The organism is Parahaliea maris (genome assembly GCF_008064665.1).
Taxonomy (GTDB): Bacteria; Pseudomonadota; Gammaproteobacteria; order Pseudomonadales; family Halieaceae; genus Parahaliea; species Parahaliea maris.
On sequence record NZ_VRZA01000005.1, the window covers coordinates 114851 to 230193 of the forward strand.

At 61.2% G+C, this 115343-nt stretch carries 99 protein-coding genes (2 of these 99 running past the window's edge); 27 read left to right on the top strand and 72 right to left on the bottom strand.

Annotated features, from left to right (window positions below; genetic code table 11):
- The 5 genes from FV139_RS14470 to FV139_RS14490 form a co-directional block, all read right to left on the bottom strand.
- Nucleotides 1-432, bottom strand: the start of a protein-coding gene (locus FV139_RS14470) for an aspartate kinase (protein ID WP_148069169.1). Its footprint begins 810 nt before the window's first position; 432 of the gene's 1242 nt are visible here — the first part of the coding sequence; the start codon lies at nt 430-432; its stop codon lies beyond the left edge, outside the window.
- Nucleotides 433-542: 110 nt separating this feature from the next.
- Nucleotides 543-3146 (bottom strand): alanine--tRNA ligase, encoded by a 2604-nt coding sequence (gene alaS, locus FV139_RS14475; RefSeq protein ID WP_148069170.1) that lies wholly within the window; start codon nt 3144-3146, stop codon nt 543-545.
- A gap of 95 nt (nt 3147-3241) precedes the next feature.
- The gene (locus FV139_RS14480; protein ID WP_148069171.1) at nt 3242-3589 is read right to left on the bottom strand and encodes a histidine triad nucleotide-binding protein; all 348 of its coding nucleotides are present in this window, start codon (nt 3587-3589) and stop codon (nt 3242-3244) included.
- Between the two features lie 41 nt (nt 3590-3630).
- Nucleotides 3631-3816, bottom strand: coding sequence for a Trm112 family protein (locus tag FV139_RS14485; protein WP_148065446.1), 186 nt, complete (start codon nt 3814-3816; stop codon nt 3631-3633).
- Between the two features lie 103 nt (nt 3817-3919).
- Nucleotides 3920-4780: a M23 family metallopeptidase gene (locus FV139_RS14490; RefSeq protein WP_148069172.1), complete on the bottom strand. Its 861-nt coding sequence runs from the start codon at nt 4778-4780 to the stop codon at nt 3920-3922.
- A gap of 125 nt (nt 4781-4905) precedes the next feature.
- Between FV139_RS14490 and greB the strand changes: the two genes are divergently transcribed.
- Entirely contained in the window at nt 4906-5412 is a 507-nt protein-coding gene (gene greB, locus FV139_RS14495; RefSeq protein ID WP_148069173.1) for a transcription elongation factor GreB, read from the top strand.
- Nucleotides 5413-5477: 65 nt separating this feature from the next.
- A complete protein-coding gene (locus FV139_RS14500; protein WP_148069174.1) occupies nt 5478-6815 on the top strand; it encodes an MFS transporter in 1338 nt (445 codons plus the stop codon).
- A gap of 20 nt (nt 6816-6835) precedes the next feature.
- Here FV139_RS14500 and FV139_RS14505 read toward each other — a convergent pair whose 3' ends face one another.
- The 3 genes from FV139_RS14505 to FV139_RS14515 form a co-directional block, all read right to left on the bottom strand.
- A complete protein-coding gene (locus tag FV139_RS14505; RefSeq protein ID WP_148069175.1) occupies nt 6836-8950 on the bottom strand; it encodes a TonB-dependent receptor family protein in 2115 nt (704 codons plus the stop codon).
- Nucleotides 8951-9136: 186 nt separating this feature from the next.
- Nucleotides 9137-10354 carry a serine hydrolase domain-containing protein gene (locus FV139_RS14510; RefSeq protein ID WP_148069176.1) on the bottom strand — a complete coding sequence of 406 codons (1218 nt, stop codon included), beginning with the start codon at nt 10352-10354 and terminating at the stop codon, nt 9137-9139.
- 108 nt (nt 10355-10462) lie between these two features.
- Nucleotides 10463-11056 (bottom strand): uracil-DNA glycosylase family protein, encoded by a 594-nt coding sequence (locus FV139_RS14515; RefSeq protein WP_235898661.1) that lies wholly within the window; start codon nt 11054-11056, stop codon nt 10463-10465.
- Between the two features lie 135 nt (nt 11057-11191).
- On the opposite strand from FV139_RS14515, the gene gcvP reads away from it, so the two are divergent.
- Nucleotides 11192-14083: an aminomethyl-transferring glycine dehydrogenase gene (gene gcvP, locus FV139_RS14520; protein ID WP_148069178.1), complete on the top strand. Its 2892-nt coding sequence runs from the start codon at nt 11192-11194 to the stop codon at nt 14081-14083.
- 110 nt (nt 14084-14193) lie between these two features.
- Here the strand turns inward: gcvP and FV139_RS14525 are convergent, their stop codons facing one another.
- From FV139_RS14525 to FV139_RS14535, 3 genes are read right to left on the bottom strand one after another with little or no spacing between them, the layout of a single operon-like run.
- Complete coding sequence (locus tag FV139_RS14525; protein ID WP_148069179.1) at nt 14194-14628, bottom strand: hypothetical protein; 435 nt, start codon at nt 14626-14628, stop codon at nt 14194-14196.
- 6 nt (nt 14629-14634) lie between these two features.
- Nucleotides 14635-15021, bottom strand: a complete 387-nt coding sequence (locus tag FV139_RS14530; RefSeq protein ID WP_148069180.1) for a hypothetical protein — start codon at nt 15019-15021, stop codon at nt 14635-14637.
- A 39-nt stretch (nt 15022-15060) separates the two neighbouring features.
- Nucleotides 15061-15489 (bottom strand): DUF6491 family protein, encoded by a 429-nt coding sequence (locus FV139_RS14535; RefSeq protein ID WP_148069181.1) that lies wholly within the window; start codon nt 15487-15489, stop codon nt 15061-15063.
- Between the two features lie 74 nt (nt 15490-15563).
- Here FV139_RS14535 and FV139_RS14540 point away from each other — a divergent pair, with 74 nt between their 5' ends.
- Both FV139_RS14540 and FV139_RS14545 read left to right on the top strand, forming a co-directional pair.
- Nucleotides 15564-16499 (top strand): MBL fold metallo-hydrolase, encoded by a 936-nt coding sequence (locus FV139_RS14540; RefSeq protein WP_187276557.1) that lies wholly within the window; start codon nt 15564-15566, stop codon nt 16497-16499.
- A gap of 176 nt (nt 16500-16675) precedes the next feature.
- Nucleotides 16676-17005 carry a helix-turn-helix domain-containing protein gene (locus FV139_RS14545; RefSeq protein ID WP_148069183.1) on the top strand — a complete coding sequence of 110 codons (330 nt, stop codon included), beginning with the start codon at nt 16676-16678 and terminating at the stop codon, nt 17003-17005.
- Nucleotides 17006-17152: 147 nt separating this feature from the next.
- Here the strand turns inward: FV139_RS14545 and FV139_RS14550 are convergent, their stop codons facing one another.
- Both FV139_RS14550 and FV139_RS14555 read right to left on the bottom strand, forming a co-directional pair.
- Nucleotides 17153-17476: a DUF6482 family protein gene (locus tag FV139_RS14550; protein WP_148069184.1), complete on the bottom strand. Its 324-nt coding sequence runs from the start codon at nt 17474-17476 to the stop codon at nt 17153-17155.
- Nucleotides 17477-17603: 127 nt separating this feature from the next.
- Nucleotides 17604-18656 carry a BamA/TamA family outer membrane protein gene (locus FV139_RS14555; RefSeq protein ID WP_148069185.1) on the bottom strand — a complete coding sequence of 351 codons (1053 nt, stop codon included), beginning with the start codon at nt 18654-18656 and terminating at the stop codon, nt 17604-17606.
- A gap of 173 nt (nt 18657-18829) precedes the next feature.
- Between FV139_RS14555 and FV139_RS14560 the strand changes: the two genes are divergently transcribed.
- Nucleotides 18830-21889 (top strand): YfiR/HmsC family protein, encoded by a 3060-nt coding sequence (locus tag FV139_RS14560; RefSeq protein ID WP_187276558.1) that lies wholly within the window; start codon nt 18830-18832, stop codon nt 21887-21889.
- A 5-nt stretch (nt 21890-21894) separates the two neighbouring features.
- Here the strand turns inward: FV139_RS14560 and FV139_RS14565 are convergent, their stop codons facing one another.
- Nucleotides 21895-23703 (bottom strand): SpoIIE family protein phosphatase, encoded by a 1809-nt coding sequence (locus FV139_RS14565; protein WP_148069187.1) that lies wholly within the window; start codon nt 23701-23703, stop codon nt 21895-21897.
- A gap of 228 nt (nt 23704-23931) precedes the next feature.
- On the opposite strand from FV139_RS14565, the gene FV139_RS14570 reads away from it, so the two are divergent.
- The 4 genes from FV139_RS14570 (at nt 23932) to tatA (ending at nt 26542) form a co-directional block, all read left to right on the top strand.
- Nucleotides 23932-25176: an NHL repeat-containing protein gene (locus FV139_RS14570; RefSeq protein ID WP_213004135.1), complete on the top strand. Its 1245-nt coding sequence runs from the start codon at nt 23932-23934 to the stop codon at nt 25174-25176.
- A gap of 136 nt (nt 25177-25312) precedes the next feature.
- A complete protein-coding gene (locus FV139_RS14575; protein WP_148069188.1) occupies nt 25313-25504 on the top strand; it encodes a Sec-independent protein translocase subunit TatA in 192 nt (63 codons plus the stop codon).
- A 65-nt stretch (nt 25505-25569) separates the two neighbouring features.
- Nucleotides 25570-26133 (top strand): UbiX family flavin prenyltransferase, encoded by a 564-nt coding sequence (locus FV139_RS14580; protein WP_148069189.1) that lies wholly within the window; start codon nt 25570-25572, stop codon nt 26131-26133.
- Nucleotides 26134-26350: 217 nt separating this feature from the next.
- Nucleotides 26351-26542 (top strand): twin-arginine translocase TatA/TatE family subunit, encoded by a 192-nt coding sequence (tatA, locus tag FV139_RS14585; protein WP_148069190.1) that lies wholly within the window; start codon nt 26351-26353, stop codon nt 26540-26542.
- A gap of 23 nt (nt 26543-26565) precedes the next feature.
- Here the strand turns inward: tatA and FV139_RS14590 are convergent, their stop codons facing one another.
- From FV139_RS14590 to FV139_RS14610, 5 genes are read right to left on the bottom strand one after another with little or no spacing between them, the layout of a single operon-like run.
- Nucleotides 26566-28191, bottom strand: a complete 1626-nt coding sequence (locus tag FV139_RS14590) for a carboxylesterase/lipase family protein (RefSeq protein WP_187276559.1) — start codon at nt 28189-28191, stop codon at nt 26566-26568.
- A 4-nt stretch (nt 28192-28195) separates the two neighbouring features.
- The gene (locus FV139_RS14595; RefSeq protein ID WP_148069192.1) at nt 28196-29326 is read right to left on the bottom strand and encodes a ThuA domain-containing protein; all 1131 of its coding nucleotides are present in this window, start codon (nt 29324-29326) and stop codon (nt 28196-28198) included.
- Entirely contained in the window at nt 29323-31020 is a 1698-nt protein-coding gene (locus FV139_RS14600; RefSeq protein WP_148069193.1) for a GMC family oxidoreductase, read from the bottom strand. The genes FV139_RS14595 and FV139_RS14600 overlap by 4 nt, the downstream gene beginning before the upstream one ends.
- A 29-nt stretch (nt 31021-31049) precedes the next feature.
- On the bottom strand, nt 31050-31634 hold the full coding sequence (locus FV139_RS14605; protein ID WP_148069194.1) for a gluconate 2-dehydrogenase subunit 3 family protein: 585 nt from the start codon (nt 31632-31634) through the stop codon (nt 31050-31052).
- Between the two features lie 21 nt (nt 31635-31655).
- On the bottom strand, nt 31656-34001 hold the full coding sequence (locus FV139_RS14610; protein ID WP_148069195.1) for a TonB-dependent receptor: 2346 nt from the start codon (nt 33999-34001) through the stop codon (nt 31656-31658).
- 330 nt (nt 34002-34331) lie between these two features.
- On the opposite strand from FV139_RS14610, the gene FV139_RS14615 reads away from it, so the two are divergent.
- On the top strand, nt 34332-35288 hold the full coding sequence (locus tag FV139_RS14615; RefSeq protein WP_187276560.1) for a LysR family transcriptional regulator: 957 nt from the start codon (nt 34332-34334) through the stop codon (nt 35286-35288).
- An 89-nt stretch (nt 35289-35377) separates the two neighbouring features.
- Here the strand turns inward: FV139_RS14615 and FV139_RS14620 are convergent, their stop codons facing one another.
- Complete coding sequence (locus tag FV139_RS14620) at nt 35378-36268, bottom strand: DUF4437 domain-containing protein (protein WP_148069197.1); 891 nt, start codon at nt 36266-36268, stop codon at nt 35378-35380.
- Between the two features lie 291 nt (nt 36269-36559).
- On the opposite strand from FV139_RS14620, the gene FV139_RS14625 reads away from it, so the two are divergent.
- The 3 genes from FV139_RS14625 to FV139_RS14635 are packed head-to-tail and all read left to right on the top strand — an operon-like array spanning nt 36560 to nt 39726.
- Nucleotides 36560-37789, top strand: coding sequence for a class I SAM-dependent methyltransferase (locus tag FV139_RS14625; protein ID WP_148069198.1), 1230 nt, complete (start codon nt 36560-36562; stop codon nt 37787-37789).
- Nucleotides 37786-38160, top strand: a complete 375-nt coding sequence (locus FV139_RS14630; protein ID WP_148069199.1) for a hypothetical protein — start codon at nt 37786-37788, stop codon at nt 38158-38160. The genes FV139_RS14625 and FV139_RS14630 overlap by 4 nt, the downstream gene beginning before the upstream one ends.
- A 39-nt stretch (nt 38161-38199) precedes the next feature.
- Entirely contained in the window at nt 38200-39726 is a 1527-nt protein-coding gene (locus FV139_RS14635) for an aldehyde dehydrogenase family protein (protein ID WP_148069200.1), read from the top strand.
- Nucleotides 39727-39790: 64 nt separating this feature from the next.
- Here the strand turns inward: FV139_RS14635 and FV139_RS14640 are convergent, their stop codons facing one another.
- The 6 genes from FV139_RS14640 to FV139_RS14665 all read right to left on the bottom strand — a co-directional run bounded on the left by FV139_RS14640 (nt 39791) and on the right by FV139_RS14665 (nt 45557).
- The gene (locus FV139_RS14640; protein WP_148069201.1) at nt 39791-40507 is read right to left on the bottom strand and encodes an SDR family oxidoreductase; all 717 of its coding nucleotides are present in this window, start codon (nt 40505-40507) and stop codon (nt 39791-39793) included.
- A gap of 69 nt (nt 40508-40576) precedes the next feature.
- Nucleotides 40577-41491 (bottom strand): polysaccharide deacetylase family protein, encoded by a 915-nt coding sequence (locus tag FV139_RS14645; protein WP_148069202.1) that lies wholly within the window; start codon nt 41489-41491, stop codon nt 40577-40579.
- A 3-nt stretch (nt 41492-41494) separates the two neighbouring features.
- Complete coding sequence (locus FV139_RS14650) at nt 41495-42241, bottom strand: maleate cis-trans isomerase family protein (protein WP_148069203.1); 747 nt, start codon at nt 42239-42241, stop codon at nt 41495-41497.
- Nucleotides 42242-42252: 11 nt separating this feature from the next.
- A complete protein-coding gene (locus FV139_RS14655; protein WP_148069204.1) occupies nt 42253-43446 on the bottom strand; it encodes an FAD-dependent oxidoreductase in 1194 nt (397 codons plus the stop codon).
- A gap of 173 nt (nt 43447-43619) precedes the next feature.
- Nucleotides 43620-44021 carry a c-type cytochrome gene (locus FV139_RS14660; RefSeq protein ID WP_148069205.1) on the bottom strand — a complete coding sequence of 134 codons (402 nt, stop codon included), beginning with the start codon at nt 44019-44021 and terminating at the stop codon, nt 43620-43622.
- Nucleotides 44022-44102: 81 nt separating this feature from the next.
- Nucleotides 44103-45557: a flavin monoamine oxidase family protein gene (locus FV139_RS14665; protein WP_187276561.1), complete on the bottom strand. Its 1455-nt coding sequence runs from the start codon at nt 45555-45557 to the stop codon at nt 44103-44105.
- Between the two features lie 476 nt (nt 45558-46033).
- Between FV139_RS14665 and FV139_RS14670 the strand changes: the two genes are divergently transcribed.
- The 3 genes from FV139_RS14670 to FV139_RS14680 are packed head-to-tail and all read left to right on the top strand — an operon-like array spanning nt 46034 to nt 48577.
- Nucleotides 46034-46867 carry a DUF1838 family protein gene (locus FV139_RS14670; protein ID WP_148069207.1) on the top strand — a complete coding sequence of 278 codons (834 nt, stop codon included), beginning with the start codon at nt 46034-46036 and terminating at the stop codon, nt 46865-46867.
- Nucleotides 46868-46871: 4 nt separating this feature from the next.
- Nucleotides 46872-47663: a DUF1838 family protein gene (locus FV139_RS14675; RefSeq protein WP_148069208.1), complete on the top strand. Its 792-nt coding sequence runs from the start codon at nt 46872-46874 to the stop codon at nt 47661-47663.
- A 2-nt stretch (nt 47664-47665) separates the two neighbouring features.
- Nucleotides 47666-48577: an alpha/beta fold hydrolase gene (locus FV139_RS14680; protein ID WP_148069209.1), complete on the top strand. Its 912-nt coding sequence runs from the start codon at nt 47666-47668 to the stop codon at nt 48575-48577.
- Between the two features lie 132 nt (nt 48578-48709).
- Here FV139_RS14680 and FV139_RS14685 read toward each other — a convergent pair whose 3' ends face one another.
- From FV139_RS14685 to FV139_RS14705, 5 genes are all read right to left on the bottom strand, one after another.
- Nucleotides 48710-49234 carry an FMN-binding protein gene (locus FV139_RS14685; protein ID WP_148069210.1) on the bottom strand — a complete coding sequence of 175 codons (525 nt, stop codon included), beginning with the start codon at nt 49232-49234 and terminating at the stop codon, nt 48710-48712.
- 33 nt (nt 49235-49267) lie between these two features.
- Complete coding sequence (locus FV139_RS14690) at nt 49268-50470, bottom strand: class I SAM-dependent methyltransferase (protein ID WP_148069211.1); 1203 nt, start codon at nt 50468-50470, stop codon at nt 49268-49270.
- Nucleotides 50471-50521: 51 nt separating this feature from the next.
- On the bottom strand, nt 50522-50860 hold the full coding sequence (locus FV139_RS14695; RefSeq protein WP_148069212.1) for a hypothetical protein: 339 nt from the start codon (nt 50858-50860) through the stop codon (nt 50522-50524).
- Nucleotides 50861-51156: 296 nt separating this feature from the next.
- Nucleotides 51157-52062 (bottom strand): LysR family transcriptional regulator, encoded by a 906-nt coding sequence (locus FV139_RS14700; protein ID WP_148069213.1) that lies wholly within the window; start codon nt 52060-52062, stop codon nt 51157-51159.
- A 14-nt stretch (nt 52063-52076) separates the two neighbouring features.
- Nucleotides 52077-53603, bottom strand: coding sequence for an FAD-dependent oxidoreductase (locus tag FV139_RS14705; protein WP_148069214.1), 1527 nt, complete (start codon nt 53601-53603; stop codon nt 52077-52079).
- A 412-nt stretch (nt 53604-54015) separates the two neighbouring features.
- On the opposite strand from FV139_RS14705, the gene FV139_RS14710 reads away from it, so the two are divergent.
- Complete coding sequence (locus tag FV139_RS14710) at nt 54016-54861, top strand: FAD:protein FMN transferase (protein WP_187276562.1); 846 nt, start codon at nt 54016-54018, stop codon at nt 54859-54861.
- A gap of 579 nt (nt 54862-55440) precedes the next feature.
- Here the strand turns inward: FV139_RS14710 and FV139_RS14715 are convergent.
- From FV139_RS14715 to FV139_RS14775, 13 genes are all read right to left on the bottom strand, one after another.
- The gene (locus tag FV139_RS14715; protein ID WP_148069216.1) at nt 55441-56433 is read right to left on the bottom strand and encodes an alpha/beta fold hydrolase; all 993 of its coding nucleotides are present in this window, start codon (nt 56431-56433) and stop codon (nt 55441-55443) included.
- A gap of 35 nt (nt 56434-56468) precedes the next feature.
- Complete coding sequence (locus FV139_RS14720) at nt 56469-58922, bottom strand: TonB-dependent receptor (protein WP_148069217.1); 2454 nt, start codon at nt 58920-58922, stop codon at nt 56469-56471.
- A 90-nt stretch (nt 58923-59012) separates the two neighbouring features.
- Nucleotides 59013-59225 (bottom strand): hypothetical protein, encoded by a 213-nt coding sequence (locus tag FV139_RS14725; protein ID WP_148069218.1) that lies wholly within the window; start codon nt 59223-59225, stop codon nt 59013-59015.
- Nucleotides 59226-59643: 418 nt separating this feature from the next.
- Nucleotides 59644-60588, bottom strand: coding sequence for an alpha/beta fold hydrolase (locus tag FV139_RS14730; protein ID WP_148069219.1), 945 nt, complete (start codon nt 60586-60588; stop codon nt 59644-59646).
- Nucleotides 60589-60638: 50 nt separating this feature from the next.
- The gene (locus tag FV139_RS14735) at nt 60639-62102 is read right to left on the bottom strand and encodes a flavin monoamine oxidase family protein (RefSeq protein WP_148069220.1); all 1464 of its coding nucleotides are present in this window, start codon (nt 62100-62102) and stop codon (nt 60639-60641) included.
- Nucleotides 62103-62104: 2 nt separating this feature from the next.
- A complete protein-coding gene (locus tag FV139_RS14740; RefSeq protein ID WP_148069221.1) occupies nt 62105-62974 on the bottom strand; it encodes a DUF1838 family protein in 870 nt (289 codons plus the stop codon).
- 27 nt (nt 62975-63001) lie between these two features.
- Nucleotides 63002-64162, bottom strand: a complete 1161-nt coding sequence (locus tag FV139_RS14745) for a nitrilase-related carbon-nitrogen hydrolase (RefSeq protein WP_148069222.1) — start codon at nt 64160-64162, stop codon at nt 63002-63004.
- 63 nt (nt 64163-64225) lie between these two features.
- Nucleotides 64226-64624 carry a c-type cytochrome gene (locus FV139_RS14750; protein WP_187276563.1) on the bottom strand — a complete coding sequence of 133 codons (399 nt, stop codon included), beginning with the start codon at nt 64622-64624 and terminating at the stop codon, nt 64226-64228.
- A gap of 261 nt (nt 64625-64885) precedes the next feature.
- Entirely contained in the window at nt 64886-66520 is a 1635-nt protein-coding gene (locus tag FV139_RS14755; protein WP_148069224.1) for a carboxylesterase/lipase family protein, read from the bottom strand.
- A complete protein-coding gene (locus FV139_RS14760; protein WP_148069225.1) occupies nt 66521-67165 on the bottom strand; it encodes a DUF1330 domain-containing protein in 645 nt (214 codons plus the stop codon).
- A gap of 138 nt (nt 67166-67303) precedes the next feature.
- Nucleotides 67304-68224 carry a DUF1838 family protein gene (locus FV139_RS14765; protein WP_148069226.1) on the bottom strand — a complete coding sequence of 307 codons (921 nt, stop codon included), beginning with the start codon at nt 68222-68224 and terminating at the stop codon, nt 67304-67306.
- Nucleotides 68225-68302: 78 nt separating this feature from the next.
- Nucleotides 68303-70675, bottom strand: a complete 2373-nt coding sequence (locus FV139_RS14770) for a TonB-dependent receptor (RefSeq protein WP_187276564.1) — start codon at nt 70673-70675, stop codon at nt 68303-68305.
- A gap of 227 nt (nt 70676-70902) precedes the next feature.
- Nucleotides 70903-71832 (bottom strand): hydroxymethylglutaryl-CoA lyase, encoded by a 930-nt coding sequence (locus FV139_RS14775; protein WP_148069434.1) that lies wholly within the window; start codon nt 71830-71832, stop codon nt 70903-70905.
- Between the two features lie 158 nt (nt 71833-71990).
- Between FV139_RS14775 and FV139_RS14780 the strand changes: the two genes are divergently transcribed.
- From FV139_RS14780 to FV139_RS14790, 3 genes are all read left to right on the top strand, one after another.
- Complete coding sequence (locus FV139_RS14780) at nt 71991-73178, top strand: CaiB/BaiF CoA transferase family protein (protein ID WP_148069228.1); 1188 nt, start codon at nt 71991-71993, stop codon at nt 73176-73178.
- A 64-nt stretch (nt 73179-73242) separates the two neighbouring features.
- On the top strand, nt 73243-74688 hold the full coding sequence (locus tag FV139_RS14785; RefSeq protein WP_148069229.1) for a sodium/proline symporter: 1446 nt from the start codon (nt 73243-73245) through the stop codon (nt 74686-74688).
- Nucleotides 74685-75569, top strand: coding sequence for an alpha/beta fold hydrolase (locus FV139_RS14790; protein ID WP_148069230.1), 885 nt, complete (start codon nt 74685-74687; stop codon nt 75567-75569). Before FV139_RS14785 ends, FV139_RS14790 begins: the two co-directional genes overlap by 4 nt.
- A 41-nt stretch (nt 75570-75610) precedes the next feature.
- On the opposite strand, the gene FV139_RS14795 is transcribed toward FV139_RS14790, so the two are convergent.
- Nucleotides 75611-76411 carry an alpha/beta fold hydrolase gene (locus FV139_RS14795; RefSeq protein WP_148069231.1) on the bottom strand — a complete coding sequence of 267 codons (801 nt, stop codon included), beginning with the start codon at nt 76409-76411 and terminating at the stop codon, nt 75611-75613.
- Nucleotides 76412-76606: 195 nt separating this feature from the next.
- Between FV139_RS14795 and FV139_RS14800 the strand changes: the two genes are divergently transcribed.
- The gene (locus FV139_RS14800) at nt 76607-78139 is read left to right on the top strand and encodes an aldehyde dehydrogenase family protein (RefSeq protein ID WP_148069232.1); all 1533 of its coding nucleotides are present in this window, start codon (nt 76607-76609) and stop codon (nt 78137-78139) included.
- Between the two features lie 94 nt (nt 78140-78233).
- Here the strand turns inward: FV139_RS14800 and FV139_RS14805 are convergent, their stop codons facing one another.
- Nucleotides 78234-79244: an NADP-dependent oxidoreductase gene (locus FV139_RS14805; RefSeq protein ID WP_148069233.1), complete on the bottom strand. Its 1011-nt coding sequence runs from the start codon at nt 79242-79244 to the stop codon at nt 78234-78236.
- A 122-nt stretch (nt 79245-79366) separates the two neighbouring features.
- Nucleotides 79367-80599 (bottom strand): MFS transporter, encoded by a 1233-nt coding sequence (locus FV139_RS14810; protein WP_148069234.1) that lies wholly within the window; start codon nt 80597-80599, stop codon nt 79367-79369.
- Between the two features lie 211 nt (nt 80600-80810).
- Between FV139_RS14810 and FV139_RS14815 the strand changes: the two genes are divergently transcribed.
- Nucleotides 80811-81584 carry a GntR family transcriptional regulator gene (locus tag FV139_RS14815; RefSeq protein WP_148069235.1) on the top strand — a complete coding sequence of 258 codons (774 nt, stop codon included), beginning with the start codon at nt 80811-80813 and terminating at the stop codon, nt 81582-81584.
- Nucleotides 81585-81644: 60 nt separating this feature from the next.
- Here FV139_RS14815 and FV139_RS14820 read toward each other — a convergent pair whose 3' ends face one another.
- The 6 genes from FV139_RS14820 to FV139_RS14845 form a co-directional block, all read right to left on the bottom strand.
- Entirely contained in the window at nt 81645-82673 is a 1029-nt protein-coding gene (locus FV139_RS14820) for an NADP-dependent oxidoreductase (protein WP_148069236.1), read from the bottom strand.
- 69 nt (nt 82674-82742) lie between these two features.
- Nucleotides 82743-83366, bottom strand: coding sequence for an isochorismatase family protein (locus FV139_RS14825; RefSeq protein ID WP_148069237.1), 624 nt, complete (start codon nt 83364-83366; stop codon nt 82743-82745).
- A gap of 88 nt (nt 83367-83454) precedes the next feature.
- On the bottom strand, nt 83455-84321 hold the full coding sequence (locus FV139_RS14830; RefSeq protein ID WP_148069238.1) for an isocitrate lyase/PEP mutase family protein: 867 nt from the start codon (nt 84319-84321) through the stop codon (nt 83455-83457).
- Between the two features lie 49 nt (nt 84322-84370).
- A complete protein-coding gene (locus FV139_RS14835) occupies nt 84371-85522 on the bottom strand; it encodes an iron-containing alcohol dehydrogenase (protein WP_148069239.1) in 1152 nt (383 codons plus the stop codon).
- 11 nt (nt 85523-85533) lie between these two features.
- Nucleotides 85534-86163, bottom strand: coding sequence for a 3-isopropylmalate dehydratase small subunit (leuD, locus tag FV139_RS14840; protein WP_148069240.1), 630 nt, complete (start codon nt 86161-86163; stop codon nt 85534-85536).
- Nucleotides 86163-87566, bottom strand: coding sequence for a 3-isopropylmalate dehydratase large subunit (locus FV139_RS14845; protein ID WP_148069241.1), 1404 nt, complete (start codon nt 87564-87566; stop codon nt 86163-86165). The genes leuD (FV139_RS14840) and FV139_RS14845 overlap by 1 nt, the downstream gene beginning before the upstream one ends.
- 268 nt (nt 87567-87834) lie before the next feature.
- Here FV139_RS14845 and FV139_RS14850 point away from each other — a divergent pair, with 268 nt between their 5' ends.
- A complete protein-coding gene (locus FV139_RS14850) occupies nt 87835-88506 on the top strand; it encodes a hypothetical protein (RefSeq protein WP_148069242.1) in 672 nt (223 codons plus the stop codon).
- Nucleotides 88507-88643: 137 nt separating this feature from the next.
- Here the strand turns inward: FV139_RS14850 and FV139_RS14855 are convergent, their stop codons facing one another.
- The 8 genes from FV139_RS14855 to FV139_RS14890 all read right to left on the bottom strand — a co-directional run bounded on the left by FV139_RS14855 (nt 88644) and on the right by FV139_RS14890 (nt 97490).
- Nucleotides 88644-90065 (bottom strand): aldehyde dehydrogenase family protein, encoded by a 1422-nt coding sequence (locus tag FV139_RS14855; protein WP_148069243.1) that lies wholly within the window; start codon nt 90063-90065, stop codon nt 88644-88646.
- Nucleotides 90062-91111: a nitrilase-related carbon-nitrogen hydrolase gene (locus tag FV139_RS14860; protein WP_148069244.1), complete on the bottom strand. Its 1050-nt coding sequence runs from the start codon at nt 91109-91111 to the stop codon at nt 90062-90064. The genes FV139_RS14855 and FV139_RS14860 overlap by 4 nt, the downstream gene beginning before the upstream one ends.
- A 57-nt stretch (nt 91112-91168) precedes the next feature.
- Nucleotides 91169-91894, bottom strand: coding sequence for an alpha/beta fold hydrolase (locus FV139_RS14865; RefSeq protein ID WP_187276565.1), 726 nt, complete (start codon nt 91892-91894; stop codon nt 91169-91171).
- 398 nt (nt 91895-92292) lie between these two features.
- Complete coding sequence (locus tag FV139_RS14870; RefSeq protein WP_148069246.1) at nt 92293-93873, bottom strand: FAD-binding oxidoreductase; 1581 nt, start codon at nt 93871-93873, stop codon at nt 92293-92295.
- A gap of 12 nt (nt 93874-93885) precedes the next feature.
- Complete coding sequence (locus FV139_RS14875; RefSeq protein ID WP_148069247.1) at nt 93886-94215, bottom strand: c-type cytochrome; 330 nt, start codon at nt 94213-94215, stop codon at nt 93886-93888.
- An 11-nt stretch (nt 94216-94226) separates the two neighbouring features.
- The gene (locus FV139_RS14880) at nt 94227-95660 is read right to left on the bottom strand and encodes a flavin monoamine oxidase family protein (protein WP_148069248.1); all 1434 of its coding nucleotides are present in this window, start codon (nt 95658-95660) and stop codon (nt 94227-94229) included.
- Nucleotides 95661-95720: 60 nt separating this feature from the next.
- Nucleotides 95721-96725 (bottom strand): DUF1838 family protein, encoded by a 1005-nt coding sequence (locus FV139_RS14885; protein WP_148069249.1) that lies wholly within the window; start codon nt 96723-96725, stop codon nt 95721-95723.
- A gap of 54 nt (nt 96726-96779) precedes the next feature.
- Nucleotides 96780-97490: a hypothetical protein gene (locus FV139_RS14890; protein WP_148069250.1), complete on the bottom strand. Its 711-nt coding sequence runs from the start codon at nt 97488-97490 to the stop codon at nt 96780-96782.
- A 266-nt stretch (nt 97491-97756) separates the two neighbouring features.
- Here FV139_RS14890 and FV139_RS14895 point away from each other — a divergent pair, with 266 nt between their 5' ends.
- Nucleotides 97757-98452 carry a Crp/Fnr family transcriptional regulator gene (locus FV139_RS14895; RefSeq protein ID WP_187276567.1) on the top strand — a complete coding sequence of 232 codons (696 nt, stop codon included), beginning with the start codon at nt 97757-97759 and terminating at the stop codon, nt 98450-98452.
- Nucleotides 98453-98499: 47 nt separating this feature from the next.
- On the opposite strand, the gene FV139_RS14900 is transcribed toward FV139_RS14895, so the two are convergent.
- From FV139_RS14900 to FV139_RS14940, 9 genes are all read right to left on the bottom strand, one after another.
- Nucleotides 98500-99486: an alpha/beta fold hydrolase gene (locus tag FV139_RS14900; protein ID WP_148069252.1), complete on the bottom strand. Its 987-nt coding sequence runs from the start codon at nt 99484-99486 to the stop codon at nt 98500-98502.
- A 49-nt stretch (nt 99487-99535) separates the two neighbouring features.
- On the bottom strand, nt 99536-100189 hold the full coding sequence (leuD, locus tag FV139_RS14905) for a 3-isopropylmalate dehydratase small subunit (RefSeq protein ID WP_148069253.1): 654 nt from the start codon (nt 100187-100189) through the stop codon (nt 99536-99538).
- Nucleotides 100189-101616, bottom strand: coding sequence for a 3-isopropylmalate dehydratase large subunit (leuC, locus tag FV139_RS14910; protein ID WP_148069254.1), 1428 nt, complete (start codon nt 101614-101616; stop codon nt 100189-100191). Before leuC ends, leuD (FV139_RS14905) begins: the two co-directional genes overlap by 1 nt.
- A gap of 87 nt (nt 101617-101703) precedes the next feature.
- Nucleotides 101704-103575 carry a hydantoinase B/oxoprolinase family protein gene (locus tag FV139_RS14915; protein WP_148069255.1) on the bottom strand — a complete coding sequence of 624 codons (1872 nt, stop codon included), beginning with the start codon at nt 103573-103575 and terminating at the stop codon, nt 101704-101706.
- Between the two features lie 17 nt (nt 103576-103592).
- On the bottom strand, nt 103593-105665 hold the full coding sequence (locus FV139_RS14920; protein ID WP_148069256.1) for a hydantoinase/oxoprolinase family protein: 2073 nt from the start codon (nt 105663-105665) through the stop codon (nt 103593-103595).
- A 443-nt stretch (nt 105666-106108) separates the two neighbouring features.
- Nucleotides 106109-107131: a DUF1838 family protein gene (locus FV139_RS14925; RefSeq protein WP_148069257.1), complete on the bottom strand. Its 1023-nt coding sequence runs from the start codon at nt 107129-107131 to the stop codon at nt 106109-106111.
- Between the two features lie 46 nt (nt 107132-107177).
- Entirely contained in the window at nt 107178-108371 is a 1194-nt protein-coding gene (locus FV139_RS14930) for a serine hydrolase domain-containing protein (RefSeq protein WP_148069258.1), read from the bottom strand.
- The gene (locus tag FV139_RS14935; RefSeq protein ID WP_187276568.1) at nt 108372-109325 is read right to left on the bottom strand and encodes a DUF1838 family protein; all 954 of its coding nucleotides are present in this window, start codon (nt 109323-109325) and stop codon (nt 108372-108374) included.
- A gap of 206 nt (nt 109326-109531) precedes the next feature.
- On the bottom strand, nt 109532-110644 hold the full coding sequence (locus FV139_RS14940) for a DUF3089 domain-containing protein (protein WP_148069260.1): 1113 nt from the start codon (nt 110642-110644) through the stop codon (nt 109532-109534).
- Nucleotides 110645-110840: 196 nt separating this feature from the next.
- On the opposite strand from FV139_RS14940, the gene FV139_RS14945 reads away from it, so the two are divergent.
- Nucleotides 110841-112415 carry an FAD-binding oxidoreductase gene (locus tag FV139_RS14945; protein ID WP_148069261.1) on the top strand — a complete coding sequence of 525 codons (1575 nt, stop codon included), beginning with the start codon at nt 110841-110843 and terminating at the stop codon, nt 112413-112415.
- 18 nt (nt 112416-112433) lie between these two features.
- A complete protein-coding gene (locus FV139_RS14950) occupies nt 112434-114071 on the top strand; it encodes an alpha/beta hydrolase (RefSeq protein WP_148069262.1) in 1638 nt (545 codons plus the stop codon).
- Nucleotides 114072-114091: 20 nt separating this feature from the next.
- On the opposite strand, the gene FV139_RS14955 is transcribed toward FV139_RS14950, so the two are convergent.
- Nucleotides 114092-114829 carry a Crp/Fnr family transcriptional regulator gene (locus tag FV139_RS14955; protein WP_187276569.1) on the bottom strand — a complete coding sequence of 246 codons (738 nt, stop codon included), beginning with the start codon at nt 114827-114829 and terminating at the stop codon, nt 114092-114094.
- Between the two features lie 130 nt (nt 114830-114959).
- Nucleotides 114960-115343 carry the 3' portion of a TonB-dependent receptor gene (locus tag FV139_RS14960; RefSeq protein WP_187276570.1) on the bottom strand. The gene runs 1767 nt beyond the window's last position, so 384 of the gene's 2151 nt are visible here — the last part of the coding sequence; its start codon lies off the right edge, out of view; the stop codon is at nt 114960-114962.

Here is a 115343-nt window from a genome sequence, read left to right on the forward strand (position 1 = left end):
ATTGCCGTGCTCATCCACCCCCTGGAAACCGGCCACGACCACGACGTACCCCTTGTCCAGGTCGGCATGCAGGCGCTCGTCGTCGATGTCGCGGATGCGGGCCTTGGTGTGGGCGTCGTCAGTGAGAATACGCACCTGGCTACCGTTGTAGCTCTTGGCTTTCACGCCGCGCTTGTTCAGTGCCATGGACAGCAACGCCGTGGTCACCTGCTCACCGGTGGACACCAGCACGTCCATTTCCCGGGGTACCGGGCGGTCCTGGATCTGGTGCGCCAGGGCGATCAGGCGATTGGTCTCGCCGCTCATGGCGGACACCACCACAACAACGTCGTGCCCTTCCGCCCGGAAGCGGGACACTTTGTCGGCAACTTGCTCGATACGCTCGATGCTACCCACCGAGGTACCGCCGAATTTTTGTACGATCAGGCTCATGTGCTCACTCAGGGCCCGGAATCAAAGGGGCTGCATTAAACAACAATAGTGCGCCCTTGAAAACCGGCAATAGTGCAGTTTGCGACGGGGTGCCCCTTTAGGCCGGCGGGTCAGCCGGCCAGGCTCGCCGCCACCCAGTCGGGTACCGCCTTCAGCGTATCCGCCAGGGCGCCCACATCGGTGCCACCGCCCTGGGCCATGTCCGGGCGACCGCCGCCCTTGCCACCGAGGCGTCCGGCAAACTCTTTCATCAGGTCGCCGGCCTTCACCCGACCGGTCAGGTCCTTGGTCACGCCTGCGGCCAGGGCGATCTTGTCGCCGTCCACCGCCGCCAGCAGGATCACCCCACTGCCGAGCTTGTTCTTGCACTGGTCCAGGGTGTCGCGCAGGGACTTGGCGTCACCGCCCTCCACGTTGGCGGCCAGGACTTTCACCCCGTCCACCTCAACCGCGGCACTGGTGAGGTCGCCACCGGCGGAGGTCGCCAGCTTCTGCTTGAGGCGGGCCACTTCCTTTTCCAGCTCGCGGGTTTCCGCGCGCAGGGCGCTGACCTTGGCGGCCACGTTGTCTCGGGTGCCTTTGACGGCGTCACAGACCTGGGTCAGCTGGGCATCCAGGCTGTCGATAACCGTCAGGGCGCCGGCGCCGGTCACGGCTTCGATACGGCGCACGCCAGAGGCCACGCCAGATTCGGAGGTGATGCGCATCAGGCCGATGTCGCCGGTGCGGTCCACGTGGGTACCGCCACACAGTTCCACCGAGAAGTTGTCCTCACCCATGGCCAGTACGCGCACTTCGTCACCGTACTTCTCGCCAAACAGGGCCATGGCGCCGGCCTCCATGGCTTCTTCCATGCTCATCAGGCGGGTGGAGACCGGGGTGTTGGCGCGAATCTGGGCGTTCACCATCTGCTCGATGGTTTTCAGCTCTTCCGGCTTCACGCCCTCGAAGTGGGAGAAGTCGAAGCGCAGGCGCTCGGAATCCACCAGTGAGCCCTTCTGGGTCACGTGGTCACCGAGCACAGTGCGCAGGGCCGCGTGCAGCAGGTGAGTGGCGGAGTGATTGAGGCGGGTGCGCTGGCGCACGCTGGAATCGACCTGGGCCTGCAGGCTGGCACCTGTCGTCAGGGTGCCTTCCAGTACCTTCACGTGGTGCAGGTGGTGGCCCTGGGCCTTGGTGGTGTCGGTCACTTCCAGGCGCAGGCCGTCGGCACTCAGGTAGCCGGTGTCGCCGGCCTGGCCACCGGACTCACCGTAGAACGGGGTGCTGTCCAGCACCACCACGCCGGTATCGTCGGTGCCCAGCTGCTCGACGGGCTCGCCGTCTTTCAGCAAAGCGGTCACGGTGCCCTCACCCACCAGCGACTCATAGCCGGTAAAGGTCGTGCTGCCGTCCAGCTTCAGGATGTCGTTGTAATCCACCTTGAAGCTGCCGCCCTCCTGGGAGCGGGTGCGCTGCTCGTCCATCGCGGCGTCGTAGCCGGCAATGTCCAGGGTCAGGCCGCGCTCGCGGGCGATGTCGTTGGTCAGGTCCACCGGGAAGCCGTAGGTGTCGTAGAGTTTGAACACCACGTCGCCGGGGATTTCAGTGCGGGCCAGGCCTTCCAGGGCCTCGTTGAGAATCTGCAGGCCGTTGTCGAGGGTCTTGGCGAACTGCTCTTCCTCGGTGAGCAGGGCTTTTTCCACCTGCGCCTGCAGTTTCACCAGCTCGGGGTAGGCCTCGCCCATCTCGGCAGCCAGGGTGGCCACCAGCTTGTAGAAGAAGGGCCCGGTGGCCCCCAGCTTGTTGCCGTGGCGCACGGCGCGACGAATGATGCGGCGCAGCACGTAGCCACGGCCTTCGTTGCCCGGCATCACACCGTCGCAGATCAGGAAGGCGCAGGAGCGGATGTGGTCGGCAATCACCTTGAGGGAGGCATGCTCGCGATCGGCCACGCCGAGCACATCGGCGGCGGCGTTGATCAGCGCCTGGAACAGGTCAATCTGGTAGTTGCTGTGTACGCCCTGCATCACCGCGGCGATGCGCTCCAGGCCCATGCCGGTATCCACCGAGGGCGCCGGCAGCGGGTTCATTTCACCGCTGGCGTCGCGATTGAACTGCATGAACACCAGGTTCCAGATCTCGATGTAGCGATCCAGGTCGTCATCCGGGCTGCCGGGGGGGCCGCCGGGCACGTCCGGGCCGTGGTCGTAGAAAATCTCGGAACAGGGGCCGCAGGGGCCGGTGTCGCCCATCTGCCAGAAGTTGTCCTCGTCCAGCCGGGAGATGCGCTCTTTCGGGAAGCCGATCTCCTCGATCCAGATCTGCTCCGCCTCGTCGTCGGAGACGTGGCAGGTGACCCACAGGCGCTCTTTCGGCAGTTTCAGCTCCTCGGTGAGAAACTCCCAGGCAAAACGGATAGCATCGCGCTTGAAGTAGTCGCCAAAGCTGAAGTTGCCCAGCATCTCGAAGAAGGTGTGGTGGCGGGCGGTGTAGCCCACGTTCTCGAGGTCGTTGTGCTTGCCGCCGGCGCGCACGCAGCGCTGGCTACTGGTGGCCCGGTTATACGCGCGCGGGTCCGTCCCCAGGAAGGTGTCCTTGAACTGGTTCATCCCCGCGTTGGTGAACAGCAGGGTCGGGTCGTTGCCGGGTACCAGCGAGCTGGAGGGCACCCGGATGTGGCCCTGGCGTTCAAAGTAGCTGAGGAAAGCTTCGCGTATCTCTACGGTCTTCATAAAAGGTCTCTGACGGGCTCGTTAATGGTCTCTGACGGGCTTAAAAAAGTCTCTGACGGGCGTAATAAAAAGTCGCTTTGGAAAAATTCCCGGGCTCAGCCCAGCATGCGCGATTCGGACAGGGTAGACCCCGCCAGGATGTGCAGGTGCAGGTGAAACACGGTCTGGCCCGCGCCGCTGCCGTTGTTCACTATCAGGCGGAAGGCGTCATCCACCCCCAGTTGCTTTGCCACCTTGCCCGCGGCCAGCATCAGGTGCCCCAACAGGGCCTGGTCGTCCGGCTCGGCATCGGACAGCTTCTCAATGGCCTTCTTCGGAATCACCAGTACGTGCACCGGGGCCAGGGGATTGATGTCCTTGATCGCCACGCAATGTTCGTCTTCATAGAGGAAGTCGGTGGGGATTTCGCCGCTGATGATCTTGCCGAAAATGGTCTCTGACATGGGTGCCTCTGCCTGGGATGGGGGTGGGTGGTGAGCCTGGATCAGCCGAGTTTTTCGTCGGCAGTGAGCTGGCGCGCCTCACTTTCCAGCATGACCGGGATGCCGTCGCGCACCGGGTAAGCCAGGCCGGAGGCCTTGCACACCAGTTCTTCTTTCTCGCGGTCGTACTCCACGGGTGCCTTGCTCACCGGGCACACCAGGATGCTCAACAGCTTGTCGTCAATCATGACGGCCTCTGCGGGTCAAAAAATGGGCGGCCATTATACGGGTTTTATCACCCGGTGGCAGTGCCTCGCGCGGCTCTCTCCTCAACCAGCCCTCAAGCTGCCCTCAGCCTCCCGGCAAGGCCGCCGGTTCAGCCATGGGCGGCACCAGCAGTTGCGGGTCAATCCGGTGTCCACGCCAGCTCATGCGCCAGTCCAGGTGGGGGCCGGTGGCGCGGCCGGTGGCGCCCACCTCACCGATAATGTCCCCAGGGGCCACCTCCTGCCCCACCGCCACCCGCACCTTGCTCAGGTGTAAAAAGGAGGACGACAGCCGGTAGCCGTGGTCCAGGATGATGGTGCCGCCGGAGTAGAACAGGTCGGGTTCCGCCAGGGTCACCACCCCCGCGGCCGGCGCCCGCACGATGGTGCCAGTGGCCACCGCTACGTCCACCCCGTAGTGGGGGCTGCGGGGTTCACCGTTGTAGATGCGCTGGCTCCCATACACACCGGAGATAGGGCCGGTCACGGGCCACTGGAAACCGGTTAACGCGGCCTCCAGCAGGTCATCGCGTTGCAGGTTGCGGGCTTTGGCGGCTCCCACCAGCTCCTGCTCCCGGGCAATGCGGGCCCGGTGCTCCGGCGATGGCGTGACCGTACGCTGGGGGACACCTTCCACTCGCTGGATGTCATAGTCGCGCTGGACCACAGTCAGGATTTCACTGCAAGCCGTGTTACCGGTCAGTTTGAGCGCGGCCGTGGCGGGGGCATCGCGGCCAAAACCGGCAAACACGGTACCGTCTGCGAGCACGTCCAGTGCTTCGCCCGCCAGTTGCACCCCGGTACCCGGGGTCACCCGTGCCCACACCAGCCCGCCCTGGCGCAGGCTGCCCTGCCAGTCGAGGCAGCTGGCCAGTGCACTACCATGCCACAGGCTGGCAATGGCAAGGACCGCGGCCACAGCGCGGGTCCGGATTCGTGAAGGCATGAGCACTCCTGAGCTCGCAGCATTGTGGTCCCCCTTCTACCAGCCCCAGCCCCGCCGCGTCCACCTTTACGCCATTCTATGAGGCTGCTGGCGCGCCCGGCACCGCCGGCGCTATCATGCCCGCCATGAGCAGATACCGACCGCCGCGCCGCCGCGGCTCAGCCTACATCACCCCCGAGGGCGAAGCCGCCCTGCGGGCGGAATTGCATCAACTGTGGAAAGTGGAGCGCCCCACCGTCACCCAGGCCGTGCACGAGGCGGCCAAGAACGGCGACCGTTCGGAGAACGGTGACTACATCTACGGCAAGCGCCGCCTGCGGGAAATCGATTCCCGGGTGCGCTTCCTCAACAAGCGCCTGGACGAGGTCAAGGTGGTGGACCGCAGCCCGGATGACACCGAAAAGGTGTTCTTCGGCGCGTGGGTGACCCTGGAAGACGACCACGGCGAGGAGCAGGAATGGCGCATTGTCGGCCCGGATGAGTTCGACCTGGCTGCCGGCAAGCTCAGCATGGATTCGCCCATGGCCCGGGCCCTGCTGGGGCGCAGGCTGGATGACGAGGTGACGGTGCGCAGCCCCACCGGGGAGCGCAGTTTTATCATCACGGAGATCCGCTACCGTCCCTCCGGCTGAATTCGGGGTATCCGCGCGTACCGCGCCAACCCTACTCACCCATAATAAGAAGCAGGAGCGCCACTTTGCCATCCACCCCCAAACCCCGGCAGGCCAATTACGCCCTGCTCCTGTTGCTGCTGGCGTACATCCTGTCCTTTGTCGATCGCAATGTGATGGCGGTACTGATTGGCCCGATCCGTGAGGAATTCGCCATCAGCGACTTCCAGTACAGCCTGCTGCACGGCTTTGCCTTCTCCATGTTCTACATTGTGCTGGGACTGCCCATCGCCCGCCTGGCAGACCGCCACAACCGGGTGTGGATCATCAGCACCGGTATTTTCCTGTGGAGTTTGATGACCTGCCTGTGCGGGGCCGCGCGCAGCTTTGGCAGCCTGTTCCTGGCCCGGGTGGGTGTGGGCGTGGGTGAAGCCGCCCTGTCCCCCGCCGCGTTCTCACTGCTGAGCGACCTGTTCCCGAAAGACAAGCTGGCCCGGGCCCTGGCCATTTACAGCCTGGGGATCACCCTGGGCGGGGGGCTGGCCTACGTGCTGGGTGGCGCGGCTTACGCCTGGTTTGCCGGGATGGGGCCAATCCACCTGCCCCTGTTCGGCGCCGTATCTGCCTGGCAGATGACGTTCATTGCGGTGGGCGCACCCGGGCTGCTACTGACGGCGCTGCTGATGCTGTTGAAAGAGCCGCCACGCGGGCTTGCGGCAGAAGGGGCCGGTGCTGCAGCGGGCTCGGCGCAGAACCCTGCGGGTAGCAGTATCGGCCTGGGTGAGGTGGTCGGGCAGTTCCGCCGCCACTGGCTGGCCTACCTGGGGATTATCGGGCCGCTGTCGCTGCTGGCGGTGCTCGGCTACGGCACCATGGCCTGGTACCCGGAGTTTCTGATCCGCAGCTTCGAGCTGCCCCGAAGCGCAGCCGGCGGCCAGTTCGGCACCCTGTTCCTGGTGGCCGGCAGCCTGGGCACCGTGGCGGCTGGCTGGTGTGTGCAACCGCTGATACGGCGCGGCTACCTTGATGCCCCGGTGCGCCTGATCGGGCTGATCGCCTTGCTGTGGATTGTGCCCGCGAGCCTTGGCCCCCTGGCGCCCTCCGCCACCCTGGCCCTGCTGGCAGCCGGGCCGATCGTGTTCTGCCTCAATGCCTATTACGGGGTAGGTGTGGCGGCGCTGCAGTTCATCACCCCCAACGCCATGCGCGCCCAGGCCTCTGCCCTGCTGTTGTTCTGCACCAATTTTTTTGGCCTGGCGCTGGGGCCGTCGGCGGTGGCGGCCCTCACCGACTTCCTGTTTCGCGATGAGGGCGCGCTGAACCAGTCGCTGGCCCTGCTGCCGTTGCTGGTGTGCCCGGCGGCCGCGCTGCTGGCCTTTGCCAGCCTCAGGGCCTACCGGGCCGCGGAGTCAGCAGCAGGCTAAACTCTGCCTCGCCGCGGCGATCAGAAGGTCCACTCCACCCCCACCGACGCCGTACGCGGCTTGTTGGGCCGGGCACCATCGGGCTGACGGGACACAATCGCCCGCTCGTCGAAGGCATTTTCCAGCTTGAAGTACACCGACATCGCCGGGGTGTATTCCAGGCGGCTGATGTAGTCCACCACGAACAGGTCCTCGGAGCGGTCGAAACGGTCACCGCCGTTGTTGCAGCCGATATCCATGCACAGCTCGTCGATGTACTTGGCCACCAGGTAGTTGTTCCAGCCCATGGCGGTCTCGATACCCGCGCGCAGGCTGAAGGTGTTCTCGGGTACCGAAGCCAGTTGGTCGCCGTCCTCGAAGCCCTGGGTGGGGTTGTCGTCACTGACGGTGGCGTCGGTGTAGGTGTACATCAGGTGCAGGGGAATGTTCAGGCTCCCCGCTTCGAGTGCCGTGCCGAGCTGCAGCTCGAGGCCCTGGATCACGGCTTCACCGGTATTGAAGGTGCCAGACGTTGCACCGTTACTGCAGGGGCTGGCGTTGGAGCAGTTCTCGGTCTTGTTGTCGAAGTCGCTGTAGAAACCGATGGCCTCCACGAACCAGGCACCGTCGTAACGGAAGCCCGCTTCCCAGTTGACGCTGGTTTCCGGATCTTCGTTGGCGGTAGCGCCGCCACCGAGAGGGGAAAAGCCGCGGTGCACACCGGCCAGAATGTGCCATGCATCCGTCAGGTCGTAGGTGAAGGACACGCCGGGCAGCCACTCGTCGCTGTCGTTACCGCGACGGCTGGGGGCGTCGGAGCGGTCGGGGGTGGCGTACTGGCGGCGGCGGGACTCAACGTCCTCGTAGCGCAGGGCCAGGTTCATCTGCAGCGCAGAAGATACCTGCCAAGTATCCACCAGCCACAGGCTGAGGGCTTCCGCCTCTTCCTGACGGTTGTCGCTGCCGGTGGGCTCATCGATCTCCACAAAGACCAGCTCGCCGTCGACCTGGTTGAAGATCTCTTCCGGCTGGTAACGGTCCATTTCATCTTCGTGCACCCGGCCGCCCACGGCCAGCTGGTGGGCGCCGAGGTCCACGTCGAAATTCACGTCGATGCCGCGGGACTCGTACTCGCGGTTGTTGTGCTTGTAGGCCAGGCCGGTGGCGTCCACGGTGCCTTCCAGCACGCCCTGGGCTACCTGGTCTCCGGCATTGGCGGCGTTGATAAAGGCGCTACCGCCACCCAGCTTGAACCAGTCCCGGGCGAACTCGTTGTAGTAAGCGGTGGCCGACAGGTTCACCCGCTCATTCAGGTCGAGCCGGTAGGTCAGGTTGTAGCCCTTGTGGTCGTTGTCCATTTCGTCGATGCGGGACAGGCCGTAGCGGCGGTCCGGGTCGCGGTCGAAGTCGGCATCGGTCAGGCCGAGGTAGGTCTCGTCGGACACTTCCGTGGAGTACTGGGCCTTCAGCAGCAGGCTCTGGCGCTCGCCCTCCCAGCCCAGTTTCACCAGGTAGTCCTCGATCTTGTAGCCGGAATCCTGGTTGCTGCGGTCGATGTCCTTGAAGCCGTCGCTGCGGCGCTGGGCCGTCTCCAGCAGGAAACCGAAGGCGCCGGAGCGGCCACCGAAGGACGCCAGCAGGTCTGCTTCGGCATTCTGGCCGTAGCGGAAGTTGACCGAACCGGTGTTTTGCTCGGGGATCGGGGTGGAAACCATATTGACCACCCCGCCAGTGGTCTGCGGGCCGTAACGCAGCAAGGGGGCGCCTTTCAGCACTTCCACGCTGTGCATGCGCAGGGCGGTGGGGAAGTAGTAAGCCTCAGGATTGGAGTACGGAGCGGGGGCGATCAGCACGCCGTCTTCCATCAGGGTAATTTTGCCGGCGCGCTCGGACGTGGCGCCGCGGATGCCGATATTCGGCCGCAGGCCATAACCGTCCTCTTCCTGGATGTAGATACCGGGTACGGTCTTGAGCAGCTGGTTAATGTCGTTGGCGGCCTCGATACGGATCTGCTCCGCGTCGACCAGGGCGCCGGAACCGGGCAGGGTCCGGGCCACCTCACGGGTGCCAACAATACTCACTTCTTCCAGGGCCACCTGGGCCCAGGCAGACGGCATGAGGCTCGCCACGGCGAGCGCGAGAAGGCGCTTGTGCATAGTATTCCCCCCACTGGGTACTGCATTCTTGCGGTCGGGAGCGCCCCGCTGCCGGTGGCACAGCCCTTATAGTGTGATTTAGCGATACACGCGAAGGGTAATGCGTAGGATTCTCATTAACAATACGAATTGTAAATATTTGTAAAGCGCCGCCGGGCAGCGACGCAGAAGCCACTCGGGCGCTGGCTACTCCAGCGCCGCGTAGATCAGTGCCTCCAGCTGACCGCGGAAGTTAAAGGTACTGGAGGGCATCAGCTGGGTCAGGAACAGCACGGTCAGGTCCTCCTCCGGGTCCACCCAGAACAGGGTGCTGGCGAGCCCGCCCCAGAAGAAGCTGCCCGCGGAACCGGGGTAGCCATTAGCCACCGGATCCAGCTTGGTGGCAAAACCGAGGCCGAAGCCCACCCCCTCGTAGGCGGTTTCACTGAAACTGCCGGTGGCGAACTCCGCCAGGTCCACATCACCCGGCAGGTGGTTGCGGGTCATGAAATTCAGGGTACGTGAGCCGATGATGCGCTGGCCGTCGAGGGTACCGCCGTTGAGCAGCATCTGGCAGAAGCGGTAGTAGTCGCTGGCCGTGGACAACAGGCCGCCACCACCGGAGAAGAAGCTACGCTCACTGAACTGGGTGGCCTGGCCATCATCGTTCATCACCAGCTCTTTTTTGGCATTGCGCTCGTAGCAGCTGGCCAGCCGCGGCACCTGCTCCGGTCGCACATTGAAGGTGGTATCGCGCATGCCGAGCGGCTGGAACAACACTTCGTCCAGGTATTCCGGCAGCGGCTTGCCGCTGAGCACCTCTACCAGGTAACCGCAAACATCGGTGGCCAGTGAATAATTCCAGCACTCCCCGGGGGAGAACTCCAGCGGCAGTTGGGCCAGCTGGCCGATCATGTCCTTCAGGGTATACCCCGGCGCCGGATTGCCCACCTGCAGTTTGCGGTAGGCGTAATCGATGTTGGACTCGCGCAGGAAGTCGTAAGTCAGGCCCGAGGTGTGGGTAAGCAGGTCGCGAATGGTCATCGGCCGCTGGCAGGGTACCGTTTCGAACAGGGGGTAGGAGCCGGCCTTGCGTACCGCCAGCTGGCGGAATTCGGGAATGAAGCGGTACACCGGGTCATCGATCGCGAACAGCCCGCGCTCGTACAGGGTCATCAGGGCCAGGGAGGTGATGGGCTTGGTCATGGAGTAGATGCGAAAGACCGTGTCCTCGGTCATCGGCTCGCCGCGGGCGATGTCCCGCTGCCCGGCGATATCCAGGTAGCCGACCTTGCCGGCCCGGGCCACCAGGCTGATGCAGCCGGGGATCTTGCCGGGCTCGATGTAGGCGCGGCGCAGGTGCTCCCCTACCCGGCCCAGTTGGCGGCTGTCCAGGCCGATGCTTTCTGGTGTGACCAGCTCCATGGTGTGTCCTCGTTATTGATTGTTAGTTCGGTGAGCCAAAGCAGACCAGTGTCGGAGATGTGGCACTCGTTGGCAATGTAGAGGGGCAACGAGGTGCCCTGCCAACCGTTACAGCCCCATCTGCCGCACGCGATCCCGCAGGGCCGGAATCACCTCCCCCTCGAACCACGGATTGCGCCGCAGCCACAAATTGTTGCGCGGAGACGGGTGCGGCAAGGGGAACTGCATGGGTCCATAGTCCCGCCAGTCCTGTACCCGCCGGGTCAGGGTGGTGCCCGGGGCGTCGAGGTAATACTGCTGGGCATAGCTACCCACCAGCAGGGTCAGCTCCAGTTGGGGCATTCGCTGCAGGAGCAGTCCGTGCCAGCGGGGAGCACATTCCGGGTCCGGCGGCAGGTCGCCGGACTTGCCGCGGCCGGGGTAGCAGAAGCCCATGGGCACAATGGCAATGCGGGTCCCGTCATAGAAAGCCGGCCTGTCCAGTTGCAGCCAGTCCCGCAGGCGATCACCACTGGGATCATCCCAGGGCACCCCGCTGGCGTGAACCCGGGTACCCGGCGCCTGCCCCACAATCAGCAGCCGCGCACTGGTGCTGGCCCGCAGTACCGGTCGCGGCCCGAGCGGCAGGCGATCGGCGCAGTGCTCGCAGTCGCGAATGGTGGCCAGCAGGTCCTGCAGCGGGAGACGGTCAAATAGTTTCACAGGCGCCCGTGACATGCCCCGCAAATGGTGCTCAAAAAGCGTCCGATTGTTTGCCCGGAGGGGGCGCTGCTGCTAATATCGCGCCCTCTAAACACCGCCCCCAAATCTACCGTTTTGCGCACTTCCGGAGCCCCCATGAGCCGTCCGTCCCTCGTTGAACTGGAAAACCATCAGGACTTCATCCAACGCCACATCGGCCCGACTGTCAAACAGCAGCAGGCCATGGCCGAAGCCCTGGGTTACCAGAGCCTGGACGCCCTCATCGACGACACCGTGCCGGCCGCCATTCGCCGCCAGCAACCCATGGACCTGCCCGGCGCCCAGACCGAACAGGACGTGATTCGCAAACTGCGTGAACTGGCCGACCAGAACCAGGTGTTCAAGTCGTTCATCGGCACCGGTTACCACAACACCTACACTCCGGCAGTCATTCAGCGCAACGTGCTGGAAAACCCGGGCTGGTACACCGCCTACACCCCCTACCAGCCGGAGATCTCCCAGGGCCGCCTGGAAGCACTGCTGACCTTCCAGCAGATGGTGATGGACCTGACCGGCATGGAACTGGCCAACGCCTCCATGCTGGACGAAGGTACTGCCGCCGCGGAAGCTATGACCCTGCTGCAACGGGTGAACAAGAAGAACCGCAGCCAGACCTTCATCATCGCCGAGGACTGCCACCCCCAGACCATCGCGGTGGTGAAAACCCGCGCCGAGGCCCTGGACATCGACGTGCTGATCGGCGACCCCAACGAGCTGCTGGGCAGCACCGACGCCTTCGGCGCCCTGCTGCAATACCCGGGCACCTACGGTCATCTGGAAGACATCTCGCCGCTGATCGAAAAGGCCCACGAGGCCGAAACCCTGGTGACGGTAGCCGCCGACATCATGGCCCTGCTGCTGGTGAAATCTCCCGGTGAGCTCGGCGCCGACGCCGTGGTGGGCAACACCCAGCGCTTTGGCGTACCCATGGGCTTTGGCGGCCCCCACGCGGCCTTCTTCGCCACCCGCGACGCCTACAAGCGCTCCACCCCCGGCCGTATCATCGGCGTGTCCGTCGACCGCCGCGGCAACCAGGCCCTGCGCATGGCCATGCAGACCCGCGAGCAGCACATCCGCCGCGAGAAGGCCACCAGTAACATCTGTACCGCCCAGGCCCTGCTGGCCATCATGGCGGCCTTCTATGCCATGTATCACGGCCCGGCTGGCCTGCAACGCATTGCCCAGCGCATCCAGCGCCTGACCAGCCTGCTGCAGCGCACCCTGGCCAGCACCAACCTAACCCCGGACAACGGCCACTGGTTCGACACCCTTACCTATACCGTGGGCGAAGCACGCGACGAGATCGTGGCCCGCGCCCTGGCCAAGGGCTTTAACCTGCGCCTGATCGGCGACGACCGCCTGGGCGTGTCACTGGACGAGACCACCACAGCCGACGACGTGGACGCGCTGTTTGAAATCTTCACCGGCAAGGCGCCCACCAGCCCCTGCACCAGCCTGGACGAGGAAGTCTCCGAGCTGGATGGCATTCCGAACGGCCTGCTGCGCGCCGTGGACTACCTGCAGCACCCGCTGTTCAACGACTACCACTCGGAAACCGAGATGCTGCGCTACATGCGCAAGCTGGAAGAAAAGGACATCGCCCTCAACCGGGCCATGATCCCGCTGGGCTCCTGCACCATGAAGCTCAACGCCACCACCGAAATGCTGGCCATCACCTGGCCCGAGTTCGGCGCCCTGCACCCCTTTGCGCCTGCCGAGCAGACCAAAGGCTACCAGGCCCTGCTGGCGGAACTGGAGCACATGCTGAAGGAGTGCACCGGCTACGACGCCATCTCCATGCAGCCCAACGCCGGTTCACAGGGTGAATACGCCGGCCTGCTGGCCATTCGCCGCTACCACGAGAGCCGCGGCGACCATCAGCGCAACGTGTGCCTGATCCCCTCCTCCGCCCACGGCACCAATCCGGCCAGCGCCGCGCTGGCGGGCATGAAGATCGTGATTGTGGAGTGCGACACCAGGGGCAACATCGACATGGCCGACCTCAAGGCCAAGGCCGAGCGCCACAGCGACGACCTGTCGTGCATCATGGTGACCTACCCCTCCACCCACGGCGTGTTCGAGGAATCCATCATCGAGCTGTGCGAGGTCATTCACCAGCACGGCGGCCAGGTCTACGTGGACGGCGCCAACCTGAACGCCCTGGTGGGTCTGGCGGCCCCCGGCAAGTTCGGCGCGGACGTGTCCCACCTCAACCTGCACAAGACCTTCTGCATTCCCCACGGTGGCGGCGGCCCCGGCATGGGCCCCATCGGCGTGGGTGCCCACCTGGCCCCCTTCCTGCCCACCAACCCGGTGAGCCCGGTGCCGGGCCTGGACGAGAACAACGACGTGGTTTCCGCCACGCCCTACGGCAGCACCTCCATCCTGCCCATCTCCTGGGCCTACATCGCCCTGATGGGTGGCGAAGGCCTGCAGCACGCGACCAAGGTGGCCATCCTCAACGCCAACTACATCGCCCACCGCCTGAAGGATCACTACAAGATCCTGTATACCGGCACCACCGGAAACGTGGCCCACGAGTGCATCGTGGACATCCGCCCGTTGAAGGAAGCGAGCGGTATCAGCGAGGAAGACATCGCCAAGCGCCTGGTGGATTTCGGCTTCCACGCCCCAACCATGAGCTTCCCCGTGCCCGGCACCCTGATGGTCGAGCCCACCGAATCCGAGTCCCAGTGGGAACTGGACCGCTTCTGCGACGCCCTGATCGCCATCCGCGAGGAAATCCAGGCGGTGCAGGACGGCAAGCTCGACGAGAAGGACAACCCCCTCGTCAACGCGCCCCACACCCTCGAAGACGTGGTGAACAGCGAGTGGGAACACCCCTACTCCCGCGAGCAGGCGGCCTACCCGGTAGCCTCACTGCGCGCCAGCAAGTACTGGCCGGCGGTGAATCGTGTGGACAATGTGTATGGGGATCGGAATTTGCACTGTAGTTGTCCGGCGATTGATTCGTATCGGGAGGAGTAACTCCAGCCAGTGACACGTCAGCCTGGCCGGCCTCCGCGCCGGCCAGGTTGCCGACGATGATTTTGCAGTGCCTGACCAACTGGCTGCTTGCTGTGGGGAATGCTGGATTCCTACATTGCGGTCCCCGGCGGTCTTCTCCCCTGCTCCCTCAGCAGAACAAGCGTATAGATCGTGCGCTCATAAGGCGTAAGCGGATACTCCCAGGAGGCAATACGCATACCGTGCTCGGTCAGTTCCCTGCGATAAGAAAACGAAAACGCATCGCGTCCGTCGAGGAATATGTCTCTTCCTCTTTTCAATACAACATCGTGCTTACGCGATCTGTAAGGGCTGAATCGATCGACTTCCTGATGACCGTCAATCAGCGTGAGTTTTCTCCAGAACAGCATCCCACTGGAGACAAGTCGGAATGTGCCACCCTCGGAGTCATTCGCCTCGAAGCCAAACCCGGAGGGTGTAAAATGGAACTTGCCGGCCCAGTCCATATCGCCATCTTTAACAATCGTAAAGTGCATTAGCTCACGATAGAGTTGATAACGACTCATCCTCGGCTACACCATGTCGAGCGCCTGCTCTCTGCTGAGGAGGGCTCCCACATGAATGACGACTTCGTGGGCCCCCGCCGAACTGGCCAGTTCGGACAATACCCGTTCTTCCACTTCGCATAATCCAGTCTCTGCCATTTCCATCGGTTGGATAACGACACGAAATGATTTTTTCATCCACTTCCCGCGAGTTAACTCCGAGATTGCGTCAGCCAGGCATTTTTCCGCGCTTTTGAAGTTCCCAACTAACAGTCGAGGTGTTGTGAATGGTTCCTGGGGGATACGTTCCATATGGCGTTGGGGTAGATCCAGGGTCGACACCCGGATTTTGTTGGCATAGATCTGGATGTGCAGTGGGGTACTGAAACGATTCCGAAGGCCTGACATGTCCATATGCTTGGCACCTGCTTCAATTCGACTGGCGTTCCCGCTTCAATTCTCGCGTAACAACTCGACCGTCGCCTCACTGATCGGCACAAAGTCACCCAGCCCGCAGGACGCCCCGCGCTGGAGTCCGCCTCCCATCTGGTCGAGTACTGTGATCACATCCAGGTTGCACAGTTGACTCAGGGAGGTCTTGTACATGATGGTCTTGTTACGGCGCAATCCCGGACAGCGATTAGGCAGCCTGTTGGCATAGACCTCGCTGCCGCGCATAAAAAACAGCACCGTTTGCTCATCGATCACCTCGGTGCGATCAATGCGTTGCAGGGGAACGCAGTCCTCGGCGTCATCTAGGAGAGCCGCGAGGGGGTCCTGTTCCGCAGCATCATCTCCGGCTTCCTGCCCGGTTGAGGCACAGCCAGACAATGCGAGTGCAACAACCAGCGGGATGGCACGGCGACAAACGACGGGTAACATGGTTACGCTTCCTCTCTCTAGGATTTGGATTGAGCCTGGAACGGGATTCACGATCTCTCGAGGATACGATCACTATGCCCAGTATGCGCTATTTTTTTAACCGGTTTAAAGCCGGACTGTGTACCGCAATCCTGGCACTGAACTGCTCCCTGTCGGTAGCCGCGAGTGATTGCCAGGGTGAGGGTACTCGCCTGCAGGTGCTCGGTAGTGGCGGCCCGGAACTCGATGACGGCAGGGCGTCCAGTAGCTACCTGGTGTGGCGGCGCGGTCGCGCTGTATTGCTGGTCGATGCCGGCTCAGGCAGCAGCGTCGCCTTCGATCGATCCGGCGCGCTGCTCGAGGACCTCAGCGCCATCCTGCTTACTCATCTGCATACGGACCATGCGGTCGACCTCCCCGCCTACGTCAAGGGCGGCTATTTCAGTGAACGCGACAAGGCCCTGTTGGTCCTCGGCCCCTCCGGCAATCAGCTCATGCCCTCCACCCGCCAGTACGTAGAGGCCCTGCTGGGGGAGCAGGGCGCCTTTCGCTACCTGAGTGACCATACCCGGCCCATGGAGCAAGGTTTCTGGATCGACGTTCGTGACGTCGACATCGACGAGCGTGAGCTATGGCGCATGGATACCGGTAACGATATTCAGCTGTCGGCACTGGGAGTAGACCACGGGCCCGTGGCAGCGGTGGCCTGGCGCGTCGAGGTGGGGAGTTGCACGCTGGTGTTCGGCGGGGATACCACCAACGCGCGCGGTAACCTGGAGCGCTTGGCCCGCGGCGCCGACATCCTGATAGCCCACGTGGGTATCGCCGACGATACCACCGGGCCGGCGACCAGGCTGTTCGCCACACCGCGTGTCATTGGCGAGATTGCCCAGCGAGCCGGCGTCGGCACGCTGGTATTGTCGCACTTCATGAACCGCAGCCAGCGGGATACCGAAGCGCTTGTCGCCTCTGTGCGGAACGAGTTCAAAGGCAGGGTTATCGCGGCCAGGGATATGTCCTTCGTCGAGTAGCCGGCGCTACAATGGCTCCACCTACAGTAAAGCAAGCCAACTCGGTCTATTGATTCTATGCGGTCTACCGGAAGTCTCCGAGTCTCGGATTCGCCAACATCAGTATATCTATGAAACTTCCTTTTGACCGATAAAATCGGTAATATAGCCGCATTTTTCGGTCAGGTAGCAAACCCATGATTGAGGCCATTGTCGGAAGCGAGGGCGCAGAGCGAGTATTGCTTTTTCTCGCGGCGCGAAATAGTGGGTATGCGCGAGAGATAGCGAACAACTGGTCGATGGATGTGAGTACGGTCCAGAATCAATTGTTGCGAATGGAGCGAGACGGTCTGCTCGTCAGCCGAACGGTAGGCAGAACTCGTGTTTTCGAGTTCAACCCCCGTTATGCCTTCAAGGGAGAAGTGATCGCCCTTCTCCACAAAGCCCTGACTCAACTACCTCAAGGCGTAAGAGAACAACTGACTCTTGATCGCAGACGCCCACGGCGCACCGGTAAGCCTCTGTGAGTACTGAGCTGGGTAGGCTAGGACGAGCCGAGACCGCAGCGCTGGTAGTGGAAACTCTGGCCGCCCATGGGATTGATGTCGTACTTGTTGGGGGTTCCTGCGTTTGCTTGTGGACCAACGAACGCTTCGGATCCTTCGACCTGGACTTTATCGACCCGAAACCGCCCCCAGCTCCCGCCAGCCAACCGCCACCTCCAGGCGATTGCTCCCTGCGGCCGGCGGCTGACCGATCATTTCGTCGTAGGGACTGGTCTGGCGTAGGTACACGCCGCGGAAGGCATACCCTCCCAGCTGCTCGTACATCTGACCCAGACTGTGGGAGGTGATCGGCTTGCCGTCGTTGCGGCAGAGGGTGTGTAACTCGTCATCGACCCGCAGTTGTGCCTGGTACAGGCAGTTCTGCAGGGAGTTGATGACCAAGTCGGACTCGCCGGCCATTGCGGGTAGCTGGGACAGTAAAATGGTGGCCATGATCGCTCCACAGGACCTCTCTACACCAGGTCAATACGTTACTACCCGAGGGTTCGGACCACCCATCCGGAAGTAATACACCGACCGGTGCCATAAATCCGGTATCGACTAACCAGGAGCCTGCCCCTCAGAACGCCTGTCCAAAGGCCATATAGAGCCCCTGACTCCCCCCTTCTCCCCTGGCAAAGTCCAGGCGGATCGTCATCTGTTCCCGCGGTCGCAATACAAAGTGCACCCCGAGCCCTGCCGCAGCATAGAGATTCGATGTATCGCCACAATCACCGAAGCTGTCGAGCAGGCAAGTAACGCCGGCGAAGGCGGCCAGGCGCCAGCGCTCGGCCAGGAAGTAACGCTCTTCCATCTCGACCAGGGCGGAGTGGGTGTCCCGGAACTCGCCCTGGACATAACCGCGCATGCGGATCGAGGAGTAGCCACTGGGCGGGGCGTCGTCGGTCAAGCGCAATTCCGCATGGGTGGCCAGCACCGAGCCCGCACCATGGGCAAAGTACTGGGCATAACTGGCGTTGTAGACATCGAAGGACTCCTCACCACCCAGCGCCTCCCGGTAAGCCAGATTGCCGGCTGTGAAAAAGATGCCACGGTTGGGGGCCTCGGTGTTGTCGCGGCTATCGTATTCCGCCTTCAAGCCCAGGGCGTTGGAACTGAATCCATCGAGCCCCAGTAACCCGAGGCCAATGTTGATAAACTCATTGGAACCCAGCATCGCGTAGTCGTTGACCAGCCCCTGGCCGCCCAGGTACCAGTGATCGGAGACCCGATAGAGCCAGGCCGCATAGCCCAGGGTGATATCGTCCGTGACACTCACCTCCCGGCCGCTGCCGAGAAAGTCCTGGTAGTCGTTGTTGGCCTTGCCCCCACCGACAAAGCCGAGCACCCGGTGCCGGTCCTCCCCCAGGTAGGCACGGGCGAACAGGCCGTAGGTGTAGGAATCCGTCGTACTGTACTGGGCCATAGCCCCGAACATCGACGGCGGCGCCTCTGGCGCAAACTGGTGTACGTAGGCACCGAGGGCGCCGGCAGAGGTACCCAGTTTGGGGTTGCTGCTCAGCACCGGAGCCAGCAGCCAGGGGCTCTGCCTGGAGGCACTCCCGTCAGAGCCCTGAACGCCATTCGCAGCGGTCAAGGCCAGAAACATCAGTATGGAGAGGTATGGCTTCACGGGCACCGGCCTGAAAACAATGAGGAGGAAGCATAGCAATTACCGCGCGCAGGACACCATATCGGCCCGCTCTGGAACAACTGGCACAGGCCATTCCGGGCCAGCGGGAATTTAGACGCTTCTGAACCGTCTTGCTATATTCATTGTGTGCCTCCACCTGCAGGAGTCCGCTGTTGCGCATAACGACCCGCCTGCTTCTGATCCTTCCCGCCCTGCTGCTGGCGCTGACCCTGCCTGCCCAGGCCCAGCGCGAAGTGGTCACTATCGACGACGCCAAGGCCAGGCTTCTGGTCTCCATCATCGACAACACCACCTGGCCCAATGAAGCGGCCATGAACCACTTTGTGCTCGGTGTTCTGGGTAATGACCGGACCCTGGTGGCCGCGCTGGTAAGCCAGATGGGAGGTATCACCATCAGGGGCAAATCGGTAAAAGTGAAGGTCTACGATTCGCTGAAGGCCGCTCGCGAGGCCAATGTGCTGGTGTTGCCCCAGTCACGCAACAGTGAGCTGGCCGACATCGGCCGGACCCTGCAGGGCAGCCGCACACTACTGGTGACCGAGAGCGCCGGCAACAAGGCCCACATCATGGTGAACTTCATGTTCTCCTCCAAGGTGAGGCTCGGCTTCGAGATCAACGCCAGCAACATCACCAATGCCGGCATGACCCCCTCCCGGGAGCTGCTGCTGTTCGGCGGCAGCAAAGTCGACCTGGCGGACATCTACGAACAGAGCGAGGCCAAGCTGGCGGAAGCCCGGGCCATGGCGGCGGAGCAACAACAGCAGCTGAACGAACAGCGGGAACTGCTGGCGGCACAGGGCGATACCATCGACCGCCAGCGGGCCGAAGTCGCCTCCAACCAACGCAAGCTGGCGCAGCTCGAGACTCACCTGGAGGGTGTGCGGGAGAGTCTGGCGGATAGCCAGAGCCGCCTCGATGACAATGCCGCGGAACTCGAGGAGAAAGAACAGATTCTGCTGGAAAAAGAAGCCTACATCGCCAGCTATACCGAGCGGATCGAACGCAACCTGAAGCGCCTTGAGGACCAGCAACTGGAGATCGCCGAGCAGGAGCGCCAGATCCAGGAGCAGAGCTCGGTGCTGGTGAGCCAGCTCAGCACTATCGAGAGCCAGCGCTTCATCCTGATAGCCATTGGCGCCGTCCTCCTGCTGGTACTCGTGCTCATTGGCATCATCCTGCGCGCATGGCGCAGCAAGCACCGGCTCGCGTTACAACTGGAAGGCAAAACACGGGAGCTCGGTGTCGCCAACGAGAAGCTGGTGCAGTTGACGGAAGCCAAGAGCCGCTTCCTGTCGACCATGAGCCACGAGATCCGCACCCCCATGAACGGGGTGGTGGGCATGGCGGAGCTGCTGGAGGGCACCGAGCTGACGGGGCAGCAGCGGGAGTATGTCTCACTCATCATCAAGTCCGCCGACACCCTGCTCGGGCTGATCAACGATATCCTGGACCTGTCGAAAATCGAGGTCGGCCGGCTCGACCTGGAGTCCATTTCCTTCTCCCTGCGGGAGGTGCTTGCCGACACCCTGCAGACCCTTGCCCTGCGCGCCAATGCCAAGGACCTGGAGCTGACCTTCCACATCCCCCCGGGGGTCCCGGACTGGGTATTGGGCGACCCCCTGCGCTTGCGGCAGGTCGTGGTCAACCTGGTGGGCAATGCCATCAAATTCACCGAAGAGGGGGAAATCGACCTGGACCTGCAACTGGTGTCCTCCGACGAGAAGCAGGTACGGATCCGGTTCGAAGTAAAGGATACCGGGATCGGCATTACCCCGGCCCAGCAGGAGAAAATCTTCCAGGCCTTCGACCAGGCCGATGCCAGTACCACCCGGCGCTTTGGCGGCACCGGCCTGGGCCTGGCCATTTCCCATCAGCTGGTGCAACTGATGGGCGGCGAGCTGTCGGTGCAGAGCGAACCAGACCAGGGCAGCACCTTCTACTTTGAAGCCGATTTTGCCGTTTCCGACGAGGCTGCACCGCTGGCCCTGCAACCGGAGGAATTGCGCGGCCTACCGGCGCTGGTGGTAGACGACAATGCCACCAACCGCATGATCCTGGAGGAGATGCTGACCAACTGGGGGATGGCTCCCTGCGTGGTCGACGGGGCCGGCCCGGCGCTTGCCGCGCTCGAAAACGCAGAGCAGGCCGACAAGCCTTTCGCGATTGCCCTGCTGGACGTGATGATGCCGGATGTCGACGGCTTTGAACTCACCACCATGATCCGCCGGCTACCCGCACACCAGGAGCTGCGCATCCTCATGCTCACTTCCGCCGGCTCTGCGATCAGTGAAACACAGCGCAAGGAACTGGCGATCTCCCGCGTACTGATGAAGCCGGTGAAGCACTCCGACTTGCTGGCCGCCATGACCGACGCGCTGGGGGTCACCCAGAAATCGGGCGAGGTTACCCCGGCAGGCAGCGTCGGAGTCGCCGCGCGCAAAGTCCTGCTGGTGGAGGACAATCCGATCAATCGCAAGGTGGCCATGGAACTGCTCGGCCGGCGCGGGCATCAGGTTGAGGTGGCCAGCAATGGCGCCGAGGCAGTGGAAGCGGTCGCCAACCAAACGTTCGATGTGGTGCTGATGGACCAGCATATGCCGGTCATGGACGGGCTGACCGCCACCCGTACCATTCGCGAAAGGGAACAGGGGAGCGACCGCCACGTCCATATCGTTGCGCTGACCGCGGCGGCTACCGTCGAGGACCGGGAAAACAGCCTCGCCGCCGGGGCCGACGGTTTTGTCAGCAAGCCCTTCCGCGCCGAGGCGCTGTACCAGGCGGTGGAAGGTGTGGCTGCAGAAGCCGGGGCGGAACCCGGGCAGCCCGGGACTGCTGCTGCCGCCACCCCGGCGGGCGATGAGCAGCAGCCCTGCCTGGACTGGCAGGGTGCACTGCACAATCTCGAAGGCGATGAAGACTTCCTGTTCGAGCTGACGGAGATGTTCCTCGAGCAGTATCCCGGCATGCTGGACGCCGTGGAGGATGCCGCCGCAGCCGGGGATGCGCCCGGCCTGCAACGGGCGGCCCACGCCCTGAAAGGGTCGTCCCAGTTGATCGGTGGCAGGGCCACCGCGGCGTCTGCCCTCGCGCTGGAGAATATCGGCCGTTCCGGCGACCTGTCGCAGGCACCTCCGGCGTTACAACGGCTGCAACAGAACCTGCAACGGCTTAAGGAAGCGCTGATTGCCGCGCTCCCGGAGCGGGAAACCTGAGGTTGTCAGTCGGCGTCGGCCAGGTCGGAGCGCAGTGAATCAACTACCCCCTGAAACTGGCTGCGATTCGATTCGCTGAGGCGGGCGAGGGATTCGTGGGCGCTGAGGATGCGCGCACCCTGTTCCTGCGGGCTCAGGCTTGTGGTATCGACCACGGTCATGTCTCCGGGCAGTGCCCTGGCCTTGGGGCAAATATGCTCCAGCACCACACGCATACTCAGTTCGTCGAACAACTTGTGCACCTCGTCAGAGACGCCTTGCAGCTCGAGGGCCTCCGGGCTGGAGGTGACGATCTCGTGCAGGGTGCCCAGGCAGGTGCTATCGAGGTGCTCGCAACGGCTCAGGTCCAGGGTAAGTCGATCGTGGCCCGCCAGCAGCGCGCTGGCCGCATCCAGCAGGGCCTGGCTGTACAGCCAGGTAACGGAGCCGACAATCGCGATGAACCCGTGTCCGTCCTCGGCGCCCTGTTCCAGATGGGGTAGCTCCGGGGCCTCAGCGGGTTCCGGTTCTGGCGCCGGGGCCTCGGCGGCCTGTTGCTGGCGCGCGGGCGCGGCGCCGTCGAAGTGACTCGTGCCCTCGCAGCGCTGTATCAGCAACAGGGTGATATCGTCACGGTCGCCCGTCAGGCCGCGGGTCGCATCCTCGAACAGGCCACCAAGCAAGGCCGCCCGGTCACCTACCTCGGCCAGGCCCGCGGCGAGACTGTCGGTGTCCGGCGACTCGGGCCCGCCGTCGAGGATGCCGTCGGTATAGAGCATCAGGCGGTCACCCGCCTCCAGGCTGAAGGTGTGCTGGGCGTAGTGTGGCTCCTCTTCGAGCCCGAGGGCCGGGCCGGTGCGTTCGAGCCGCTGTGGCGTGCGGTGGTCCGAGCCCACCAGGCAGGGTGGGTGGCCCGCCAGGGCTATGTGGCCCTCCCCGCTGCGCAGGTCCAGCAGGATATAGGCCGCTGTGATAAAGGCGCCGGACGCAGACAACATGTCGTAAAGGCTGTAGTTGAGCCGCCGCAGCACCTCGCCAGGCTGCAGCACCTGCCCGGTTCGATCGCGCTGTTTGAGCCGCAGTTTGAACAGTACAGAAAGCATGGCGGCGGCCACACCGTGCCCCGCGGCATCGGCGATGACCAGGCCGAGGAGATGGTCATCGAGCACCACCGCGTCGTAGAAATCCCCGCCCACCCGGTGGCCCGGGCGGTAGAGGGTCTCGATGCACCAGCCGGGGATGGCGGGTGGATCCTGGGGCAGCAGCGCGCGCTGGATTGTTTCCGCCCGGTGAAGATCCGCCTGGATGACCGCGGCCTGGCTTTCGAGCACGCGACAGACCTGCTGCAGCTGATCCACCTTGTCCGCCAGCTGGACGTTGCTGTCCTCCAGCTCGGCATACAGTCGCTCGCGTTCGCGCTTCAGTTTGATCTGGTCGAGGGCATTGCGCACCGCCACCCGCACCCGCGGTACTTCCGGCGGCTTGGCCAGGTAATCGAAGGCACCGAGTTGCAACGCCTCGACCGCCGCATCGAATGTATCGAGGCCGGATAGCACGATCCACAATGGCCCGGGGCGATGTTCCTGGGCCCATTTCATCAGCGCCAGGCCATCCAGCTGGGGCATCACCACGTCGGTGACCACCACATCCACCGCCCGCGTCCGCAGTACCTCGCGAGCCGCCAGGCCGTCCTCTTCCTCCAGCACCTCGGCCGGGTCCAGTTGCATCAGCCCACGGGTGACAATCTTGCGCACCATGGGGTCGTCGTCCACTACCAGGAACACCGGGCGCCCGGCGGGGTTACCGGGTAGTCTGTCGATCGGTTCGCTTGTCACGCTCGCTTTTCCTGCAGGGGGTCGCCATGCCAGTATTGTAGGCCATTGTGGGCATTGTCCTGATAACTTCGCCCGGAGGCCAGTTTCGGATCAACTGGCGCAATTCGCGGGTAACATTTTGATGCCACCGGTGAGGCGGCACACCGCCGGCCCTTGCGCACGGAATCGGTACAGGGTCTACTGCCACTCTGACATCGACAACGCCAACATCGGGAGTAGAGCGGGGCCATGGAACCGACCGCAGTAAACGACGGCAAACGGCGCAATGGATTTTTCGCAGCACTGCTAATGCTCTCGGGACTGCCCTCCGCCAACGCCAGTGCCACCGCAACGGACGCCGCAGACGTGCCGCAGGCGCTGGTACCGGCGAAGGTTCAACAGCTCAACGACCGCCCCATCCCCCGCTTTGCCGTGGATGCAGCCTGGCCGCAGGTGCCGGATGACCTCACCCTCGGCCAGATACCAGGTGTGGCGGTCGACCGCCACGACAATGTGTGGATCATCCAGCGCCCCAACTCACTCGACTTCTCCGACAACGGGCTGGCCCAGAGTCCACCCACGGCGGTGTGCTGCCGCCCGGCCCCGCATGTCATGCAGTTTTCCAGCGCCGGCGACTACCTCGGCGGCTGGGGAGGGTCGGACCAGGCGCCCAGAATCGACGGCGTGGACCAGTGGCCGCAGGTCGTGCACGGCATTTTTGTGGACGACCGGGACAGCGTGTGGATCGGTGGCAACGGCAAGGACGACCACGTGGTCCTCAATTTCAGCGCCGACGGCGAGTTCATCCGCCAGTACGGTATCCGCGGCGTGACAGGCGGCAACAGTGACCGCGAGGCGCTGGGCAATCCGGCGGACATTCATCACGACACCCGCCTCAATGAGGTACTGGTCGCCGACGGCTATACCAACAAACGTGTCATTGGCTTCGATTCCGCCCGCAATACATTCAGCCGGCTGTTCGGCGCCTACGGCAAGGACCCGGATGGCGGCACCCGCGAGGGCGACTTCGACCAGTCCCAGGCCTCCAGCAACGCCGACGGTGGCGCCAACCCCGAGGCAGGCATTTTCGGCGACATCGTGCACTGTGTCAGCCGGGGACCGGACGGGATGATCTACGTCTGTGATCGCCGCAACAACCGTATTCAGGTGTTCAACTCTGCCGAGGACGGCGCAATCCGCTTCGTCAGGAATCTTGTCATCGCCGGCGACACCGGAGGCCTGCGCACAGCCTCGGATATCGCCTGGTCTCCCGACGGCAAGTTTATGTACGTCGCCGACATGATGAACGGCCAGGTGTGGATTCTGGATGCCGCGGACTACGCGATCCTGGGCGCGCTGGGGCGCAACGGGCGCTATGCGGGTGAATTCATATGGCTGCACAGTGTCGACGTGGACAGCAAGGGCAACCTCTACACCAGCGAAGTGAGCACCGGGCGCCGCGTGCAGAAGTTTGTGCTGACCGGTGTCGAGTAGAAGTCAGCGGGCTGACGAACCCGGGTGAATTTCAGGGACATCCCCCCGGAAATCTTGCTATCCTGAGGCCCGGAGATTTTCAAAGACCACTCACCCCGCGTGGTACTTCGACTCACCAATTCACAGGAGAACCGTTATGGGACTGGGTGGAATCAGTATCTGGCAACTCGTCATCATCCTCGCCATCGTCGTCATGCTCTTTGGCACCAAGCGCCTGCGCAATATCGGCGGCGATCTTGGCAGCGCCGTCAGGGGCTTCCGGGACAGCATGAAAGAGGATGGACAGGACGTGCCAGCCGAGAACGCCGAAGAACCCGGTAAAGCCTGATACCGGGACGGCAATAACGCTGACCGGACGGATGCCGCCGGACAGCGGCCAGGCTCGAAGCAATCATGGAAACACAACGCCTTGTTATCGGCATCTCCGGCGCCTCGGGTATTGTCTACGGTATCCGCCTGCTGGAGATATTGCAGAAGACCCCCGTTGAGACCCACCTGGTGATGAGCAAGTCTGCGGAGCTGACGCTCAGCTACGAGTCCGACTTCTCTCCCACCGACGTGAAAGCCCTCGCCGATGAAGTGCATCCCATCAAGGATGTCGGCGCCTGTATATCCAGCGGCTCCTTTCCCACCTCAGGTATGGTGATTGCACCCTGCTCCGTGCGGACCATGGGGGAAATCGCAACCGGCGTGACCTCTTCGCTGCTGACCCGGGCGGCGGATGTCGTGCTGAAGGAACGTCGCAAACTGGTTCTGATGGTCAGGGAAACACCTTTTCACACCGGGCACCTGCGCACCATGACCGCCCTCTCGGAAATGGGTGCCATCATTGCCCCACCGCTGCCGGCCTTTTACAGCCGGCCGCAGACCGTCGACGACCTCGTCAATCACAGTGTCGGCCGCGTGCTCGATCTTTTTGGTATCGACGCCGGGGTAGTGAAGCGCTGGGGGCTCTGACTTCCCTACCCGGCTAACCGCCGCAGGGCCACACAGAGCGCCCGGGTCAGTAACAAACCGGGCACATTTGGGCGTGCCGGCCGTTCCGACCGCGCAGACCCATTGATTTTTGTCAGGTACTTCCTCCGGGCGTTCTTGCTATCCTGAGCCTTCGCTATTCTCAAGGACCACTCCGAAGGGGTGGTTTTTCACTTCATTTTTTCATGGGAGAACTGGAATGGGACTCGCTGGAATCAGCATGTGGCAACTGCTCATTGTGCTCGCCATTGTCATTATGCTCTTTGGCACCAAACGTCTGCGCAACCTTGGCGGTGACCTCGGCAGCGCCATCAAGGGCTTCCGGGAGAGCGTGAAAGACGAAGACATCACGCTGCCGGCCGCGGATAACAAGGAGTCAGGCGGGGTTTAGTCTCGGCTGGCCAGGCGCTGCGGCTAGTCCGCGAGCGCCTTGTTCAGTGCATCGAGACGCTCATTCCAGAGATCCTCCTGTGCGGAGGTTGCTTCCGGTGTGAAGAACATCGTGACGCCGCCCTTCGCCTGGGGCCAATCGGGCAACAACTCCCCGTTGGGGTTGCCTGACCGCGCGAAGTTCACCCAGTACTGCTGTAGCTCGTCTGACACCTGGCGCTGTCGCGCGCCGGGCTCCTTCGGCTCCATATGGTCACCGGTGAAGTTGCCGAAGGTGTAAGGCATGTCACCCGCATGAAACGCGCCATACACCTTGTACCCGTTGATATCGTGGGGTTTCGACATGCTGCCCGGCATGGCAAAGCGGTAGGTGTAGACAGCATTGCCGTGATCTTCATGAGCTACCGAGAGGGCACGGTTGACGGCATGAAACACGTAATCGCTATACATGAAGGTATCGCGGGTCGCCTCATCACCGTAAAAGCTGGTCAGGGATTCAATGATTTCCGGAGTAGTACTGGAGCTCCCTTCAAGCGCCCCACGAATGGCCTCCGGCGGTCCCATGGTGAATTCGGCGTCAGTCGCACCGACGATCATGGGCACACTTGCCGCCGAGCCGCTGGAGAATGACTGCCAGAGGTCTTCCGTCACCACAGCCCCATCTACCGCAAAGGAGATAAAGCCGGAGAAATCGGTTCCCCTGACCACTTCCCCGGCGGGTAATGCGCGCAAGGCCTCCAGTGAAGCATCTTCCATACCCAGCCGTTCGGCTATTGCGGGACCCACCTCCTCAACAATGACATCTCCATCCTGCGCCAGCGACGCGACCCGGGGCTGGCGCCCGCGGCCGTAGCCGGACTGGGCAATCGCGCCGCTGAATAACCCTCGAGCGGCGGGCGAACTGACCAGGCTGTAAACGGATGCACCACCCGCAGATTCCCCGAAGATAGTCACCCGATCGGGGTCTCCTCCAAAGGCCGCGATGTTGGTCTTCACCCACTCGAGAGCGGCAAGCTGGTCCATCAGGCCATAGTTGAACAGGCGCCCGCCGTCGGGATTAGCCTCCGAAAGCTCCGGGTGAGCAAAAAAGCCCAGGCGTCCGAGGCGATAATTCATCGCGACAATCACCGCCCCCTTCGCGGCAAGGTTGCCACCATAATTGACCGGTCGCGACCCGCTACCGGATACCAGCCCGCCGCCGTGAATCCAGACCATTACAGGCAAGTCAGCCTCTGCACCCGCTGGCCTGTACACATTGAGATAGAGGCAGTCTTCGCTCTCAGCCTGGGTGAAGGCTTCCTCCGGCTGGAAGCCACCTGGCTGTACCGGACGCTGCATACAGCGATTTCCATACTCATCGGCGACCAGAACCGCATCGCGGGGCGACAGCGGTTGGGGAGCTCGCCACCGCAACTCCCCCACGGGAGGACGGGCGTAGGGGATGCCTTTGTAGGCGATCACTCCGGAGGCTTCTACACCGCGTACCGGCCCCTCTGCGGTCGCTACCTTGATGAAGGATGGGGCCTGGCTGTCGACGGCTACAGGCTGGTCGCTGCGCACCGGACTGGCTTCCCGATTCGCATCGCAAGCCTGCAGCCCCAGCATGACGGAGAGCGGCATCACTGCCAGACCTTTCCAAAGAGGTTTCACTCGTTTATCTCCCGTTTCCATGTTTTGTGTCGTTTGGCGCCATCGCCCAGGACAGAGCCTGGCTCAGAAATTCCTCATACGCCGCGTGTTCATAACTTTCCCGGCGATGGCCCACAGCCGAGTAAATGGCCTTTCCCCTTCCGACACGGCGCATCCAGGCCAGTGGATGGTCACTGCCCATGCTGATATCGGTGCCGTCCCAACTCACGGGAGAGTAGGTAGATTCGTCGACGCGAAGCAGTACGCTTACGCTGTCTTTTCGCGGTGTTTCAGCAAAGGAATACCACTCCTCTTCCATCGCCCAGCCCGGTGCCAATCCCTGCCCTATCCCGGCAGCGTTAGCTTCTGTCAGCAGCGTCGCCTTCTGGAACTGGGGATTACCGGGATGCCCTATGAAGCGGGCCCCCAGCAACGTCGAGGCAAACCACTGCCAAGGGTAGATGGAATCACCGCCCGTCGCGTGCAACCCGACAAAGCTGCCGCCAGACTCGATATAGTCCCGAAAAGCCGCTCGCTGCCGGACAGTCAGGGCATCCCCACTGACATTGTTCCAGACCACCGCGTCGAAGTTTGCCAGCGCTTGCGCTGTGAACACCCCGCCGCGATCCGTCGTATAGACGGACCAGCCCTGCTGGGCGGCAATGCGCTCAATCGCGGTTCGAGCTGCCACTACCGAGTCGCCGTGATCAAAGCCGGTAATTTTTTCAAACACCAGCACCGCGGGCGACGCCGTCAGCACGCCCAACTCGGGTACGTCATTGTCATAGCGCGCGCAGCGCGCCCGCTGGTCGTCACGCGTTACCGGTACGGTTCGCAGGAGCTTGTCCATGCGAGCCAGGCTGGATGCATCAAACCCCAGTGCCCGGGCATTACTGCGCAAACTGATAATGGCGGCGAAACTCGGGATCGCCGTGCCGACCAGGAAGGGCGGCAGATCATCCGGAAACCCGGGAAGCTCGGACTTCACCGCCTCGACCGCGGCTTCACTGAGCAGGACATCCAGCAGCGGACTATCCACCGAATAGGGCGCTTCACGCAGCGGGCAGTCAATGATTTCAGACTGGACCGCGGCGGATACCAGGGCACACCAGCAGACCAGTAACTTCCCGAGCATCTGCAGGTGAATACTCTTCAAAGCTGACCCGTCTGCAATTGTGCGGCGGCGTAATCGACGGCACGCGCGGTCAGAGCCATGTAGGTCAGGGAAGGGTTCACACAGGACGACGAGGTCATACAGGCCCCATCGGTCACGAACAGGTTGGGGACGTCATGGGCCTGGTTCCAGCGATTGAGTACAGATTCAGTGGGGTCGTCGCCCATCCGGGCGGTGCCCATCTCGTGGATGCCCATCCCCGGGACAGCTGAATTGGGTGTCATCCGCACGCCCTGTACACCGGCGCTTTCCAGCATGGTCCCCGCCTGCTGGAGAAAATCCGCGCCAATGCTGCGCTCATTCTCACCCCAGGCAAAGTGCACCTTGACCTGGGGGATGCCGAAACGATCAGGACGCTTGAAGTCCAACTCGATACGATTATCCCGATAGGGCAGGCACTCACCAAACCCTATCAGCATGATGCCCCAGGGACCCGGCTGGCGGAGGGCGCGCTTGAAGTCCGCACCAAAGCCTGGCGTCTGCGCCGCCATACTCTGCCAGCCCAGACGAAAGGCAAAACCCTGGACCCCGTAGCCCCGCACAAAGTCGGGGGACTGACTCCTGTCATCGAGATTGCGAAAGCGGGGAATATACAGCCCGGCCTGGCGCCAGCCATAGATCGTCTTGTCTTCATACCCCGGTACCATGCCAAATCCGTTGATACCGGTGTAGTGGTCCATAAGGTGGTGGCCAAGCACGCCGCTGTTGTTGGCGAGGCCGTTTGGAAACTGTTCGGAACGGGAGTTGAGCAGAATCTGGGTACTGCCGATGGTGGACGCGCAGAGGAACACCAGGCGGGCAGTGAAAGCACTGCGGCGCCGGTTGTTGGCGTCGATCACGCGAACCCCCGTGGCCCGACGCGTCACGGGGTCGTAGTCGATACCTTCGACCACACAGTCTGATTTCAGTGTCAGGTTGCCGGTTGCACGGGCAGCCGGCAGGGTCGAGCTCTGGGTAGAAAAATAGGCGCCCGCCGAGCAGCCGCGTTCGCAGGGGCCACAGTAGTGGCACTGCCCCCGGCCGTTATGGGGCCGGGTCAGCATGGCCACGCGGGCATGGGTGACACAACGGTCGGGGTAGCCCTGCTCGATGCGGTGCTTGAAGCCCCGCTCTACCACGTTGAGGTCCATGGGCGGGAGAAATTCGCTGTCAGGCAGGTGCGACAACGACTCTGCCTGGCCACTCACGCCGATAAATTTTTCGACATGTGAGTACCAGGGAGCCAGGTCGCGATAACGCAGCGGCCAGTCGATGCCGTGCCCGTCCCTGCTGTTCGCCTCGAAATCGAGATCACTCCAGCGATACACCTGCCTGCCCCAGAGCAGGGAGCGTCCGCCCACTACGTTGGCGCGAATCCAGCTGAAGCCCTGCGGATCACTGGCATAGGGGTTGTCCCGATCATTGTTGAAAAAATGTCGGGTGCCCTCGTTGAAGGCGTGGCAGCGGCGCTGCACCGGATACTGTTCGTCATACAGGGCCCGCGGGGGTTTACCGTGAAACGGCTGTTCCCAGGGCGGCATATGCTCGGTCTTGTAATCGATGCCGTGCTCGACCATCGCCCCGCGCTCGAGCATCAGTACCTTCAAGCCGCGCTCAGTCAGCTCCTTGGCCGCCCAGCCGCCGGTAATCCCCGAACCAATGACAATCGCATCGAATTGTGGCGCGTTATCGGACATCTGAAAATGCAACCTCGAGTACAGGGGGATCAGTGGACAAATTGCCTGCCGACCTTCGACAGGTCGTAGTCGCCGTCGTAGTATCCTGGCATCGGCAGGTAGGCGAGTTCCTGTTTCATGCCGACTTCGGAGGTGTAGTAACCGAATACCACCAGTTCTTTAAGCTGGGTAAAAAAGCGGGGGACACTTTGGGCAACACCGCTCGCGTCAGTGGGCGAGATGGCCAGCTGTTCCTCTTCGCGAAGCAGTTCCTCGCGAAGTGCTTCGCCCGCCGCGGCAAAATCCTGCAGCCCGCGCTCCCGACTGCGAGCATCCAGCCGCTCCAGCCCCTCAAGGAAGACCTTGCGTTCCGCTGCCTCGTACCAGTGACCCACCACTGACGCAATGAAGTCCGGCACGCCCGCTGCAAGCGCACCGGGGGTGTCGGTGGGGGGAATGACCATGTCCGACAAGCGTGATACGGCGGCCTGCTGGCGTTCGGTGAACGTCGCTGTGGTGACAAGCGCCCGGGGATCCTCCCCGGCCAGAAGCCGTGTCGTGAGCGAGGCACTCGCGACGCTGCCACACAGCAGCGCCGCTCGCCTGAGGAGGTCCCTTCTCGTCTGGTCGGACACGGTTCCGGTTACCTGGCGCTATCAGAAGTGCAGCTTGGCTTGCACGCCATAGGTTCGGGGCTGCGCGAGGCCGTAGACGATACCGGAGTGGTTACCAAAGTAGGCAAACGAAGCATCAAAGGCAAAGTAGTCATAGGACGAGGTGTATTCGTCATTGTCGAACAGATTGTCTACATAGAGTTGAACGTCCACATTGCCAACCGTCACACCAGTGCGCAGGTTGACGCGATGGATGTCTTCGGTCTTGAGGAAGTTCGCAGGGTTACTCCACTGGCCGGATTTATAGACATAGTCGGCACGGGCAAACCAAGGATAGGCACCGTCGAAGGGCAGTGCACCGCTGTACTGCAGTCCAAGGTTAGCAGAATACTCGGAGACGTGAGGCTGCTCCTTGCCGGAAAAGTCGCTGATGCCAGTCAGGGAGGTCAGCTGCGCATTGGTAAACGAGCCAATGTCGGACCCGGTATAGGCCGCGGCGAGGTTGACTCTCAGATTCTCGGTTGCCGCCCAGTAGGCTTCAAACTCCAGGCCGTACAGGTCGACCTCACCAGTGTTGGCCACCCCGGAGAAACTCGTCGCAATGTCCTCACCAGGCTCTACCACTACGATATTGATACGGTTGATCTGCCTGGACCATTGGGCGTAATAGGCAGCCGCGGCGTAATTAAGGGAGCCATCCAGGGCTGAGCCCTTGATACCGATCTCGTAGTTGTCCACTTCTTCCGGGTCGACCGTCAGGGTAATGCCGGCGTCGGTGGCAACTTGCTGCACGTACTCACTCTGGGCCAGCAAACCAAGGTTGAAGGCGGAAGGGTTGACCCCCTGTGCGTAGGAGCCGTAGATCATCAGGTCATCGGAAATGCTGTAGTCGACAATCAGGCGTGGCAGGAAGTTATCGAAGGTCTCGGACAGTATTTCATTTCCGGCGACATCGAGGGCGGTCAGCTCATCTTCCTGGTAGCGTCCTTCAAGGCTCACTGTCAATGCGTCGGTGATGTCGTAACTGAGGCCAAAAAACAGGCCTACGGTCTCGGACTGGTTTTCACCACTGGGGGTCACCGACGAGGGCACCGGAGCAAAGGACAGAATACTGGTGAGCGTTCGCTCGACAGACGTATCCAGATAGCTCGCACCGACAGTTGCTCGCAACTTGCCGGAATCATCATAGGTCAGGCGAAACTCCTGCGAAAGGTCTTCCTGATCGGCTTCCACGAGGAACCCGTAATTGAACATGTCGGATCCGTAGTGATCGATGTCGTTCAGCAGTATCCACTGTTCCTTGTTATAGCCGGTCAGCGACGAGACAGTAAAACCCGTGTCGGCAATGTCCCAGTCGACCGTGAGATGACCGTGCTGGAATTGCCGCCGCATGCCGTAGTCGTCGAGAAAATCGGTATCGGTCAACCGGTTCTCTGAGCTTTTCAGCAGGGCCTTGAGGTCTGCTCCGGCACTGGTGTTGTAGGAGTAGGGATCCACCTTGCTGTCGGGAGAGCCACAGAAATAGGGGTTGCCCTGCAAGGTACAGTTCGGCTGTCCCTGGACCAGAACATTGCCAAAGAAGTCAGTGATGTCGTACGCCGATTCAAAGCCCGAGGCGGCCGGGCCATCTTCATCATCGGACATGAATCCGAAGGCCTTGATCGTCAACTCGTCAGTGGGCGTGGCTACCAGGAACAGGTTGGCCATAGTCGTTTCCTGGTCGCCCAGGGTGCCGCCACCGAAGTCATTGTCCCAGGCGCCCTCTTTGGAATAGGTCTCGGCGGAGGCGCGGAACGCCAGTTTGTCTGCGATCAGCGGACCCTCGACCTCTCCGCGCAGGCGGTAGTAGTCATAGTTCCCGAACGTCGCGTCGACGGCACCGCCCCACTCCTCTCCGGGTGTCTTGTTAACGATATTCACTGCACCGGCAAACGTATTACGACCGAAATACGCGCTCTGCGGGCCGCGCAGGATTTCCACACGTTCGGGACTGCCGATGGATGATATGGCCGTTGTCGATGAAACCGGGACGCCATCGATGAACATGGAAACCGTTGATTCGACACCGCTGCTGGGCGAAAATCCGCGCAGGGTAAAGGTCTGGACGGTGCGATCGGTCTTGCCACTGAAGTTGTCCGAGACCACAAAGCCCGGTGTCGCGTCGGCCAGATCCTTGATTTCAACGAGCCCGCGGTTCTCGATGTCCTCGGCGGTCACTGCCGTCACCGCCACGGGCACATCACTGAGACTTTCGTCCCGTTTCCGCGCAGTGACCACCACCTCTTCCAGCGCGACCTGGCCCAGCGCCGGCAGGCTGCCAACGCTCAGTGCCGAAGCAATTGCGCCGAGTGCGCCAGGCGCGATACCGCGTAGTTTGTGTCGATTCATTTCTGAAACCTCTGTCTTTCGTACTCTGTAAAGTGATCGTCATCGGCATCGCTGGCCGGGGATTCAGGCGAGTGGGAGCCCGGACCTTCTGGCCACAGCTCTAAAGCGCCAAAGATATTGTTATATTATTATTACAATAGGTCTTTAGAGATGGCAACACATTTTACCAGCCACCGAAGTTCTGCCGCTTGCCCGGCCTCCTGACGGTGTGGGACTCCCACTCATAAGCCGCTGGCTCTATAATCAGTTCGCTATCAGGATCGACTCTTCACCCCGAAACTTACTGACCATCAGGCCACGACCGGATTTCGCGCCATGAGCAGCCATCGCATGCCCGCACGCATAGGCACCTTTCGCCAGCTGGAAATTCTGGTGGCTGTCGCCGAGACCGGTGGCATCGCCGCTGCGGCCGAACGCTTGCACCTGAGCCAGCCCACCGTGTCGATGCAGATGCGCAAGCTGGCAGACACTATCGGCGCTCCGCTCTACGACCTCTCGGGGCGGCGCCTGGCACTCACGCATGCCGGCGAACTGGTGCTCGAACACGCCCGGGAGATCTTTGACTGTACGGATCGTCTGGAGATGGCGCTAAACCAGCTGCAGGGCATGCACAAAGGGCGCCTCAGCCTGGGCATCGTCAGCTCGGCGGAGTACTTTGCGCCTCACCTGCTCGGCCCCTTCTACCGCCGCTACCCGTCGATCGAGGTCACCCTCAACGTCGGCAACCGCGCAGAGCTCACCGAACGGCTGCGCAACAACCTGGACGACCTCTATATTTTCGGTTTTCCACCGCAGGACCTGGATGTCGACATCACCCAGCTTGGCGAGAACCACCTCGTAGTGATCGCTCCGAAGACCCACAGCCTGGCGACCGCGCGCTCACTGAAATGGCAGGATATCGCCAATGAACTGTTCATCGTCCGGGAAGAAGGCGCGGGGATTCGGGCGGCCGTCGAATATCACCTGGAAAAGCTGGGCTATTCCCTGCGCCATCAACTGACCATTGCCAGCAACGAGGGGATCAAACACGCCGTACTGGCCCGCATGGGCCTGGCCATTGTACCAAGCCTCTGCCTGGATGAGGGAGACCACCGGGAATTGGTGCAACTGCCCGTGGCCGGATTCCCCCTGCTGGACCACTGGAACCTGGTGTTCCGCAGAGGCAAAACCTTCTCCGTGGTCGCCGAGAGCTGCCGCACCTACCTGCTGGAAGAAGGACGGGCCATGTACCAGGAGGCGACGCCCTATTGGGAAGAGCACCACCGACCAAAGCTCCCGACCCGATAGGGGGCGGGCTCTCCCGCACACATAAAAAAAGGGGGCATAAAGCCCCCTGAATAATACTGAGCCCGACGCAGCGCAGGGCCCAGTTATGCTCAACTGTAGTAGGGATCCTTCATCGGACCGATAGAGCGCGAGCGCACTGGCTGCAGGGGCACAGGCGCAATGGTTTGCGGGTAATCCGGGCCCCAGTTGACCGGGTCGCCCTTCATTTCCATCGACGCGTTCTCGGTATACCAGTCCACCAGGTCACCGTCGCAGCGCAGCAGCCAGACGGTGCCTTCCGGCCCCGCGGTGAAGTCGCCGTGGCGCACCAGTGCAGGGCGGAAGAAGTAAACACCGGGCCATTGCTCGCCGAAGTTGAAGTCGAAGGAGCCCTCCAGGGTGTAGGCCTCCTCGAACACGGGGTGGTGCGCCAGCGGGTGTTCGCGCCAGTTTGGCTTGGCCTTGATCAGGCGGGTGTAGAAGCCGGTTTTTTCATCGCGGTACAACAGCTTGATGAACAGCCCCGGCACTGGCGTGCCACCCAGGTCGAAACGCATGGGGCTGCCGCTCTCCACGTCGATCCAGTCCATTTCCTTGCTGTGCTTGACAACGAGATGCTGGTCCTCGCGCACATCGTCGGCGTCCTTGTCGGCTTCCTCGAACGTCCAGTCACCGTACTCGCGGAAGTTCAGGATTTCCGTACCGGCCTTGACTTCCAGCGGCGGGCAGAGCACGCCAGCCGGTGTACACCAGTAACCGCCTTCGCCCAGCACTTCGTCACCAATCTTCACTTCACCCTGCAGTACGTACCATTCGGTCTGCGCGGTGTGACGGCCGGCAGGGCGGCTCCAGTCGGTGTCGAAGTGTACTTTCAGTGAAGCGGACCCGTCTTCCTCGTCGTAGCTGAGGTTACGCTGGCGTGCAGTACCAGTGCCGCCCATGAGCTCTGCGGGGTGGAAGATAAGGTCTTTCTCATCAATCATTTCTACGTGGGGTCGCATGCTGCCTCCTGGAAAACGGCTTTGCTCGTGTGAATTGCGAACAGAGTACCCCCAAGCATTAAATAGACGCCAATAGATTCTTTTTATTTTTTTAATAGATATTTATCTATACACCGACATCGCGTTCAAAACCCCCGCGGCGACCGCCAGGAGCGGCCGGCAAGGCATGACAATTGTCAATGTTGATAAGCGGGGACGCTCTATAGAATCGGTTGTCAGGTACCACGATCCGCCCATTTCTGTCCGGCCTGTAGCGCTGGCCGGACCCACTCCATAGCGAGGTACGCCGACATGCTCAATTGTTTCCAGCAGGCACCACACGGCATGCTGCCCGACGCCACTCACGATGAAGCCTCCCGCCAGGAGTTTGCCAAGAGCTTGCGCGGCTTCATCCAGCAGCAGCTGCTTCCCGGACTGCAGCCCATCTACGAGAAACGGGTCGCGGCCAGCTACGAACGCGAGACCGGCAAGCGTCCCGAAAACCGCCATGAAATCCGCAAGGCCATGGTCAAGGACCCCTACTTCCAGCTCTACGCATCCACCAACCGGATTGCGCAGGAGCTGCTGTGGGAGTCGACCAATATCAGTATCGACCGCCAGCTGCCGGAGCTGATCGAAAAGGCCAAAGCCTACTCGGCGCAGGCATCAAGCCAGCTCGACATTCCGGAAGACTTTGTGCCGCCGCGCTATGTCAGCGCGCTGGACATCCACTGCATGCCTGGGGGCTACTGCTCGGAGGTGACCGAAGATGACATCACCGCAGGTGTACTCTACGACCGCGGTGTCTACCTCTACACCATGGGCTACACCGGACCCGACAACGACGACATGGGCCGCTCCGTCTGCAATTACCTGAAGCGGAACAAGCCGGACTTCAAGCCGCGCCGTATTCTCGACATGGGCTGTACCGTGGGTCACTCCACCCTGCCCTACAAGGAATACTTCCCCGATGCGGAGATCTGGGGAATCGACGTCGGGGCACCGGTCGTGCGCTACGCCCACGCCCGCGCCCAGGCCATGGGCAAGGACATCAATTTCGCCCAGATGAACGCCGAGGAAACCCGCTTCGAGGACGGCTACTTCGACCTGGTGGTCAGCCATATCCTGCTGCACGAAACCAGTGGCAAGGCCATGCCGCGCATCTTCAATGAATGCGAGCGCCTGCTGGCACCGGGTGGCCTGATGATCCATGCCGACCTGCCGCCCTTCGACCTGATGGACCCCTTCACCCAGTTCATCCTGGACAACGAGACCTGGTACAACAACGAGCCGTTCTGGGGCGCCATGCGCGACATGGACCAGATCGACCTGGCCGAAAAAGCCGGCTTCCCGCGGGACGAAGTTCGCTTCGACACGGCACCGATGGCCGTGATGGAGTTCAACAACCAGTCCGCCGGCTACGACGCGGAGTCCACCGGCGAGGTGGCTGACCGCGACTTTACCGCCGGAGAATTCGCCCCGGGCGGCGGCTGGGAAGTCCTGATCGCCCACAAACCACAACGCAAGCACGAGGCCGCATGATGATGTCTGACGCAACCGAACAACAACGCCCACATGTCATCAAGGACGCCCGCGGCAAACGCCCCTCTTTCTACGAAGCCGAGGGCCTCGACAACCTCACCTCCATGGTGATGGTGCTCGCCAGTGAACTGACCGTGCTGCGCGACCGCCTCGACGCCTCCGAGCGGGTGGCGAAGGCCAACGGACTCGACCTGGCGGCGGGTATTGAAACCCTGGAACTGGACGAAGAAGCACTGCGCAGCCGCGAGGCCTGGCGCCAGGGCTTCTTCGACCGCCTGTTCTACCTCGCCCGCAAAGAGGCCAACGAGGCCGCTGAAGCGGAGACGCGGGAGTCCTTCAAGCAGATCATCGACGATATCGCGGTGAACTGACGTCCGGACACGGCCACCCATCCCAGAACAGGCATCCCTATGAGTCACCAACATCTCGAACAACTCGCCGCCCCCACACCCGGCAGTGACCTGGCAAAGGCGCTGCTGGCGTCAGTGCAGGAGCGCGGCATATTCATCAACGGCGAGTACTCCCCGGCCAGTAACGGGCAGACCCTCGACACCTGCGACCCCGCCACAGGCCAGGTGCTGGCGCGTATCGCCAACGCTTCGGAAGCGGACATCGATCGCGCAGTGGCTGCCGCACGGGCCGCGCTCAACGGGCCGTGGGCGACGATGACCCCGCTCGAACGCAGCGCGCTGCTGATTCGCATCGCGGAAAAGATTGAAGCGCACATCGACGAACTCAGCGAACTGGAAATCCTGGATCAGGGCAAGGCCTGGGCCGTAGCACGCTGGGCGGAGATTCCCGCCGCGGCCAACCAGTTCCGCTACTTCGCCGGGCAGGCCATGACCATTGAGGGCCGCACCATCACCACCTCGGTCAATTACCAACCCGAGGGCAAACAGGTACAGGCCTGGACCGTCCGCGAGCCGGTGGGAGTGGTAGCCGCGATTACCCCCTGGAACTCTCCCCTGGTACTGACCGCCATGAAACTGGCCCCGGCACTCGCCGCGGGCTGTACGGTGGTGCTGAAACCTGCCGAGCTCACCTCGCTGAGTGCCTTGCGCCTGTGTGAACTGATGCACGAGGCGGGGCTCCCCACCGGTGTGCTGAACGTGATTACCGGCGACGGTCGCACTGCAGGCGCCCAACTCGCCGCACACACCGGTGTCGACAAGGTGGCGTTTACCGGATCGACGGCAACAGGTCGCGCAGTGGTCGCCGCCAGCCAGTCCAACCTCAAGTGCATTACCCTGGAACTGGGCGGCAAGTCACCGGCCATCGTGCTGCCAGATGCCGATCTCGAACTCGCCATCCCGGGGGTCGCCAACGGTATCTTCTTCAACGGCGGCCAGGTGTGTGTTGCCAACTCGCGAGCCTATATTCACCGCTCGGTATTCGATCAGGTTATCGAGGGAATCGTTGCCTACGGTAGCGGCCTCAAGCTGGGACATGGCCTGGACCAGTCCACCGAGATGGGCCCACTGGTATCGAAAGGCCAGGCGGACAGGGTCATGTCCTTCATCGAGGGTGCCCGTCGCGATGGCGCCAGCGTTCTCTGTGGCGGTGAACAAACAGGCCCCAACGGGACCTTCATCCAGCCCACCGTGATCACCGGCACTCGCGGAGACATGCCTGTGCACTGTGAGGAAGTCTTCGGACCGGTGCTGGTGGCGGAGCCTTACGATGACATCGAAGAAGCCATCAACTGGGCCAACGACAGCGAATACGGCCTCGCCGGCAGCCTCTGGACACAGGACCTCTCCAGCGCCCAGCGGCTGTCGCGCCAGATCAAGGCCGGCACCATCTGGATCAACACCCACTCCATGTTCGACGCGTCCCTGCCGATTGGCGGCATGAAGCAGTCTGGCTATGGACGGGAAAGCGGCCAGGTCGCCATGGACAACTACCTGGAATGGAAAACAATCTGCGCCGTAGTGTAAGTTCTACCTGCCTCCTGGATTTCGTATCCAGGAGGTAACCACATCCCATTGTGTACCCAGCGCCCTACCAGGGCACGGCTTCTCCCAGCAGATTCACAAAGCAGCCACTGTCCTTTGGACCCAGCCCGGCGATAACCTGCAACTGGTGGCTGACACTGTCGGCCACCGACCAGTGTGCGTTGGCGCCCCCGAGATCGGTGCGGGTCCAGCCCGGCGCCATCGCGACCACCGCAATCCCCTTCCCTGCCAGCTCCACCGACAGTCCTTTGGTCACCATGTTCAGCGCCGCCTTGCTGCTGCGGTAGGCATAGCTCTGGCCCATCGTGTTATTGGTGATCGAGCCGAGGTCAGAGGACATCATGAGGACAAGAGGGGCATCGCTACGCTGCAAGTGGGGCAGCAGCGCCACCGTCAGGCGGAACGGGCCGATGGTATTGACCCTGAATATTTCCTCCCACAGGGCGTAGTCCATCCCCTCCACTGACTGTGCCGCAGCGCTGGTTTCCCAGCTGCCGCCATAGAGACCGGCATTGTTGACCAGTACGTCGACAGTCGCACCCCCTAGCGCTGCCGCAAAATGACCAATGGATTCGCCGCTACCGGTGTCGAGCGGCAGGATCTGCAAGCGCCCGGGGTGGGCTTGCGCCAGCGCATTCAGCGCTGCGGCCTGCTCCGGTACTCTCGCCGTGGCGATAATTCGATCATCGCTTTGCAACAGTTGGCGGACAAACTCCAGCCCGATCCCCCTGTTGGCCCCCGTGATCAACCAGGTTTTTAACATTGACGAGGTCTCCTGAAGTGAATGCTCAGCATACTAAAAGCCCGGCGCGTGGCCGGGCTTTGCGAAAGATCAATCCAGCTGTCCCGGAATGTGCGTTTCGTGATGCTGCAGGTACCAGTCGGCGATCTCTTCCCGCGTCGCCCACCAGACTCCTGGCAGGGACTTGGCATGCTCGATGAACTCGCGCAGCGCGCGCACCCGGTACGCGCGCCCGGACACGTGGGGGTGGATACCCACGTTCATGATGCGGGCCTGGGTTTCCCCTTCCCGGTACAGGGTATCCAGCTCCTCGATGAGGATGTCGCGATACTCGTCCGTGGTGTGATTGCGGCGGGTAATGATGGTGAAGTCATTCAGTTCATTGGAATACGGCACCGATACAATCGGTCCTTTTTCCGTGCGGATCATGAACGGCTGATCGTCGTTCATGATGTCGCAGTAGAACTTGAAACCTTCCTCCGCCAGGATGGCCGGCGTATTGAGCGTACCACGCAGGGAAGATGACAACCAACCCTTTGGCTTGCGCCCGACATTCTCTTCGTAGGCGGCAATGGAGCGGGAGATGACCTCGCGCTCGCGGACCTCGTCGTGAGCAAAGTCGGTCAGCAATTCACCTTGCTCGTAGTTGTGGGCCAGCAGTTCCCAGCCGCGGTCCAGGCAGGCCTGCACCATGGCCTTGCGGCGCTCGAAGGTGACCGCGTTAGTGGTACAGCTGGCTTTCACGCCGAGCTCGTCGAACAGCTCGTACAGGCGCCAGATACCGACCCGCTGCCCGTACTCCCGCCAGGTAAAGTTAGGGTAGTCGGGGATGTTACCTGGAAGGGTATTCGGCAGAATCGCCGGCCCGCCTGCGTAGTAAGGCTGATCGTAATCCTTCACCAGGTCCCAGGTTTCCAGGTTGAAGGTGAGGATCAGTGCCACCCGTTTGTCATCCGGCCAGCGCAGCTGGCCGCGTTCGGGGAGCGGTACGTAATCGTACTGCATGACTCAGTGCTCCTCGAGGAGGCGACCGAAGCCGGAGATTTTGTCCGGGATGCCGTAGGCGCGCAGGGCGTGCCAGTAAGTCGCGGTGTTGATGGCGATCACGGGCTTGCCAAGTTCCAGCTCCAGCTGAGCGGCCTGTTTGACCATGGACAGGTTGGTGCCCACCTGAATGATGGCTTCGACCTCGTCACCGTCGATTTCCGCTACCGCCTCGCGCACCATGGTCGGGGTGGTTTCGGCAATCGCGGTCCAGCTCGGGCGACGCAGCGGTTTGTCGCGGACGGTTTCGTAGCCGTGGTCGCTGAGGAAATTCGCTACTTCGGTGTTGGCCACCGGAAAGTAAGGCGACAGGAAAGACACCTTCTTGATATTACCCAGGGCCTGCAGTGCAGCGACCACGGACTCGGAACCGGTCGAGATGCGGAGGCCGGAGACTTCCTCGATATTCTGCTTCCACTTGGCCGCACCTTCGGCGCCGCCATAGAAGGTCACAGCCGACATACCCATTACCAGGTAATCGGGTGCGCAGGTCAGCACGCCTTTCACCGCATCAACGGTGCAGCGATCAATCTCCAGTGTGCCCTGCATGAAGGACTCGTCGGAAATCGCCTGGGCGTTCTGGATAATGATCCGGCTGTAGTGGTTGGTCACACCTGCCGGACGCATATCGTCGAAGTCAGGCTGTACGATCGTGTTGGTTGAGGGGCCAAGTACGCCAAATTTGGCGCGGTAACCAAGTGCATCAGTCATTTCACTCTCTCCTAATTGGCGGCCTGGGCTTCTTCCAGGCTAACGAACATGGCCTGTCGACGCAGGAATTCACGTCGGCGGACGGGGTCTTTCTGGATATCTTTCATTTCCTGCAGACGGAGGGCGTGGTTCTCCTCCGGGCTGTGCTCCAGCAGTTTCTTGTTCTGCATGGTCTGGGCCTGGATAAAGCGGTGGGTCACCGGGCGCCGCTCCGCGTCGTAGGCGGCAAACCGGGAATCGTCGTGACCATTATCAAGATTTTCCTTGATCTTGCTGCACAGGCTCCACGCGTCGTGGATACCGCTATTCATCCCGAAGCCACCCAGCGGGTTGTTCAGGTGGCAGGCATCGCCGACCAGGCCCACGCGGCCATGGTCGAATTTGCTCGCCACGCGCTGATGCACGCGGTAGATGGTTCTGTGGCCTGTTTCCACGTCCTCGCGTCCGATGAGGTTGCGAAACACCTCATTCTTTTTCTCTTCGGAGACCAGCCATTCGTCGGGCTGGTCTTCTTTCGCCGGGACCAGGATGCGCCAGGCGCTGGGCACACGCAGCAGCACCAGCCATTCGCGCGGATCGGAGACATAGTTCACGTAGGCAAGGTTGGGGATGTAGTCCTTCAGTTCTACCTTGGTGGACAGTGTCAGGAAACGTTCGGGATAAGTGAAGCCTTCAAAATCGACATTCAGCCACTTGCGGATAATGGAGTTACCCCCATCGGCAGCAACCAGGTACTTGGCGCGGACCTTCTCGATTGAGAAGGGGCCTTCCAGAGCCACCTCGACGCCCTCGTCATCCTGGGTGAAGTGGACGACCCGGTGACTGAAACGCACTTCCGCACGCGGGTGATTTTCCAGCTTCTTGGCCACCATGCTGGCGAGAACATACTGCTCGCACTGCAGGCGGAACGGAAAACGGGTTTCATCGGCAAGCTCGGAGAGATCGAAGGAGACCACTTCGCCGCTTTCACGCTCCCGGTAGTGGTACTCCGGCGCTTTCAGGCCCTTTTCGATCAGCGTGTCCGCCATACCCAGTTCATCGAGCATCTCCAGGGTCGGCGGATGGAAGGTCGATGCACGCAAATCGATAGCGCAGTCATTGCCCGCCTCTACCAGCAGTACATCGATGCCCATACTGGCAAGGCGATAGGCGGCAACGGTGCCAACAGGACCAGCGCCCGCGACAATTACCTGGGGATTTTTCATAGCGATTCAGCCCTTGCAACGGTGTGATGAAGAATGAGTTTAGAGAGAAGAGAGCAGCGTCGACCATGACATTCGTCAACTACGGGGAAAGGCGCCAGGCGGCAGCCCCTTTCCCGGTGGCGACAGGGGGAAGACAAGCCCCCGCCAGCCACGTCGCCGCCCGGGAATAACCTTCAGAGAGTCTTCAGGTAGGCGATCAGGGCCTTACGCATGTCCTCGCTGGCAACACCCGCGAAGCTCATGCTGCTGCCCGGCACGAGGTCGTAGGGGCGTTTCAGCCAGGCATCCAGCTTTTCCCCGTCCCAGGCAAAGTCCTGCTCCCGGAGCGCCGCCGAGTAGGAAAAGTCGTCAAGGGCGGCAACGGGACGCCCGTAAACACCCTTCAGGTGGGGGCCGATACGCATGCCGCTGCTGTCGTCAATCGCGTGACAGGACTGGCAGAGCATAAAGAACTGTTTGCCTTTGGCAGCGAGTGCCGGATCATCCTCGGCCTGCGCCCAGGAAGCCGCACCGGCCAGGGACAGCGCCAGCAGGCCTACGCCGCCGAGCTTCCCGCGCATTGTTCTGATTCGCATATGTTCACTTCCTCTGATATTCGATAATCATGACCAAACCGATCCGGGCGGCGGAAATACCAGGCCTCCCCACCGCCCGCATTACGCCCTGCCGATGATTTCAAACGCCGCGCGCTCACCACTCTCCAGCGCCGACTCCATACCAAAGTCGCTGCGACGGGTATGCTCTCCGGCAAAATGCAGGCGCTCGTGAGGCACGATCATTTCCCGAGCGAAAGCGTTGATCTGCCCCGGCTTGAACATGTGGCGACAACCCCGGATAAACGTGTTGTTGCTCCACCCGTACATGTCCAGGAAGCGCAGCTTGCCCTTGGTAGACGGGCGGATACGTGCAATTTCCGACTCCATCAGGGCCAGAGCCTGGTCCTTGGGGAACTGGTCGATGCGGGATGCCGCGGGCTCGGTAAACACCACCATGAAGCGATGCTTGTCCTCGTCGGGGCGTTTCTCCAGGGCCCACAGCATATGGATGGTGCCGTCAGTGAAGAAGGACGGTTCGAAACCGTCCTGCTCCCAGTAGGGCTCTTCGATAAAGCCGAAGGCCCGGGTGGTACCGGCGTAGCCGATCTTGTGCACGGCATCCGCCTGCGGCCCCTGCAGCAGGGGGTAAATGGAGACATTGCGCAGGACGGAGAACGGCAACGCGGAAATAACGAAATCCGCGGTGTAGCGACTGCCATCGACACAACGCACTTCAGCACGATCGCCCGACATGTCGATCGCTCGCACCATCTTGCCGGTTTGCACACTGTCGCCCAATGCCGCGGCCATTGCTTCCGGCATGCGGGAACAGCCACCCTCAATATTGTTGATCCGGGCCAGGGATTCACCCTCAAGCTTGCGATTGGCAAAGCCGTAGGGACGGTCAATTTCCTCGACCTCCTGGTTACCGAATCGAGCGTCGAACAGGCCCCGTGTTTTTTCCTGCATCAGCCCCAGGGCCGATGAGCCATAGAGATCATTGCCAATGCCGGCCAGTCGAATGGCCGCCGGGGACACGTTGTTGCGCTGCATCAGTTCCAGTATCGAGACGTCGTAATCAGCAAATTTCGGGTTCAGCCAGTCATCGAGATTCTGCAGCGGGTTGAACTTTGACAGCAGTTGGCTGCCCACCAGTGCCGGCTGCATTTTTCGCTCATCACCCACCATCCGGTTGAGTGGAGAATCCGCCCACTGATCGGAACGAACCCAGTTCTGCTCCAGGTAACTGGACATAGGCATCAGGTTGCGGTGTTCCGGAATCAGTTTCAGGTCGAGTCGGGAACACAGGTTAATGACGCGGGCATAGGTACGCCCGATCTGGCTGGCGCCGAATTCCGGCCGGGTTTCCACGCCGTCTCTGGTGTATACCCGCCCGCCGATTCGCTGGGAAGCCTCCAACACCGTCACGTCGAGCCCGGCATCGGCCAGCAGCAGGGCGCTGTACAGGCCCGAGAGCCCGCCGCCCACCACTATGACCGAAGACCGTTCCGCTGCCTTCAGCAGCGGCGCCCCCAGGGTGGATAACAGCGGCACCGCAGCAGCACCTTTGATCAAGTTTCTTCTGGTTACCATGATGTTGCCCTCAGTGTTTACGCCAGCAAGCCGCTACCCCGGCAGAGTGCCCGGGAGTGCGGCGACAGTTTCGCGTTAGCCCCGCCAGAGACATTGCAATCTGCGGCGGCCCTGCAAAAACGCCACAGAGAGTGTAGGAGGACAAAATCCGCATCAACCATGACATATGTCAAGTGCCGCCAGGGGCGGGCCACCTTCACCCTACCATAGCTTATTGACATATTGTTATATGTATGACTTTACTTGGCATTGTTCTCTCTCTATATTGATTCTCAGAGCGATCACGACTTGCCTTCCCGCATATCGACCGGGCACTGGTCTTTGGGGGGGTATGCGAGCGGCGAACAGAAAGCGGCTCACAAGGAGGCCCGAGAGGCCAGAACCTGAAGGGGCCCGTGGCAATCGCAACAGTACTGTTACCACCATTACCCAACCACACTAACGAGGGGATCAGGAGTATGACAGTCGAAATCAAGCGCCGCACACTACTAGCCGGCCTGGGGGCACTGGGGATCGGCGGAATCACCAATGCCAGGGCATCGATCGACATGCTCGGATCTACCTGGCTGCCCTGGGGGGAGACCGCCCCCTGGCGCAACCTTCTGCGCATGCAAATGAGCACTGCAGCCGAAGATATCCTCTGGTGGTATACCGGTCGTATTTACGCCCAGATTGGCGACTCCGCCCCGCTACACCTGTTCAATCTCGAAGGGACAGAAAGTTACTACGTGCGGGAACGGGACGACGGCTCGTTCTCTGTCAGCTCGCGCACGCTGACCTTCTTCCGCGACAAGGACACCGGAGAAATGATCCGGGAGTACCAGAATCCGTTCACGGGGAAAGTGAACAAGGTACACGCCAACCAGCTCGGCGGACAGGACAGCAACATCTTCTCCGAAGACGGCTGGCGCTTCGTGTCACCCAAGCGGCCGGATACCAAGCCCGAGCCCTGGCTGATTGAATGGCACCGCAGCGGCAACCTCGCCTGGATGTCATCCAACCGCTTCTCCAAGCACCCGCCCCAGCCACTGATGGAGTCGATGACGGTCTTTTGCCCACTGGACCAGCTGCTCGACCCTGACATCAGCAGCCTCCCATCCCACTTCACATCGACCTACCTGTCTCCGTGGCAGGGGTGGATGGACATGGGGGAACGAGAAGGGCACCTCGTCTGGCACTCCTCTGGCAGAAAGCTGGCCTCGCTCGACGAAATCCCCCAGGAGTATCAACAGCGACTCAAGGATGATTACAAAGGCGCGATCCTGACCGCTGGCCCTGACACCTGGAGCTGACCGCGTGGCGAGTCGACGCGATCTATTGAAGGGGATGGCGGGTGCAGCGGCAATGGCCACCGGCGGCGTTGCGCTGGCTGCCCCGCCCGCCCTGCGGGAGTCGCAGCTCGACGTGCCGGAAGACAACCTGCGAGCCTACATAAAGCTGCGTGGAGACCTGGAACCGGTTCCGGTTTACGAGCTGATCCGCGGACAGGTCATGGGACTCGTGCGCGGTGAAAAGCCACGCGAACTGTTCAAGACCATGGGAGCGCAGAGAACGGTTTATCGACGCGTTTCAGCGCTCGAGTATCAGGCCGATTCACGTTACATCGGCCTGTTGCTCGACTGGTCTACCGAGCAGTTGCTGACAAGCTGGAAAAACCCCTACAACAACCGGGACTGCAAGGTACCCGCCACCCACTACGACACCACGTTCAGGCTGTTTTCCGACGCAAGCGCGATGGCGAACAGCAGCGCAGAGCCGTCTCGTGGTTGTCGCCCGTGGCACCTTGTAGACGGGGTGCTGCATATGCACGAGCAGGCCATGTCGCCCGGCCCGGCAGCCAAACTACCGGACGCCGACCTTATGACCTTTACCGGTGACTGGCGGGAAATGATCGACCCGAACATAACCCGGGCCCGCTCACGCCTCAATTTTACGGCGATCGAGAACTGGCGCGACTGGATGCATATGGAGCAGGAGGGATCACTCTGGTGGCATGTTTCAGGCGTCAAGCTGAGCAGTCCCGGCGCTTTCCCCGCCGCACTTGTCCCGCTCATACTCGATCAGGAACCTGACTTTTTTAAGGGGTAATCATGCAGAAGTACCTGGCTCTACTGTTCCTCTCCCTGGCGACCTCGGTCGCGCTGGCTGCTGACTGGCAGTACACGACGGTTCCGGGGGGTGGCGGCGTTCCCCTGAATGTTGTCACCGTTGGCGATCCAAAGAATCCACCCATACTGCTCGTGCACGGCATTGGCCAGAGTCACTACAGCTTCAAGAAGCAATTTGACTCAGCCCTTGCCGATGACTTTTACCTGGTAGCCTTTGACCTGCGGGGCCACGGTGGCTCGGGCAAACCCTGGACACCTGAAGCCTACCAGGAATCGGAGACCTGGGCCCAGGATGTCGACGCCGTCATGAAGGCAACAGGGATTGATCATCCGCTGATGCTCGCCTGGTCCTACGGCACCGCCGTCGCAATGGACTATATTCGCCAGCGGGGTGACGGAGCATTGGCGGGGCTGATTCTGACCGGAGGTACCGGGGGGCTGCTGCCATTTCAGCAACCCCAGGCAGACGCCGAAAAAATCGCAGAATATGCACGGCTGCGAACCCTGCAAGTGAGCCATAATCCGGCCGACAATTACGAGGCAAGCGATGCCCTGGTGGACTGGCTGACCGAGTCGAAAATTCCCCAGAGCGACCGCAAGGTTTTCCAGGGGGTCGGCCTGATGCTGCCCGTCTACGCCAGAAAGGCCATGACCAGTCGCTCTCTCAGTAACGTGGATCTGGTCGACCAGATCAGCGTTCCAGCCAGGCTTATGCTGGGCGCGAAGGATACGTCGGCACAGGTCGACCAGGCCAAAACACTGGCGGCGAACAAATCCAATTTTGCACTGTCGATCTTCGAGGATGCCGGACACACCGCATTCTACGAAGACCCTGACCGCTTCAATGCGGAACTCAGGGCGTTTGCACAGCAGTGTTTCAGCGAGGGTAATTGATCGGCCCCCGCACAGACCTCCCCGGTCGGGCACGCAAATGCCTCCTCAACCCGCATCAACGTCGGGTTGAGGCGAGGTGTCGCGTGACGGTCAATCAGAGGATCGTTTGTTAGCGCAGCTAAGGCGGACTACTCAGTTCTGGCCAGGCAGGTAAGCAGCGTGTATTGCCAGCATTTTCTTGACGCCGTCGGCGACATGCGTGGTCGACATCGTAGACCCGGAAATGATGGGAACTCTATCCCGGGGGCGCCATTTACCCACCCGCGCCTCGGATAGCTGCGCCCGCCATTCAACGGTAAACAGGTTATCGCAGAAGCCCTCGGCGCAGGTCAGGATTTCAAGGCCGACGATTTCGCCTGCCTGGTTGATACCTACCATGTAGGAGACGATGTCAGCCAATCCGTACACCTGGTCGAGAAAAAGCCAGTCTCCCTCCTGGGTTCTCCAGGCTTTTACGTTGGGTCGAAAAGCCGGGACGTCGAACTCTCGCTTCAGTTGCGCAAAATCTGTCGAGGGGATAGTGAAGTCCGCCGGCGAAAGGCTGGCGTCCGGATAGATCTTGTTTCCGGCCTCTTCCACCGTTTGCAGATCCACGGCCGCAGCAGAAACCGCCACGACCGCGGACATCACGGGGGCCAGATGGAATTTGAATTTCAAAATCCAGGACCCAACATCGACGTTGAAAGCCGGCTAGACACGCTCAAAGTGTCGTATGCCGAAGCCGCGCATTGCAGCCTGCGCATCCTTGACCTGCCTGAAATCCCGTTTGGCAATTTCGGCTGTAAAGTCTATCGAGTGGTACTCCATCGACCAGACTTCATTGTTCCACCGGTGGTCGTACCAGCGGCCGAACATACCGCGAGGCGTAGAGGTAGTACCGCCCGAGATGAAGTCCAGCGGGTAATAAACACCGCCCGGACGGGTGATACGCTCAACTTCTGCAACGACCTGCCGCGTTACTTGTGCGGGCATTTCATGGTGAGCGATAAAACTCGTCACCATATCGAAGTAACCATCCGGGAACTGGGTCTGCTCGGCTACACTCTGTATAAAGTTCACGGGTATTCCGAGATTATTGGCACGCATATGTGAATAACGCACCATCGGGCCGCCGGCGTCCAGCCCCCACACTTCAGCGTCGGGGAAGCGCGCTTTCAGGGCCATCGCGAACTGACCCACCCCGGTGCCATAGTCCAGGATTCGACGCACCTTGCCGTCTTTCGGCAGTGGCATACGATGGGCGACTTCACGGTGAATTTCGTCCTGTTCGTTGTGCCCTCGGGTACCAAACCAGAAACTGTTGGTGCCGTAGTGGTAAAGGTGACCGGCAAAGGGATCGCCGACATAGCCGCCAGGCTGAATATGAATTTCGTGTTTGACGTGATCAGGCAACGCTGACTGGGAGGCCAGCAGTTCCAGGCTGCCGGGGCCCGACTTATCGGCCGCTTCCATTTGTGAAAGATAGAAATCGGCGTTCTGATGGTAGTGGTCCTGCAGGTTCTTCCAGGTCACTCGCTGGTTCGCGAGCCAGGATTTATGCATCAGCCCGATATTGGGGTCGAGATCAACCAGTGCCCGCAGCTCGTCGATACTGATCTTGGATGTCGGATCCACGCCCTCGCGCTGTATCAGGCGCTCAAACATGTCCTCGGAGACCTGGCGGTAGGAGCGCCGGTTAAGCACACGGTATCCCTTGGTGTAGTCCTGGCGACTTTCGACATCGAGTTCACCCAGCCGGACATGACGGCCATCCGCACCTCGCAAGCCGCCATCGGCCGCAAGTTGGGCGGCTTCGGCAGCAAGCACCGACTTCGATTTCAGCATTGAACCCATACCTACAGCAGCAGCAACGCCAACCGTAGACAACCCGAGCAACTCACGCCTATCCAACATGATCTATCTCTCCACTATCAATTCAGTCAACAGAATCCCGGGATCCCGAGGCTATTTTCTGGAAAACCTGGCCGAAGCAGGTACGTGACTCTGGAAGCCCAGCGGCCCCATCGCCAGCGCCAGGAAACGGTCCCGGTCCTCCTCCCAGGCCTCCACTTCAGCGGCACTCGGCTGGTATCGCTCAATTTCTTCCTGAGAAATGCCCTTCTTGGCCAGTACGGCCTCCAGTACCTTGGTGCGACGCTTGCATGCCCACACCTCCGATCCCAGAGCGACAAGGCAATTCACGACGTTGTCCAGTACCGGATTGCCGAGAAACATGGCTTCGTCGATATCGGATTTTATGGGTTCAGCGGTATAGGTTTCGCGACCTTCCGGAATTTCCTTCATTTGCCGTAATCTCCATTCAATAACTCAGGTATTTGTGGCACACATGCAATGCTTGAATCTGTTTCTTGCTCTACCCCTACCTTGTTGAGTCTATAATACGGAAGAGCCGATAGTGGCCGGATTCCGTCAATCATCCTCATACGTATGACTGATTTGCACACCAACTCAACTATTACTCAATCGTGACTTCTGCGCCCACTACCCGGACTCCCGCGCAGTAAAAATCGCCGCTGTGGCAGTTGCCATGAACAGGGGGATCCAGGCATCACCAAAAGCACTGGGAACGGTGCAGCCGCTTACAGATTGGCGCAAATACTTCTGACCTTGTTACAGATCATCTCTGCTTCCGCGGTTCTGATCGAGCGATTCATATAAACGATGCCCGCAGGCCAGGAGAGCTTCCTGGTCGACCCGAAGATCTTCACCAGTTTCTCCTTCTCCATGAGTTGATCGCCCACCGACTTGGGCAGGAAGGCCGCGAACTGATGATCGATCATCGCACTGATGATCAATTCCACACTATCAGATCGCAGACTGACATCAGGTACGGGCAGTTCCTTCTCTTCAAAGTACCGCCTGAAGAACGTCTCGTACTGCTCACCCAGCGGCAAGACCCAATTCAAGCGGGAGATCCAGCTTCCCAGGGGCCTGTTCCCTTTCAGCAGGGCATGGTCCTCGCGAATATAGATCGAGAGCGCGGTGGAATCGTCGAGCAGCGTTTCTACGTATAGATCCGGGCTGTCGATATCATTGGGGATAATGGAAAAAGCCAGGTCGATCTCGCCATTGCGCAAGCGCGGCACCAGGTCATACATAAAGCCCTGGTGCACGGTGACAGACAACTCAGGAACCTGCTTCAAGGTTGAGAATATGGCTGAAGGCAGGATCTGGTTAACAAAGAGCCGGCTCGCACCGATGTGCAACTCACGGGCGCTCTTTCTCAGCTGTGATTCCAGGTCCGATTCTGCAACCGAAACATAGCTGAGAATCCTCTCGGCATGCTCCTTTAGCGTCTCCCCGGCAGGGGTCAACTTGATACCATTGGACGTCCGCAGCAGTAGTTGCGCACCAACGGACGCCTCAAGCGTCTGCAAGCTGCGAGTCAGCGCCGACTGCGTAATATTCTGGCTTTCTGCGGCCCGTTTGACCTGGCCGTATGTGGCGACCGCAAGAAAATATTTTAGTCGCTTGACGTCCAGCATGATGGGGCACCGAATCAGGTTTTAAGGGGAATAATATCCTGTCCGAGCATGCGGCCAAAGGTAATTGCCGGTGTTACCTGCATACCGCCACAATACGAACGCCCCATTGTAGCCCCTGCACCGATCACTTCTCCAGCCGCATAAAGTCCGGGTACCGGTTGCCCGTCGCGGCGAATAACCTCCAGCTTGTCATTCACTGCGATTCCCGCAAACGTAACCAGTTGCCAGCTCTGCAAGCGAACGGCATAGAAGGGTGCCTTAGCCAGTGGCAGTGGCATGTGCTTCCGGCCGAAGCGATCGCTGCCGGACGACTGTCCGCGGTTATACTCAGCCAGGGTTGCAACCGCTTTATCCCCGTCAAACCCAGCGAGTTGACCCAACTCGGGGAGTGAGTCTGCTTTATCGAAAAAAGCCGTTCCGTTGTCAAACGCCTCTTTCAGTTTTTCCCTATCAAATCTGCGCGAAAAATACAGGGCGTACTCGGGATTCTGCAGCATCTCGTCATCCCAGACCAGCCAGCAGCGCTCGTCGGTCTGCCCCAGGAGAGCCTGCTCATGCGCGTCATGGCTGGGTACATCTTCAGCCATGAACCGCTCACCTTCGGTATTAATGAAAATACCCAGTGGGGGATTGTGGGGAGGCCAGGGCCGGTGCGTGGTGAGTTTCCCGCTGGGGTAGTCGTCGCTGGTGAGCACAGCTCCGAACAGTGGCAGGTGATGTTCCATGCCCCTGATATAGCCACCCGCGGAGACACCGAGGGAAAGGCCGTGCCCCTGACTCATGGGGTACGTACAGTTACAGTAGCGCTTGTTGCCTTCCAGCTCTTCAAACAGCTTGTCGTTGGCGGAATAGCCCCCGGAGGTCAACACGACACTCTGGGCAATATGCTGCCGGGCGACACCATCCGCATCGACGGATTCAACACCGGTAACGCTCCCGCTCTCGTCCTGAATCAGTGCCGTCGCGCGGGTCTGTAACATTACCTCGACCTGCTGGCTGTCGATATGAGGCTGCAGCTGCCCCATCATTACATTCAGCACATCGATACCCATCTTGGGGGCCCAGGCATAACGTGGCTTGCTGTAGGGGTCGTGGCCATAGGCGATGGTCGGCATGTCCGGAAGCAGTTCCAGACCACTGTCCATCAACCAGTCGAAGGTGGCAGCTGCGTTGAACACAGCAAGCCGGATAATATCCTGATTACCCGTATTCTTGCTGATTTTCATAATGTCCGCGAAATGCTCTTCCGGGGTATCCTCTATGCCTTTTTCTTCCTGCAGCTTGGTGCCCGCCGCACTCAATTGCGCAGAGGAAAGATACAGCGTACCACCGAGAGCACCCGCAGCCTCCAGGATCAGAACCTTCGCCCCCCGTTGTGCGGCAAAAATAGCGGCGGGAATTCCGGCCGTTCCACCACCGACCACAATAAGGTCCCACGACCCGGCCGGTTCAGCATGAGCGACCCCATCACGCAAGGCCAGGCTTGCGGCTGCGGTTGTTCCAGCAACGGAAAGAAACTGCCTTTTAGTCAGCTTGGCCAATGTGCCCTACCCTCTTCAGATTGGATGTACGGATGCGCGTAGCTAATTCGATAAGTACGGAAACAGCAAAAATACTGTAGAGATTAGATGTAAACAGTTTTAAATATTTAGTCAATCAGGTATGCATGCCATTCATTTCATTCGATTACATTACGTGAATACTCATGCAGAAGTATCGACTGGAATGCGCGATATTTTCAGATGTTGGAACGAATTTATTCTTCTCTGGCCAGTATCTCCCGGCATAATAAAAATGCATTGCAGGCAATTCCATTGCATACAATAATGCAGACAGAGAAGGAACTTTTTCTCGTCAACCCGCTCCATCTCCCACCCCGACCAAGCGATGCACACAGCGAAAAATCAGACGACTCCTTGTGAGACAACCGTTGAATTAAGCATGATGCGCCCGATGCTTGGCACGTTCGTGGAGATATCCGTTACCCACTTCGATCCACCCTCCGCCCAACGGGCAATCGATGAGGCCTTCACCGAGATCGACACGATCCACCGCCTGATGAGCTTCCACCGTCCAGGCAGCGACATCGCCAGACTCAATCAGTGTGCGCACAGGGGCCCTGTCCGGGTCGACCCGCGCACGTACGACGTCCTCGAGTGTGCGCTAGAGATCTCGACCGCATCCTCGGGAATATTCGATGTAAGTATCGGTAACACGCTTGCAGCGGAGGGCCACTTACCGCGCCACGATGACTGGCCGGCGGCGCATCCAATGGCAAATTTCAGAGACATCCTGCTACTGGCTAACGGAGAGGTTGAGTTCTCTCGCGCCCTGTGGGTAGATCTCGGCGGTATTGCCAAAGGTTACGCCGTCGACAGGGCCGCACACATACTTACACAGGCAAACTGCCTGGATGGTCGTGTCAATGCCGGAGGTGAAATACGCGTTTTTGGTGAACGGCAGGAATCGGTCTGTCTCAGGGTACCCAATTATCCTGCCACGTCTGTACCCACTATCGAACTGGAGCGTGGGGGGCTGGCGAGTAGCGCCTGCAACTCTGGCCAGGATAGCAGTGCCACTGCCGGCAGCAGCGCCCACAGACATGGCATTTCACGCAGGCCCCTGCGCGAACAACGCTTTGCATCGGTCGTTAACGAGCGCTGCATGATCGCAGATGCTTTAACAAAGGTTGTGCTGGCACTTGGCGCCGAGGCGGAGCCGATTCTCGAACAATTCCGGGCGGCATCCGTCATGTACGATTCAAGATCTGGCTGGATTGAAACAGGACAGACAACGTGACACAGAATCCGGTAAAACGTCGAACAGGAAGCCTGTCACCGGCTCGGAAGTGGAGTGCATATACGACCTGTATTGCCGTCTATCTATCCGGGGCCATTTGGCTGGTGTTTGACTACTTTGTCCGCGTAGAGGACCAGTTCGGCTTCTTCAATCCACATCCTGCCCAGGGCGTATGGCTGATGTTACACGCTGCGGCGGCACTCCCCCTCATCTGGCTCTTCGGCATGTTCTGGATCGCCCACATCAAGGTTTCGTGGCGTGCGCGGTTGAGCAGAGTATCTGGTGGTGCACTGTGGAGCGTGATTGTGTGGCTCGGAATCTCTGGCTATGCACTGTATTACGTAGGCTCTGATCTATGGCGAAGCGTGCTCTCCTATGCACACTGGGTGGTAGGACTTGCAACGCTGGTAGTCTTCGTACTTCACGTTAGCGCCAGGAAAAGGACTAGCTGAGCGCGATGCCGTCGCGCGTAGAAGCATTAACCGATGGTGTGCGTCCCGCATAGCGGGAAATCCCAAAAAAATGGGGTAGGCACAAAGATCTGCGCCTACCCCAACCCACTACGAGACCGCAGTTTGACTACTTGGTAATGGTACTGTCGAGGAATGCCTTGACGTCCTTGACCGTGGCTTCAGGCCGTCCCAGGTGCATCAGGTGCCCACCGCCTTCATACATGACGAGCTTTACACTTTCCGCATTGGTAAGTGCATCCGCGAAAAGCTTTCCTGTCTCAGGTGACAAACCCTTGCCATGTTCACCCCAAAGCACCAGTGACGGCGCCTTCACGTGACTGAGAACACGCTGGGGATTACCGCGCTCATACATATTGGTTGCGACGAAGGCTTCACAGTCCCTGCCGATGACATTCCAGTAGTCCGTTTTACGCTGGACCATCTCCGGTGTCACCCGGCTGTGATCGTTGATGCCGTCCTTCATCGTGGCTTCCATTTTCTCCGTCGTCCAGGCAACGGGGACAAACGGTTTATTGGGATCCCGCTTGCGTTCCTTCGTTCCCTTGTGACCGCCGTACTCAATACCCGCCGAATTCTGCAATATCAGCGCATCAACCCGGTCGGTACGCGTTCCCGCGTAGCGGAAGGCCACCAGCCCGCCGTAGGACGTACCGGCAATCGTAAAGTGCTCGATTCCGAGATTGTCCATCAGGCTGTCAACCAGCGTCAGATAGCGATCGATCGAGTAATTCCGACTGGGTACGGGACCGGTCAGGCCAAAGGCAGGCAGGTCGAAGCGGATGACGCGGTAAGAGGTGGCAAGCTCCTTCACCCATCCATCCCAGTCCTTCAGGTCACCGCCCGAGCTGTGAATCAGCAGTACAGCCGGTCCGCTACCCTGGTCCTTGTAGTGGAGGTTGATGCCGTCGTTACCCTCGAGCCGTATGAACTTCGAATTTTCATCCGCATACTTGGCGACGATTTCCTCCCGGGTAATGGTGCCCGCGGACGGGGCACCACAACTGGGAGTGAAGTCGGTTGCCGCGGCTGGCAGGCTCAATGCAGACAGTGTCAGCAAACCAGCCAGTGAAAATGCAGAACCTAATTGCAGTTGCTTCACTCAATTCTCCTTGAACAGGGTTTATGTCGGCTACCTTAGAACCCGTAGCTGAAACGAACGCCATATTCACGGGGCGTGATCGGGTCGACCACCATCCCCTGGTTGACGAAGAAGTTCGGGTTCTCACCAAGGTCGGTGTAGCGGCGACCGGTAGCCCAACCTTCTTCATCGGCACAGTTGTTGCAGTACAGCTCGAACATCAGGCCGTCATCGCGCTCGATACCCAGCCGCAAATTCGCCAGCGTGTAGGCTTCGAGAGTGGTGAGGTTCAACTCGTCAGTGTAGGTTTCACCGCGGTACATCAGGTCGCCGCGCACATAGTAATCCCAGTCCTCGACCAGCTGATCTGTCCAGGTGGCGCTCATGGCGGCACTGTGCTCGGGCGAACGTGGCAGCGTCTTACCGTTGGCCAGATAGTTCGTGCCTGTCGGGAGACCGATAACAGAGTTGATCGAACTACCGAAGAACTCATCGAACTCGGATTTCACATAGCCGTAGGCACCGTGCACTACCAGATTGGCGTTAACGCGCCAGTTGGCTTCCAGTTCAATACCTTCCTGTGTACTGGAACCGGCAACAGTGGCACCCAGGAAAGAAGGACCGTTATTGGGTGTGACCGTCGGCACGTAGGCGTACACGACTGAGGACTTCATACCCTCCCATTCCTGATAGAAGCCGATTGCGGAGATCCACATGTTCCCGTCGAGCAACGACTGCTTCCAGCCCAGTTCGTAGGCCTTGAGTTCATCCTTGGGAATGAAGGTCTCGATACCATAGAGCTGCGCAATTTCAGCTTTTTCTTCCGGCGTCTTTCTGTCCAGAGAGTTGTTCTTGCTGCCGGGCAGCGTCGACTCGGCGTAGCTGACATACAGGTTTGCGCCTTCAAAGGGTGTCGCCGACAGAATGAATCGGGGCAACCAGTCCTCGAACGTCTGCTCGACTTCCTCGCCGTCTATCGTGCCGTTAAACCAGCCGGAGGAGTCTTTCTTGGTGTCCTCCTGGTAGCGCAGTTCCGCGGTCGCGGTCAGCCAGGAGAACAGGTCGTATTCCACCGAACCAAAAACACCGAGGGTTTCGACGGTCGCGATTTCCAGGTTACTGGCCAGCCGGCCAACCGCCAGCGTGCCGAAGTAGCCATCAAACACGTTGTAGCCGCCGTCCATATCACCATACTGGTCCAGCGAAGCATAGTTAACGCCGCCCATCACACGCAGGGCCCCACCGTTGTCGTAATTAATCCGGCCTTCGGCAGTCCAGGATTCAAGGTCCAATCCAGTCGCGGTCAGCCAGGTCGGGGCTGCGTACGAGTCAGAGTCCTTGATAACAGTGGTCTCACGTTCGTTGTAACCGAACAGGCCGGACAACGTGATGGCATCGTTCAGGTCGTAATCGATAGCCAGCGACGTCACCAGCAGGTCCGTCCTGAGACCAACGCCGTCCACACCGGGACCGGGCAGTGAGCCTCCATCGGCCGCGATGGTATCCGCCAACAGTTCGCCGGAGTTGTAGAAGACACCGTCGCTACCCACAAAATTGTAGAAATTGGAGTTGGCGTCCACCTCGGTTTCCGGAAGATCACCCACGTACCAGGGTTTGGCAAAGGCGGTGTCCACCACGCCTTCGGTGGTCAATACCGAGATGGGCGTGCCGGCGGGAGTGTTGGAAGTCAGGCGAAACGGTACGTAGGTCGTTGAAGGTGCACCGTCGTCGTCTTCGCTGTAGGCGACGCGCGCCTTCACCTTGAGGTTGTCGCCGGGGGTGAAATTGAAGATCAACGAGGCGCCCTGGGTATTTTCCTCGCCCAGCTTGCCGCCATCAGAGGCCGTGAACGGGGCACCCGCGGTATTCGAATACACGGTGAAGCGCGCGGTCAGGTCTTCGACAAGGGTGCCTTCGACATAGGCGCTGAAGTCATTGCTGCCGAACGTGGGGCTGTAGCCCGCCGAAATCTTGCCGGAGAACTCCTCACCCGGATCGACCGTCGTGTAGTTGATGGCGCCACCGAATGTGCCGCGCCCAAAGTACACTGGCTGCGGGCCCCGAATGACTTCTACGCGGGCGATATCGGTGAAGGAAACCGAGCTGCCACCGGCCGCTACCGGAACGCCGTCGACGAAAAATCCACCCGTCTGGTTGGTCGGACCGGAGGCCTGCACTTCCATGCCGCGGAAGCGAATCCCGGGATTGAAGCGTCCGGGCTGGCCGTTACCCATGTTCTGGAAATCCAGGTTAGGGGTCATGGTTGCCAGCGACTCCAGTTCGGTCAACCCCGCCGCCTCGATCTGGTCGGCGCTAAAAGCCTGAACCGAAAGAGGAACCTCGAGCACCGTCTCGGTCCGCTTCCGCGCCGTAATGATGACTTCCTCGAGCCCTACCTGAGCGTTATCGCTGTCCTCCTGCGCAGCAGCACCGCCGCTCTGGGCTGCCACAAAGACCAACCCACCCCCGGCTACGAGCAACTGGCGTAAGCTTCCTGAAAATAAGTTCATACTGCCTTCTCCACGTTTAAATAATGTCTCTCAAATTGATGAGATATAACACGGGCCGCAATCGTCATTGTCTTTGTTATCATCCTAGATTTACTGCCCTTCCCGAGCTTCCAACTCGGAAATCTCCAGTCCATCGATATTCAGATTGGGAATGGATGAAGCCTTCCAGTCGGGATCGAAATCACCGAGACGCCGTGTCACCAGATCCATACCCAGGTCAACAGACGTCGCGCGGTAATCACCACCCGCCAGAAAAAAGAAGTTTTCAGAGTTGATCGGCGAGCCATGTGGTGCTCTAGTCATCCTCCGCCCCGGCCCTAAGAGGTAAAGTCGACTGCGGCGATGTTGCACCCATCAGTTTCCCCGACAGAAGCGGGGACGGCTGTGGGACTGGTCGAACCAGACATTAGCGTTTGTAGATACTTCATTGCGTTCCCTCCCTCGAGAGATTGCGCACATTTCCCTACCAGTAGCCATATTCTCTACAGCCCTGGTCCGATCGAACCTTATGAATAATCTAAACACATATTATTATGTCATTAATATTTAACATCTGACCGACGAGCTGTCAACAATTCTGTTTCCAACACATTTCGCAGTAGCGACGGGATTCGGAATCAGCTGCTGGTCGCCCCTTCATGGATACTGCGGGCCGGCGACCGGGTTAGCGCCGGGGGCTCCCCCAGCGCCGAAAGTGCTCGAAATATAGCGCGACTCCCCGTCACTGCCCTGAGACGAGATAAGCCACCACAGCATCAGACCAGGCCTCTGGCTGCTGGTCGACGATATCCTGGGTACCGCCCTCCAATTCGACGAACGCAAAGTCGGGACGCATTTCCTGCGTGCGATGCGCAAGGTCGTAAAGCATGTCGCCGGTATTGGTCAGTATGAGAGTTGGCTGACGCACTTTCTTCAGTGAACTGGCGTGGTCATAGCGGTAGGCAGCGTGGTGCCCCCAGGTGTAGGGCCCCAGCCCCTGGAATTTCTCCACGACGATACGCGTGATGATCGCGGGGTCAGGGTTCTCACCGCCCATCCTTACACGCACGGCAAAGCTCGACGTGAGATGCGACCCATCGAGCTTGGGCTTACCCTTTTCAAGCCCTTGCTCTTCGCGATCGATCATTTTCTGCCGCTCTGCTTCGCTGGCCGGGAAAGGTCCGTTAAGAATCAGTCGGCGCACCCGGGAGGGCGACTGCAGCGCTACTTCTGTCGCGATCAGAGAACCTGTGTGATGCCCAAGCACATCGGCTTGCTCAATTCCGAGATGATCGAGCACGGCAATAATGGAACTGGTCCAGTCCTGAATTTTTGGCACAAAGGGAGTGGGGTCGGAGAATCCAAACCCGGGTGTATCAATCGCAACAAATCGAACACCCCGTTCGACGAGCGGCCCAAAGGCCGATTCGAACTGCCTGGCGGACGCTGGAGACTGATGCAGCAGCACCAGGGGTACCTTGTTCTCTGCATCATCCACCAATCCGGCGGAATCGTGAAAATGCACAAGGCCGTGAGGCCCCCGGGCATAACCTCTCCCCATGACGCCGTCGTAGACGCTATTGGCATCGCTGGCAGACGCGTTACCCGAAGCGATGGTGCCCCCGGCTGCCGCCAGCATTGCAGCACCACTGACACCCTGCTTCAGGAATTGACGTCGATCATTCATCACTCTCTCCAGACGGCTAACATTGCTGCACAAAAATGGAACGACTACTTTTAACCTGCAGTCATGACCTCGATAGCAACCCGCTCGGCGGACTCCATCGCACCTTCCATGCCGCGGTTTGCCACAGCGGTGTGCTCGCCACAAAAATGCACGCGGCCATGTACCGAAGCAATTTCCCTGGCAAACCGCTTGATCTGCCCTGGCGCAAACACCGCCCAATCGCCGGCCGAGTAAGGGTCCTGGTTCCAGGATTGATAGCCAACACATTCGAGCGCACCACGCGCCTTGGGCCTGATGGACTCGATTTCGGCGATAACGCGCCTGATCGCCTCTTCCCTGGGAAGCCGGTCGAGGTAGGCCGCCCGATGCCCGCGCGGATTCACGACCAGCGCGGTCACATCCTCATTGGGGCCGGACCGGTGGGCAGCGACGGTGCCCAGCATTCCGTCGGTCCACATGGCGGGCGAGAGACCGTCTTCCTCCCAGAAGGGTCGATTGACCTTCAGGAAAATGACCGTGTTGATCATGTAGGGCAGTGTCGCAACGGCTATGGCATGGTTACCAGTGAGCACCGGGTCGAAGCGGATCGTGCGGACAACGGAATAAGGCAGCGAGCAGATTACCCTGTCGGCCCGATAAACACTCCCGTCCTGACAACGAACTTCTACACCGTCTTTGTTGGTGGCTACGGATACAACCTCTCTGCCGGTATCCACCGGCCGCTTGAGCTTCTCTGCCAATCTCATCGGCAGTTGCTGGTTGCCCCCCTCGATGGCGTAGACATGCGGTGCGATCTCCGCCTGGCCGGCAACCCACGCCTGGTTGAAACAATACTGAACCGCAGAAATATCGTGGGCAGATGTACCGAAATAGGGATTCAGTGAAAAGCCCAGGCGTATCACTTCTTCCGGTACATTGCGCTCACTGAGGAAATCGTGAATCGATACGTCGTAAACACTGTTGGCGTCCGAACGCCAATCGTCCGAGCCCACCAGGGGATTGCGTCCCTGCATGGCCACACCGGACATTTCCCAGGGCATCCGCTTGCGCAGGTCATCAGGCAGGGTATTGAGCGGCGAAGCAGCCCACTCTTCCGCGCTCATGAGACCGCCATTCACGACAAGCTCGAACTTCGTCCGCAGGCGCTTCTCGCTGTACTGATAGATCTTCAGGCCCATGCGGGTTGCCGCATCCATCACCCTGCCGTAGCCGGCACCGAAACTCTGCCCCCCCACTTCCGGCAGGCCCGGGATATCAAAGCGGGTAAAGATCCGTCCGCCAATCCGCTCACGCGCCTCGATAACCTGCACATCGAGCCCCTGCTCCTGCAGCGTCACCGCACTCGAAAGGCCGGACAGGCCGGCACCGAGCACCAGCACATCCGCCTTGGCCGTTCGCGGTGGCTTGGCGGTACTCCCAGCCTGGGCAGCCCTGGCACCTTTTGCCCCGGCACCCATGGCCAGTGCCGTGACACCGGCGCCTACCAGTACTGATCGACGGGTAATTCGCGTCATGCTCAGGCTCCTTGCAACAGGCTGACAGGATCTTTTGCCGCCTCGGGGAGGGCCTGTGCGAACAGCTTGCGCCAGGTTGCAGGCATCTCCTCAACACTGGCTACTTTCCTCCCGAAGCACCGGGACACATAACTCCCGGGCTGGTCACCCATGTTCAGCCACTTGGGCCAGGTCAGAATGTCGGTGAAGTACTGCACACAGGGCGCACTCTTGACAGCAGGGTCGGCCACATCGGACAACTTTGCGACGTAAGTCGACCAGTCGTTGACGCGAAAGGCCTTTTTATCGCTGTCCGGGTCAAGCGGCTCGGCATACACCAGCATGTCACCGCGGATGACCACATCATCACCTTCGATCCAGCCCGGTCCCGCCGCGGTACTGCGCGTCATCTTCATACCCGGCATGTCGGGCGCGAAGGCCGCGCCACCCTCCGGGCCCATCACCGTTTTCCAGGGTTTGGGCGCCCGATAACTCACGGGGACAGTTTCACCGGTGTAAGGATTCTGGAACGATTCCAGTAATTCGGTAGAGCCGGGCGGTGTGTAGAAATTCGCTCCAGCCATCGTGACTTCATAGTCACCCTCGCCCAGGTCCTTCGTCGTAAACCAGGTCCCGACATACATGTCCCAGAATGGCGTCGCCTCTGCGTCCACGACACCGAAACGGGTCCCGCGCAGCCACCAGAAATAGACCTTCTCGTCCATTGAATAGGCGGTTTTGCGGAACGCACTGGACAACGTGGCCGCGTCAGCCAGGTCGGGCACCTTGGTCACGCCACCTGCGCCCAATGCCATTTGCCCCGGCAGCACAGCACCTGCCGCCGTGGCACCCATCAATCCCAGAGCGGATCGCCTGCTAAGTTTTTGCGTCATGCCTGAACCTCCTGAATTGAATGTGAGTTACCAGTTCCGCAGCTTCTGGAAATGACGCGAAGCATCTGCCGCATCGCCGGGGATATAATCACTCTGGCCATTGGGCCCGAAGCGCGGCACATAGCCGCTGTACACCGGCATGATCATCTCCATGGGTACACTGGGTGGGATGGTGCGGGAAGCACGGAAGCTGGCCATGGGTATGGTCGCCGTAACAAATTCTTCATGCACCGACTTGGCCTGCGATGCGACACCTCGCGGGGAAAATATTGCGGTATCACCCGAGCCCGAAAACTCTGCAAAGCCCTTGTGCTCAGGGGACACAGACTGGTTACACACCACACTCCAAAGATTGTTATGCCGGGATTTCAGCTCGGCCTCGTTCACGCTGTACCCGCCGGAAGAAGAACTCAGGCGAAGTTCCAGCCCTTTCATGGCCATGGCGCGGACAATGTCCGGCTGGGCCGGCGTTACCGAGCAGCAGATATTGCCGATATCAGTGCGGGCGATCGGCAGTACGGCATCCTCTCCGTACATTTCGCGGTACTGGTCCAGCACATCGTAAATCGAGGTAGTGAAAAGATCCCATCCGGGGCGAAAACCCCGATGATTGTTGGTCTTCCAGTGATTGGCCACCACGCTGCCGTCCGGACCGATCAATACGCCGGTCAGGAGCAGATGGCCCGGCCAGTCAGGGTCGCGTGCGTAGGTCCCGAAGGTGATATAACAACCGTACTCCTTGGCCTTTTTGCCAAGGGCTTCGGTTTCCGGGCCGGGAACTTCAATGGCGACACGCAACGCCTCTTCTCGCGGCCACGTGCCATAACCCATGATGGGCTGTTCGTGGAAACACACCAGGTCCTGGGGCCCTGCGAAGCCGTTAGCTGCATCGATCAATTCAATCATGTGATCGACGTTGGCTTTCATTTCACGCTCGGGTCGCCGCGTGTTCTGGACTCCCCGCATGATGGACTGCACCGCAGTGACACGAATATTGTCCTTGCGCAGCGGCACTTTCTCGTAGTCACCGTCTGCCGCCACCAGCGTCGCGCCCTGCGCGGGCGCTGCCTGGGTCGCTGCAGCGCCCCCGCCCAACGCGACTGCAGCCGCACCCACCGCACCCGCGGCCAGAATACGCCGCCGCTCGATGTTGTCCGGCGTACCGGCCCCGCTGTCTTGCTCGCTCATGCCTCCCCCTGTAGGTACCAGCGCATCACTGGCAGTATTGGCGTGGATAAAATTGGCTATCGATCAATTACATGCAGTGCTCTGCTCCAGAAAGGCGATAAGCGCTGCCCGGTTCTCCGCAGACGGAACGCCAGCAAAGGCCATGGTGGTACCGGGAACCATAGCCGCCGGGTTAACCAGCCACTGGTCCAGCGATTCGCGGTTCCAGGTGACCTTGCTGCTGCGCAGAGCTTCGGAATATGTGGCGTAGTCCGCGGCGCCAGCAGCGGAACGGCCAAAGAGACAATGCAGGTTGGGACCGACCTTTGTGGTCGTAGAAGGTTGGGTGTCGTGACAGGCTCGACACTGGAGAAAGAGCATCTGGCCACGCTTGACCATTGCGCTATCAGCTGCCTGCAGGTATGGGGCAACAAGGCTCACGCAACACAGCGTCGACGCCAGGAGAGTACTACGTAACTGCATTCCGCCCATCCCTTCAAATTAGCGAACCTAAAATGAATTCCGGATTCTGCTGCAGACACCGCGCAAGGCATTGACGCGAGGTAATAACCTTACCGTTACGGTATTAGTCTGTGCTCCAGAGTATCCGCCGACTTCAATTGAATATATTAGGATCGATATGACATGTAAAGCTATTAATATAGCTATATATCATTTGAAGCAAGGAAAGGAGGGAGAGAAGGGGCGAGCGAATACGCTCGCCGGCATGATCGGAACGGGGGGCTACTCGCCGCTTATCTGGCCCGCCGGAACCCGGTCAGAGCTGACAACACTGTTCAACTCATCCAGCCGTGCAGCCCAGTTGTCTGCTCGCGACTCGGTGCCATCAGGGGTAAACATCATCGTGTACCGGCCCTGGGATTGCTGCCAGCGAGGTAACCCCTCCCCATTGGGATCACCCGTTTTGGCAAAGTTGGTCCAGTAAGCCATCATCTGGCGAGACACCTGGCGCTCGACCGGCCCCGGCTCCGTGGGCTCCAAATGATCCCCGGTAAAGTTGCCGAAGACATAGGGCATATCCGCCGCGTGCGGGGCACCGTAGACCGGTCCATCATTGAGCTCTCGACGGGTACTACCTTCCGGCGCCATACCGAAACGAAACACGTAGACCGGATTGCCCGCTTTCTCGTGGGCGAGTCCCGCTGTCCGGACCTGTGAGTGAAAACCGAAGTCACTCTGCAGGAAGGTGTCCCGCAGTGCTTCACCGCCGTACCAGGGCGCCAGGGCGGTCATCGCGGCGTCTGACAGGTAGCGGGCCATGCCGGCGCGCTGGGCTTCGGGTGGAACCATCGCGGTTTCCGCATCAGTGCTACCCACGATCACGGGCACTGGCGCCTGAAGGCCGCTGGCGAAGGTGTCGTGAATGCTCTGCTCGAGCACCACACCGTCCACCGCAAACTGGATAAAGTTACTGAAGTCGGTCGCCGCTACCACCACCTCGGCCGGCTGGGCGCGCAACGTGGCCAGGCTGGCTTCAGGCATCTGCATGCGCTCTACCAATGCCACCCCGCCCTGCTCCACACTCGCCTCGCCGGGTGCGACACGGGCGGCAATATTCTGGTACAGCCTGAAGCCGTACCCGGACTGGGCGATGGCACCGCTAAACAGGCCCCGGGCCAGCGGCGACGCCAACAACGCGTAAACCGAGGCGCCGCCGGCCGATTCCCCGAAAACAGTCACCCTGCCCGGGTCGCCACCAAAGGCCGAGATATTGTCGCGCACCCACTGCAGGGCTGCGATCTGGTCCATCAGGCCATAATTATACAGGCGCCCCCCGTCCGGGTTGCGGGCGGACAATTCCGGATGGGCAAAGAAGCCAAAGCTGCCCAGGCGATAGTTGATCGACACTACGATCACGCCCTCGCGCGCCAGGTTGCCGCCGTGGTTTACGGGCCGCGCCCCCGAACCCGACACAAGGCCACCGCCGGGAATCCAGACCATCACCGGCAGGTCGCTTGCCGCTGTTTCAGGCCGGTAAATATTGAGGTACAGGCAGTCTTCACTCTGGGGCTGGGTAAACGCCTCTTTCGGCGCGGGAAAGCCCTCCCGCTCCGGAGGCTGCATGCAGCGGTTGCCGTATTCGTCGGCAACCAGCAATGCTTCACGGGGCGCCGCCGGCTGTGGCGCCCGCCAACGCAGCTCCCCTACTGGCGCTGCGGCGTAGGGAACTCCCTTGTAGGCCACAATGCTCTCGGCCACCACGCCTCGAACAGGACCCTGCCCGGTCGTTACCAGGGAAAAATCGGGCTCAGGCGCAGCTTCTGGCAGGGCTGTATCACGTGACTGGCAACCAGACAGAGCAGATGCACCGGCCAGGACCACCCCGAGGACCACTACCAGGCTTCGCTGAATCGACATCTAGTTCATCTCCATGGGCAGGATTTCGACCACTGACCACTTGCCAGTCGACGCGCGAATCCGGGACAGGCGCTGATAGTCCTCACTGCCCCAGAAGGCCTTCAGGTTAGCGACTGAAGGGAACTCCACCACGACCAGACTGGCATTGATCCAGTCGCCCTCGAGAGACTCAATTTGGGTCCGGTCGGCGCGGATCACAAACTCCCCACCATGCCGAGCGACTACCGCTGGCGCGAAGGGCGCATACTGCTCCAGAAAGGTTTTGCGATCCTTCAGGTCGGCAAAGAACACGAGGTAGGCCGCCTCGCCATCGACCCGGGCCTCAGTGCCCGGCAGGCCATCAACGGTCGCGACGTCCAGGTAGCCCTGGCCCAGACGGAGCTTCTTCGCCTGCTGATAGTCCTCGCTCCACCAGAATTTTCTCACCGCGTCCCCCGAGGGGAACTTTGCCAGGATCATGAACCGCGGGGTCCACTCGCCCTCGAGCACGGCGAGATTGACCCCAGGCATGCCGATCGCTGCCCCCTGGTAACCGTAACGCCGGATCACTTCCGTCATCTCAGCGGTGTAAGCCCGCTGAACACCGAGGTCCTTGTACCAGCCTGTGACCAGGAGGTAGCCGGGCACGGCGGCAGACGCTTGCATGGGGGGCTGGGCACCGGCGGCGCCCGACAGAATCAGGAATGTCCCTAACAAGAGGGAAAGGAGCGGTAAACGCACTGGCAGTCTCACTATGGGCTCAAGGGACCGACCCGTCAGGCCGATCCCATACCGGAGAGCAGGTTACTCCGGTTTGTTGGCTTTCATGTAGTCGAGCATCTCGACACGCGGCTCCTCCCACGACTCAAAGTCGAAGATATCCGGAACCCGCTTCTCGATACCGGCAACGACGCCCGGCGGCATGTCGTCCAGGCTCGTGTACTTGGTACCGTAGGCCCTGCCGTAGGTTCTGCCCACTTCCCCGCCGAGCCCAAGCCAGGGGTGCCAGCTGCCCAGGTTCTGGAACTGGAGAAACGAGTTGGCCATCGCGATATCGGGATTGAGCACTTCATCCATGTCGGCGGCGGCCACCAGCATGGAATCCCAGTAGCGGTTCTCCTCGGTGGAGCCTTTGGGCCATTTCGCCGGGGGGAAGGGGTTGGGTACGGACATATGGGCGGCGGTCGGCACAAACAGCTTGTCGCCCATAACTTCCATCCGCATGACTTCCGGACTCAATTCCACCGCGCCGCTGGTAATGATGCCGTCGGGCCCGAGCTCAACCGTCATTGGGCCACCGAGGAAATCCCACACCTTGCGCTTCTCGCCGGTAATGGGGTTCTCCCAGACATCCAGCACTTCATCGGTATCGAACTTGCAGTAGATCCCGCACTCGGCGCCAACGCTGCGGTAGTTGCCGTTTTCCAGCGGGGTCCAGCGGGTAATGTTCAGGTTATTCATGGTGAAGAACGGCACCAGGTTACCGCCATGCATGTAACCGTACAGGTGCAGGCGATAGAACGTGTAGACCAGTTGCGGTTCTACCGCCCCAATCACCTTGGCGCGCGCCCAGCTCCGCTGTTTCGGATCTTCCAGATTCAGGGATGCGTACTTGCTGCTCGCCGCTGTCGCCGGGGGTATCGCCAGCCCCGCAGCCGCCAGCGCGCCCGCGCCCAGGGCACCGCCCAGCACGCCCCGACGAGACACCTTGTATGTGTCAGCCATTATCGGTTTCCTTTTCGTGTCTGTTGAGTGGGGCGTGGCTGGCCCACTGGCCAGCCACACCGTCCGGAGGATGTGATGCTAGAACCGGTAGTTGAGGGTCACGCCGGTCTGCCGCGGATTGGGCAAGGCCACCTCGACCGCAGACAACTGGAAGAAAAACGGATCCGCGGCACTGTCGCCCTGCGAGCGGGCCCATTCCAGGGTGTCGTCGTCAAACAGGTTGTTGACGAACAGGGTCAGGTCCCATGACTCATGGGTCAGACCCACACGCAGGTTGGCACGTGTCTGGGGGCCAATCCAGGAAATGTTTGCCAGCGAGGTGTAACGCTTGCCGATGTAGGTGGCATCCAGCCTCGCAAACCAGTCGATGTCGTCAGTGAACTGGGCATCGTACTGCACAAAGGCCGCCGCACTGGTCTCGGGCACCTGCGGGAATTTCTGCCCCTTGGCATCCTCTTTACCGAACACGCGCTGCATCTGGGTATCGTTGAGCGACTTGGTAATCTCGGTATCGGCGTAGGAGAAGCTGCCACCCAGTGTGATATTGGAGGTCAGGCTGAAGGCGCCGTCGATCTCGATGCCCATGGTTTCGCTGTCACCGCCGGACATCGGCACGACGTTGAAGATTTCGCCGTCGGGTGCCGCGTTGAGTTCGATCACACCGTCGCCATTGAGGTCGATTTGCAGACCACCCAGCACCTGGCGATCCTGCCACTCGAGATAGTACAGGGCAGTGTTCAGGTACCAGCGACCATCTTCGCTGCGGTGCTTGAGGCCCACCTCGTAGTTGTTCACCGTCGCCTCGGGTGCCGAGGCCGACACGCCGTTGGCCCGGGCCACCGCCTGCTCCTCAGGCGTCAGCTCAAAGTAAACCGAGTAACCCTGCGTCGGCTGGTTACCCTCTGCATAGTTGAAATAGAGGTTGGTTTCGTCGCTCAGGGCCCATCGCGCCAGTACGCGCGGCAGTGTAGCTTCGGTCTCGATGGAAAATTCACCGGGAGCACCGACACCGCTGGTAATCTCATCCTTCTGCCGGCGAGCTTCCACGCTGATGTTGATCGCATCGGTAATATCGAATCCGATACTGCCGAAGATCGAGTCGGTAGTGGAGTTGTTGCGCTGCAGGCTCAGCGGGTTGAAGGGCCCACCCGCCGCCGGCCCGAACAGGGTGCCGTAGATGAATCCGCCGCCGGTATTGAAATCCGCGTCCAGGCGGGCAACCCCCAGCATCCAGCTCAGGCGGCTGTCAGCGGGAGAGGTCAGGCGCAGTTCATAGGTCTCCTGTGCCTGCTCGTTGATGGAGTAACTCTGGTAGCGGTCTTCCGGAGCACGCTCAAAGTCCGACAGATTGCGGATTGACTGCTCCTGGTCACTGACAATCGCCGACAGCGTGTAGCCGTCCAGGAAGGTCCAGTCCATCGCGGCCGAGAGCAACTCGTGCTCGAGCAACAGCTTGTGGTCACTGAAGGGCAGCACAGCTTCACTCGCGGCCGGCACCTCCGAATTGATGCCGAGCGAGTTTACGTCCGGCGTTTTGAGCTCGCCACAGTAGAACATGCTGGCCTGCTCCAGGGTCATTCCGTCTGGCAGACCAAAGAGCAGCCGGGGCGGCGGCGGGTTGACGAAGGGACCGCAGTTGAAATCGGTGTAGCGGGCACTCAACTGGGTGGCGGCCTCGGTGTCTTCATCGTCACGGTTGCTGTAACGCACCTTGAACGCCAGGTCTTCGGTGGGGGTGAAGCTCAGAGTACCCGAATAGTATTCCTGATCCGTACCACCCAACTGGCTCCCATCCAGGGAATTTTCGTAAAAACCGTCAAATTCGCGCCCTTCATAGGTTACGCGGGCTGCCAGAATATCCTCAATAATCGGGCCTTCGATGGAACCATTGATCTTGTAGTCGCCGTCGGTTGCCCCGGTAAATCCGACCCGCCCCTTGAACTCGTTGCCCGGCGTGGTGGTGATCATGCTGATCGCCCCACCGAAGGTAGCACGACCAAACAGGGCCGATTGCGGCCCCTTGATCACCTCGATCCGCTCGAGATCTTCTGTCCCGATACCCGCAGGGCTACCGACATAGGGTACGTTGTCGATAAACACGGTCACAAGGTCGCGACGGTTGTCGCCGGTGGCGGAGACCTGGGTCATGCCGCGAATAGAGAAGTCACTATTGGCCCGGGAGGTACCGCCGTTGAAATTAACGCCCGGCGTGAACTTGGTGAGGTCCGACATATTGTCGATACCGCGCTCCTCCAGCGCCGTATCGCTGAATGCCTGTATCGACAAGGGGGTATCCTGGATCGATTCGTCGCGCTTCCGCGCGGTAACGACAATTTCCTCGATCCCGGTTGCCGCCTCGCTGTTGGCAGCGGGCTCCTGCGCGTATGCGGTGTTGATTGCCGCAACCGCAGCCACCAGCAACAGTGGACGCGACTTGATTACATTTGACATTTTGCTGTTCTCCTTCCCCCGGCTTATTAGCCTGGATTTACAATGACTCCGTACCAGCGGGCGCCGGAGCAAAATTATTTTTAATGACATATTAATAGGTCTTTATGGTCACATAGTTGTCCGTAATTGCTTACAAGTCAACCCAATTCTTCGCGTGCCCGGCATCCAGGGAGGAAAATCTTTCCCGTGCATACGGGGACAGGCGGTGAAGTTCCGCCTGAGCCCGCTCACTGCTCGCCAAAACCCCTGGGCAGCCCCGCCTCGGGCGTAAACCCGTAGATCTCCACGTCGGGAAGCGCTGCGCAAAGGTACTCACGAGCCCGCAGCAACCCGTCAAAATCGATACCGGTGCGCAAGCCCATGGCCTCGACCAGAAAGACCAGGTCCTCGGTGACGATATTCCCGGAAGCACCCGGGGCAAAAGGACAGCCACCAACCCCCCCCATTGAGGCATCGACGGTGGTAATACCGATATCCATTGCCGCCAGTGCGTTTGCCAGGCCCTGGCCACGGGTATTGTGCAGGTGCACCCCGTTCAGTTTCTCACGCCCTACCGCGTCCCAGACCTTCTTCACCAGGCGACGCACCTGGGCCGGGTTGGCATAGCCCGTCGTGTCCGACAGGCCCACTTCAGCGGCGCCGGCCTCGATAGCGGCTGCGGCCAGCCGGACCACAAGATCCTCTGAAACAGGCCCTTCCAGGGTACAGCCGAAGGCCGTAGACAGGCCCACCTCGAAGTGGGGTCGCTGCGCTTCCGGCAGCGCAGACACCCGCCCGGCGATCGCCCGGATTTCATCCAGCATCTGTTCGTGGGTGCGGCGCACATTCTTGAGACTGTGGGTTTCACTGACCGAGAGGGGAATGCTGATCTTGTGTGCACCGGCGGCCAGCGCATTCTCGGCACCGCGCAAATTGGGCACCAGCACAGCCACCTCGAGACCGGGGATTGTACGGGCATGAACCACCAGTTCCGCCGTATCGGCCATCTGCGGCAGCACGCTCGGCGGCACAAAGGAGCCGACCTCGATCTCGCGCACACCGGCCGCCGCCAGCAGACTGATCCATTCGCACTTGGCCGCGGTCGGCATGATCTGACTGATACTCTGCAACCCGTCCCGCGGGCCCACCTCACTGACCAGAATGTCGATTCCGTTCATTGTCACCTGCTTTTTCCTCCAGGAGTGCCGACTTTAGGGGTCGACAATTGATTTTTCACAATATCGACCCGATTCATTTTACACATAATGATATATTATTATATTTTAGCACTGCACCGCACGCCGGTACACAACACAGGACCGAATACAGGGACCATATGACCAATACCAGCCTCCCCCTCAAGAACATCAAGGTGGTCGAACTGAGCCACATGGTTATGGGGCCCGCCACGGGCGTCATTCTCGCCGACCTGGGCGCGGAAGTGATCAAGATCGAACCCCTGAAGGGCGATAATACCCGCCGCCTGAAAGGCTCCGGCGCCGGCTACTTCCCCATGTACAACCGCAACAAGCGCAGCCTGTGCCTCGACCTCAAGTCAGAGGAAGGACTGGAAGTGGTCAGGACCCTGATCGCCCAGGCCGATGTGGTGATCGAGAACTTCCGGCCCGGCGCCCTCGCCGCCATGGGCCTGGACTACGAAACCCTGTCCCGGGCACACCCGGGCCTGATCTACTGCTCCCTGAAAGGCTTTCTCAGCGGTCCCTATCAACACCGTACCGCACTGGACGAAGTGGCCCAGATGATGGGCGGCCTCGCCTACATGACCGGGCTGCCCGACAAGCCCATGCGCGCAGGCTCCTCTGTGATCGACATTACCGGTGCCATGTTCGGGGTAATCGGCATTCTCGCGGCGCTCGAGGAGCGCCACGCCAGTGGCCGCGGCAAGTTCGTGACCAGCGCCCTGTTCGAGACTACCGCCTACATGGTAGGCCAGCACATGGCCCAGTGCGCCGTGTCCGGCGAAGCGCCGCCCCCCATGTCCATTCGCCGCTCCGCGTGGGGCGTGTACGACACCTTTGAAGCCGCCGACGGTGAAAAAGTGTTTGTGGCCGTGGTCAGTGACACCCAGTGGCGCCAGTTCTGCCTGGACTTCGGGCTGGAGGAATTCGCCAACGACCCGAGCCTGGCCGCCAACAGCGGGCGCTTTGAACAACGCGACCGCATTATTCCCGCCATCAGCGAAGTCTTCGCCAGCCTGTCCAAGGCCTCACTGATGGAAAAACTGGACCACACAGGGCTGCCCTACGCACCCATCAACCGGCCCGAAGACCTGTTTGACGACCCCCACCTGAATGCGCACGGCCTGCTCGATATCCACCTGCCGGACGGCAGCCAGACCAAGCTGCCCGCCCTGCCCATCGAAATGAACGGCGAGCGCTTCGGCCTGCGCTATGATCCGCCGGCCGAAGCGGGCGATACACGTGCTACGCTGAAGGCGGCAGGCTTCGACCAGGACAGCATCGACAAACTGGTCACCCTGGGCGTGCTGCGCGACGAAACCTGACTGCGGTCGGGTAGTACAAACCGCGGCGCCAACGGGCTGACCAAGCGATACCGGGAGCAGGGATTTGGATACCACAACCGTCCTCGTCACTCTGGTGCTCTACAAGGCACTGCTGATCGCCATCGGTTTCTGGGCCCAGCGCCGCACCCACACCAGCGAGGACTACTTTCTCGGTGGCCGCCAGCTGGGGCCGGTGGTCGCAGCCATCAGCTATTCAGCCAGTGCCACATCGGCCTGGACCCTGCTCGGGGTTAGCGGCATTGCCTACGTCGCCGGCATCTCGACCCTGTGGATTGTGATCGGCGTGGTACTCGGGTGTATCGTAGCCTGGTGGTGGGTGGCACCGCGCATGATGGCTTACAGCCGCCGCCACCAGATCGTCACCCTGACCGAGTTCCTTGCCCACACCAGCGAAGGCCCGGCGCGCCGGCGCATCGTGTTGTTCGCCACCGTCATCGTGCTGGTCTCATTCGTGTTCTATATCTCCTCCCAGTTCCAGGGCGCTGGCAACACCTTCAGCAGCACCTTCGGCCTGGACCGCAGCCACAGCATCCTCATCGGGGGCGGCATCATCATGGTGTACACCCTGCTGGGCGGCTTCTGGGCCGTCAGCCTGACCGATACCCTGCAGGGCCTGATGATGGCGCTGGCGGCGGTTCTGTTACCGTTGGCGGCATGGTTTGCCATCGGCGGCTGGAGCGGTTTCAGCAGCGGCCTGGCGCAGGTATACCAGCCAGAGCAGCTCAGCCTCAGCGGGGGCAACCTCGGACTGGCCACCCTGGGTTTTATCGTCGGCAATCTCGCCATCGGCATCGGCACCTTTGGCCAGCCCCACCTGCTCACCCGCTTTATGGCATTGCGGGACGAGCGCGCCCTGCACCAGGCCCGCTGGATTGCCACGGCCTGGTATGCGCTGGTCTTTGCCGGTATGTGTTTTCTCGGCCTCGCCGGACACATCCTGCTGCCGGCAACCCAGACGCCGGAAAACATTTTCTTCGACCTCACCGCCCTGCTGTTCTCGCCGGTGTTCGCCGGCATACTGTTGGCGGCGGTGCTCTCCGCCATTATGTCTACCGCGGACAGCATGCTGCTGGTCACCGCCTCCAGCCTGTCGCTGGACCTCGGCCTCAACCGCCGTTTTCCCAACCGGCCGCTGCTGGTCTCCCGCGGCGCGATTGTCCTTGTCTGCCTGGTTTCGGTGTGGGTCGCCCTCGCCCTGCCCGCCACGATTTTCGAGCGAGTGCTGTTTGCCTGGATCGCCATCGGCTCCGCCTTCGGACCGCTGGTTTTTGTGCGCCTCGCAGGTGCGGTAGTGACACCCACCGGCGCCCTGGCCTCCATGGTCACCGGGTTCGTTCTCGCCGTGGCGCTGTACCTGCTCCCGGACGCCCCCGGACAGATCTTCGAGCGCCTGCTGCCCTTCTCGGCCGCACTGCTGATACTGTTGCTGTGCCGGGTTCCCGCCACCGCAACGCAACACTTCCCCCCCACCTCGACGGAGACTTCATGAAACGATCCCCAGCCACACTACTGCTCGTCCTGCTCCTGGGCCTACTCCACAACGCCCTCGCTTTCGCTGCCGGGGGACAACAGGACGCCTCCGTCAGGGAGCTGCTCATTGGAGAACGCGCGGTCCAGGTATGGCAGTGGCAGCCCGGGGAACAGCCCGCTCGCGGCGTCATCCTGTTTTCCCACGGCGCATCCTCTGCGCCGTGGAAGTACGAGCCCCTGTTCGACCAGTGGCTGGAGGCCGGCTACGAAATACGCGCACCCCTGCACGTGGATTCAACCGACCATCCACGGCAGGCGGACTTTCCGGGTATGGCGAGCTGGAAGGCCCGACTGGAAGACATGCAGGCGCTTTCGGCGGAGCTGGGAGAAAAGACTTATATCGCTGCCGGCCACAGTTATGGCGCGCTGCTAGCACTGACGCTGGGGGGCGCCGAAGCCAATCTGCCCGAAGGCCTTAGCGCCCCGTTGGCGGACCCCAAGGCCACCGTAGTACTGGCCTTTTCACCACCACCCACCCTGCCCGGCCTGATTTCAAAGGAGGGTTACAGCACACTGGCGCGGCCCGCCCTGATACAGACCGGCACCCTGGATATCCCCATGAGCACTGATGGAGGCTGGGAACCCCACCTGGACGCCTACGAGGCTGCGGCCAGCGGGGGCGAGCGGTACGGGTTGGTTCTGGAGGGTGTGGACCACTATTTTGGCGGCGCGATCTGTCGCCCGGAATTGCCCGGCCCCAAACAGCTGGCCCAGCTGGAAACTGCGGGTGCCCTGTCACTGCTGATGATCCACGGCCTGGGTGAGGGAGATGGCGAAGCGCGCAAGGCGCTGGACAGTGCGGTTACCGACCAGGGCCCGACCGTTCTGATGCACAAATAAAAAAGGCGGGGCTCCGTTGCCCCGCCCGCTGCAGGCGCGACTTAATCGAGCGCGAACCTGAGGATAGCGTCAGACCACGCCGCCGGCTGTTCGAAGGTACTCAGGGCGCCGGCGTCGCGAATGACTTCGAACGTTCCCTGCGGCACCCGGGACGGAGTGGTCTCCATCAACGCCTGATTGAAGAACAGGTCATGTTCCGCGCCCACCACCAGGGTCGGGCATTCAACCTGCGCAATCCATTCGGCCTCGGACATCCAGCGCAGCACGGCGAAATGCGCATCGTAGGGACGCAGGCGAGACTTCTGACCAATCACGAAGGGCAGGAAGCGGGTATCCGCGTCCGCCGTGGGCGCCAGCGCCTTGTAGCGTTCCCATGCGTCGACCAGGAACTGGCCCGGCTCATCCATGGGCAGCTCTCTCGACAGCGGCTTGCTCTTGAGGCCATCGAGGAAGGTGCTGATCTGCTCCGCGGAGATCAGCATCTCACAGGAAACAATCAGTTTGCGGACACGCTCCGGTGCCGCCAGAGTAATGGCTGTGGCCAGCGCGCCGCCCGAATGGTTGCCGCAGACCACGGCATCTTCGACGCCCAGCGCGTCCATCAGACGCAGCACGGTAGCAGCGTAGTCCGCCATTTCGTATTCGTGATCCGGCGTATCCGAGTTGCCATGCCCCATCATGTCAGGTGCAATGACCGTAAAGTGTGCGCTCAGCACGGGAATGATATCGGTCCATTCCTCAGCGCTCATGGGTGCCTGATGGAACAGGAGCAGCGCGGGCCCCTGTCCGGCGCTGATATAGTGAACCTGACCCTCGGGCAGGTCGACGTAGCCCTTTTTCATGAAGCAATTCCTGGTAAAGCGCAGGGTGCGCCTATCATCATAGTGGGTTGTGGGTGAAGCAGGGAGACTGTTCCCGCCAGACACAAGGTTGCCTCGGGAAACCCCTTCGCTTGTTAGAGCGATTGATATAATATTAAGACTTTTGCGCAGCCGAGTAAATGGCGCGCGTCACAGCAGATCAAACCGGAGATCGCCATGACTGACGAATCCAGGCCGACCGCCCGGGCCGGCACCGCCAAGCCACCCTCGCCCTCAACAGCCACCCTCGACTATCTGCAGCAACCGCACCACCTGCTGATCAACGGCCGTCGGGTTGAAGGCAAGGCCGGCAAAACCCTGGCAACCACCGACCCCGCAATCGGTGAGGTACTGGCGCATGTGGCCATTGGCGACGGGGCCGACATCGATGCAGCCGTGGCCGCCGCACGCAACGCTTTCAATGGCCCCTGGCGGCGACTCACCCATTTCGAGCGCGGGCGCCTGCTGTCACGCCTGGCCCGGCTGATTGAGGCCAACACCGACCTGTTTACCGAGCTGGAAGTGCTGGACAACGGCATGCCCGTGGGCATTGCGCGCCTCACCATCGCCAATATCGCAGAGATGTTCGACTACTACGCCGGTGCCGCCCAGCGCATTGAAGGCAGCACGACCAGCCCACCCCGGCACATCACCGAGCACGCCGAGGCCTTGACCTACACCCTGCGTGAGCCGGTAGGTGTTGCCGGCCTGATTGTACCGTGGAACGTTCCCATCTCCACTGCCGTGCTCAAGCTTGCGCCGGCACTGGCCGCGGGCTGCACCGCAGTTATCAAACCGTCGGAAGAAACACCGCTGTCGATCCTGTTACTGGGCCAACTGATGGATGATGCCGGCTTCCCCCCCGGCGTGCTCAACATTGTCAACGGCCTCGGCGTCGATGCCGGCGCTGCCCTGGCCAATCATCCCGACGTCGATAAAATTTCCTTCACCGGCTCAACGGCCACGGGTCGCAAGGTCATTCAGGCGGCGACCGGCAACCTGAAGAAGGTGTCACTGGAACTGGGTGGCAAATCGCCGGTGGTGGTGATGCCCGACGCCGACCCGGCACTGGCGGTACCGGGCGTGGCGATGGCCACCTTTTTCCTGCAGGGCCAGAACTGCATGGCCGGCACCCGCATCTTCATTCACGACAGTATTTACGATGCGCTGGTGGAAGGCCTCAAGGCCTTCGCGGACAGCATGGTGATCGGGCACGGGCTCGACCCGACAACCCTGGTGGGCCCCTTGATCTCTGCCGCGCACCGGGACAAGGTCATGGGCTACATCGAACGCGGCATTGCGGAAGGCGCAACACTGATCACCGGCGGCAAGGCCCTGGAGGGCCCCGGCAACTTCGTCCAGCCGACGATTTTTGGTGACTGCACACCGGACATGGCGATCGTACGGGAGGAGATCTTCGGCCCGGTCATGAGCATCCAGCGCTTTGCCACCACCGACCTCGACGCCATTGCTGCCATGGCCAACGATACCGAGTACGGCCTGTCTGGGAGCGTCTGGACCCGCAACCTGTCGACCGCACACGCCCTCGTCTCCCGGATTCGCGCCGGGCATGTCTCGGTGAATTGCCACGGTGCCGTAGGCACCAACATTCCCTTTGGTGGCTACGGACAATCAGGCTGGGGCCGGGAGTTCGGCCAGGAGGGGCTGGATGCCTATCTGGAAACCAAGGCGGTAACGGTCCAGCTGTAATCGCTCGAATGCAGGCGGATCACCTTGTGATCCGCACCACCGCCATCGAAACCTGCCGGAATACCCGGCAATCACAGCACGGGAAGGGCCCGGGTCAGGCGACCTTGATAACGACCTTGCCCATGTTCTCGCCACGCATCAGGCGACAGAAGGCTTCCGGCGCCCGGGCCAGGCCCTCATAGCAGTCTTCCAGGCACTGAATATCACCGGACTCCACCGCGGGCAGGCAGGCAGCGATAAATTCGTCACGGCGTGATTCAAAGTCGTAGACCACCAGCCCGTATACCGAGGCGCGCGCCTTGATCCACAGCCCGGGGTGCGGGCCCGCGCCGCGATCGCTGGAGTTGAGTTCGGACATGATGCCGCAGAGCACCACCCGCGCACCGACAGCGAGTCGTTGCGATACGGCATTCAACAGGGCGCCGCCCACCAGGTCGAAGTAGATGTCGACACCCTCGGGACAGAGCCTGTCGAGCTCTGACTCGATCCAGCCGATGTCCCCGGCGCGACGGTCGATGCAGGCGTCATAACCGAGCTGCTCAACGGCGTAACGACACTTGGTCTCGCCGCCAGCAATGCCCACAACCCGGCAACCTCGGAGTTTGGCGAGCTGCCCTACCATGGCGCCGACGCCGCCGGTGGCCGCGGCCACCACCACCACGTCTCCCGCCTTCGGCTGGGCCTGCCAGATCAGCCCGGAGTAGGCCGTCAGCCCCGGCATACCCAGCACGGAGAGGTAGTAGGACGGACTGACCACATTGGCGGGAAGCCGGTGCAGCGCCTCCGGCGAATGCACCGAATACTGCTGCCAACCTCCCTGGCAACGCACCAGATCACCCACCTGGAAAGCCCCGGAGTCACACTGCACGACCCGGGCCACGGTTTCGCCCAGCATGACATCCCCCGGCGCGATGGTACCCGAGATATGGCGGCCGGCAATCTGGCTACGCATGTAGGGGTCCAGGGAGAGGAACAGGGTCTCGCACAGCACCTGCCCGGCGCCGCATTCCGGCACGGGGCCCGCGGCGACTTCAAAGTCGTCGGGCGTCGGCTCTCCGTCGGGGAAGCGTGCGAGTTTAACCTGGAGGTTTTCGGTTGCAGTCATGCTCATAAATCCGATTGGGTTACTGGGGAGGCGCGACCGCCCCCGGGACATGCATACGCTAACGGGGCGACACGCAGGCCGCCATGACAATAATCAGCCTGGGGGTAACGCCCCCACCCGGATCAGGCCGCGGCCGCCTGCAGTGGCCGCGGTTCCGGCCGGCGGACCTGGGTGATCGCCACCGTGGCGATAAAGATCAGCGCCACAAAAATCTGGAAGGCCAGGTCATAGTTACCGAAACGGGTGTAAAACTCTCCCGTCAGCCAGATACCCAGGCCACCGCCGAAGCAGTCCAGCACCGTGATCGTGCCGAGGATCTTGCCCGCCGACTTGAGCCCGAAACAGTTCACCGCGGACAACTGCAGCGTGGTGTACACGCCGCCCCAGCCCAGGCCGAATGCCGCCACGGCAAGCCAGATCAGGCTGCCGTGCATGAACGCCAGCCAACTGGCCCCCGCCAGCATGACCAGTACATTGCCGAGGAACACCCGCTTGAAGTCCAGGTAATCCGATAGCAGGCCGAACACGAATTTGCCGATGACTGCGCAGGCGAAAAACGCGCTGATGGCGTTGGTGGCCGTCTGGGCGTCGTAGGACAGGTCCCGCATGTACAGGAACAGGTGCGCCTGCACCGCCAGCACCGTGTAGAACGTGGTCATGGCCGTGATGGCCAGCGCCCAGAATGTGGGCGTTTTGAGCGCTTCGAGATAACCCATGTCGGCGCCGGCCGTCATGCGCTTCGCCGAGCCGCCACCCGCAATTTCGCGAACAGGCTCCATTCCCAGCTGACCCGGCAGGTCACGCACGATGAAGAACACCAGGGCAAACATACAGGCCGGGAAAACGATGGCCCACTGCATGGCCTCACGCCAGCCCACCCACTGCGCCATCAATGTCCCGTACTGGGGAAAGACCATGCCCCCCAGGCTGGTACCCACCAGGGCAATACCAATGGCCACGCCCCGCTTGCCTTCAAACCAGCTTGAAACGAGGATAACCGCAGGGTTTAGTCCACAGAGCACCAGCACCAGGCCCAGCGCAGCATGTACCAGGTACAGGACCGTCAGGGAGTCCATCTGGCTGTAGGCGAGGTAGGCACCGCCGAGGATCAACCAGCCAGCCAGCATGCAGCGCCGTACCCCCAGCCGGTCGAGAAAGATGCCGCCGAAAGGCGCCAGGATGGCGCTGGTGGAGAACGTCACCATGTCGCGAAACTTGAGTTCGCCCCGGCTCCAGCCAAACTCGTCGAGCAGTGCCTCGTCATACACGGACAGGCCGGTAATGCTCATGCCATTGCTCACCAGCAGCACGATACAGGCGATGCCGGATATGACCCATGGGTAGTATCTGTTCATGGTTTGATCTCTCTGTTGCTGGGCAACGGTGTCGGGCAAGGACGCCCTGACGAGGGCATCATTATGAAATAATGTAATATCATTACGTCTATATAACAACTAGTTGACGAAAAACGGCAGGTACAAAAGTGTTGGAAAACAGTACTCCTTGCCAAATGATCTATTTGCTATAACATTATGGCCTTACAACTATTAACGAGAAAAGACCGCAATGAGTTCCATCGACAAGCTGATCAGCCCTCGCCAGCGGAAGGCACTGGACCCGGACAGCCATGCCCCGCTCTACTACCAACTGTACACCCTGCTGAGAAACCTGATTCTCAACGGCACCCTACCCACCGGCACCCTGATGCCGACAGAGCAGCAACTCTCGGAAGCCTTTGGTGTGTCCCGTATCACCGCCAAGCGCGCGATGGACGAACTGGCTGGCGAAAAGCTCGTCGAACGCCGGCGCGGCAAAGGTTCCCACGTCATTTTCAAGTATACCCCCGGACCGGTGAAAGCTCCCCTGGTCGGCATGCTGCAGGAAATCGAGAGCATGGCGCGACAGACCGAGGTCCGGATTCTGGAAGTCAGTGAACTGCAGCCACCGGCAGAAATCCGCAAGGAGCTGGAACTGGCCGACGATGCTACGGCGGTGAGAATGGTCCGCGTTCGCTCCCGCGACGGGATACCTTTCGGCTATTACGAAAGCTGGACTGCGGGCCTCAAGAAAAAACCCACGGTCAAAAAACTGGAATCCACTCCGCGTCTGGAAATCTTCCGTGAGCAGGGCCTGATCATTACCCACGTCAAGCAGACCCTGAGTGCGATCTCCGCACCGGATGACATTGCGGAGGCTTTCGGTATCAAACCCGGCACGCCGCTGTTGAGCATGGTGCGCCGCTCCTACGACTCCGACGAAAAGCTGCGCGACTACCTGCACGTGCGCTACGACCCGGAACACTTTCAGTACCAGATGGACCTGACCATCGACGACGCCTGATCACTGCACCACACGAAACCAGGCGCCGCGTGGCGCCTGGTTTTCAGAGGACCCGGGACGCTAGCAGTCCACCACCCGGATACCGCAGTCAGCGCCTGAAAACAGGCTCTGCAGGGCATCCGGCGCACTTAGCAAGCCCTGGTAGACCACCTCCGTAGGCTTCAGGTCGCCCGCCTTGTACCAGTCGATCAGTTCCTTCTCCGCGGCGGGGAACTGTTCGTGGTAGTCCCAGACGAAGAAGCCTTCCATCCGCGCCCGCTTGTAAATCAGGTTGTAGTAGTAGCGGGGCCCGGGTAAAGGCGGCTCGTGGTACTCCGTGGAAATCATCCCGCAAATAACCGCCCTGCCCCGCAGGGCAATGTTTTTCATGGCGGCGTCGAGGGTATCCCCCCCCACATTATCGAAATACACATCGATGCCAGAGGGGCAGTACTCCTGGAACTTCTGGTCGAGGTCATCAGCCTTGTAATCGATAGCCTCATCGACACCGACCACCTGCTTCAGCCAGGCGCATTTCTCGGCGCCACCGGCTATGCCGACAACGCGGCAACCCTTCAGCCTGGCGATCTGGCACACAATCGAACCCACACCGCCGGCGGCCGCCGAAACCACGACCGTGTCGCCGGCTTGCGGCCGGCCGATGTCGAGAAAGCCGAAGTAGGCGGAAAAGCCGGACGACCCCAGTATGCCGAGATGGAGATGCAGGGGCTGCTGGGGGTCTGACACGCGCTGCAGTGTCTTCACCAGCATACCGCTGACATCACCGCTCTGGATCGAGTAGTCCTGCCACCCGGTAGAACAGGCGACCACGTCTCCCTCCCGGAAATCGGGGTGCCGACTGGCCATCACCCGCCCGACACCGCGACCTCGCATGACCTCACCGAGGTCCACGGGGGCATGAAAGCGGCTCGCGGTGCCCATCAGGTAAGCCCGCTGGGCCGGGGAAAAACCGAGGGCAGCAGTCTTTACCAGGAACTCACCCGCTGCAGGCTCCGGCAACGGCGCCTCCCGAACCTCAAAGAGATCCAGGCTGACCGGCTCTCCCTGCTGAATATTGCGTTTCAGGCACAGCTGCCGGTTAACGCTCATACATAACTCCTCTGTCTCCCCTTGAGCGGGGCGTGCCGGGCCGCTGACGAAGACCGCCCTGCCGGTGTCCTAAAGCGACTTCAGGTAATCGATGATCTCGGCCTCAGATACGACATCGGCGTACTTGGCATTCATATCGAACAGGTTGGCCTCGTGGGGTCCGTCGTGGCGGTCACCACAGGCATCGGCGACCACGATGGGGATAAAGCCGTGGGAACAGGCGTCCACACAACTGGCGCGAACGCAGCCACTGGTGGTCAGCCCGGTCAGGATGACGCTATCGATACCCGCCGCGGTCAGGGTAGAGGCCAGCGATGTACCGAAGAACGCACTGGGGTACTGTTTGCTGACCACCAGCTCGCCAGCTGCGGGCTCCAGCCCGCTCGCCCAGGCACCCATCGGCGAACCCTCGACCAGGTGACGCAGCGGCAATGCCTTCTCGAAAAAGCGGCCGCCGTTGATGCCACTGGGGTGGTACTCCACCTTGGTGTAGACCACCAGGATGCCTTGCTCACGGGCCTCCTCGACGATGCGCAGCGCCGATGCCAGTGCCTCCTCGACATCGGCGTAGAGGTCGCAATCGCGGTCGAAATAGGCCTCGACAAAGTCGATCAGGACCAGGGCCGGGCGTTTACCAAAGCCGATCCGGTTGCCGTAGACCCCGGCGTAGTTGTCTGCTGCACTGTCACTCATGTGCGTTATCCTCGGTTGATTCGCTTGTCGCAGCCAGTCTCGCCTGACGGGAGACATGCCTGCAGGTCATTTTCAGGGAGAGCGCGCGTCAGTCCCGCGCCCACTTCTTCTCGAAGTCCCAGACTTCCTCAAAGCCGATCAGGGAACAGAACTCCTTGAAATCAAAGAGGGGCACACCCTCTGGCTCCGGTGTGCCACCCTGCCCCAGTGCTTCGCGCAGTGCTTTTTCCACGGCCCAGGCCGAAGCGAGGCTGGTGAGCGCCGGAAAGATCGCCATGTTGTAGCCCAGGGTTTGCATTTCCTCGACGCTGCGCATGGGTGTCAGTCCGCCGTTGGACATATTCGCCATCATCGGCCCGTCCACCTCGGCACAGGCAGTGCGCATTTCCTCATCCGAGTGCAGGGCTTCGACAAACAGTACATCCGCACCCGCGGCACGGTAGGCATTGGCACGGTCGATGGCGGCGCTGAGCCCCTCCGACTGCAAGGCATCGGTACGGGCGATAATCTGCAGGTTCGGGTCCACCCGCGCCTCCACCGCGACCCGGATCTTCTCCACCATCTCCTCGCAGGAGACCACCCGTTTGTAGGGCGTATGGCCGCACTTCTTGGGGAACTCCTGGTCTTCCAGCTGAATGCCCGACACGCCGGCTTCCTCGTAGCCCTTCACCGTGTGGTGGACGTTGAGCAGTCCACCGTAACCGGTATCGGCATCGGCGATAACCGCCGCCTTGCTGGTCCGCACCAGCGTCGCGACGCGATCCACCATCTGCGTATAGCTGACAATGCCAGCGTCCGGGAGGCCGTAGGCCGACGCAGTCAGCCAGTACCCCGAGGCGTACACCACCTCGAAACCCACACGGTCCGCCACCACGGCGGTAATCATGTCCTGGATACCGGGGGCAAAAATAAAGTCGCCCGCGGCCAGTTTGTCTTTCACTATCGGGTTAGCCATCTTCGATCTTCAACTCCAGAAATCGGCGTGAGAATGCCTCTGTTGGAGGCTAGTAAGCGCTCCGGTAGATGGCCAGGGCATCGGCCTCCGCAACCGGGCGCGGGTTGTTGACCAGCAAGCGCTGCTGGAGCATGGCGTCGGCGGCGAGCATCGGCAGATCTGCCTCCCCGACACCGACGTCCCGCAGGCGCCGCGGCAGCGCCGTGGCACTGATAAAACCTTCCATGCGTACGATGAAGGCGGCGCAGTCAGCCTCGACATCACCGCTACCCACCCCACCGATACCGGGTAACAGTTCGGCATACAGGCTCGCCGCCTGCGGTGCATTGAAGCGCAGCACATGGGGCAGGACCAGGGAATTACTGAGGCCGTGGGAAACGTGGAAATGCCCACCCAGTGGATAGGCCAGGGCATGGACGGCAGCCACTGGCGCATTGGCAAAGGCCTGGCCCGCCATCATGGCCCCCAGTAACATGCCTGAACGCGCCTCGCGATTGCCGCCGTTACGCACCGCCTCCACCAGGTTAGCCGAGAGGAGCTGCAGCGCCTTGACTGCCAACATATCGGAGTACACGTTTTTACGTTGCACGCTGGTAAACGCCTCGATGGCGTGCACCATGGCATCGATACCAGTCGCCGCGGTCACTGCCGGCGGCAGGCCAAGGGTCAACTCCACATCGAGCAGCGCCAGGTCGGGCAACAGCTTCGAGGAAACCACACCCGCCTTGGTATGTTCGCCGGTCGTAATGATGGAGATCGGCGTCACCTCGGAACCGGTCCCCGCCGTGGTGGGCACCAGGATCAACGGCAGGCGCTCTCCCGCGATTTGCTCGATGCCAAAATAATCGGCGACGCTGCCATCGGCGGCCGCCAGTACGGCGATCAGTTTGGCCACGTCGAGGCTACTGCCACCGCCAAAGCCGATAACACCGTCAATCGCGTGCTCCCGCGCCTTGTCGGCACAGGACGAGACAACGGCTTCCGGGGGATCTGGCTGCACGTCGGAGTAGACGAGGACAGGCAGGCCCGCCCGGTCCAGCCCGGCGATCACAGCGTCGACCAGGCCGGTGGCGAGCAGCGCGGCATCGGTGACCAGCATCGGGCGCTGCATGCCCAGTTCCCTGCAGAAACGGGCCAGGTCCGCAGCCGCACCGGGCCGGCAGACGACCTTCGCCGTAGAAGCAAAGTCAAAGTCGTGCATTGAACAAGCTCCTACGGATTCGTCGCAAAGAGCCAGGGTCTGCGCTCGCGAAAATCGCGTTCGAACGCCTCGATCCTGTCCAGCCGGTTTAGCGTGAGACCGATCTGATCGAGCCCCTCCAGTAACATCTGCCGGCTGGAGGGCGCGATATCAAAGGCGTGTGCGGTACCCTGGGGGTCAATGACAGACTGCTGCTGCAGATCGATGGTCAGCCGTTGGCTCTGTGGGTCCGCAGCGACCTGTGTCGCGAGGGACTGCACGACCGTTTCCGGCAGAACGATGGGCAGAATGCCGTTGCGTTCACAGTTACCCTGGAAAATCACCCCGAAGCTGGGGGCGATAATGGCGCGAATACCGTATTCGGCCAGCGCCCACACAGCGTGTTCCCGCGATGAACCACAACCGAAGTTGCGGCCGGACAGGAGAATAGTGGCACCCTTGTAGCCCGGCTGGTTAAGCACAAAACCGGGGTTGGGCGTGCGCCCGCCGGCCTCGGTGTAGCGCCAACCGGCAAACAGCCCCTCGCCCAGCCCCTTCTTCGACACCAGTTTCATTTCCCGCGAGGGAATGATGGCATCGGTATCGATGTTCACCCGCAGCAGCGGCGCAGCCACGCCCGAGTGGATAAGGAATTTTTCCATCACAGATAGTCCCGGGGGTCGGCCAGGTGACCGGCCACGGCGGAGGCCGCTACTGTCGCCGGACTGGCCAGGTGTGAACGGGCCTCGGGGCCCTGGCGGCCTTCGAAGTTACGATTGGTGCTGGTGGCGATTCGCTGGCGAAAGCCAAAGCTCTCACCACCGGCAAAGAAGCACATCGAACATCCCGGCTCACGCCACTCGAATCCAGCCTCGGTGAACACCTTGTCCAGGCCTTCGGCTTCCGCCTCGCGTTTTACCCGTTGGGAGCCCGGCACACAGATCGCGCGCACACCCGGCGCGACCTTCCGCCCGCGGAGCACGTCGGCTGCGCGGCGCAGGTCGCTGATTCGGCTGTTGGTACACGAACCAATAAAGGCGGCATCTATCGCCAGCGTGCGCAAGTCCTGCCCGGGCGCAATACCCATGTAGTCATAGGCACGCTGCTGGGATGCACGATCGGTTTCGCTCAGGCCCGGATCGATCTCGGGAACTGCCCCGGTGATTGCGCAGGCTTGCTGGGGGCTGGTGCCCCAACTGACGCAGGGAGCCAGCTCACCACAGTCGACCTCTATCTCGCGGTCGAAGTGTGCGCCGGGGTCGGAATGCAGGGTACGCCAGAAAGCCTCGGCCCGCCCCCAGTCTGCACCGGCCGGGGCGTACTCACGCCCCCTCAGGTAATCGATCACTTTCTGGTCCGGCGCGATGACCGCGGTAAACGCTGAAAACTCCACCGCCATGTTACAGAGGGTAAGCCGCGCCTCGACATCCAGGCCTTCCACCACCTCGCCGGCGAATTCGATGGCGTAGCCAGAACCGCCGGCCGTGGTGTAGCGCGCGATGAGGTGAAGGATGAGATCCTTGGCGGTGACCGTCGGCGACAGTTCTCCGCGAAAAGTCACGCGCATGGTCCGCGGCTTTTTGACGACTAGCGTGCTGGTGGCCATGGCATGTTCGGCCTGGCTGGAGCCGATACCCCAGGCCAGCGCGCCCAATGCGCCCTGGGAACAGGTGTGGCTGTCAGGACAGACCAGCGTACAGCCGGGCTGGACAATACCCAGTTCCGGCGAAATAACGTGCACGATACCCTGGTCGGCGTCGTTGACATCGAACAGGCGAATTCCGGCCTGCCGCGAGGCCTGACGGGTGGACTGAATGAATGCGGTGCCTGCGGGCACCATGGTTTCGTCGCCGCGACCCGGCAAGGTGTCAACGATGTGATCCATGCTGCAAAATACCCGCTCCGGGGCCCGCACCTTACGCCCCTCACTGGACAGGCTCTCCAGCGCCACCGACCCCGTCCGTTCGTGCAGGAAAACGCGGTCGATGTAGATGAGCGAGTCGCCGTCGTCCAACTGCTCGACTTCGTGTTCCAACCAAAGCTTCTCAAACAGTGTTGTAGCCATCTCGCCTATGGTTGCCCCCCAATCGCAACGTGGTGCGTGTACACCGCGCTCTCCAGCCTATTTGATATAATTATATATCTTTAATATTTTGGTGTTCAATGACTGAATATGCAAACACCGATATTGCGTGACACTGTGCAGAGCACGGAGCCGACATCCTAGCGAAACGGGGCCAGCCCAACTTGACATTTGTTAATGTAGGCAAACATTTTCAGTCCTACGCTACGTCCAGTATCTAAATACCGCTACGTCCTGGAGGGGCGACAACATGGAACTTGCTGTACTGCGTTGGTTGCACATACTCGCTATGGTGTATTGGCTCGGAGGGGAATGGGGCGTTTTCCAGACCTCCTACAACATCGTTAACCGCAAACTGTCGATGGAAGAGCGGCGTCGCCATCTAGAGACCGCCTACCGCATCGACATCCTTGCTCGCACCGGCATCATCATGCTGCTACCGTTGGGGCTCCACATGGGCCACTTCTGGGGAGTACAGCCTTTCGGCGGCGCTTTCCTGGTGGCGGTGTGGGTTGCCCTCGGCAGCTGGCTGGCCCTGTGCTGGTCGGCGTTCTATTTCCGCGAAACCGATCTCGGCATCCGCCTGACCAAGTACGACGAATACATCCGCTACCTGCTGATTCCGGTACTGATGGTGGTGAGCGTCAGTTCACTGCTTGGCTATGGCCCCTTCGCCGGAGGCTCCGGCCAGCTCTGGTTCTCCGCCAAGATCTTCGTGTTCTCACTGTTGCTGGTGATCGGCCTCTGGCTGCGCTTCGTCATGCGTGAGTGGACCATGATTTTCCGCGCCCTGGCCGAGCGGGAGGACGCCGCCCTGGAAGCGCGGCTGGAACAACAGATCAAACTGTCCCGCTACCTGGCCTATCTGTACTGGATCGGTATTGCGACAGTCGCGTTCTTCGGCGCCACCAAACCTTTCTAGTTCCGCACCGGGTCCACCCGTGCCTGACAGGCCCGCTCATGTAGCGGGCCTTTTTGTCTGCAGCTGACAACAGCCTCCCGCGCCATACCGCCACACATCGCACCACGCTCCAGCAGACCGAGTCCAACTTTGTTTTGTCAGGGTGAAGCCTGAAACCACCAGGGGTCCCAGGTAGACCCGGTATTTTCCAGCAGGGCCTGGCGCCGAAAGAAGCGGCGAATCGACGAAGCCCCCATGCGTGAACCGCCCAGACCCGAAAGCTTGAAGGACTGCTTCTCGCCTTCGTGGACGATCGCGGTGAGGGCGCAGTCATTGATACTGATGGCACCGGCCTCGATACCACGGGCGACTCGTCGCGCACGACCGGGGTCACCACTGAACACCGCACCGGACAAGCCGAACACGCTGTCATTGGCCAGCGCAAGGGCCGCTTCATCGGAAGCGAAGGGCATTACCGGCAGGATCGGACCAAAGGTTTCATCGGTCATTACCTGCATGTCGTGGTCAACGCCAGTGAGTACAGTGGGCTGACACCAGATGCCACCTTGCTCGATCAGCTCCCCGCCGACCGCCACGCAGCCCCCCCGCTCCCGGGCATCCTGCAACTGCTGCTCCAGTATGTCGACCTGCCTCAAGGCAATCACCGGACCGATCTCGCCACGCCCAATCTGCCCGATATTGAGTCGCAAAGCCGATACGTTGCGAACCAGAGCCTCGACAAACGCTTCGTATCGGGTTTCGGCCACGTAGACTCGCTCGATCGAGAGACAACTCTGTCCGGCATTGGCCATCCCGCCCCAGGTGATCGCCGCGGCACTGCGTTCGACGTCCGCATCGTCAAGGACCAGTGCGGCGTCTTTCCCACCCAGTTCGAGGAAGGCGGGAATGAAACGTCGCGCAGCGGCCTCGGCCACCCGGCGCCCGGTGGCGACCGAGCCGGTGAAAATCACCATATCGACGCGATCCAGCACCTCTGCACCGACACTGCCATCGCCCTGAGCGATACCCACCAGGGGCGTCAACTCGGGGACCACCCGCAGACTGGCACGCAGGACTTCGGCGAATCGGGGAGTGACTTCGGAGGGCTTGACGATAACGGCACTGCCGGCAAGCAATCCGGGAATGGCGTCGATCAATGCCAGGAGCAGCGGAAAGTTCCAGGGACTGATGATACCCACCAGCGGGTAGGGAACGGCCTGGCCGTCAATCAGCAAGCCGGGAATGGCAGCTTTCACTGGGCCGGGTTCGCTCAGTAACTGTGGCGCCTGCCGACACCAGCGATCGAGCATATTCTGGACGGTGTCGAATTCGAGCTCGGACTCCCGCAGTCGGCCAGTGTCGGTGGCCAGCGCCTGAATGAGTTCTGTGCGGCGATCCTGCAAAGCCCGAAGCCACTGCTTAAGTACCGAGGCGCGCTCCACAGGTGTTCGCGCCGCCCAGGCAATTTGCGCAGCGCGGGCCTGCCCAGCCAAATCCATCAACTCCGTCGCCGTTGTACTCGCCAATACAGTATCGATCTCACCGGTGCGCGGATTGCGAACCTGCAACGGCTCGGTCACAGCATCCCCTCGGCAATCTTGCGTTGAATCACCTGGGCCTGGGTGTCGAGGAAGTGGCTGCGATCAGGCACCCTGACCTGATCACCGTCAAGCAGCGTGTTGGCTGGGTAAACACACTGCTTGCCGTAGACATCGGCGAACAGTTCCAGTCGCTGCCTGGTCAATGTGTTGAACATGGATGGTCGACGCCGATAGTGGCGCAGATGGGCAATATCCAGATCGGCGTTGGCAACCATGCTTTCGCCGGTATCGGCCACCGCCAGCACCTGGCCATGGAAATCGACTATTCTCGAACCGCCATCCGTTGAGGCAAAGGGTATATCGATGTCGTTGATACCGGCGGAATTGGCAGATACCACGTAACAGTGGTTTTCATAGGCACGTGCAGCCTTGGCCGTATTCTTGGGCGTCGGGGCCGGACTACCCACCTCGCTGGAGGAATGACAGATGATTTCCGCACCCTTTAACACCATAGCCCGTGAGATTTCCGGGTAAAGGATCTCCTCCGACGCAACACAGGCCAGGCACCCCAGTTCCGTGTCGACCACCGGAAACAGGCTGTCACTACCATAAACATCCAGGTAGCGATCCAGCACATCGTGTGGTGTAGGCGCAAACATGGATATCAGGCGGCGGTAGCGCAGGACCACATCGCCACTGTCATTCAGAATGAAGCTGGTTTGAAAATACAGCTCGGGAAAGTAAGGGTCCAACTCGTACACATTGCCGGACAGGAAGACATTGTGGTCGCTGGCGGTTTTGCCCAGGAGTTCATAGATGCGGCCATCCATTTCGATCGCCGATTTAGCGCCCCATTCGGGAACGCTCTCGCCCATGGGGAAACCCGTCAGGAAATACTCGGGCAATACCACCAGCCGCACCTGTGGGCCGATAAAGGCCTTGCTGGCTCGAATCTGCCGGCCCAGCCTGTTGATGGTGGCGAGCATGGACTGCTCCACAGCCTCTCTGTCCCGCAATGCATTGACCGAAGCACAGGTGACCTGGAGGGCCAGTGCAGCGTAAGGGAGTGGCAGCTGGTTTTTCATCGTCAGCCCCGGATAGCGTACGGCAAACGCGTGCTACTGGTGGAAGGCAGCGCTGGTCTATTCCCGGGCGAGAATGAAATTGACAACGGCGTCTGCCCACTGCTCAGGCTGTTGATCCACAATATCATGCGTCCCCCCCTGGAGCTCCACATAATCGAAATCGGGGCGCATCGCCGCGGCCCGGGGGGCCAGATCGTAGATGTCATCACCGGTATTGGTCAGAATGAGGGTCGGTTGGCTCAGTTTTTTGATCGCGCTGGCGTGGTCGTAGCGGTAGGCGGCGTGGTGACCCCAGGTATAGGGCCCCAGGCCCTGATACTTTTCCACGACAATCCGGGTAATGGTTGCCGGGTCTGGCATGGGGTCGGCGCCGTACATTTTTACCCGTAGCGCGAAGCTGGTGGCAAGGTGCGAGCCATCGAGCTTCGGCTTACCTCGCTCGTGACTACGCTCACTACCGGCGATGTATTTCTTGCGCTCAGCTTCCGTAATGGGAAAGGGGCCGTTGAGAATCAGCCGGCTTACCCTCGAAGGCGATTGCAGCGCGACCTCCGTCGCCAGCAGTCCACCCGTATGATGTCCGAGGATGTCGGCTTGATCTATGCCCAGGTGGTCGAGCACAGCAACAATGGAACTGGCCCAGTCCTCGATGCGGGGTACAAAATCAGTGGGGTCCGAGAATCCGAAACCGGGCGTGTCGATGGCCACGAAGCGGATGCCCCGGCGGGAGAGCGGCTCAAACGCCGCCTCGAACTGCCGTGCCGAAGCGGGCGACTGGTGCAACAGTATCAGGGGCCTGTCATTGCGCGGTGAAGGAACGAGCCCGGCTGAATCGTGAAAATGAACAAGACCATAGGGCCCGCGTGCATAACCGCGCCCCATAATGCCTGCGTAAACAGGCTTTTCCGTCCCTTCGCTTTCAACCGCCCCGGCGCCAGATGGTATGGCACCCGTTGCGAGAAGTGCTGCACCGCCCGCACCGTGTTTTAACAATCTGCGTCGCTCATTCATCATTCGTGACCAGTGCACTGTTCATGCCGGGTTTTGGCATAATGACATAACTTTAACAAGCGCGCACGCACTCTCCCACCGAAGCAATCGGGTTTGCAAAAACAGCTGACATGTCCAGGACACACACGCCGAGTTTAACGGGCGGTGTCCACCCCCAATTTCGAGCGCCCTTAGAGCCCGAGTGAGCCCGGGTTGACCTTGTGCGATGGATCGACCAGACCCTTGATGGCATTCACCAGCTTGAAGGTGTTCGGGTCCAGCCCCTCCCGGTAACGATAGGTCTTGCCGATCTGCAGGTGAACGCCACCGATCTCTGTGAAAAGGTCAACGATCTCCCGACGTAACTGCGCCACGGCTTCGGTCGCCTCCGGATTGGCCGGAAAACCCTTCAGGCGTGAGAGGTGTTCGGGTGTAACACTCTGGCGGTGCAGGTCATTCAGTTCCTCAGGCCAGAAGAACACGGGCTCCAGAGCAAAGGCGTTGGTGGAGATCGTCGCAAACAGGTAGCCCATGCCGATGCCGTACTTCGCAATAGCCTCCGCGTGGCGCTCGGCAATCGCCTCGACCCCCTTGAAGGCAGGCAGCACTTTGGAATGGGGCAGGATGGAGTGCACCGGTACCCAGCGCTCCCCATCGGGCCCGACCATGTTGTTGACCGGTCCGAAAGGATTGGCCCGCACGATTTTGGGGATGCTGTTTTCAATTTCCTTGCCGTTGTAGCGGGCGATGATCCTCCGCACTTCCTCCGCCATTAGCCTGGCAGCCTCCGCGCAGCGCTCCTCAATGATGACCTGCACGGAAAAGTCCACGTCGTCCATGTAGCGCCGGCCTGCGAGGGCAACCTTGGCCCCATCCTTCAAGGCGCCGAGCAGCGACCCACTGGCCTTCATCACCCCTGCCAGGGATTTCACATCCGCGGCCAGGCTTTCGCGTTTCATACGCTGGGCCTGCAGGAAGGGGTCGAAGCCGAAGCACTCCATGGCCAGCCCCTTGCGACCGATCTCACTCATTGCCGCGAGTGCGTCGTCGCCCGACTTGAAGTCGACCGCCACATACTCCCGGGCAGGCAGCTCCGGAATCAGGCGCAGGGTGGCAACGGCCTTGAAGCCGAGGGCACCGGCATCGCAGGTGAAAAGCCCCGTCAGGTCGGGCCCGTAATGGCGGAAGAAGGGCGAGCCGTTCACCTGCGCCCCTGCCCCGGTGCGCACGACAGAGCCATCTGCCAATACCACTTCAAGGCCGATAACAGAGTCCGCCGCGCTCCCGAACTGGCCGGAGCCCCAGAAGATCGCGTTCTGGCTCAGGCTGCCGCCAACCGTTGCATAGATACCGGACAAGGTGCCCCAGTAGGGCGTGCGCAGCCCGCTATCCTTGAGCGCCTCGTGCAGCACTTTCCAGGTACAGCCGCACTCAACGGTGACGTACATGTCCTCACGATTGATCTCCAGTACCCGCGACATGCGCGCATAGTCGACAATGACCGTATTATCCTCCACCGGCAGATAGCCGCCGGTATAGGACATACCACCACCCCGGGGAAGAATCGCATAGCCCGCCTCCGTCGCGAGCCTGACAACCTCGCCCAGTTCCCCGGTCGAGCCGGGCCGGACGACGGCCAGCGCGGGTTTCCCCGTGGCGTAGACATCCTGGGCATACAGCTGGCGGGAATGTTCATCCGTAAGAACGTGCTCATCTCCGATCCCGGCAGCCAGGCGCTGCAACAGTTCGGCGGTGGGAATTGCATGTGACATGGAATTGACTCTCTATTTCAGGCCGCCGTTCACGGCCTGACTGGAAAAGTACCGGGCGAGTTCTGTGATCTGCTCGTCGGTCAGGTGTTTGGTAAGCGGCTCCATCATCGGATCCTTGCGGGTACCGCTGCGAAAGTCCTTGAGTTGCTTGATCAGGTAGGGTTCTTTCTGACCGGCCAGGTTAGGCCAGACGCCGCTCATACTAATACCGTTACCACCGTGGCAGCCGAAACAGATCCCGGCAACAGCGGGCGGTGCAGCCTTCTCCTCGCCGGCCGCGAAGACGCCCGGGGAGCACAGTAGCAGCGCCAGCGTGGCGCCCAGTGCATAAGATGTTTTCATTACTAGACTCTTCATGTTGTCTGCCGGTTCCTGGCGAGGATCTCATTGGCGGCCCGTTCACCGGATTCCAGTGCACCTTCCATACCGGAAGCCCAGCGGGCAGTGTGTTCACCGGCGAAAAACAGGTTGCCGTGAGACTCGGCAACCGCATTGCCATAACGAGCGATCTGCCCGGGCAACCAGTTGGCGAAGGAGCCGCCGCTGAAGCGGGATGATTCCCAGGACCAGACTTTCTCGACCTTCGCCCCACCTTTAGCCTCGGGCATGGCCCGGTGGAAGTCATCCATTACCGCAGCTTCCACCGCCGACTCAGCCAGGCCGTCGAAGCGTTCAACACCCTGTCCGTTGATCCAGATGGTGAGGTTGGTGGGCTGGCCAGTCTCCCGGGGATCGGTAGCGAACACCCGCTCTATGGCCCCGTCGGACCAGACATTGGGCATGAAGCCCGAGCCCTGCCAGAACGGGCGCGTAACACTCAGGTGCAACTGCAGCACCCTGCCGTAGGCGACTTCGCGAACCGCCTCTGCCTGCAGATCGGGAAGACCGGGCCGAATGTCGACATTGCGTAGCGCAGGAAGCGGGAGGGTCGAGAGAACAAAGCGGGGCTGGTAGGTCGACCCATCTTCACAGGCGACCTCCATCCCCACGCCCTTGCGGGAGATGGACTTCACCACCTTGCCACGGAGCACCGGGGTTGCCAGTTTATCGGCCATGACCTCCGGCAGACGCTGGTTACCGCCGGCCACGACCTTGTAGCCACCGGGCGTAGCAAACCCCTGCAGCAGCAGCATTTTGACTCGCTGCATGGCCAGCAGGGAGGTCTCGTCCAGGTTCCGCCCGTAGTTGCTGTTGACCCCCAGCAGTTCAACCGCCCTGTCGCTGACCCCCTGCTCGCGCAGGTAAGCGCCCAGGGAACGATCGAGGTAGGCATAATCCGCACTCAGCCAGTCGTCCGCGGTTTCAAAACCTGCATCACCGAGTAATTGCAACAGTGCCTGGTCCGGCGGCAATTGCCGGAGGGACGGGGGCAGCGGGTTGAGCGCGGAATCCGGCCACTGGTCGGGCAGCAGCCGCTGGCCGGCGATGTCCATGATCTGGGCCACCGGTTCCGAACCCGGCGTGTAGGCCATGGGCTTGAGTTCAACGCCGTGCTTCAGCGCAGTGAATATCAGGCGCCCGTAGGTAGGCCCCACTGTTTGGCCGCCCGCCTCGGGGTGACCGGCGACATCGTCCAGCGTATAGAGCCGACCACCAATCCGGTCCCGGGCTTCGAGCACCTGAACCTTGAGACCGGCAGCCTCCAGCAGTTCCGCAGCGTACAGCCCGGACAGGCCGGCACCAATGACCACCACGTCAGGTTCGGCGGCTGCAAGCAGCCTGAGGGGCAGCAGGGCCCCGGCGGTCAGGACCCCCATGTGGCCGAGGAACTGTCTTCTGTTAATCAACTGACTTACTCCAGTGCGCGGCACGGGCCGGCATACAACGCGGCCCGTACCCCGCCAAACTTACTTCCCGGACGGTTTCACCGGCGCGGGCTTCTGTTCACGGGCGTAGTTTTCCAGGCTGGAGTAGCTGGGATCCACCCATTCGGTCGGCGCCTCGAAATACTTCGGATAGTGTTTCTCGGCATAGGCCTTGATCTTGGGGGAAAGCACCCGCATGTCGTTGTAGCCACCCATCATACAGTCGTAATAGCAATGGCCATCCGCCTGCCCCATCAGCATCCAGGGCAGCCAGGGGGTGATGCGCGACCAGGCACCGGAGTACTCCACCGAAGTCTTGGCCGGGTCCGCCAGGTCATCCCTGTCGATGACGTAGGTAAACATCTCGGAAACGCGGTTCATCTTGCCCGCGGACTCGCGCGGCCACTCTTCAGGCTGCAGCGCGGAGGGATAGAAAAGGTGAATCGGGGAGTGAAGGAAGACCTTGTTGTCGCCGGTCTCACGCCAGTTGAGCAGCAGCGGGCGCTTCACGGGTTTGGACTTGTTCAGGCCACCGTATGAGGGCGGCTCCGGATAGTAGGGGCCAATCTCGTGGTTGAAGGGATCGTTGGCCACGGGAACCACCTTCACCCGCTCGCCGGTGTAGGGGTTGTCCCAGTGCTCCAGCACCTCGCCTGTTTTGAGATCGGTGTAGAAGCCCACTTCACGCAGCAACTTCTGGTAGACGCCGTCGCCCTTGTCGACCAGTCGGGCGAAGGAAAAACCCTCAAAGCCGAATAATGGCTTCACCGCCTCGCCGTCGCGCACGCCATTGACCGTACCGGAAAACCAGCCGAACTTCTGCTTGCCGATATCCAGGTTGGACATCAGGCGCGCCCAGGCGTCCCGGTTCCAGAAATTGTCGTCGTACTTCAGGGTGGAATAGTCCACCGTGCTGCCACAGTCCTTGTCTGCAGCCAGCGCTGAAGCCCCGATACCTGCAACACCTGCACCCACGGCGGTCCGGCCTGCAAGGCTCAGGAAATCCCTGCGCCCCTTGCCACTGCTGGTGGCTGATTCGTCTTTCATCCTTCCTACCTCACTCATTGGTGGTGATTGAATCCCCGGGGTTAGCGGGAATAATTATCCTTCCGGATCTTCATAGACCTCAACAGTGCGCGTGCCGTCGGGCGCCGACGAGACGGTCCCTCCCACGGCATGCAGAACCCGCAGACGGGCCCGTTCCGATTCGACACGATCCGCCGCTATTCGTTCGGCCCGGGACACAGCGAAGCCTCGCAGGCTGCCGATATCTGCATGTTCATCTGCGCTCTCTGACACCAGCCCCATATTGATAACATAGCGCTTGTCGCGCGGGTTCAGGCTGATGAACTGGCGGTAGTGCTCATACCCACTGACCGGGTCGAGGACGCGCCGGATTGCGGAATCCGGCGCCACCAGGCGTGTTTCCATACCGTTCGACCCCGCCAGGTCGGGGCGAATGCTGACCTGCCTGACCGTGCCGGCACTGTCTGCCCGCGCGTGCTCACTGATCGTGATGATTTCGATTCCCCTGTCGGCGCCAACCTTGCCGCCACTCGCAAAGGCACTGCCCTCCCCTGGCGGGAAGAACTTGTATTCCGTTTCGACCACCTTGCCGTCCTCGACGGCGATCCCGGTGATCGTGTGATACTGCTTGACCCGGTAATTCATCTGGCCGTCCATGTAGCTGTTGTTCCCCAGCCACCAGCCCTCTGACTGCTGCCAGTACTCGAAGTCGCCCAACCGGTTCTCAGGCGCCGGATAACCCCACAAGGGCACCAGGGTGAGTACAGCGAACAGGATGCTGCGCATGAATTCCTCCAAACAGGCGAGCCCGCAATCCGGTAGAGAGAACGTCCCGCGCCCCGAGTACCGTTTACCGACCGCCATTACTTTATATGCCCTATAGTTATCTCTTTAGGTCATTTATGTCAACTACTTCGGCCCCGGCAGTTTTACCCGGGGCATTGCCACACCGGGCCCGGGGGTGTAAAACACCGCAAACCGTGGGATTCCACAACCTGCGGCTCTATACTGCCGCCCCGACAATCACCCGCTGCGGGAATCGATCTAGCGCCATGACACCCAACGAACTGCCCCCGGCCACCGTCAACTTCGGCCGCAACTACGCGCTCTACAAGGGTCTGAGCGACGCCGAGCTGCGCGACCTGGCGGATATTGCGAAGCTCAGAATACGCTCCGAGCAACAGTACCTGTTCACTCAACACACCACCGCAGACCAGGTCTTCAACCTGGTCACCGGGACCGCACTCGTGGAGCGCATGTCCAGTTCAGGACGTCGCCAGGTGCTGGCCTTTCTCTTCCCCGGCGATTTCGTGGGTCTGAGCAACTCCGATTTGCGGGAGTACGCGGTAAAAACCCTCACCGAGGTCACTGCCTACGAGTTCAACCAGCAAAAGCTGCGCTCCCTGACCGAAACCTCTCCCCAACTGAAGGAGAACATGAAGGACATCAGCGCCAACGTACTGGCGCACGCCCTGGACCAGGTTTTCATCCTCGGCCAGAAGAAAGCCGATGAACGCATCTGCTTCCTGGTCATGATGTTCCTGCAGCGCATGCCCGGCGCCACCCTGGAGCACATCGACCTCCCCATGACCCGGCAGGACATCGCCGACTACCTGGGACTGACCGTCGAGACGGTCAGCCGCTCCCTCGCCAAACTCAAGCGGGAGAACATCATTTCCACACCGTCGCGACACGGTCTGCGGGTGGAAGACTATGACGAGGTCAGGCGCCTCGCGGACATCGAATAGGCCCGCACCATTACGGGCCCCTCCCTCCAGGGGATAGCGCCGCAACCCTAGAGGTTGGGCACCACCGCCTCGACATAGGCTGCAATCAGTTGCGCAAAGCGGTGCGGCACTTCCAGCGGAGGATAGTGACCGACATCCGGCATCAGCGTTCTCGAAATCTGGGAATTCTCGAGATAGCGGGCCACCGCGACCGCCGCCGCTTCCGGCAGCAGCGGATCAGCCGTTCCCCAGATAAGCAGGGTCGGCGCTACCACTTTCTTCATCTCGATCTTCGCCTGCTTGCCATCCCCGATCCGCGCGATCATCGCAATCAGGTGCTTCTCAGGTGTCCGGCGGGAAAAATCGTAATACTCGGTGCGTGTCTGCTGGGAAATGCGGTCCGCCTCGCCGGAGAAATAACTCAGGAACTCGTTCCAGAACTCCTCATCCTGGAAACCCGTCGCTCTCGCCCGGGCGGTGGCATCGATAAAGGACTGCGGCATCACCAGGTGGTCGGTCACGACCGGGTCCGACGGCGTATTGGAGATGATCAGCCGCTCCACCATATCGGGGCGGCGGGCAGCGAGGTACATACCCATGGTGCCGCCGCTGGACACGCCGACGAAGGTCACGCGATCGACCTTCAGGTGATCGAGCAGGGCCACCGGAATGTCGGTAGGTACGATCGTTTCCACATCGCTGTCCGAAGCCCCATTGGACAGTCCGTAACTGGGAATATCGAAGCGGATGATCCGGTAGCGATCAACCAGGTCGTCCGTTATCACATCCCAGGTACGCAGGCTGCTCTCGGAACCGTGGACCATCATCAGGACCGGCGCATCGCGGGGCCCTTCGTCCTTGTAGTGAATCTGCATGTCACCGACCGTCAGGTAGCGACTCTCGGCATCCTCGAATCGCTCGCGCAGTTCAGCAATGGTCAGGTAGGGGTGGGCCCCTTCGGTACCGGCGGTTTCCGCCGCCGAGGCAAAGGGCCCTGCTACCAGCAGACTGAAGAACAGGGCAACGAGATGTGTACAGGGTCCGGGCAATCGCATGACAAACAGCTCCAGGTTAAAAAGTGAGAACTCACCGTGATTCACCGGCTCAGGCCCGGTCAGGGCCGGCCCGGAATAACCAGGGTTCGCGGGCTTGCAGCTGGGCTTCAAAACCGCGAATGGTGTCGACGCTGGCCAGCGTCACCGCAATATCATCCAGGCCTTCGAGCAGATGATGCTTGCGGGCCGGATCGATATCGAAGTGCCACTCACGCGTTGCCGAGCGCACGAGCTGCGCGGCGAGATCGATCTCGAGTTCGAATTCCGCTTCTGCGGCGGCCAGGCCGAACAACTCGGCAATCGTCGCCGCAGGCAGGCTCAGGGGCAACAGGCCATTTTTGAAGCAGTTGCTGAAAAAAATATCGGCAAAACCGGGGGCGATGATCGCGCGAAAGCCGAAGTCGCGCAGGGCCCAGACAGCGTGTTCCCGACTGGAACCGCAGCCAAAATTGTCACCCGCCAGCAGAATGCTGGCGCCCTGGTACCGCGGCTCGTTCAGTGCGAACTGCGGATTTTTGCGGCGGCTGGGGGTATCCGTTTCAACATCACCGGGATCCAGGTAGCGCCAGTCGTCGAACAGCCAGTCGGCGTAGCCGAACTTGCTGATGGATTTGAGGTACTGCTTGGGCAGGATGGCATCGGTATCGACGTTACTGCGATCCAGCGGGAATACCCGCCCGCGATGGGTGGTAAACGCGTCCATCAGACCCACTCTCCTTGACTGACGTCGACAAAATGTCCGCTAATGGCGGCGGCAGCGGCCATGGCGGGGCTGACGAGATGGGTGCGACCACCGAGCCCCTGGCGACTCTGGAAGTTGCGATTGGAAGTGGAGGCGCAGTGTTCCCCTGGCAGCAGGCGGTCGGCATTCATGGCCAGGCACATCGAGCACCCGGGCTCCCGCCACTCGAAGCCCGCGGCGAGGATTATGCTGTCCAGCCCCTCCTCTTCGGCCTGGCGTTTCACCAGGCCGGAACCCGGCACCACCAGCGCCTGTTTGACCCCGGGCGCAATGCGCTTGCCCTCGACGATCCGGGCCACCTCGCGAATATCCTCGATGCGCGAGTTGGTGCAGGAACCGATGAAGGCGCGGTCGATATGGATGTCGGTGATCGCCTGGCCGGGGCTCAGGCCCATGTAGCTCAGCGCCGACTCACAGGCCTCGGCCTTGACCGGGTTGTCAAAGTCCTGCGGGCCGGGGACGGCGGCATCGACCGGGACGACCATTTCCGGTGAAGTACCCCAGCTCACCTGGGGGCGAATATCCGCCGCAGCGTAAATGTGTTCAAGGTCAAAGCCAGCGTCCGGATCGCTGTGCAGGGATTGCCAGTCCGCCGTTGCCCGCTGCCAGTCCTCGCCCGCAGGCGCGTACGGCCTCCCCTTGAGGTAGGCTTCGGTGGTGGCGTCATAGGCCACCAGCCCGGCCCGGGCCCCCGCCTCGATCGCCATGTTGCACAGGGTCATGCGCCCTTCCATGCTCAGGGAGCGGATCGCCTCACCTGCAAATTCGATGGTGCAACCCGTACCCCCGGCAGTACCGATCTGGCCGATGATGTAAAGCGCGACATCCTTGGCGGTGACACCCGGGCGCAGGGCACCATCCACCCGGACCAACATGTTGCGCGCCTTCTGCTGCCGCAGGCACTGGGTGGCCAGTACATGTTCCACTTCCGAGGTGCCAATACCCACACCCAGCGCCGCGAAGGCGCCGTGAGTGGCGGTGTGCGAGTCGCCGCACACGACCGTGGTACCCGGCAGCGTCATGCCCTGCTCCGGGGAAATGACGTGGACGATGCCCTGCCGGTAATCCGTCAGGGAGAATTCGAGCAAGTCGAACTCGCGGCAGTTGTTGTCCAGGGCGATGACCTGCTGGCGGGACACCCGGTCGGTAATGCCGTCGACGCCCAGCTCGCGATCGGTCGTCGGAACATTGTGGTCAGGCGTCGCCAGGATGGATTCCCTGCGCCAGGGTCTGCGACCCGCGGCGCGCAGGCCTTCGAAGGCCTGGGCTGAAGATACCTCATGGATGATGTGACGATCGATGTAGATGAGCGCCACGCCCTCGTCGTCCGTCGAGACACAGCGTCGGTCCCAGAGTTTGTCATACAGGGTTCTGGCGTTGACGGCCATTGTAAAAGGGTCTCCGGATTAGCGGGCTGGAAACAGGGGCGGCCGGTGCAAGCCGGCCGCCCGGTAGATACTGTGACGCCGAGCGAACTAGCTGGCCTGGCGCTGGAAGGTCGGGGCAACCGGGGGTTCGAGGTGGGTTTCCTCGAGGCAGCGGGCCTTGATCTCTTCGATCGTGCCACCGCGGTTGAAGACCTCCTCGATGTCTCCCTGCTGTTCCGCCATGCTGGCGCGCAGGGCCTCGGTCGCCGCCTCGTCGACCGCTCCCTCGGTAATCACCACACCGTAACGGCGGGCGCCTTCCTCCGAGACCAGCCCGCGGTTCACGTCGGTGAGGACGAGCTGCGCATCGCGTTCAAGGGGGTTACCCCAGCCACCGCCGCCCCAGGTGTTGAAGTACAGCAGGTCGCCGGACTTGACCTTAATACCCTCGCGCTTGGACGGCAGCCATTCCTCGCTGCCATCGGCCCGCACCAGCAGCTTGGTCGAACGCAGGCCCGGCTCACCGCCATTCACACCCCAGGGATAAACCAGCCAGCGGTCATCGTGAATACCGATCTCACCATCACAGAGGAAGCGGTAGGCCACGCTCAAGCCGTTACCGCCGCGATGCAGACCGGCGCCGCCGGAGTCGGTGATGGTTTCGTACTTCTCGATGCGCATCGGGAAATAGGACTCGATGAACTCGTTGGGCACGTTGGTGAAACCGGGCCACAGGGAGTGGCCGTCTGGACCGTCGCCCACCGGGCGCCCGGGGATACCGCCAAAGCCGATCTGGAACAACTGGAACCATTCGCCCTTGTCGTCGTAACCGGAGTAGAACAGGTGCGGCGAATCGGAGAAGCCCGCGGCGTTCAGCAGCTCCTTGGGGGCACCCATGCCGAGCAGGGCCCCGAGGATATCGAAAATGCGTCCCAGCGCGTGGGTACGACCGGAAAGCGCCGCCGGGTAATTCGGCTTGAGCAGCGTGCCCTGCGGAATACGCACATCGACCAGGTCGTAGAAACCGTCGTTGAAAATGATCTGCGGGTCCACAATGTTGATGGTGAATGAGCCGAAGAACATCTTGAACATGTCTTCATTGAGGTAGAAGTTCACCGAGCTCTGTGCCTGGGGATCGGTGCCTTCAAAGTCGAAGATGACCCGCTCGCCCTCGCGCCACATTTTGCAGGTAATACCATAGGGACCCATGCCCTTGCCGTCGTCACACAGGTAATCCGTGAACTCACGCGGCTCTTCCGGCACGATCATCTTGATGATCTCGCTCATCGCCATGCGGTTGCGATCCAGCATGATGTCCATGGTGCTGCTGAACACGTCATCACCGAAGCGTTCGGCCAGTTCCACACAGCGGCGGGCCGCAGTCTTGCAGGCCGCCACCAGGGCGTTGAGGTCAAAACGGTTCCACTGGGGAGTACGGACATTGTGCAGGATCATCTCCAGCATCTCGTCCTGCAGCACGCCCTTCTTGTACAACTTGACAGGCGGGATGCGAATCCCTTCCTGGAAGATCGTGGTGGCCTCGATCGGCATGGAGCCGGGTACCATGCCCCCGTTATCGGACATATGGCCAAACATGGCCGCCCAGGCGATGTGGCGCCCGTCCTTGAAGACTGGCAGCAGCACAATCCAGTCATTGAGGTGCGACACCGCCGCATTGCACATGTAGGGGTCGTTGGTGAGGATGATATCGCCCTCCTCGATGTCCCCCTCGTAGGCGCTATTGAAGCCCGGGATAAAGGAACCGAACTGGCCCACGACCATCTTGCCATCGCGATTGGCAATCATCGGGAAGCAGTCACCCTGCTCGCGGATACCCGGCGACATGGCGGTCCGGAACAGCACCGCGTCCATTTCCTCGCGCGCGTTGCGCAGTGCGTTTTCAATGATATCGACGGTTACACCCTCAACGTCCACGCGCTCGAGGGGGGTCTTGTTGGTTTCAATAATATTCGCAGTCACTGTATGTTCCCCCTTGATTACTCAGCAGCCACATCGGCCGGATTGATGAGCAGGTTGCCGATGGCGTCCACTCGGGCGGCATAGCCGGGCAGCACCAGGGTGGTTGAATCCATTTCGCTGACAATCGCCGGACCCGGCACCACCATGCCCTCGTGCAGCAGCTTGCGGTCATAGATATAGCCGTCGTGCCAGCTGCCGTCGTAGTAGAAACGGGTTTCGTGCAGCTTGCAGTCAGCCAGCGTGAGGCCCTTGTCGCCAAGTTCCTTCTGCGCGATCTCGCCCGAACGCGCCTTCACGACGGCGCGAATCATCAGGATTTCGTGGCCGTCACCCAGCTTGAAGGTGAACAGCTTCTCGTGCTCCGCATCGAAGTAATCGGTGATCAGCGCGAGCCCCTTGTCCGCCAGTTCCGCCTGCGTGAACTCCACGCTGATCTCGAAGGCCTGGCCGGAATAACGCAGGTCGGCCTGGTAGATCACTTCGAGGTCATCCTCGCTGATGCCGTCGGCGATCAGGGATTCCGAGGCACGTCCTTTCAGCTCAACGAGGTCTGCCATCAGCTGCTCCGCCGTGGTGTCCTCCGCCATGGTGAGGTAGGTGCGCGCGGCTTCATCCTGCACCTGGGTGGTGGCGTCGCCATAGGCGCACAGTACACCGGGGCCGGGCGGCACGATCACCGGCCAGGCGTTGGTCAGGATACCCAGGGCGTTGGCGTGCAGCGGGCCGGCACCGCCAAAGCCTACCAGCGAGAAGTCACGGGGATCGTAACCCTGCTCCACCGAGACCAGGCGCAGGGCGCCGAACATCGCCTCGTTGGCGATACGGATGATGCCCTCGGCAGCCGCCATCAGGTCGATACCCATGGCATCGGCCACTTTGGCGACGGCCTTCTCGGCGGCCTCGCGATTGATGGCCATCGCGCCACCCAGTTGCACATCGGACGGCAGGTAACCCAGCACAACGTTGGCGTCGCACACGGTGGGCTCTTCACCGCCCTTCATGTAGGCGGCCGGCCCGGGGACGGCGCCTGCAGATTCGGGACCGACCCGCAGGGCCTTGGTCAGCTCCGGTACGAAGGCGATTGAACCGCCGCCGGCACCGACCGTGCGCACATCCACAGAGGGGGCCCGCACGCGGACGTCGCCGACAATGGTTTCACGACGGACCTTGGCACGCGAGCCCTGGATCAGGGCCACGTCAGTGGAGGTGCCACCCATGTCGAAGGTGAGGATGTCGTCGAAGCCGGCGCGGCTGCAGAAGTAGATGGCGCCGGTGACACCGCCGGCAGGACCGGACATCAACAGATTGACCGGGGAGTCAGCCGATGCGCGACCTGAGGCCAGGCCACCGTCGGAGCGCAGGATGGAGAGCAGTACGTCATCTCCCATGCGCTCTTCCAGCGAGGACTGCAGGTTCTTCACGTAGCGCGACACCTCTGGCCGCACGTAGGAGTTCACCACCGTTGTCTCGGTACGCTCGTACTCCTGCATTTCCGGCACGACTTCGCTGGAGATGGAAATCGGGACATCGCCAAAGACGTCCAGGGCGATATTGCGAGCGCGAATTTCATGCACCGGGTTCACATAGGCGTTGATGAAGCAGATGGTGAGCGCCTCGACCTCGCCCTTGGCATACAGTGCTTCCAGGTCGGCCCGCAGGGCCGCCTCGTCCAGTTCAGTGATGATCTCGCCGGAGGCGCCAAGTCGCTCGGTGGCACCGATGGTAAGTTCCAGCGGAGCCAGCAGCGGACTCTTCACAAAGCTCACCCAGCCGCCGAGACCGCCGGGGCAGAAGGAACGCGCCACCTGCAGGGTCTGTTCGTAGCCCGCGGTGGTAACCAGACCCACCTTCGCGCCTTTTCCGGTCAGTACCGCATTGGTTGCTACGGTAGTTCCGTGCATCACCCGGTCGATCTGCTTCGGGTCGACACCGGATTCCTCACAGATCCGGGCCACGCCGTTGAGCACGCCCACAGAGGAATCATGGGGCGTTGAAGGGACTTTCGCGGTGTAGGTTTCACCGTTTTCTTCGTTAATCAGCAGAAGATCGGTAAACGTACCCCCTACATCCACACCCAGGCGATAACTCATAGACTGTAACCTCGTTGCTTTTACCTGCCGGCTGGCCGGCTGGCGAACTGTTTTCGCGGAAGCCCTGTGACACCGAGCCTGACGCTGGGCGACCGCACTAAAAGACAATTGCTATATTTGATATATAATTATCTCTTTAGGACATTAATGTCAACGCCATGGCCTGGCAGGGCACAGGACCTCTGTTGCATCGACATCCATATACAGGCAATAGTGCATTTTCAGCCACTTCGGCGACCTTCCCTGCCGGCGATACGGTTCACGGGAATCGTCGCAAGGACTGTGCCAGCAGACGCAGCCAGCGCACATGGCACAGGCGTCAGTGACCAATGCAGAAAGGCCCGGGCCGAAGCGCCGGGCCATAATTCAGGCGTTAACAGTGACCCATCCGGCCCCTGAAAGACATGACAATTGTCATGCCCGTGAGACTTCGACCGCTGGGCTCAGCTGCCCCGCTGGTATCCGGGTGTTTCCGGGGGAACTTGCTCGGCGTAAGCCTCCAGGGTACCGATGACCCCCAGATCCGGCCCGTCGGTCGGCTCCTCGAACAGATCGGGACGGTCCTTCTCCACCCGCTCCCGGACGACGGCGGGAACATCGTCCATCCCGCCGGTGATCTGGTAGCTGTGCATGCGCCCCATCAGCACACCGTGAACACCGCTCTGCCCCATCATCATCCAGGGCCACCAGGGTGCCTGACGCATGAACCCGGCGGTATATCGGGCCGTCTCCAGTGAGCGGTCGTCAATCTCGTCGCGCGGGGTAAAGATCGTGAAGTGCTCCGATGGGTTCACCCTGGGACCGGTGGAAGCCTTAGGCCAGCCTTCCGGCGTCACCGGGTTGGTGTACTCGTGGGCGTAGTCCCAGCCCAGCAGGTACTGGTCGCCGATCACTTGCCATGGCAGGCGGTAGGGCTCACCGGCACCACCGCCCTCGCCCATGTCGTTGTTCACCGTTTCCCCATCGCCGACCTTGAACACTTTTCGCGTGAGGCCGAGGCTGCCGCGGAAGCGGTCGTTGAGGAAGGGGAAAACTTCGACCCGCTCCCCGGTCCACGGGTTGTCCCAGTGATCGATGATCTTGCCAGTGGCCAGGTCCGTGAAATAGCCACACTCCTTGCCCATGACCTTCACCGTGCCATCGGGGAGGATTTTGTTGCGGATATTACCAAAACCACAGTAGCCAAACAGCGGCTTGGCGCGCTGTGACCCGACGATGGCGTACTGCACTCCCTGGTAACCGGACAGCACGGCCTTGTCGCCGATGGTGCCCCAGAGCTTGGCAAAGCCGTAGAGGTTTTCCCTCGGGTCCATAACATCCAGCGGCTTGATGTGGGCGTTGGCACGCGGCTCACCGGCCGCGATAGCGGCGGCGGGTATCACCGTGGAGGCACCGGCGGCGGCGGCCAGACCGGCGCCAACAAAGGAGCGCCGGGAAAGGCCCGGGGAGTCGAGTTCGGAAGTCATAGTCAATCCTTATACTGCGTAATTGGTATCAGATCAGTGCCGGGATTCACCCGGGATTACGGTCTTTGACGGCGCGGGCAAGGGTGTTGGCCAGGAAGCTGTTATCCCACTCCGGCGATTTCGGCGGGTTTTTACCCACGCGCAGTACAATGAGGTCGAAGTTGGGCTCGATGTACACCACCTGGTTGAAGTTGCCGTCAAACATGAATATGTCCTTGTCGACGAAGGGTTCGCTGTGCAGCACTTTGGGACCCGATGCGTGGGGGCCGGCAAAACTGCGACGGGCGATATATTCGCCGCCGATCCACAGCCCGAGCCCATAGTGGGGGTTCTGCGGGGTAGCAGTGCGCATTTCTTTCACGTAACCATCGGGCAGTAGCTGCTCCCCTGCGATCCCGTCACCCTTCAGCAACAGGATGGCCATGCGCAGATAGGTTTCCGCGGGAAAGTAGGCGCAGCAACCCGAGTGCGCCATACCACCCGGGCGGTTGACCCACTGGCTGCCCCCGGGAGCTCCGATCTTCGCCAGCACTTCCCCGCCAAGGAATTCGCCGTAGCGCTGGCCAGTGGCACGCTCTATCAACACGGCAACCAGGTCGGCGGTGGCATTGCTGTAGCCGTACACCGAGCCCGGCGCTTCCACCAGCGGGTATTCCTCCACGATGTACTTGCCGTGTTCCGGCGACAGGTAGGCCCGGTTGAGGGGGTGGTCGGGGTCCGGGCTGTAAGCCTGGGGCAGCAGGCCGGTGCGCATGTCCAGCAGGTGGCGCACCCGCATCGACGCCTTCGGCGTGCCCTGCCACTCGGTAAAGAAATCCGACAGGGGCTGATCCAGCGAATCGATATAACCGAGTTTGATGGCGCGGCCGACAGCCAGCGCCGTCATCGGCTTGGACAGGGACATGGTGGTCAGCGGGGTAGCGGCGGTGACGTCGCCGAAATAGGTCGCGCGCTGTATTTTACCTTTGTGCCAGACAATAAAGGCCGTGGAGTTGTTGGCGCGGGCATACTCCTCGGCCCGATCCAGGGCCGCCTCATCGACGGTCAGCTTGCCGGAGGCAGCAACCGGCAGCGGCACCACCTGTTCAGCGCCGGCCACAGGCTCCTGCGGCGCGTACTCGGGAATATAGCCACCGTTCGCTGTGGTGGCCTTGAAACGCGCCTGATAGATCGCTTCCATATCTTCGGCGACGGCGGGCAATGCCATCAGCGCCACCAGTGCCAATGCTCCAGGTTTCATTCAGGACTCCCCGGCCTTGGCGGCTCTCTCGGCTTTCACCTTGTTGTAATAATCCATGGAATCGAAGCGGACATCGTTCCAGGTATCGGTTTCAAAAATATCCGGCGTATATTTTTCAAAGCCGGCGCGTACCTGGGGTTCGAGGGCATCGAAGCCGGAGATGTTGCAGCCCCAGGAACGCACCATGCTGCGTCCAGGCAAGTTGCCGAAGCCGAAGAAGGGCTGCCAGCTGGTCATGTTCTGCATGTGGATTTCCGCCGGGGCGGAGGTCAGCTCCGGATTGAGCACGTCCTCGATATTGGCGGAGAAGGTGTACATGGAATCCCAGAAAATAGTGGGACCGGACGAAAGCTCGGGGAATTCCTCCGGAGTGAACATGTTGGGGAAGGTCTCGAGCGATTGCGCTGGCACGAAAACGCGGTTACCGACCACGTTCACCCGAAGAGGGTTGGGAGCGATACCGGGGGCGATGATTCCCTGCGGGGTATACATGCGACCGATCGGCCCCAGGACGAACTGCTCCAGTTCCACGGTCTTGCCGGTCACCGGGTTGGTCCAGTGGGTTATGGGGTTGTCGGTATCAAACTCGCAGTAGTAGCCCACCTCGTAATGCCGCAGTTCCGAGGTCCCCGGCTCAATCAATTTCCATTTCTGCACCAGGTAGTTGTTCATGGAAAACAGGGGCACCAGGCTGCGATCTCCCAGGTAGCCGTAGATGTGGAAGCGCATGAAGGCGTGAGTATCCTCGGTACCGATACTGCCCATCACCTTGGTGATGATGCTCGAGCGCGCTTCCGGCGTGGACAGGTCGAGATCGTTTATTCCATAGCGCGAATCGAGACCGACAACCGGCTTGTTGGCGGCCCTGGCCGAGGGCCCCGACAGCGTGAGGCCGGCGGCACCCAGTGCGCCAAGTCCCTTGAGCGCCGAGCGGCGGGTTACTTTTTCAGACATGTTGTTCTCCTGTTGAATTCTATTTCGATGCAGCAAGGTACTGCGTCGCGTGTGCTGTTTTGAAGCCGGGGGCGGGGCCTTGACGGCTGCCACAATATCGTCGGTGACGTTCGGCAATCCCGCCAGGCCCATCTGCGCGGGGCGCTCGCGCCGGGACTAACCGGCCGCTGAACCATCCCCCTCTTTCATGAAACTGAGTCTCCTGGTCAGGGTTGGGCGTCCGCCTGCTGTTGCAGCCAGTGGTTCACGCGCAGTTGCGCGTTGCGTCGGACATCTTCATAGAAAAGGCCGAAATCGTGGTAGTGCATGCTGCCGCCGGGCAAACTGGCCAGTTCGAGTGCTGGATCGACATCAACCACCAGGAAGCCCCGCTGGCAATGGGCGGCGACACCTCCCGCCACGAGCGCACGCGGGGCGCCCTCCCCCGGTTTGCCGGGTACCGCACCCAGGCTCGAAGTGGCGGGGGCTGCTGGCTGACTCGCGCGAAAGGTCAGCGGATTGACGCAGACGCCCCGCCGCCCCTCCTGGGTCTGGTATTCATGGGCGTAGCGGCTCCCCGCCAGAGACTGGTACTGGTCGAGGTTCACTTCGCGGGTTCCGGCGTTCCAGGAGAGTACACAGGCTGTCTGTGCTGGTTCGGCACACACCGAAAGGGTCTGGAAGCTGCGCCCGAAATCGCCCTCCATCAAGTCGACACCGATCGCGTAGGCCGCCACCAGGCGGGCTTGCAGGGGGCGCGAGTCGATCCTGTCGCGTAGCAGGCGGTATACCATCAAGCCGCCCTGGCTGTGCCCGGCGAGGATAAACGGGCGGCCATGGTTGCGATGCTCGATGTAATCATCGAACGCGCGCAATATATCGGTGTAGGCAAGATCGTAGGCGTTCTCACCTTCGCGCCCCGGGCCGCTGCTGCGTACCCCCAGCATGCTGGCCTGGCGATAGCGCGGCGCGTAGACCTGACAGCAGGCATTGAACACGCTGGCCTGGCGGGCGATCACGCTGACATCGGTCCAGGCGTTGGTGGCAGCGTCGGCTACGTCCTGATTCCAACGTTCGCTACTCAGGTCAGTGGTCGGGTGGACATAGAATACGTCGGCGGGCCGCTCGGCACTGACCGGCGATGCTCCCGGGGGGATCGCCGCCGAGGCGCCCGGCGCCTCCGGCAGGGCGGCCCATGACGCGGAGTTGCGATAGTCAGGCGCGTCTGGCGGTACCTGCTCGGCAAACGGCACTGCCGCTTGTTCGGCTGCCAGTGCTGTTGTTGTGAGTCCTGTTGCTGCCAATAACTGGGCAACCAGGAAAAGTACGGCTCGCCGCATTCAACGTTCCTCGACAATTTCATTGATGACCGGGAAGGAGTTGCCAGTCTCCACAGCACCGCACTTGCGGCCATGACAATTGTCAAGGAGGTCCTGAACCGAATCGGTAGCATCATCATTCGAGACCGGCGACATCCATGCTGCGCCAACCGGGGCCATCACTGCAAGCGCCCCTTCACCCCAGGAAACACGCGGAATGACAGTTAGCACCACCCTTAGCGAGCAACTTGCGGCCATCACCGGCAGCGACCAGGTCCTCGTCGGCGAAGCCGGATCGGCCCTGTACACCGACGTCTATCGGCAGCTGGAGACACCCTTGGCGGTGGTCCGCCCCAGCGAGGTGGAGCAACTCCAGGACATCGTGCGCCTGTGTGCTCGTGAGGGCATTGCGGTCAATATCCGCGGTGGCGGCGCCTCCTACACCGACGGCTACCTGGCCGACAGCCCCAACCAGCTACTGATCGATCTCAGCCAGCTCAACCGCATCGTCGAAATCAACGAAGAAGACGCCTACGTTACCGTGGAAGCCGGCACCACCTGGGAAACCCTGAAGCAGGCACTTGACGAACGCGGCCTGCGCACGCCCTTCTGGGGGCCCTTCTCTGGGATGATCGCCACCGTCGGCGGCTCGATGTCGCAAAATACGATCAGCCACGGTTCCGGTGCCCACGGCATATCTGCGCAATCCGCGCTGTCGATGGACGTGGTCATGGCGGACGGGGCCCTGCTGCGCACCGGCTCGGCGAGCGCCACCGACAGCCCGTTCCTTCGTTACTTCGGCCCGGACCTCACCGGCCTCTTTACCGGTGACTGCGGCAGCCTCGGCATCAAGGCACGGATTACCCTGCCGCTACTGAAGCAGCGCCCCGCACACCGCAATGTATCCTTCGCCTTCCCGGATTTCGGGTCCATGCACAAGTCGATGCGACTGATTGCCCAGGAGCGCCTCGAGGACACCCATTTCTCACTGGATGGCGCCCTGTCCCAGGGACAGATTGCGCGCCAGGACAATGCCGGCGATACGCTGAGAATTGCCCTGTCCATCCTCAACAGTTCACCGTCCTGGTGGGAAGGCTTCAAACAGCTCGCCAGTGCGGGGCTGTCCGCGCGCCGCATCATCGGCAAGTCCGCCTACATGACACACTACATCGTCGAGGGTATCGACGACAGCGAAGTAAAAAGCCGCCTGCACCGTATCCGCCAGCTGGTGACAGGGCTGGGCACCGAGATACCCGCCACAGCACCTTCCGTGGTGCGCGGCATGCCTTTCGCTCCTTTCTACAACACGCTGGGCCCCAATGGCGAACGCTGGGTACCGCTGCACGGCATTTTGCCCCACTCCAGGGTTCCCGGGTTTCACACCGCGCTGGTAGATCTTTTCCATTCGCGCGAAGCGGAAATGAAACGCCTCGGTATCTGGCACGGCGGTATGTTTGCCACCGTCGGTTCGTCGGGCTTTCTCTATGAGCTGGCGCTGTACTGGCCGGACGAAATCACCGACTATCACCGGGCCGTGGTGCCGGCCGACTACCTCGCACAACTGCCGGTGTACGAGAGCAATGCAGAGGCCCGGGCCTATGTACACGAACTGAAACAGGCGCTCACCGATCTCTACGTCTCACACGGCGCGGTCAACTTCCAGCTCGGCAAGGCCTACCCTTATCGTGAACGGCTGCAGGCGCCGGCGCTGGACCTGATTCGCAACATCAAGCAGCACCTCGACCCAGGGCACAGCCTGGCGGCGGGCAACCTCGGGCTGCTTGAGGACTAACTGGAAGGGAGATTTACCGTGGCTACAGCTATTCGCCGCGCCTACGCCAGCGTAGGCGAGCGCCAGGTGCATTATCGGACGAGCGGCGAAGGCCCTGCCATCGTCCTCATCCACCAGTCACCCCGCAGTTCCGCGGAACTGCTGCCCCTGATCGCATTTCTCAGCACCGAGTTCCAGGTGATCGCCCCGGACACACCCGGGTATGGCCAGTCCGACCCCATAGCCCCCGCCAACAGCGAACCCGGCATCGACGAGTTCGTCGATGGCCTGGTCGGCCTGTTCGATGCCCTGGGTCTGGAAAACCCGCTGGTTTTCGGCACGCACACCGGCGCCATCCTCGGCCTGCGCCTGGCAGTGCGCTTCCCCCACCGCGTCGGCGCCCTCATTGCCAACGGTATCCTCGTCAACACGGAGGCCGAGCGCCAGGACCTTTATGAGCGTTACATGCCGCCTTTCCTGCCGGACTGGAGTGGCAGTCATCTCACCTGGCTGTGGGGGCGCAACAAGGACCAGTACGACTTCTTCCCCTGGTACCAGCATTCTCACGAGGCAAGAATTCACTGGCCAGTTGACGACCAGGGCATCCACGAATGCGTGATGGACATGATGGATGCCGGCGACAACTACCGCAGCGGTTATCGTGCGGTACTCGATTACGCGATTGCGGATGATATCCCGCGACTGCGGGTGCCCACCCAACTGCTGGTGGCCAGGGCCGATGCCCTGAGCCGTTACGTCGAGCACTTCCCGCCCCTGCCCGACGGAGTAGAGAGTTGCATCGCGGAAGACTTCGAGGACATTCCCCGCATCCTGGCAGAGTTCGCCCGCCGCCACGCCGACAGCGACGTCACGGCCACACTGGCAAACGCTACACCCGACGGCCCCCTGCAGCGCTACTTCCAATCCACGCCCGGAGGTGAGCTCCACTATCTCGCAGCGGGCAACATTGACGGACAGCACCCGCTCCTGCTGCTGCACGACGCCGGTCTCGCAGCAGACTCACTGGAGGAACTGGCGCGGGCCCTGTCCGGGCAGCGGCCTGTCATTGCCCCGGACCTCCCCGGTCACGGCGAGAGCACTGCCGGCGCAACGGCCACACCCGCTGCTTTCGCTGGGGCAGTGCTGGAATTGCTCGAGTCCCTGGACGTCGGGGCGTTCGACATCGTCGCGGTAGGCGCCTCGGCTGCCTGTGCACTGGAGCTGCAGCGCGAGGCCCCCTCGTTGGTGGGTAAATTGATCTGCTGTAACCCGGTACTCGCCGATACCGTCGCCGACCCCGATGATGCGGCTTCACTGCCGGACCTGCAGGTGGACCCCTCGGGCGCCCACCTGCTGCGCGCCTGGCACTACCTGCGCGACCGTGCACTGTACAGCTCCTGGCGGCACCGCACTGCGGACACCATGCGCCCCGCCGCCCGGCCGCCCAAGGCGGTGGAGCTGCAACGGGATGTAGTGGCCCTGCTCAAGTCCGCTACGGGGCTGAGCGGGTACCTGGAGGCGGCGTTGCGCTATCGCCTCGCCGATTGCCAGCAGGCAGGCGCCCACCTGGCCGCCACAGAGGATTTCTCCCCGACGACACTGCCGGCGGGCTTTACCAGCCTGGAAGCCAGCAAGGTGCGCTGGGCAAAGGTGATTATGGAAGTGCTGGAGCGCTGAGCTGCGGTGCCCGGTGAGGGTCAGTGGATATCCGCCAGATCCTGCATCTGCTCCAGGTCGAGGATTCTGATCGTCTGAGGTGCAGGGGTGGCCACGATGCCATCCTGTTTCAGCTTGGCCATCGAGCGACTCACCGTCTCGACGGTCATGCCGAGAAAGTCGGCAATATCCTGTCGTGACATGGCCAGGTTGATCCCCTCCGGTGTCGCCCCCGGCATGCGTTCCAGCATGTGGATACAGAAGAAACAGAGGCGCTCGTGGGCTTTCTTCTGGCCAAGAAGATAGAGTTGGTCGAAGGTCAGCGCCTGCACCAGGGCGCCGATGCTGCGCATATTGGCCTTCAGGTGGGGCAGATCCTCCGACAGGGTGTAGAGCTTTTCCCGTGGAAACTCATAGGCGCTCATGTCGGTAAGCGCCTTGATACCGTACTCGAACTGGCTGGAGTTGTTCAGGCCGGCAAAGTCTCCCGGAAAAATAAAGGCGAGCACCTGGCGCCGCCCGGTAGACGACAGCCGCTCGATCAGGCCGGTACCGGAGGCGATATTGAACACCCAGTCGGAGGGCGCATTCTGGCGACACAGGTACTGCTGGGGCGATAGCGTCTTCAGGCGCGAGATGGACGCCAGTTGCTCCCGCTCCTCACGACTGAGGTCGTGAAACAGCGGGCAATCGTCTTCAAATCCCACGGAAGTGGACGACGGGTGATTCATTGCGGGGAAGCGCTCTCCAATCTGGTCGAAGGACAGAGAGTCTACCACTTTCTGGCGCCGCCGGGCCCTCATGAGCCCGCGAGTGAGATGGTCCGCTTACACTGCGGTCTCCCGGGCTTGCCCCCGGAACGGGGGCAATGAATCCCGGTGCTGGCCGACTGCGGCCGGCCTGCGTTCGCTACAGCTGATAACTCAGACCCAGGCGCCAGGTCATCGGATCCGCCATGAAGCGTGGCTGCACCACGCTGAAGCCGAACCCGGTGTTCCAGTACTTCTCATCGGTCAGATTCTTGCCTGACAGTGCCAGCTTCCAGCGGTCCCAGCCGTAGGAAACGTAGGCGTCCACCAGGGTCTGGGAGGCCACGTGACCGATCGGGGCATTATCGGAGGTAGAAAACAGGTCATCACGCTCGTTGACGTTGGCACCGAATGACAGCGTGCCCGGGCCGATATCGCGGGTGTAGTCGAAGCCAATCGCGAACTGGTAGTCGAACACGTTGGTCATCTGGTTACCGATCAGCGAACCGGTCGAGATACCACCGGAGGCGGTGGTATCCGTGTA

Coding starts and splice junctions, on each gene's coding strand:
- alaS (WP_148069170.1), bottom strand. CDS start 3,146: ATGAAGACCGTAGAGATACGCGAAGCTTTCCTCAGCTACTTTGAACGC.
- FV139_RS14480 (WP_148069171.1), bottom strand. CDS start 3,589: ATGTCAGAGACCATTTTCGGCAAGATCATCAGCGGCGAAATCCCCACC.
- FV139_RS14485 (WP_148065446.1), bottom strand. CDS start 3,816: ATGATTGACGACAAGCTGTTGAGCATCCTGGTGTGCCCGGTGAGCAAG.
- FV139_RS14490 (WP_148069172.1), bottom strand. CDS start 4,780: ATGCCTTCACGAATCCGGACCCGCGCTGTGGCCGCGGTCCTTGCCATT.
- greB (WP_148069173.1), top strand. CDS start 4,906: ATGAGCAGATACCGACCGCCGCGCCGCCGCGGCTCAGCCTACATCACC.
- FV139_RS14505 (WP_148069175.1), bottom strand. CDS start 8,950: ATGCACAAGCGCCTTCTCGCGCTCGCCGTGGCGAGCCTCATGCCGTCT.
- FV139_RS14510 (WP_148069176.1), bottom strand. CDS start 10,354: ATGGAGCTGGTCACACCAGAAAGCATCGGCCTGGACAGCCGCCAACTG.
- gcvP (WP_148069178.1), top strand. CDS start 11,192: ATGAGCCGTCCGTCCCTCGTTGAACTGGAAAACCATCAGGACTTCATC.
- FV139_RS14525 (WP_148069179.1), bottom strand. CDS start 14,628: ATGAGTCGTTATCAACTCTATCGTGAGCTAATGCACTTTACGATTGTT.
- FV139_RS14530 (WP_148069180.1), bottom strand. CDS start 15,021: ATGGACATGTCAGGCCTTCGGAATCGTTTCAGTACCCCACTGCACATC.
- FV139_RS14535 (WP_148069181.1), bottom strand. CDS start 15,489: ATGTTACCCGTCGTTTGTCGCCGTGCCATCCCGCTGGTTGTTGCACTC.
- FV139_RS14540 (WP_187276557.1), top strand. CDS start 15,564: ATGCCCAGTATGCGCTATTTTTTTAACCGGTTTAAAGCCGGACTGTGT.
- FV139_RS14545 (WP_148069183.1), top strand. CDS start 16,676: ATGATTGAGGCCATTGTCGGAAGCGAGGGCGCAGAGCGAGTATTGCTT.
- FV139_RS14550 (WP_148069184.1), bottom strand. CDS start 17,476: ATGGCCACCATTTTACTGTCCCAGCTACCCGCAATGGCCGGCGAGTCC.
- FV139_RS14570 (WP_213004135.1), top strand. CDS start 23,932: ATGGAACCGACCGCAGTAAACGACGGCAAACGGCGCAATGGATTTTTC.
- FV139_RS14575 (WP_148069188.1), top strand. CDS start 25,313: ATGGGACTGGGTGGAATCAGTATCTGGCAACTCGTCATCATCCTCGCC.
- FV139_RS14580 (WP_148069189.1), top strand. CDS start 25,570: ATGGAAACACAACGCCTTGTTATCGGCATCTCCGGCGCCTCGGGTATT.
- tatA (WP_148069190.1), top strand. CDS start 26,351: ATGGGACTCGCTGGAATCAGCATGTGGCAACTGCTCATTGTGCTCGCC.
- FV139_RS14600 (WP_148069193.1), bottom strand. CDS start 31,020: ATGTCCGATAACGCGCCACAATTCGATGCGATTGTCATTGGTTCGGGG.
- FV139_RS14610 (WP_148069195.1), bottom strand. CDS start 34,001: ATGAATCGACACAAACTACGCGGTATCGCGCCTGGCGCACTCGGCGCA.
- FV139_RS14615 (WP_187276560.1), top strand. CDS start 34,332: ATGCCCGCACGCATAGGCACCTTTCGCCAGCTGGAAATTCTGGTGGCT.
- FV139_RS14620 (WP_148069197.1), bottom strand. CDS start 36,268: ATGCGACCCCACGTAGAAATGATTGATGAGAAAGACCTTATCTTCCAC.
- FV139_RS14625 (WP_148069198.1), top strand. CDS start 36,560: ATGCTCAATTGTTTCCAGCAGGCACCACACGGCATGCTGCCCGACGCC.
- FV139_RS14630 (WP_148069199.1), top strand. CDS start 37,786: ATGATGATGTCTGACGCAACCGAACAACAACGCCCACATGTCATCAAG.
- FV139_RS14635 (WP_148069200.1), top strand. CDS start 38,200: ATGAGTCACCAACATCTCGAACAACTCGCCGCCCCCACACCCGGCAGT.
- FV139_RS14640 (WP_148069201.1), bottom strand. CDS start 40,507: ATGTTAAAAACCTGGTTGATCACGGGGGCCAACAGGGGGATCGGGCTG.
- FV139_RS14645 (WP_148069202.1), bottom strand. CDS start 41,491: ATGCAGTACGATTACGTACCGCTCCCCGAACGCGGCCAGCTGCGCTGG.
- FV139_RS14650 (WP_148069203.1), bottom strand. CDS start 42,241: ATGACTGATGCACTTGGTTACCGCGCCAAATTTGGCGTACTTGGCCCC.
- FV139_RS14655 (WP_148069204.1), bottom strand. CDS start 43,446: ATGAAAAATCCCCAGGTAATTGTCGCGGGCGCTGGTCCTGTTGGCACC.
- FV139_RS14660 (WP_148069205.1), bottom strand. CDS start 44,021: ATGCGAATCAGAACAATGCGCGGGAAGCTCGGCGGCGTAGGCCTGCTG.
- FV139_RS14670 (WP_148069207.1), top strand. CDS start 46,034: ATGACAGTCGAAATCAAGCGCCGCACACTACTAGCCGGCCTGGGGGCA.
- FV139_RS14680 (WP_148069209.1), top strand. CDS start 47,666: ATGCAGAAGTACCTGGCTCTACTGTTCCTCTCCCTGGCGACCTCGGTC.
- FV139_RS14690 (WP_148069211.1), bottom strand. CDS start 50,470: ATGTTGGATAGGCGTGAGTTGCTCGGGTTGTCTACGGTTGGCGTTGCT.
- FV139_RS14695 (WP_148069212.1), bottom strand. CDS start 50,860: ATGAAGGAAATTCCGGAAGGTCGCGAAACCTATACCGCTGAACCCATA.
- FV139_RS14700 (WP_148069213.1), bottom strand. CDS start 52,062: ATGCTGGACGTCAAGCGACTAAAATATTTTCTTGCGGTCGCCACATAC.
- FV139_RS14710 (WP_187276562.1), top strand. CDS start 54,016: ATGCTTGGCACGTTCGTGGAGATATCCGTTACCCACTTCGATCCACCC.
- FV139_RS14720 (WP_148069217.1), bottom strand. CDS start 58,922: ATGAACTTATTTTCAGGAAGCTTACGCCAGTTGCTCGTAGCCGGGGGT.
- FV139_RS14725 (WP_148069218.1), bottom strand. CDS start 59,225: ATGACTAGAGCACCACATGGCTCGCCGATCAACTCTGAAAACTTCTTT.
- FV139_RS14730 (WP_148069219.1), bottom strand. CDS start 60,588: ATGAATGATCGACGTCAATTCCTGAAGCAGGGTGTCAGTGGTGCTGCA.
- FV139_RS14735 (WP_148069220.1), bottom strand. CDS start 62,102: ATGACGCGAATTACCCGTCGATCAGTACTGGTAGGCGCCGGTGTCACG.
- FV139_RS14740 (WP_148069221.1), bottom strand. CDS start 62,974: ATGACGCAAAAACTTAGCAGGCGATCCGCTCTGGGATTGATGGGTGCC.
- FV139_RS14745 (WP_148069222.1), bottom strand. CDS start 64,162: ATGAGCGAGCAAGACAGCGGGGCCGGTACGCCGGACAACATCGAGCGG.
- FV139_RS14750 (WP_187276563.1), bottom strand. CDS start 64,624: ATGCAGTTACGTAGTACTCTCCTGGCGTCGACGCTGTGTTGCGTGAGC.
- FV139_RS14755 (WP_148069224.1), bottom strand. CDS start 66,520: ATGTCGATTCAGCGAAGCCTGGTAGTGGTCCTCGGGGTGGTCCTGGCC.
- FV139_RS14760 (WP_148069225.1), bottom strand. CDS start 67,165: ATGCAAGCGTCTGCCGCCGTGCCCGGCTACCTCCTGGTCACAGGCTGG.
- FV139_RS14765 (WP_148069226.1), bottom strand. CDS start 68,224: ATGGCTGACACATACAAGGTGTCTCGTCGGGGCGTGCTGGGCGGTGCC.
- FV139_RS14770 (WP_187276564.1), bottom strand. CDS start 70,675: ATGTCAAATGTAATCAAGTCGCGTCCACTGTTGCTGGTGGCTGCGGTT.
- FV139_RS14775 (WP_148069434.1), bottom strand. CDS start 71,832: ATGAACGGAATCGACATTCTGGTCAGTGAGGTGGGCCCGCGGGACGGG.
- FV139_RS14780 (WP_148069228.1), top strand. CDS start 71,991: ATGACCAATACCAGCCTCCCCCTCAAGAACATCAAGGTGGTCGAACTG.
- FV139_RS14790 (WP_148069230.1), top strand. CDS start 74,685: ATGAAACGATCCCCAGCCACACTACTGCTCGTCCTGCTCCTGGGCCTA.
- FV139_RS14795 (WP_148069231.1), bottom strand. CDS start 76,411: ATGAAAAAGGGCTACGTCGACCTGCCCGAGGGTCAGGTTCACTATATC.
- FV139_RS14800 (WP_148069232.1), top strand. CDS start 76,607: ATGACTGACGAATCCAGGCCGACCGCCCGGGCCGGCACCGCCAAGCCA.
- FV139_RS14805 (WP_148069233.1), bottom strand. CDS start 79,244: ATGACTGCAACCGAAAACCTCCAGGTTAAACTCGCACGCTTCCCCGAC.
- FV139_RS14810 (WP_148069234.1), bottom strand. CDS start 80,599: ATGAACAGATACTACCCATGGGTCATATCCGGCATCGCCTGTATCGTG.
- FV139_RS14815 (WP_148069235.1), top strand. CDS start 80,811: ATGAGTTCCATCGACAAGCTGATCAGCCCTCGCCAGCGGAAGGCACTG.
- FV139_RS14820 (WP_148069236.1), bottom strand. CDS start 82,673: ATGAGCGTTAACCGGCAGCTGTGCCTGAAACGCAATATTCAGCAGGGA.
- FV139_RS14825 (WP_148069237.1), bottom strand. CDS start 83,366: ATGAGTGACAGTGCAGCAGACAACTACGCCGGGGTCTACGGCAACCGG.
- FV139_RS14830 (WP_148069238.1), bottom strand. CDS start 84,321: ATGGCTAACCCGATAGTGAAAGACAAACTGGCCGCGGGCGACTTTATT.
- FV139_RS14835 (WP_148069239.1), bottom strand. CDS start 85,522: ATGCACGACTTTGACTTTGCTTCTACGGCGAAGGTCGTCTGCCGGCCC.
- leuD (WP_148069240.1), bottom strand. CDS start 86,163: ATGGAAAAATTCCTTATCCACTCGGGCGTGGCTGCGCCGCTGCTGCGG.
- FV139_RS14845 (WP_148069241.1), bottom strand. CDS start 87,566: ATGGCTACAACACTGTTTGAGAAGCTTTGGTTGGAACACGAAGTCGAG.
- FV139_RS14850 (WP_148069242.1), top strand. CDS start 87,835: ATGGAACTTGCTGTACTGCGTTGGTTGCACATACTCGCTATGGTGTAT.
- FV139_RS14860 (WP_148069244.1), bottom strand. CDS start 91,111: ATGAAAAACCAGCTGCCACTCCCTTACGCTGCACTGGCCCTCCAGGTC.
- FV139_RS14870 (WP_148069246.1), bottom strand. CDS start 93,873: ATGTCACATGCAATTCCCACCGCCGAACTGTTGCAGCGCCTGGCTGCC.
- FV139_RS14875 (WP_148069247.1), bottom strand. CDS start 94,215: ATGAAAACATCTTATGCACTGGGCGCCACGCTGGCGCTGCTACTGTGC.
- FV139_RS14885 (WP_148069249.1), bottom strand. CDS start 96,725: ATGAAAGACGAATCAGCCACCAGCAGTGGCAAGGGGCGCAGGGATTTC.
- FV139_RS14890 (WP_148069250.1), bottom strand. CDS start 97,490: ATGCGCAGCATCCTGTTCGCTGTACTCACCCTGGTGCCCTTGTGGGGT.
- FV139_RS14895 (WP_187276567.1), top strand. CDS start 97,757: ATGACACCCAACGAACTGCCCCCGGCCACCGTCAACTTCGGCCGCAAC.
- FV139_RS14900 (WP_148069252.1), bottom strand. CDS start 99,486: ATGCGATTGCCCGGACCCTGTACACATCTCGTTGCCCTGTTCTTCAGT.
- leuD (WP_148069253.1), bottom strand. CDS start 100,189: ATGGACGCGTTTACCACCCATCGCGGGCGGGTATTCCCGCTGGATCGC.
- leuC (WP_148069254.1), bottom strand. CDS start 101,616: ATGGCCGTCAACGCCAGAACCCTGTATGACAAACTCTGGGACCGACGC.
- FV139_RS14920 (WP_148069256.1), bottom strand. CDS start 105,665: ATGAGTTATCGCCTGGGTGTGGATGTAGGGGGTACGTTTACCGATCTT.
- FV139_RS14925 (WP_148069257.1), bottom strand. CDS start 107,131: ATGACTTCCGAACTCGACTCCCCGGGCCTTTCCCGGCGCTCCTTTGTT.
- FV139_RS14930 (WP_148069258.1), bottom strand. CDS start 108,371: ATGAAACCTGGAGCATTGGCACTGGTGGCGCTGATGGCATTGCCCGCC.
- FV139_RS14935 (WP_187276568.1), bottom strand. CDS start 109,325: ATGTCTGAAAAAGTAACCCGCCGCTCGGCGCTCAAGGGACTTGGCGCA.
- FV139_RS14940 (WP_148069260.1), bottom strand. CDS start 110,644: ATGCGGCGAGCCGTACTTTTCCTGGTTGCCCAGTTATTGGCAGCAACA.
- FV139_RS14945 (WP_148069261.1), top strand. CDS start 110,841: ATGACAGTTAGCACCACCCTTAGCGAGCAACTTGCGGCCATCACCGGC.